General features: G+C 71.9%; 72 protein-coding genes (2 of these 72 cut by a window edge). 47 read left to right on the plus strand and 25 right to left on the minus strand.

Annotated features, from left to right (window positions below; genetic code table 11):
- On the plus strand, positions 1-301 hold the 3' end of the coding sequence (locus tag CP975_RS31630) for a GNAT family N-acetyltransferase (protein ID WP_055527625.1). 557 nt of this gene lie to the left of the window's left edge; 301 of the gene's 858 nt are visible here — the last part of the coding sequence; its start codon lies off the left edge, out of view; its stop codon occupies positions 299-301.
- Between the two features lie 110 nt (positions 302-411).
- On the opposite strand, the gene CP975_RS31635 is transcribed toward CP975_RS31630, so the two are convergent.
- Both CP975_RS31635 and bglX read right to left on the minus strand, forming a co-directional pair.
- Positions 412-603: an antitoxin gene (locus CP975_RS31635; RefSeq protein ID WP_030793225.1), complete on the minus strand. Its 192-nt coding sequence runs from the start codon at positions 601-603 to the stop codon at positions 412-414.
- Positions 604-707: 104 nt separating this feature from the next.
- Positions 708-2,849, minus strand: a complete 2,142-nt coding sequence (gene bglX / locus CP975_RS31640) for a beta-glucosidase BglX (protein ID WP_055527700.1) — start codon at positions 2,847-2,849, stop codon at positions 708-710.
- A 348-nt stretch (positions 2,850-3,197) separates the two neighbouring features.
- Between bglX and CP975_RS31645 the strand changes: the two genes are divergently transcribed.
- Positions 3,198-5,081 carry an ABC transporter ATP-binding protein gene (locus CP975_RS31645; RefSeq protein WP_150477611.1) on the plus strand — a complete coding sequence of 628 codons (1,884 nt, stop codon included), beginning with the start codon at positions 3,198-3,200 and terminating at the stop codon, positions 5,079-5,081.
- 85 nt (positions 5,082-5,166) lie between these two features.
- Positions 5,167-6,384 (plus strand): metallophosphoesterase, encoded by a 1,218-nt coding sequence (locus tag CP975_RS31650; protein ID WP_055536358.1) that lies wholly within the window; start codon positions 5,167-5,169, stop codon positions 6,382-6,384.
- Here CP975_RS31650 and CP975_RS31655 read toward each other — a convergent pair.
- The 5 genes from CP975_RS31655 to CP975_RS31675 form a co-directional block, all read right to left on the minus strand.
- Positions 6,371-7,420 carry a glucose 1-dehydrogenase gene (locus tag CP975_RS31655; protein ID WP_055536357.1) on the minus strand — a complete coding sequence of 350 codons (1,050 nt, stop codon included), beginning with the start codon at positions 7,418-7,420 and terminating at the stop codon, positions 6,371-6,373. The genes CP975_RS31650 and CP975_RS31655 overlap by 14 nt on opposite strands.
- Before the next feature lie 20 nt (positions 7,421-7,440).
- On the minus strand, positions 7,441-9,012 hold the full coding sequence (locus tag CP975_RS31660; protein ID WP_425474296.1) for an amidase family protein: 1,572 nt from the start codon (positions 9,010-9,012) through the stop codon (positions 7,441-7,443).
- A 210-nt stretch (positions 9,013-9,222) separates the two neighbouring features.
- Complete coding sequence (locus CP975_RS31665) at positions 9,223-9,549, minus strand: hypothetical protein (protein WP_055536356.1); 327 nt, start codon at positions 9,547-9,549, stop codon at positions 9,223-9,225.
- A 104-nt stretch (positions 9,550-9,653) separates the two neighbouring features.
- On the minus strand, positions 9,654-10,667 hold the full coding sequence (locus tag CP975_RS31670; RefSeq protein ID WP_055536355.1) for an SDR family NAD(P)-dependent oxidoreductase: 1,014 nt from the start codon (positions 10,665-10,667) through the stop codon (positions 9,654-9,656).
- Between the two features lie 95 nt (positions 10,668-10,762).
- A complete protein-coding gene (locus tag CP975_RS31675) occupies positions 10,763-11,947 on the minus strand; it encodes an alcohol dehydrogenase catalytic domain-containing protein (RefSeq protein ID WP_055536354.1) in 1,185 nt (394 codons plus the stop codon).
- Positions 11,948-12,237: 290 nt separating this feature from the next.
- On the opposite strand from CP975_RS31675, the gene panD reads away from it, so the two are divergent.
- The 3 genes from panD to CP975_RS31700 all read left to right on the plus strand — a co-directional run bounded on the left by panD (position 12,238) and on the right by CP975_RS31700 (position 15,504).
- The gene (gene panD / locus CP975_RS31680; protein ID WP_030793199.1) at positions 12,238-12,666 is read left to right on the plus strand and encodes an aspartate 1-decarboxylase; all 429 of its coding nucleotides are present in this window, start codon (positions 12,238-12,240) and stop codon (positions 12,664-12,666) included.
- Positions 12,667-12,670: 4 nt separating this feature from the next.
- Complete coding sequence (locus CP975_RS31685) at positions 12,671-13,414, plus strand: aspartate/glutamate racemase family protein (RefSeq protein WP_150477612.1); 744 nt, start codon at positions 12,671-12,673, stop codon at positions 13,412-13,414.
- A gap of 890 nt (positions 13,415-14,304) precedes the next feature.
- Positions 14,305-15,504 (plus strand): transglycosylase family protein, encoded by a 1,200-nt coding sequence (locus tag CP975_RS31700; RefSeq protein WP_150477614.1) that lies wholly within the window; start codon positions 14,305-14,307, stop codon positions 15,502-15,504.
- Between the two features lie 24 nt (positions 15,505-15,528).
- Here CP975_RS31700 and CP975_RS31705 read toward each other — a convergent pair whose 3' ends face one another.
- Positions 15,529-16,554 carry a DMT family transporter gene (locus CP975_RS31705; RefSeq protein ID WP_246201695.1) on the minus strand — a complete coding sequence of 342 codons (1,026 nt, stop codon included), beginning with the start codon at positions 16,552-16,554 and terminating at the stop codon, positions 15,529-15,531.
- Between the two features lie 234 nt (positions 16,555-16,788).
- Between CP975_RS31705 and CP975_RS31710 the strand changes: the two genes are divergently transcribed.
- The 6 genes from CP975_RS31710 to CP975_RS31730 all read left to right on the plus strand — a co-directional run bounded on the left by CP975_RS31710 (position 16,789) and on the right by CP975_RS31730 (position 23,505).
- On the plus strand, positions 16,789-17,526 hold the full coding sequence (locus CP975_RS31710; RefSeq protein ID WP_425474340.1) for a (2Fe-2S)-binding protein: 738 nt from the start codon (positions 16,789-16,791) through the stop codon (positions 17,524-17,526).
- Positions 17,527-17,573: 47 nt separating this feature from the next.
- The gene (gene glgA, locus CP975_RS31715; protein ID WP_055535048.1) at positions 17,574-18,752 is read left to right on the plus strand and encodes a glycogen synthase; all 1,179 of its coding nucleotides are present in this window, start codon (positions 17,574-17,576) and stop codon (positions 18,750-18,752) included.
- Between the two features lie 47 nt (positions 18,753-18,799).
- Positions 18,800-20,017 carry a glucose-1-phosphate adenylyltransferase gene (gene glgC / locus CP975_RS31720; RefSeq protein WP_055535050.1) on the plus strand — a complete coding sequence of 406 codons (1,218 nt, stop codon included), beginning with the start codon at positions 18,800-18,802 and terminating at the stop codon, positions 20,015-20,017.
- A gap of 115 nt (positions 20,018-20,132) precedes the next feature.
- On the plus strand, positions 20,133-21,611 hold the full coding sequence (locus tag CP975_RS31725; protein WP_055535053.1) for an SDR family NAD(P)-dependent oxidoreductase: 1,479 nt from the start codon (positions 20,133-20,135) through the stop codon (positions 21,609-21,611).
- A 325-nt stretch (positions 21,612-21,936) separates the two neighbouring features.
- Entirely contained in the window at positions 21,937-22,110 is a 174-nt protein-coding gene (locus CP975_RS35210) for a hypothetical protein (protein WP_167532762.1), read from the plus strand.
- Positions 22,111-22,578: 468 nt separating this feature from the next.
- Complete coding sequence (locus CP975_RS31730) at positions 22,579-23,505, plus strand: nitroreductase/quinone reductase family protein (protein ID WP_055535055.1); 927 nt, start codon at positions 22,579-22,581, stop codon at positions 23,503-23,505.
- Here CP975_RS31730 and CP975_RS31735 read toward each other — a convergent pair.
- Positions 23,418-24,611, minus strand: a complete 1,194-nt coding sequence (locus CP975_RS31735) for a carboxylate-amine ligase (RefSeq protein ID WP_070321290.1) — start codon at positions 24,609-24,611, stop codon at positions 23,418-23,420. The genes CP975_RS31730 and CP975_RS31735 overlap by 88 nt on opposite strands.
- A gap of 130 nt (positions 24,612-24,741) precedes the next feature.
- A complete protein-coding gene (locus CP975_RS31740) occupies positions 24,742-25,758 on the minus strand; it encodes a LacI family DNA-binding transcriptional regulator (RefSeq protein WP_199783176.1) in 1,017 nt (338 codons plus the stop codon).
- A 304-nt stretch (positions 25,759-26,062) separates the two neighbouring features.
- On the opposite strand from CP975_RS31740, the gene CP975_RS31745 reads away from it, so the two are divergent.
- The 5 genes from CP975_RS31745 (at position 26,063) to CP975_RS31765 (ending at position 33,697) form a co-directional block, all read left to right on the plus strand.
- Complete coding sequence (locus tag CP975_RS31745; protein ID WP_055535086.1) at positions 26,063-27,361, plus strand: extracellular solute-binding protein; 1,299 nt, start codon at positions 26,063-26,065, stop codon at positions 27,359-27,361.
- 41 nt (positions 27,362-27,402) lie between these two features.
- Entirely contained in the window at positions 27,403-28,305 is a 903-nt protein-coding gene (locus CP975_RS31750) for a carbohydrate ABC transporter permease (protein WP_030793171.1), read from the plus strand.
- Positions 28,302-29,216: a carbohydrate ABC transporter permease gene (locus CP975_RS31755; RefSeq protein ID WP_055535059.1), complete on the plus strand. Its 915-nt coding sequence runs from the start codon at positions 28,302-28,304 to the stop codon at positions 29,214-29,216. Before CP975_RS31750 ends, CP975_RS31755 begins: the two co-directional genes overlap by 4 nt.
- Positions 29,217-29,334: 118 nt before the next feature.
- Entirely contained in the window at positions 29,335-30,588 is a 1,254-nt protein-coding gene (locus tag CP975_RS31760) for a glycoside hydrolase 5 family protein (RefSeq protein WP_055535061.1), read from the plus strand.
- 85 nt (positions 30,589-30,673) lie between these two features.
- Complete coding sequence (locus CP975_RS31765) at positions 30,674-33,697, plus strand: alpha-mannosidase (protein ID WP_055535063.1); 3,024 nt, start codon at positions 30,674-30,676, stop codon at positions 33,695-33,697.
- A 90-nt stretch (positions 33,698-33,787) separates the two neighbouring features.
- Here the strand turns inward: CP975_RS31765 and CP975_RS31770 are convergent, their stop codons facing one another.
- On the minus strand, positions 33,788-35,215 hold the full coding sequence (locus tag CP975_RS31770) for a lipase maturation factor family protein (protein ID WP_055535065.1): 1,428 nt from the start codon (positions 35,213-35,215) through the stop codon (positions 33,788-33,790).
- A gap of 122 nt (positions 35,216-35,337) precedes the next feature.
- On the opposite strand from CP975_RS31770, the gene CP975_RS31775 reads away from it, so the two are divergent.
- The 8 genes from CP975_RS31775 to CP975_RS31810 all read left to right on the plus strand — a co-directional run bounded on the left by CP975_RS31775 (position 35,338) and on the right by CP975_RS31810 (position 47,588).
- The gene (locus CP975_RS31775) at positions 35,338-36,495 is read left to right on the plus strand and encodes a DUF6777 domain-containing protein (RefSeq protein WP_150477616.1); all 1,158 of its coding nucleotides are present in this window, start codon (positions 35,338-35,340) and stop codon (positions 36,493-36,495) included.
- 420 nt (positions 36,496-36,915) lie between these two features.
- Positions 36,916-39,804 carry a helix-turn-helix transcriptional regulator gene (locus CP975_RS31780; RefSeq protein WP_055535069.1) on the plus strand — a complete coding sequence of 963 codons (2,889 nt, stop codon included), beginning with the start codon at positions 36,916-36,918 and terminating at the stop codon, positions 39,802-39,804.
- Between the two features lie 181 nt (positions 39,805-39,985).
- Positions 39,986-40,639, plus strand: coding sequence for a response regulator transcription factor (locus CP975_RS31785; RefSeq protein WP_055535071.1), 654 nt, complete (start codon positions 39,986-39,988; stop codon positions 40,637-40,639).
- A gap of 7 nt (positions 40,640-40,646) precedes the next feature.
- On the plus strand, positions 40,647-41,930 hold the full coding sequence (locus CP975_RS31790; protein ID WP_070321291.1) for a sensor histidine kinase: 1,284 nt from the start codon (positions 40,647-40,649) through the stop codon (positions 41,928-41,930).
- 165 nt (positions 41,931-42,095) lie between these two features.
- On the plus strand, positions 42,096-43,139 hold the full coding sequence (gene aroF, locus CP975_RS31795; RefSeq protein WP_246201845.1) for a 3-deoxy-7-phosphoheptulonate synthase: 1,044 nt from the start codon (positions 42,096-42,098) through the stop codon (positions 43,137-43,139).
- Between the two features lie 401 nt (positions 43,140-43,540).
- Positions 43,541-44,518 carry a ParB/RepB/Spo0J family partition protein gene (locus tag CP975_RS31800; RefSeq protein WP_246201696.1) on the plus strand — a complete coding sequence of 326 codons (978 nt, stop codon included), beginning with the start codon at positions 43,541-43,543 and terminating at the stop codon, positions 44,516-44,518.
- A 74-nt stretch (positions 44,519-44,592) separates the two neighbouring features.
- Positions 44,593-46,707 (plus strand): SpoIIE family protein phosphatase, encoded by a 2,115-nt coding sequence (locus tag CP975_RS31805; protein ID WP_150477617.1) that lies wholly within the window; start codon positions 44,593-44,595, stop codon positions 46,705-46,707.
- A 20-nt stretch (positions 46,708-46,727) separates the two neighbouring features.
- Positions 46,728-47,588, plus strand: a complete 861-nt coding sequence (locus CP975_RS31810; RefSeq protein WP_055535077.1) for an Fpg/Nei family DNA glycosylase — start codon at positions 46,728-46,730, stop codon at positions 47,586-47,588.
- A gap of 72 nt (positions 47,589-47,660) precedes the next feature.
- Here CP975_RS31810 and CP975_RS31815 read toward each other — a convergent pair whose 3' ends face one another.
- A complete protein-coding gene (locus CP975_RS31815) occupies positions 47,661-48,311 on the minus strand; it encodes a hypothetical protein (RefSeq protein ID WP_055535079.1) in 651 nt (216 codons plus the stop codon).
- A gap of 73 nt (positions 48,312-48,384) precedes the next feature.
- On the minus strand, positions 48,385-48,900 hold the full coding sequence (locus CP975_RS31820) for a hypothetical protein (RefSeq protein ID WP_030793123.1): 516 nt from the start codon (positions 48,898-48,900) through the stop codon (positions 48,385-48,387).
- A 405-nt stretch (positions 48,901-49,305) separates the two neighbouring features.
- Between CP975_RS31820 and CP975_RS31825 the strand changes: the two genes are divergently transcribed.
- Positions 49,306-50,472: a CapA family protein gene (locus tag CP975_RS31825; RefSeq protein ID WP_150477618.1), complete on the plus strand. Its 1,167-nt coding sequence runs from the start codon at positions 49,306-49,308 to the stop codon at positions 50,470-50,472.
- Between the two features lie 6 nt (positions 50,473-50,478).
- Here the strand turns inward: CP975_RS31825 and CP975_RS31830 are convergent, their stop codons facing one another.
- Both CP975_RS31830 and CP975_RS31835 read right to left on the minus strand, forming a co-directional pair.
- Positions 50,479-51,903, minus strand: a complete 1,425-nt coding sequence (locus CP975_RS31830) for an amino acid permease (protein WP_150477619.1) — start codon at positions 51,901-51,903, stop codon at positions 50,479-50,481.
- A gap of 120 nt (positions 51,904-52,023) precedes the next feature.
- The gene (locus CP975_RS31835) at positions 52,024-52,485 is read right to left on the minus strand and encodes a universal stress protein (RefSeq protein ID WP_150477620.1); all 462 of its coding nucleotides are present in this window, start codon (positions 52,483-52,485) and stop codon (positions 52,024-52,026) included.
- 128 nt (positions 52,486-52,613) lie between these two features.
- Between CP975_RS31835 and lysX the strand changes: the two genes are divergently transcribed.
- Positions 52,614-55,910 (plus strand): bifunctional lysylphosphatidylglycerol synthetase/lysine--tRNA ligase LysX, encoded by a 3,297-nt coding sequence (gene lysX / locus CP975_RS31840; RefSeq protein WP_055529150.1) that lies wholly within the window; start codon positions 52,614-52,616, stop codon positions 55,908-55,910.
- Between the two features lie 87 nt (positions 55,911-55,997).
- The gene (locus CP975_RS31845; protein WP_055529148.1) at positions 55,998-56,843 is read left to right on the plus strand and encodes a polysaccharide deacetylase family protein; all 846 of its coding nucleotides are present in this window, start codon (positions 55,998-56,000) and stop codon (positions 56,841-56,843) included.
- 28 nt (positions 56,844-56,871) lie between these two features.
- On the opposite strand, the gene CP975_RS31850 is transcribed toward CP975_RS31845, so the two are convergent.
- Positions 56,872-57,465, minus strand: a complete 594-nt coding sequence (locus tag CP975_RS31850) for a class F sortase (RefSeq protein WP_425474343.1) — start codon at positions 57,463-57,465, stop codon at positions 56,872-56,874.
- Positions 57,466-57,909: 444 nt separating this feature from the next.
- On the opposite strand from CP975_RS31850, the gene CP975_RS31855 reads away from it, so the two are divergent.
- Positions 57,910-58,401 carry a hypothetical protein gene (locus CP975_RS31855; protein WP_055529144.1) on the plus strand — a complete coding sequence of 164 codons (492 nt, stop codon included), beginning with the start codon at positions 57,910-57,912 and terminating at the stop codon, positions 58,399-58,401.
- 125 nt (positions 58,402-58,526) lie between these two features.
- Here CP975_RS31855 and CP975_RS31860 read toward each other — a convergent pair whose 3' ends face one another.
- The 5 genes from CP975_RS31860 to CP975_RS36275 all read right to left on the minus strand — a co-directional run bounded on the left by CP975_RS31860 (position 58,527) and on the right by CP975_RS36275 (position 61,751).
- A complete protein-coding gene (locus CP975_RS31860; protein WP_055529142.1) occupies positions 58,527-59,075 on the minus strand; it encodes a hypothetical protein in 549 nt (182 codons plus the stop codon).
- A 223-nt stretch (positions 59,076-59,298) separates the two neighbouring features.
- Positions 59,299-59,520, minus strand: a complete 222-nt coding sequence (locus CP975_RS31865) for a hypothetical protein (protein WP_055529139.1) — start codon at positions 59,518-59,520, stop codon at positions 59,299-59,301.
- A gap of 78 nt (positions 59,521-59,598) precedes the next feature.
- The gene (locus CP975_RS31870) at positions 59,599-60,750 is read right to left on the minus strand and encodes a hypothetical protein (RefSeq protein WP_246201697.1); all 1,152 of its coding nucleotides are present in this window, start codon (positions 60,748-60,750) and stop codon (positions 59,599-59,601) included.
- Positions 60,751-60,842: 92 nt separating this feature from the next.
- A complete protein-coding gene (locus CP975_RS31875) occupies positions 60,843-61,607 on the minus strand; it encodes a bestrophin-like domain (protein WP_150477621.1) in 765 nt (254 codons plus the stop codon).
- A 15-nt stretch (positions 61,608-61,622) separates the two neighbouring features.
- Complete coding sequence (locus tag CP975_RS36275; protein WP_281292893.1) at positions 61,623-61,751, minus strand: hypothetical protein; 129 nt, start codon at positions 61,749-61,751, stop codon at positions 61,623-61,625.
- Between the two features lie 701 nt (positions 61,752-62,452).
- Between CP975_RS36275 and CP975_RS31885 the strand changes: the two genes are divergently transcribed.
- From CP975_RS31885 to CP975_RS31895, 3 genes are all read left to right on the plus strand, one after another.
- Entirely contained in the window at positions 62,453-63,460 is a 1,008-nt protein-coding gene (locus tag CP975_RS31885) for an SCO0930 family lipoprotein (RefSeq protein WP_055532584.1), read from the plus strand.
- Between the two features lie 283 nt (positions 63,461-63,743).
- The gene (locus CP975_RS31890; RefSeq protein ID WP_055532582.1) at positions 63,744-64,556 is read left to right on the plus strand and encodes an SAM-dependent methyltransferase; all 813 of its coding nucleotides are present in this window, start codon (positions 63,744-63,746) and stop codon (positions 64,554-64,556) included.
- Positions 64,553-66,697, plus strand: a complete 2,145-nt coding sequence (locus CP975_RS31895; RefSeq protein WP_055532580.1) for a putative bifunctional diguanylate cyclase/phosphodiesterase — start codon at positions 64,553-64,555, stop codon at positions 66,695-66,697. Before CP975_RS31890 ends, CP975_RS31895 begins: the two co-directional genes overlap by 4 nt.
- 178 nt (positions 66,698-66,875) lie before the next feature.
- Here the strand turns inward: CP975_RS31895 and CP975_RS31900 are convergent, their stop codons facing one another.
- Positions 66,876-67,757: a LysR family transcriptional regulator gene (locus CP975_RS31900; RefSeq protein WP_055532578.1), complete on the minus strand. Its 882-nt coding sequence runs from the start codon at positions 67,755-67,757 to the stop codon at positions 66,876-66,878.
- 96 nt (positions 67,758-67,853) lie between these two features.
- Here CP975_RS31900 and CP975_RS31905 point away from each other — a divergent pair, with 96 nt between their 5' ends.
- The 3 genes from CP975_RS31905 to CP975_RS31915 are packed head-to-tail and all read left to right on the plus strand — an operon-like array spanning position 67,854 to position 71,266.
- Positions 67,854-68,561: a succinate dehydrogenase gene (locus CP975_RS31905; protein ID WP_150477622.1), complete on the plus strand. Its 708-nt coding sequence runs from the start codon at positions 67,854-67,856 to the stop codon at positions 68,559-68,561.
- Between the two features lie 3 nt (positions 68,562-68,564).
- Complete coding sequence (locus CP975_RS31910) at positions 68,565-70,523, plus strand: fumarate reductase/succinate dehydrogenase flavoprotein subunit (protein ID WP_055532568.1); 1,959 nt, start codon at positions 68,565-68,567, stop codon at positions 70,521-70,523.
- Complete coding sequence (locus tag CP975_RS31915; RefSeq protein ID WP_055532566.1) at positions 70,520-71,266, plus strand: succinate dehydrogenase/fumarate reductase iron-sulfur subunit; 747 nt, start codon at positions 70,520-70,522, stop codon at positions 71,264-71,266. The genes CP975_RS31910 and CP975_RS31915 overlap by 4 nt, the downstream gene beginning before the upstream one ends.
- A gap of 17 nt (positions 71,267-71,283) precedes the next feature.
- Here CP975_RS31915 and CP975_RS31920 read toward each other — a convergent pair whose 3' ends face one another.
- From CP975_RS31920 to hppD, 3 genes are all read right to left on the minus strand, one after another.
- The gene (locus CP975_RS31920) at positions 71,284-73,623 is read right to left on the minus strand and encodes an ATP-binding cassette domain-containing protein (protein WP_055532564.1); all 2,340 of its coding nucleotides are present in this window, start codon (positions 73,621-73,623) and stop codon (positions 71,284-71,286) included.
- A 104-nt stretch (positions 73,624-73,727) separates the two neighbouring features.
- Positions 73,728-74,780 carry an alpha-hydroxy acid oxidase gene (locus CP975_RS31925; RefSeq protein WP_055532591.1) on the minus strand — a complete coding sequence of 351 codons (1,053 nt, stop codon included), beginning with the start codon at positions 74,778-74,780 and terminating at the stop codon, positions 73,728-73,730.
- Positions 74,781-74,835: 55 nt separating this feature from the next.
- Positions 74,836-75,948, minus strand: coding sequence for a 4-hydroxyphenylpyruvate dioxygenase (gene hppD / locus CP975_RS31930; RefSeq protein ID WP_055532556.1), 1,113 nt, complete (start codon positions 75,946-75,948; stop codon positions 74,836-74,838).
- A gap of 189 nt (positions 75,949-76,137) precedes the next feature.
- Between hppD and CP975_RS31935 the strand changes: the two genes are divergently transcribed.
- From CP975_RS31935 to CP975_RS31990, 12 genes are all read left to right on the plus strand, one after another.
- Positions 76,138-77,280 carry a prephenate dehydrogenase gene (locus CP975_RS31935; protein WP_070321246.1) on the plus strand — a complete coding sequence of 381 codons (1,143 nt, stop codon included), beginning with the start codon at positions 76,138-76,140 and terminating at the stop codon, positions 77,278-77,280.
- 120 nt (positions 77,281-77,400) lie between these two features.
- Positions 77,401-79,701, plus strand: coding sequence for an aminotransferase class I/II-fold pyridoxal phosphate-dependent enzyme (locus CP975_RS31940; RefSeq protein ID WP_150477623.1), 2,301 nt, complete (start codon positions 77,401-77,403; stop codon positions 79,699-79,701).
- A 64-nt stretch (positions 79,702-79,765) separates the two neighbouring features.
- Positions 79,766-80,899 (plus strand): 3,5-dihydroxyphenylacetyl-CoA synthase DpgA, encoded by a 1,134-nt coding sequence (gene dpgA, locus CP975_RS31945; RefSeq protein WP_055532554.1) that lies wholly within the window; start codon positions 79,766-79,768, stop codon positions 80,897-80,899.
- 47 nt (positions 80,900-80,946) lie between these two features.
- Complete coding sequence (gene dpgB, locus CP975_RS31950; protein WP_055532552.1) at positions 80,947-81,615, plus strand: enoyl-CoA-hydratase DpgB; 669 nt, start codon at positions 80,947-80,949, stop codon at positions 81,613-81,615.
- A gap of 71 nt (positions 81,616-81,686) precedes the next feature.
- Positions 81,687-82,955 carry a (3,5-dihydroxyphenyl)acetyl-CoA 1,2-dioxygenase DpgC gene (dpgC, locus tag CP975_RS31955; protein ID WP_055532588.1) on the plus strand — a complete coding sequence of 423 codons (1,269 nt, stop codon included), beginning with the start codon at positions 81,687-81,689 and terminating at the stop codon, positions 82,953-82,955.
- A 12-nt stretch (positions 82,956-82,967) separates the two neighbouring features.
- Positions 82,968-83,777 (plus strand): alpha/beta fold hydrolase, encoded by an 810-nt coding sequence (locus CP975_RS31960; RefSeq protein WP_055532550.1) that lies wholly within the window; start codon positions 82,968-82,970, stop codon positions 83,775-83,777.
- Positions 83,778-83,893: 116 nt separating this feature from the next.
- On the plus strand, positions 83,894-84,118 hold the full coding sequence (locus CP975_RS31965) for an MbtH family protein (protein WP_055532548.1): 225 nt from the start codon (positions 83,894-83,896) through the stop codon (positions 84,116-84,118).
- A gap of 47 nt (positions 84,119-84,165) precedes the next feature.
- On the plus strand, positions 84,166-86,307 hold the full coding sequence (locus tag CP975_RS31970) for an ABC transporter ATP-binding protein (protein ID WP_055532586.1): 2,142 nt from the start codon (positions 84,166-84,168) through the stop codon (positions 86,305-86,307).
- A gap of 183 nt (positions 86,308-86,490) precedes the next feature.
- A complete protein-coding gene (locus CP975_RS31975; protein WP_150477624.1) occupies positions 86,491-87,798 on the plus strand; it encodes a HAMP domain-containing sensor histidine kinase in 1,308 nt (435 codons plus the stop codon).
- A gap of 201 nt (positions 87,799-87,999) precedes the next feature.
- Positions 88,000-99,246 (plus strand): non-ribosomal peptide synthetase, encoded by an 11,247-nt coding sequence (locus tag CP975_RS31980; protein WP_167532765.1) that lies wholly within the window; start codon positions 88,000-88,002, stop codon positions 99,244-99,246.
- On the plus strand, positions 99,243-103,892 hold the full coding sequence (locus CP975_RS31985) for a non-ribosomal peptide synthetase (protein ID WP_150477626.1): 4,650 nt from the start codon (positions 99,243-99,245) through the stop codon (positions 103,890-103,892). The genes CP975_RS31980 and CP975_RS31985 overlap by 4 nt, the downstream gene beginning before the upstream one ends.
- A gap of 51 nt (positions 103,893-103,943) precedes the next feature.
- Positions 103,944-115,343: the 5' portion of a non-ribosomal peptide synthetase gene (locus tag CP975_RS31990; RefSeq protein WP_150477627.1), read on the plus strand. It continues 2,670 nt past the right edge of the window; the window shows 11,400 of its 14,070 coding nt (coding positions 1-11,400); its start codon is at positions 103,944-103,946; the stop codon falls past the right edge of the window.

Below are 115,343 nucleotides of genomic sequence, written 5' to 3' on the forward strand. Positions count from 1 at the left end.
CATCGTCGACGGCAGACTCACCGGGTACGGCGTGCTGCGGCCGGGCCGGGACGCCCTGCGCGTCGGGCCGCTGTTCGCCGACACGCGCGCCGACGCCGAGGCGCTCCTGGACGCGCTGGTCATCGAGGCGGACGGCGCGCCCGTCGCCATGGACGTGCCCGAGTCCAACGCGCAGGCGGTCGCGCTCGCCGAGGCCCGCGGTATGAAGCCCACGTTCGACACGGCCCGCATGTACACCGGGCCCACCAGGGAGTTCGCCAAGGACCGGGTGTTCGGGGTCACGTCGCTCGAACTGGGCTAGGGCCTGTCCGGACTGCGCGAAAGGCGGCGCCGCGGGTCGGGGACCTGGTCCCTGACCCGCGGCGCTCGGGAGTACGCGGGCTCAGCCGTCCGGAGCGCGGGCGGCTGCCGTCACCGCTGGGGAGGCTCCTGCCCGCGGTCACCGCCGAGCTGGTCCCTGAGCTTGTCCTGAGCGGTGTCGACCTGACCGCTGTACTTGCCCTGGGTCCTGTCGTCGACGAAGTCGCCGGCCTTGTCGATGCCCTGGCCGGCCTTGTCCTCGTGGCCCTTGAGCATCTGCTTGAGCTTGTCCATCACAGACATCCTCGGCCTCCTTGGTGTGAGCCGTCGCTACCAGCATGGGGTCACATCGGCCGCACCGCATCCGGGGCCGCCCCGGCACGCTCGGGCGCCGGGGCGGCCCTCGCTCAGGTGATCGTCAGCCGCCTCCTGGCCTCGGCATCGGAGCCGGCGCCGACATAGATGTCCACCGCGCCCTCCTCGACGCGGAACTCCCCGTCCCGGGCGTTCGTCCAGAAACCGAGATCGTCGGCGCCGATCCGGAAGCGGACCGTCCGGGACCTGCCGGGCTCCAGCGTGACCCGGCGGAACCCGCGCAGCCTGCGCACCGGCTGCGCGATGCTCGCCGCGAGGTCATGGACGTACAACTGCACGACCTCGTCGCCCGCGCGGTCCCCGGTGTTCGTGACGCTCACCGCCACCTCCAGGGTGTCGCCCTCGCGCAGGGCGTCCGCGGGGATCCGCTCGCGGCTCAGACTCGGCTCGCCGATCTCGAACGCCGTGTAGCTCAGGCCGTGCCCGAACGCGAACTGCGGGCCCGGGGGGAGATCCAGGTACTTCGACGTGTACTTGTTGTCCGGGTCGTAGGGGCGGCCCGTCGACTCGTGGTTGTAGTGGATGGGGATCTGTCCGACCGCGCGGGGGAACGACACGGGCAGCTTGCCGCCGGGGTTCACCTCGCCGAACAGGACGTCGGCGATGGCGTTCCCCGCCTCGAGGCCCGGGTGCCAGGCCTCCAGCACGGCAGGGGCGGAGCCCAGCCACTCGCCCACGGTCAGGGGGCGGCCGTTGACGAGGACGACGACGAACGGCTTTCCGGTCGCCGCGACGGCCGCGACCAGCTTCTCCTGCCCGCCGGGCAGGCCGATGTCGCTGCGCGCGGCGGCCTCGCCGCTCATCGAGGGCGGCTCGCCGACCACGACGACCGTGACATCGGCCGACCTCGCGGCGGACACGGCCTTCGGGATGCCGCCGGTGTCCTCACCCTCGGGGTCCACACCCCGGGCGTACGTCACCTTCGCGTCCGGCGCCGCACGCCTGACCGCGTCCAGGACCTTCACGGAGGGGTACTTCTTCACGGCCGCGGGGAACGACCACGTACCGAGCAGGTCGTCGGAGTCGCCGAACGGGCCGACGACCGCGATGGACCTGACCGACCGCTTCAGCGGGAGCGTCCCGCCCTCGTTCTTCAGGAGCACCATCGAGCGGGCGGCGCTGTCGCGGGCCGCCCGGTGCGCCGCCGGGGTCGGTCCTTCGACGGCGGCGCCCTCGTCCACGTACGGATCATCGAAGAGCCCGAGATCGGCCTTCAGGCGCAGGACGCGGGCGATCGCGTCGTCGAGCCGCTCCTCGCTGATCCTCCCCTCGCGGAGGAGCCTCCTGCCGTTCTTGAGCAGGTGGGTGCTGGTCATCTCCATGTCGACGCCCGCGTTCAGGGAGAGGCGGGCCGCCGCCGCGCCGTCCTCGGCGAAGCCGTGCGGGATCAGCTCCTGGACGCCGGTCCAGTCGCTGACGACCAGGCCGTCGAACCCCCACTCCTCCTTCAGGATGTCGGTCAGGGTGTGGGTGTTGCCGTGCCCGGGGATGCCGCCGATGGTGTTGAAGGAGGCCATCACCGTGGCCGCGCCCGCGTCCAACGCCGCCTTGAACGGCGGGAGGTAGAGACTGCGCAGGCGTGACTCCGAGACGTCCACGGTGTTGTAGTCGCGCCCGCCCTCCGCGCCGCCGTAGGCGACGAAGTGCTTGGCGCAGGCGGCGACGCGGTCCTTCGCGCCGTACCCCGGTGAGCCGGTCCCGCCCGGCTCACCCTGGTAGCCCCGCACCTTCGCCGCGGCGAACGCCGACGTCAGGTAGGGGTCCTCGCCGTTGCTCTCGGCGATGCGGCCCCAGCGCGGCTCGTGCGTGACGTCCATCATCGGCGAGAACGTCCAGTGCACGCCGTTCGAACGGGCCTCCTTCGCCGAGACCTCGGCGTCCGCCTTCGCCACGTCCGGGTCGAAGCTCGCGGCCTGCGCCAGCGGGATCGGGAACGTCGTCCAGAAGCCGTGGATGACGTCGAGCCCGAAGAGCAGCGGAATGCCGAGCCGGGACTCCTCGACGGCGATGCGCTGCAAGGCGTTGGTGGTCTTCGCGCCGTGGATACTCAGCACCGAACCGAGCCGCCCCGCGCGGGCCGCGTCCTCCACGTCCTTCGTGGCACCGCCGCCGGGACCGGTGTCCCAGGACCACGGGAGCTGCTGGAGCTGGCCCAGCTTCTCTTCGACTGTCATACGGTCGAGCAGTCCCTTGATCCGGTGCTCGTGGCGGGTGGCCGCGCGCCCCGTACGGCCGGGCGCGGCGTCGGCGATGCCCGCTCCCGCCGCTCCGGCGGCGACCGCCGTGCCCGCGACCGCCGTGCCACCGATCGCGGACAGCAGAGTACGCCTTCGTACATCACGCATGCGTTCGCCTTCTTACCTCGGGAGGGGGATAACTTCTGTGGTGGCCACAAGAGTTGAAGCGAAAGTACGTTTCGGATACACGCGGGTCAACAGACGCGGCAGGGGTGGGGGCGGGAGGGTGAAGCGGGTGGGTGAACCCTTGACCTCAAGTTTGGTTGAGGTCATACCGTTCGTCCCATGAGCATGGAAACCACCGCCTGGGTCCAGCTGCACAGCGTCATGAACGCCCAGCAGGACCGCCGCCCCTTCGCCCGAGCCACGCTGCGCCGCATCGGCGCCTTCGCCCGGCCCCACCGCCGACGCATCTGGCAGTTCGTGATGCTCAGCGTCGTCACCGCGCTGCTGGCCGTGGCGACCCCCGTACTGGCGGGCGGGGTCGTCGACGCGATCGTCGACGACGCCGACTCCTCGACGGTCGTGCGCTATGCCCTCCTGATCGCCGCCATCGCGCTCGCCGAGGCCGGACTCGGGCTGCTGAGCCGCTGGCTGTCGGCGAACCTCGGCGAAGGCCTCATCCTCGATCTGCGGACCGCCGTCTTCGACCACGTCCAGCGCATGCCCGTCGCGTTCTTCACCCGCACCCGCACGGGCGCGCTGGTCAGCCGCCTCAACAACGACGTGATCGGCGCGCAGCGGGCCTTCAGCAACACGCTCTCCGGAGTCGTGGGGAACCTCGTCACCCTGCTCCTCACGCTCGCCGTCATGCTCACCCTCTCGTGGCAGATCACGCTGCTGGCACTGGTACTGCTCCCGGTGTTCGTCGTCCCCGCTCGCCGCATGGGGGCGAAGATGGCCGGGCTCCAGCGGGAGGCCGCCCACCACAACGCCGCCATGGGCACCCGGATGACCGAGCGCTTCTCGGCCCCCGGCGCCACCCTGATCAAGCTCTTCGGCCGGCCCGGCGACGAGTCCGCCGAGTTCGCCGCGCGGGCCCGCCGGGTGCGCGACATCGGCGTACGCACCGCCATGGCGCAGTCCACGTTCATCACCGCGCTCACACTCGTGTCGGCGCTGGCGCTCGCCCTGGTCTACGGACTCGGCGGGTACTTCGCCCTGGCGGGGACGCTGGAGGCGGGTGCCGTCGTCTCGCTCGCGCTGCTGCTCACACGGCTGTACGCACCGCTGACGTCCCTGGCGGGGGCGCGCGTCGAGGTGATGAGCGCCCTCGTCAGCTTCGAGCGGGTCTTCGAGATCCTCGACCTGAAGCCGCTCATCGAGGAGAAGAAGGACGCGGTGCCCGTCCCCGAAGGCCCCGTGGCCATCGAGTTCGAGAACGTCCGCTTCGGCTACCCCGCCGCCGACAAGGTCTCCCTCGCCTCCCTCGAAGAGGTCGTCTCGCTCGACACCCGCGGCGGCGACGAGGTCCTGCACGGCCTGTCGTTCCGCGCCGAGCCCGGCCAGACCGTCGCGCTCGTCGGCTCCTCCGGAGCGGGCAAGTCGACCATCGCGCAACTGCTGCCACGGCTGTACGACACCGACGAGGGGACCGTGCGCATCGGTGGCGTCGACGTACGCGACCTGACCGCCGACTCCATGCGGGCCACCCTCGGCATGGTCACCCAGGACGGCCACCTCTTCCACGAGTCCGTCCGCGCCAACCTGCTCCTCGCGAGGCCCGAAGCGACCGAGGACGAACTCTGGGACGTGCTGCGGCGCTCCCGGCTCGAAGACCTCGTACGCTCCCTGCCGGACGGGCTCGACACGGTGGTCGGCGAGCGCGGCTACCGGCTCTCCGGCGGTGAGCGGCAGCGGATGACCATCGCCCGGCTGCTCCTCGCCCGCCAGCGGGTCGTCATCCTCGACGAGGCGACGGCCCACCTCGACAACACCTCGGAGGCCGCCGTCCAGGAAGCCCTCGGCGAGGCCCTCGCGGAGCGCACCGCCGTGGTGATCGCCCACCGGCTGTCCACGGTGCGCTCCGCCGACCTCATCCTCGTCGTCGAGGCGGGCCGGATCGTGGAGCGCGGCACGCACGAGGAACTGCTCGCGCTGGAGGGGCGGTACGCGGAGCTGTACCGCACACAGTTCGCCAAGGGGGCGCAGGCGGTGGGGGCGGTATGAGGTGTGGAGCGGCCGTGGCCGGACGTCCACCAGGAGTTCATCGTTTCCCCACCAGCCTCACGCCCTCCCGTGAGAGAAACCCCCCATGTGTGACGACGAGTTGATACCGCCGAGCGCGGACATGACGGAGGAACAGTGGCTGCGGGCGGACCCGGCGCTCGCCGAAGGGCCGGTGGGGGAGCGGGTCCGGGAGATGCGGGCGCCCCGGCGGCGGACCGTGCTCGGCGGGGTCATGGCGGGCGCCGCGGCGCTGGCGGCCCTGCCGGGCGGCACGCAGGCCCCGGCGGCCGCGGCCACCGCGCCCACCGGCAAGTTCCCCCTGCCGACCGGTCCCGGCCGGTCCGGGGAGTACACGGTGCTCCTCACCGGCGACGCGGGTACGGGCGAGGAGGCGCAGCACGCGGTGGCCGCGGCGGCGCGGGAGATCTGCCGCGTCCAAGGGGTCGGTCTCGCGGTCGGCCTCGGCGACAACCTCTACGAGAACGGCCCCGAGTCCGCCGACGACTCGGAGTTCCGCACCAAGTTCGAGGAGCCCAACTCCGGTGTGGACGTGCCCTGGTTGATGGTCCTCGGCAACCACGACTGCTCCGGGCTGATCCCGGGCAGCGGCGGCGACCCCTCGCGCGGTGACCGCGAGGTCTCCTACGCCAAGGGGTCACCCCGCTGGTACATGCCGAGCCGCTACTACAACGTCACTCTGCCCGCCGCCGGTCAGGGCGATCCGCTGGTGGAGTTCTTCGCCATCGACACCAACCCCGTCTCCTCGTACGTCGCCCAACTCGACCCGTACTACCGGTGGAACGGCCCCTATATGCGGGAGCAGCGCCGCTGGCTGGACAGTGCTCTCAAGGCCTCGCGGGCCCGCTGGAAGATCGTCCTCGGCCACCACCCGTACCTCAACAACGGCAAGCACGGCAGCGCCGGTTCGTACGACGGATTCGTGATCGGCCACTACACCAGCGGCATCCACCTCAAGGAGCTGTACGAGGAGGTGGTGTGCGGGCGCGCCGATCTGATCCTGTCCGGGCACGACCACACCCTCCAGATCCTGGAGCCGACCACTCGTACCGGAGGCACCCGGCAGATCGTGTGCGGGGCGGCCTCCAAGGCCGGCGACGGCAAGGCCCACTTCGGTCACCCCGCCACCTGGCAGAACTTCTCCGACCACGGCTTCATGGTGCTGAAGGTGTCCGAGCGGGCGATGACCGTGGACGCGTACACGGTCGACATCGCCACCCGCAGGGCCCGCCTCGCGCACAGCGTCCGTACGGCGGCCGGGCGCGAGGTCCTCAGTCGAGGGTGATGACGACCTTGATGTCGTCGTCCTGCTCGGTGAACGCCTCCGCGGCGCGCTCCAGGGGGACGCGCCTGGTGATCATCCGTTCCAGCCAGGCGCGGTCCGCCTTCGCCAGCGCCTCGGCGCCCTGGCGGTAGTGGCGGAGGTTCGCGTTGACCGAGCCGACGACCACGTCGTTCTCCAGGACCAGGTCGCGGTTGATCGAGCCGGCGTCCACCGACAGCCGCCGTCCCGCGGGAGAGACACCGGTCAGGCACACGACGCCGTACGTCGCGGTGCCCGCCATCGCCTCGATGACGACGGGGCCCGCGCCGGTGGCCTCGATCACCACGTCGGGGCGGAGTGCGGAGGTCACCTCGGCGATGTCCTCGCTGTGGTACGTCGCCCCGAGGCCCGCGACCAGGTCCGGCTTCGGCCCCCGGGTGACCCGGTCGAGCACGTGTACGTCCAGACCGCGCTGCACGCCGAGCAGCGCCGCGAGCAGGCCGATCGGCCCCGCCCCGGTGACCAGCACGCGCCGCGGGTCGAACCAGGCGCGGCCGCCGACCCGCTCCACCTGCTCCCACGCCTTGGCCACCACGCTGGTCGGCTCCAGGAGCACCCCGACCGTCTCCAGGCCGGGGTCGAGCCTGACCGCGTAGTCGCTCTCCACGGTCCAGGACTCGCTCGCGTAGCCGTGGCGCTCCTTGATGCCGCGCTCGGTGTAGCGGCCGTTGCGGCACATGTCGAACTCGCCGCGCGCACAGGCGCCGCACGGCCGCGGGTCGGGGCGGCGAACCACCCCGACCACCAGATCACCGGCCGCGAACCCGCTGCCCGAGGGTGCCTCACGCACCCGGCCGAGCGACTCGTGGCCGAGGACCAGCCGGTCCTCGCCGGGCGGCGCCCACCCGTACTCGCCCGCCGCGATCTCCTTGTCGGTCCCGCACACCCCGGCCGCCAGCCCGTCCACCAGCAACTCCCCGGCGCCGGGCGCCGGTTCGGGCATCTCACGCACCTCAAGGGAACGGGCGGTCGAAGGACGGACGGTAACGGCACGCATGGCGACTCCTGGTCAGATCCTCATCGTGGCCCACCGGACCCGAGCGTCGGCAGATAGCGCGGCGCCCGCCAGGCCTTGAGCCGGTGCTCGACCGCGGCCCCCAGCGACAGCAGCTCGGCATCCTGGCGGTCACCGGCCATCAGGAGCAGGCCGACCGGCAGTTCGTCCACGGACCCGGCGGGCACCGAGAGGGACGGATATCCGGCGACGGCCGCGGGGGTGGAGGACGGGATGACGTCGTTGTCCCCGCGTGCGCAGTCGGTCGTCCAGGCGGGCGGGTTGGTGGGTGCGGCGATGGCGTCCAGGCGATGGCCGGCCATGGTCTCGTCGATGGAGCGTCGGGACAGGTCCTTCAACTCGGCCCGCATCGCACGGTACTTCGGGTCGGTGGTGGGCGGCGCGGCGAGGGCCTGCTCGAACAGCTCCTGGCCGGCGAAACAGGACCGCTCCTCGGGATGGGCGCGGTTGAACTCGATCAGACCGGCGAGGTCCCGGGGCCCTTCGCGCGTACCGAGGTAGGCGTCGATGTCGCGGTGGAACTCGCTGAGCAGCGCCGGGAATTCCAGCTCGGCGAGCCGCGCCTGGTAAGGGGGTGTCACTTCGACGACCACGGCCCCCGCCTTGCGCAGCTCCTTCGCCGTACGGGTCATCACCGCGTCCACGTCCGGCCCGAGCGAGGGCAGGCGCCACAGGCCGATCCGCTTGCCGCGCAGGCCGGTGCCGAGTCCTGCCGCCGCGCCCCTGGCCGGGAGGCCCTCGCTCAGCACCGAGAACGTGAGCGCGGTGTCGGTCACGTTGCGTGCCATGGGTCCGGCCGTGTCCTGCTCGGCGGAGATCGGCGCCACGCCCGACTGGCTGACCAGGCCGAGGCTGGGCTTGTGCCCGACGACGCCGTTCATCCCGGCCGGGCACACGATGGAACCGTCCGTCTCGGTGCCGATCGCCACCTGCGACAGCGACGCGGCGAGCGCGGCCGCCGAGCCGGAGGAGGAGCCGCACGGATTCCGGTCGAGGACGTAAGGGTTGTTGGTCTGCCCGCCGACCGCCGACCACCCCGATGTCGGTTTCGCCGCACGGAAGTTGGCCCACTCGGACAGATTGGCCTTGCCGAGGATCACCGCGCCGGCCTTCCGCAGCCGGGTCACCAGCGCGGCATCGGTGCGGGGCGGGCTCCCGGCGAGCGCGAGCGACCCGGCCGTCGTCGGCATGTCGCGCGTGTTCACGTTGTCCTTGATCAGCACGGGGATGCCGTCCAGCGGCCCGAGGGTCTTGCCGCGCCGGTGCCTGGCGTCACTGGCGGCCGCCTGGCGCAGGGCCGTCGGGCTCGTACGCAGCACCGCGTGGATCTTGGGGTCGACGTTCTCGATCCGCCGCAGATAGGCCCGGGTCAGCGCCGACGAGGTCAGCGAACCGTTCGCCATGCGTGTCTGTAACTCCGGGATGGTCACGGTGTCGAGGTCGACGCCGGGCGCGTGCGGCGACCCGCTCGGTGGCGACGCGCTGTCGGCGCCGGACCCGGCGGCTCGCGCACCCGCGTCGGGTACGCCTGTCAGAAGGGACCCCGCGACAAGGGCGGCGGTCATTGCGGCCATGCTCCTCTTCTTCCCCATGCGCATCAGCGCACTACACGGACAGCGTCCGGCGCAAGGGGGGCGCGGGCCGATGTGCGGCGGGCGGGGTTGCCCGTGCGCCGGCCCGTCCGTCCCCGGCCGGGGGTCCACGGCCGGGTGTCCACGGCGGCGGGACCGCCGTGGACACCCCGCGCTACCGCAGCGCTCGCCCGGTGTTCGCTCAGCGTCCGGTCAGCGGCCGAGTGCCTTCTTCAGCTGTTGCTTGTTCATCGACGAGCGGCCGTCGATGTTCTTCTTCTTGGCCTCTTCGTACAGCTGGTCCTTCGTGGGGCCCTGGGCGCCGCTGTGCGAGCGCTCCCCGCCGCGCTGCGACGCGGACTTCGGGTCCTTCGTCGACGTCCTGCTCGCGGTCTTGGACTCGCCGGAACGGGCCCGCTCCTTGTTGACCGTCCGGGCCGCGATCTCCTTGGCCCGGCTCGTGGAGGCTCCCCGGTCCTCGGCGCTCTCCTTGATGTGTTCGTACTGACGCTCACGCTTGTTGCTGGATCCAGCCGGCATGGTGACCTCGCTTTCTCATGGCCACCGGACACGGTGCGTGCTCCGGTGGCCTCCTTTCGGGCATGTCGCCCAGTTTCGGCCCCCCTTGCGCCCGGACATCGGGCTCACCCTCTCGGGGTGTCCCGGTCCCGCTCGTTGTATGCGTCGGCGGCCCTTTCGTTCAGCGCGCTCCCGGCCCGCTGGACGGTGCCGGACACCGGTCCGCGCGGCGGGTCGATGTCCTTGCCCGCCCGCATTCCCTGGGGGTGGGCGGGCGCGCCGGGCAGGAACCGCGCCGCGACACCGCTCAGCCGCGTGGTCGTCGCCGGGGCGATCCCGTGCGCCAGCCCGGCCGCGCGCGCCCCGGGGGTCAGCACGAGCCGGGCCCGGCGCCGGACGGTGGCCCGCACGATCCGCTCGGCGGCGCGCTGCGCGTTCATCGACACCAGCGGTGCGCCCGCCAGCGTGGAGAACCAGCCGTACTCCTGGGTCCGCGCGCCGCCGAACTCGGCGTGCAGATGGGACCCGGTGCGCATCAGACCGGGATAGACAGCCGTCACGCTCACCCCGGACCCGGCCGTCTCGGCCCGCAGCCCCTCCGCGAGCGTGCCGACCGCCGCCTTGGCACACGCGTAGGGCAGCAGGTGCGGGACGCCGAGGAGACCGCCCACGGAGGAGATGAGCGCCAGCCGCCCGCCGCCCGGGCTGTCCCTGAGGTAGGGGAGGGCTTCCAGCGCCGTGTGCAGGGCGCCCTGGAAGATCGACCGCATCGCGTCGTCGAAGTCCTCGGCCCGCAGGGACTCCAGCGGAGCGACCTGGATGATGCCCGCGTTCGCGATGACGAGATCGACGCCGCCGCAGTCGCCGTCGGCGGAGGCGAACAGCTCCCGCACCTCCGCTTGCTCCCGTACGTCGCAGACCGCCGTACGCACCCTCGCCCTCGGCTGCCGGTGGAGCAGCTTGGCGCGGGCCCGGTCCAGTTCCCGGCCGTCACGCGCGGCGAGCGTGACCGCGCAGCCCCGGGACGTCAGCCGGTCCGCCATGAGCAGGCCGAGGCCGCGCGACCCGCCGGTCACGACGGCCGACCGCCCGCTGAGATCGTCGGTGGCGCGGCCGCGGGGAGCTGATGCCTGACGCACTACGGACTCCTTGGTTCGCTCGGCACGACTTCCTCGGCGCTCGGTGTGGCTTCGGTGTTCGGCGTGGCTTAGGTGTTCGGCGTGGCCTCGTTCGGTCACGGTCGGAGAAGTGTCTTGATCATGTTGTCCTCCTTCGCCTGGAACGTCTCGTACGCCTTGGGGCCCTCCTCCAGAGGGAGGTGGTGGGTGGCGAACCCGTCGACGCCGAGCGGATCCTCGTCCGTCAACAGCGGGAGGATGTCGTCGACCCAGCGCTTGACGTTGGCCTGACCCATGCGCAGCTGAAGCTGCTTGTCGAACATCGTCAGGAGCGGCAGCGGATCCGCGGCCCCGCCGTAGACACCGGAGAGCGAGATCGTGCCGCCGCGGCGGACGATGTCGATCGCCGCGTACAGGGCACCCAGACGGTCGACGCCCACCTTCTCCATCACCTTGGCACCGACGGCGTCGGGCAACATCCCCACGCCCCACTGCGCGGCCTTCACCAGCGGCGCGCCATGGGCCTCCATGCCGACGGCGTCGATGACGGCGTCCGTGCCGCGGCCCTTCGTCAGGTCGCGCACCGCCTCGCCGATGTCCTTGCCGTGACGGCGCAGGTCCAGCGCCTTGACGCCGTCGCGGGACGCCCGGCTCAGCCGCTCGGGCACCAGGTCCACGCCCACCACCAGGCTCGCCCCGCGGTGCAGCGCGATACGGGCGGCCATCGCGCCGATCGGCCCCAGACCGAGCACGGTCACGGTGCCGCCGGGCGGGATCGCGGCGTACTCCACCGCCTGCCACGCGGTGGGCAGCACGTCGGAGAGGTAGACGAACCGGTCGTCGGGCGGCCCCTCGGGGACCTTGATGGGAAGCGTGTTGCCGAAGGGCACCCGCAGCAGCTCCGCCTGCCCGCCGGGCACCTGCCCGTACAGCTTGGTGTAGCCGAAGAGTGAGGCGCCCATGCCCTGCTCGCGGTTCTGCGTCGTCTCGCACTGCGAGTGCAGCCCGGTATCGCACATGAAGCAGTCGCCGCACGAGACGTTGAACGGCACGACGACCCGGTCGCCCACCGCCAGCTCCGTCACCCCGGAGCCGATCTCCTCGACGATCCCCATCGGCTCGTGACCGAGGATGTCACCGGCGTCCAGATACGGCCCCATCACCTCGTAAAGATGCAGGTCCGAGCCGCAGATGCCCGTGGACGTCACGCGGATGACGATGTCGGTCGGTTCCTTCAGCACAGGGTCCGGCACGGTCTCGACCCGTACATCGCGCCTGCCGTGCCACGTCAGTGCCCGCATGACTCTCTCCTCGCGGCGGCTGTTGGTTCGCAAGCCGCGTGGTTCAGCGGCTTCTGGCGCGCGGGTTCCCCGGCGCCGTGGCCTCATGCGAAGGCGACCGGCCGGCCGCCCTTCGTCCCCGGCGACGTGTCCCTGGCGACGCGTATTCGCCCCCAGCAAAGCCACATCGGTGTGAGCCTGCCAACAGCAGCAGTGCGTTCGGGTGTTGCGTAGGCTTGGGGCGTTGGGTGTGAAGACCGCCCTTGACCCGCTGAACAGTGGGCAGGGAGCACGAATCCGGGAGTTCCTCGATGCTGCGCACCATGTTCAAGTCCAAGATCCACCGCGCCACGGTGACCCAGGCCGACCTGCACTACGTGGGATCCGTCACCATCGACGCGGACCTCCTCGACGCCGCCGATCTCCTGCCCGGCGAACTCGTCCACATCGTCGACGTCACCAACGGCGCCCGCCTGGAGACCTACACGATCGAGGGCGAGCGCGGCAGCGGTGTCATCGGCATCAACGGCGCGGCCGCGCACCTGGTCCACCCCGGCGACAAGGTGATCATCATCAGCTACGCCCAGGTCGAGGACGCCGAGGCACGGGCGCTGAAGCCCCGGGTCGTGCATGTCGACGAGGCCAACCGCATGGTGGCCCTCGGGGCCGATCCGGGCGAGGGCGTGCCGGGTGACCCGGAGAGCGTGAGGAGCCCCCTGAGCCTCTCCCGGCTCGGGTGACGGAGTGGTGAAGCTGGGGCTGCTGCATACGTCGTCCGTTCATGTCCCCGTCTTCGACGGGCTGCGCGACGCGCACCATCCGGGTCTTGAGCTGCGGCACCACGTGGTGGAGTCGCTGCTCGAACGGGCTCGGGCGGAGGGGCCGGACGCGGTCACCCCCCAGGTGCGGGCCGCTCTGGTGGCGGCCGGGGAAGGGGCGGCGGCCGTGTTGTGCACGTGTTCCACCATCGGGGGCGTTGCCGAGGCGCTGGGGCCTGAAGTGGGGGTTCCTGTGGTGCGGGTCGATCGGCCTATGGCGGCTGCGGCCGTCGCTGCCGGGGCGTCCGGCGGCGGGGCGCGTGTCGGCGGGCCGCGTGTCGGCGGGCCGCGTGTTGTCGTGCTGGCCACGGTCGAGTCCACCCTGGGGCCTACCGTGGCGTTGATCGAGGAGGAGGCGCGCAAGGCCGGGCGGGAGGCCGTGGTGCGGTCCGTCGTGGTGGACGGGGCGTGGGAGCGGTTCGCGGCGGGGGACTCGGAGGGGTGCCTCGCGCTTGTGGCGCGGGCGGTCTCCGATGTGCGGGACGCCGACGCCGACGCGGTCGTGCTGGCGCAGGTCTCCATGGCGGGGGCGGAGCGGCTTGTTCCGGCGGGAGCGGTGCGGGTGTTCTCCAGTCCTCGGGTGGGGCTGGAGGCGGCGGCCGCGGTTGTTGCGGCGGCGTGGGGTGGTGGGCGGGCGCCTGTCGTGGGTGGGGCGCCTGGAGTCGTGTAGGACCGGCGGTGCGTGGGGGTGCCCGTCGCGCCTTCGGTCGAGGGTGGGGCGGGGCCGCGGCGGTATGTCCGTCCTCGCCATCTTGGCGTCGGCGCCTTTTCGCTGTGCCGGAGCTGCTCCACTGTGCTCCGGGCGGACATACCGCCACGTCCACTCCGGTCTCGACGGCGGCCTCGGGCCGGTGGGGGTCCTCCTCCGCCCGGCTCGCGGGCTGGCTTCTGGCCGCGGGGCGGTGGGGGCGTTCCCTCGGTCTCGTTCGCGGCCGCGGGGCGTGGGCCGACTGACGTAGCCGGGGGCGTGCTCCGGCAAATGGTGTCAGGCTTGGGGGCGGGGGTGTCGGGTAGGCGGGGGTGGAGCCGACGAAACACTGGCTGGAGGATCGTCATGACCCATCCGTTCCCTGATCCCGTACCGCCGGGGCCCCTCCCGGAGCCGGGACCCTTCCCGGACCCGGACCCCGTGCCGCACCCCGAGCCGAGGCCCGCGCCGGAGCCGTCGCCCTCGCCGATCCCCAAGCCTCCGGGTCCCGAGCCGGTGCCGCCCGAGCCTCAGCCGGGGCCGCTGTCCTGACCGTGGTGTGCGGGGGCGGGGCCTGCGTGCCCCGCCCCCTCCCGGACGGGCGTATGGCTGAGGCATGCGGCTTGCCTTCAACGGCCTTGCGGGGAGCGGGCGTTCGATGGAGGTGTACTGCTTCCGCGATCACGAGGGCGGTGGTCCCTACCAGCGAGGAATCCAACTGCGGTGGCTCCAGGGCTTGTTTAAGGGGTTGATCGGTCAACAGAACTCTGGCGTCCGGCTCTTGTCATGGATTGGTCCGACCGGCTAGCTTGCGGGCTTGTCGTGTGTCGCTGAGCGCAATCCGTGATGACGTGTGTCCGAGGGGGCTCGCCATGGCCGTACGGGGTCGGCATCGCCGGTATCAGCCGAACCGCATCAACCGCGCCTCCCTTACCGTCACGGCGGGCGGGGCGGGCATGGCCCTGCCGCTGACCGTCACGGGCACGGCCGGCGCCGCCGACGTCGACACCTGGAACAAGGTGGCGGCCTGCGAGTCCGGCAACAACTGGAGCATCAACACCGGCAACGGCTACTACGGCGGCCTCCAGTTCAAGCAGTCCACCTGGGAGGCGTACGGGGGCACGGCCTACGCGCCGCGCGCAGACCGGGCCACCAAGGCCCAGCAGATCGCCGTGGCCGAGAAGGTCCTCGACGCGCAGGGGCCCGGCGCCTGGCCGGTCTGCTCGGCGAAGGCGGGGCTCGCCAGGGGCGGCGGCTCGCCCGACATCGCCCCGGCCCGCGCCAAGGCCAAGCCGGTCAAGCGGGACGTCAGGGACGTCAAGCCGGAAGTGACCCCCCAGTCCACCGCCGGTAGGGCCGAGATGTACACCGTGGTGCGCGGTGACACCCTCTCGGGGATCGCCGACGAGCGCCGGGTCAGGGGCGGCTGGCGGCAGCTGTACGACTCCAACCGGCGGGTCATCGGTGACGACCCCGACCTGATCACGCCGGGGCAGCGGCTCTCCGTACCCGGCCAGGGGAAGCGTGCTCCCCAGGGAGCCTCGGGAGCGAGCAGGGCCCCCGAGCGCAAGGCCCCCGAGAAGCAGGCTCCCGAGAAGAAGCGGGAGAAGCCGCGGTCCCCGCAGACACCCTCGCCGCGCCCGGAGAAGGCCAAGCCCGCCGCGTCCACCGCCGCCTACGCCCCCGTCGCCGCGTCCCCCAGTACGCCCTACCGCGCGGCGGGCAGCTCCTGGTCGAAGGGCTACCACACCGGCGTCGACTTCGCCGTGGCCACCGGGACGTCCGTGCGAGCCGTCGCCGCGGGGCACGTCGTCTCCGCGGGGTGGGGCGGCAGCTACGGCTACCAGGTGGTCATACGGCACGCCGACGGCAAGTACAGCCAGTACGGGCATCTGTCCGCGCTCTCCGTGAAAGCTGGGCAGAAGGTCGGCGCGGGCCAGCGCATAGCCCGGTCCGGGTCCACCGGAAACAGCACGGGCCCGCATCTGCACTTCGAGGTGCGGACGGGGCCCGGCTTCGGTGCCGACATCGACCCGCTCGCCTATCTGCGGGCCCGCGGCGTACGCATCTGAGGCCGTGGCGCCGCCCCGGGCGTCCTACGATCCGATGCGCTCGCGGCGCCTGGAGTGCCGGTGCGGGACCCCGCGGTGCGCCCGCGCCGCCACCGTCGGCTGGGCCGGAACGGCGGGCAGCGCCTCGGGGGTGAGGCGCGGCTCGGCCACGGTGGGCTCCGGCCGTACGGGTGGCGCTTCCCGGACCGCGGGACACGGATCGGGTGCGGTCGACGTCTCTCGCGCGATCCGCTCGGTGGTCAGCAGGATCAGGCCCCCGGCCGCGACGATGCCGCAGCCCAGCGCCAGGACGGTGCCCGTGGCGCCGTAGCGGAAGGTTTCTTCGAAGAGGGTCAGGCCGACCGCCGCCGCCACGACCGGGTTCACCACGGTCACCGTCGACAGCGGCGCCGCGAGCCCCGCGCCCCGGTAGGAGGCCTGCGAAAGCAGCACCCCGGCCGCCGCGAGCACGGCGATGACGGCCAGGCTCGGGAGCTGCCGGACGAGCGCCACATCCCGCTCCCAGTCGACGGCCACCGTCTTGGTGAAGACCGAGGCGATGCCGAAGGCCGCGCCGGCCGCGCAGGCCAGCAGCACGCTGCGCACCACGGGGTGCCGGTGCACCGCGTGCGCCGCCACCATCAGGGCGAGGACGCCGCCACCCGTGACCAGGCCCAGCATGAGGCGTTCGGCACTGTCCAGGGACTGCGGGCCGGACGCCGAGGTGAGCGAGAGGAGTCCGGCGAGCCCCACCGTCGCCATGATCGCGCCGCGCCACGCGGTGGCCCCGGCCCGGCGGCGCACGAACACGGCCGCCATCGGCAGGGCGAAGACGATGGTCAGGGCGCCCAGCGGCTGGACCAGACTGAGCGGGCCGAAGGCGAGCGCCACCACGTGCAGAAGCGCGCCGAGGCCGTTCAGCGCGATCGCGGTCCACCAGGCGCCGCGGTGCAGCGGCGCGTACCGCTGGTCCGGCGTGGTCGACGCCACCCGCTCCTGGAGGATCGCCCCGCCCGCGTACGCCACGGCGGAGACGAGGGAGAGCAGCACGGACAGCGCGAGGGCACTCATGAGGTGCTCCGCGGCGTGCGGTGCGTCCGGTGGTCCCGGCGAGGCGAACGGTCGGCTTCCATGGTTACAACGATGCCGCTTGAATCGCCTCACGTCGTCGTACCTGAGCAGGCAATCGCTCCTACTACCGATGGAGTACGGCCCCCACCGCGTCCTCCCCAGGGCGGGGTACCCCCTAGGGGCAGAGGAGGAGACCCCGGGGCACGCGGCCGCCGGGTGGCTTGCTGTACTGCTCTGGTGACTACCCGTATCAACCTGGCAGAACTGGCATCCGTCGGCGGCTTCTTCGCCCTCCGCACGGGGCCCGCGCCCGGCGCCGCCGCGCCGTTCACGCAGGTGTACGCACCCCCGGCCGAAGCCGGCCCGGACCCGCTGACCCTCCGCGTGCGGAAGGTCGCAGGGCGGCTCGGCGCCCCCGAGGACCGTATCGCCGTGTCCGTGGCCCAGCTGGGGCTCGCCGCCCGGCTCTGGTCCGTGGGGCTCGGCTCCGCTGCGCTGTACGGCGCGGTGCCCGACCTCGATCTCGCCCAACTGCGCTGGGACGCCGACGGCACCTCGCCCGACGACCTGTGGCTCGGTGACGTACGCCTGCTGCCCGCCGACGCAGGGACCGTGCGGGACGTCGTGCAGCACGGCCATCTCGCGCCGCTCGCCGACGCGTTGCGCTCCCGGTACCGGATCTCGGCCGGGCTGCTGTGGGGCAACGCGGGCTCCGCGCTCGCGGGCGCCGCGCGCGAACTGCACGGCTGGGCGGCGCGGGAGGGACGCGCGGACGTGGGGGCCAGGGCCCTGGAACTGGCCGCCGCGCTCTTCGACCACCCCGACCTGCGCGACACCGGCACCCTGCGCGGCACGGCCTTCCGGCGCCGCAGCTGCTGTCTCTACTACCGGTGCCCCGGCGGCGGCGTATGCGGCGACTGCTGCTTCGAACGACCGCCCCGGCGCTCTTCCCCCGGGGCGTCGTCTGGGTGACCATGAGGGAGCGCGGCCGACATCAGGCGGACGACGGAGGGTTCTGCGTGAAAGTGGGACTGCTCACCCGGGAGTACCCGCCCGACGTGTACGGCGGCGCGGGTGTCCATGCCGAGTTCCTCGCCCGGGAGTTACGCTCCCTCGTCGACCTCGACGTGCACTGCTGGGGCAGGGGGACGGGCGAGGGCGCGGCCGAGGGGCTGACGCGCCACCGGCCCTGGCCCGCGCTCGACGGAGCCAACGACGCGCTGCGCACCTTCTCCGTGGACCTGGCGATGGCCGCCGCGCTCGCCGGGCGCGAGCTGGTCCACTCCCATACCTGGTACGCGAGTCTCGCGGGCCACGTCGGCAAGCTCCTGCACGGCATCCCGCACGTGATGACCTCGCACTCCCTGGAGCCCCTGCGCCCGTGGAAGGCCGAGCAACTGGGCGGCGGATACGCCCTGTCGGGCTGGGCCGAGCGCACCGCCGCCGAGTCCGCCGACGCGGTGATCGCGGTCTCCGGCGCCATGCGCGAGGACATCCTCGCCTGCTACCCCGCCGTCGACCCGGCCAAGGTCCACGTGGTGCACAACGGCATCGACACCGAGCTGTACCGCCCCGACCCCGGCACGGACGTCCTGGAGCGGCTCGGCATCGACCCCGCGCGCCCCTACGTCCTGTTCGTCGGGCGCATCACCAGGCAGAAGGGCGTACCCCATCTGCTGCGCGCGGCACGCGAGTTGGACAGTAGCGCTCAGCTCGTGCTGTGTGCGGGAGCCCCCGACACCCCGGAGATCGACGCGGAGTTCCGCGTGCTCTTCGAGGAGCTGAGCCGGGGCCGCGCGGGCGTCCACTGGATACCCGAGATGCTGCCGCGCCCCGAGGTCGTCCAACTCCTCACCCACGCCACGGTGTTCGTCTGCCCGTCGGTGTACGAGCCACTGGGCATCGTCAACCTGGAGGCGATGGCGTGCGGTACGGCCGTCGTCGCCTCGCGGGTCGGCGGCATCCCCGAGGTCGTACAGGACGGCGTGAGCGGGCTGCTCGTCCCCTACGAGCACAAGGACCCGGAGGGCTTCGAACGCGACCTCGGGCGGACCCTCGACGAACTGCTCGCCGACCCGGCGCGGGCCGGGGCGATGGGCGCGGCCGGACGGCGGCGCGCCCTCGGCGAGTTCGGCTGGGACGCGGTCGCCCGGCGCACGGTCGAGGTGTACGAGGAGATCCTGCACGCCGACAGATAGCCGACAAGGCCGACATGGCCAACAAGGCCGACAGGTAGGGGGCTGGTATGCGCGGTGGACCTTCGGTGCTCGGAATCGTGCTCGCGGGCGGGGAGGGGAAGCGGCTGATGCCGCTCACCGCCGACCGGGCCAAGCCGGCGGTCACGTTCGGCGGGACGTACCGCCTCGTGGACTTCGTCCTGTCCAATCTCGTCAACGCCGACATCCTGCGCGTCTGCGTCCTCACCCAGTACAAATCGCACTCCCTGGACCGGCACGTGACGACGACCTGGCGCATGTCGAGCCTGCTCGGCAACTACGTCACGCCCGTGCCCGCCCAGCAACGGCTCGGCCCGCGCTGGTATTTGGGCAGCGCCGACGCCATCCTCCAGTCGCTCAACCTCGTCCACGACGAACAGCCCGACTACATCGCCGTGTTCGGCGCCGACCACGTCTACCGCATGGACCCGCGGCAGATGCTCCAGCAGCACATCGACAACGGCGCCGCCGTGACCGTCGCCGGGATCAGGGTGCCCCGCGCCGACGCGTCCTCCTTCGGTGTCATCACACCCGCCCGCGACGGGACGCGCGTCGAGAGCTTCCTGGAGAAGCCCACCGATCCGCCGGGCCTCGCGGACGCCCCGAACAAGGTCTTCGCCTCCATGGGCAACTACCTCTTCACCACGAAGACCCTCGTCGACACCCTCCAGCAGGACGCCGAGAACGAGGACTCGGCGCACGACATGGGCGGCTCCATCCTGCCGATGCTCACCGAGCGCGGCCTCGCCCAGGTGTACGACTTCGACGGCAACCACGTCCCCGGCGAGACCCCGCGCGACCACGGCTACTGGCGTGACGTGGGCACCCTGGACTCGTACTACGACGCCCACATGGACCTGATCTCCGACCACCCCGTCTTCAACCTGGACAACCGGCGCTGGCCGATCTACACGCATTCGAGCGGCCTTCCGCCCGCGAAGTTCTGCGCGGGCGGGATAGCGGGCGAGTCGATCGTCAGCCCCGGGTGCGTCATCCGCGGCCAGGTCACCCGCTCCGTCCTCTCGCCCGGCGTGACCATCGAGGAGGGGGCGGTCGTACAGGGCTCGGTGCTGCACGACAACGTACGCGTGGGGCGGGGCGCGGTGGTGCGCGGCGCCGTCCTGGACAAGAACGTCGACGTGCCGCCCGGGGCGACCATCGGCGTCAATCCGGAGCGTGACGAGGAGCTGTACACGGTGTCGCGGAACGGAGTGATCGCGCTGGGCAAGGGACAGCTGGTCCAGTGAGCGCGCGGGCCGCGAGTTTGGTAGTGGGCGCCGGAGCTACGTAAAGTTCCGCTTTTGGGAGCTTCCGCGGACGGCCAGGCACGCCGCGGCACGGAATGACACGAGGACAGCGGCGATGACGGTGACAGACGAAAGCCAGGAGGAGACCGTCGCGTACGGTCCCGGCATCGACCCGGACCGTCTCGCCGTCTGCCTCAGCGTGCTCGACGAGCTGGACAAACTGGACGTCGACCACCCCGACGCGATCGCGGTCCGCCGTGCCACGGCCGGGATCTACCGCACGGTGAAGCAGCGCCGCCGCCAGGAGCGCCGCGCCGCCAAGACCGCCCACGACCGGGCGGTCACCGAGGCCACGGCCACCGGTTCCGCCGACCGCATCGACGACGAGACGGCGGGCGTGCTGCCCTCCTCCTCGGCGAAGGGCGAGATCGCGGGGATACTCCAGCGCCCGCGCTCCTGCTACACCTGCAAGACGCGGTACGTCGAGGTCGACGCGTTCTACCACCAGCTCTGCCAGAACTGCGCCGCCGAGAACCGCGCCCGCCGCGACGCCCGCACCGACCTGACCGGCAAGCGCGCCCTGCTCACCGGCGGCCGCGCCAAGATCGGCATGTACATCGCGCTGCGGCTGCTGCGTGACGGCGCGCACACCACCATCACCACGCGCTTCCCGAGCGACGCGATCCGCCGCTTCAAGGCCATGCCCGACAGCGACGAGTGGATCCACCGCCTGAAGATCGTCGGCATCGACCTGCGCGACCCGGCCCAGGTCGTCGCGCTCGCCGAGTCGGTCGCCGCGGAGGGCCCCCTCGACGTACTGATCAACAACGCCGCGCAGACCGTACGCCGCTCCCCGCAGGCCTACAGCGAACTCGTCGCCGCCGAGTCCGCCCCGCTGCCCGCCGGGGAACTGCCCTCCTCCGAGGTGATCGGCACCTTCGGCTCCGGCGCCGTGGCCGCGCTGCCCGTCCCCGGCGGCGGCGCGCTGACCGCCGCCGACGTCACCGGACTCGCGCTGGTCACGGGCTCGGCGTCCCTGGAGCGCATCGCGGCTGGTACGGCCATCGACGCGGGTGGCCTGGTGCCCGACCTGCACGACACCAACAGCTGGATCCAGACGGTGGAGGAGGTCGGCCCGATCGAGCTGCTCGAAGTCCAGCTGTGCAACTCGACGGCGCCGTTCATCCTCATCAGCCACCTGCGTTCCGCCATGGCGGCCGCCGCCGCGGCGAACGAGGACGGCCGCGCGTACGTCGTGAACGTCTCCGCCATGGAGGGCGTTTTCGGCCGCGGCTACAAGGGCGCGGGCCACCCGCACACCAACATGGCCAAGGCCGCCCTGAACATGCTGACCCGCACCAGCGCGCAGGAGATGTTCGAGAAGGACCGCATCCTGATGACCGCGGTCGACACCGGCTGGATCACCGACGAGCGTCCGCACCCCGACAAGATGCGCCTGGCCGAGGAGGGCTTCCACGCCCCGCTGGACCTGATCGACGGCGCGGCACGCGTCTACGACCCGATCGTCCGCGGCCAGGCCGGCGAGGATCTGTTCGGCGTCTTCCTCAAGGACTACGCGCCCGGTAAGTGGTAGCAGGCGTGCGGGGGCGGGCCGCGTGACGGGCGGCCCGCGCACCCGAACGGCTCAACGTCCACCCCTGTCACCTGCGCCCCTGTGGCCCCAGGCACCCGGCCGGGGCTTCGGTGTCCGGAATTTACCCAGCCTTGAGCTTCCATCGAGCACGGCCGCGCTCATTTGGTTAACCTAGGTCGAACGGGTGGCCACGAGAGATCCACAAACGTCTCTCGGCCACCCCGGGGACTGGCCGGCGACCACGGCCGCGGTCCCGCCAGACACCGGCGCCACCGCGACCGAACTGCCCTTGGCCTTTCCGTTACGCGACACAAAGGAGTGCGCGGTGGCACCAGAACTGACGAAGCAGGAGAAGCGACCGGCGGAACGCGGCGGCGAGCGGGCCGGTAGACCCCCCAAGCTGCGCAACCTGGAGGCATGGGCCAAGGCGGCCCCCATCCGGCTGGCGGGCTACGAGGACGACCTCGCCGAGCCGCACATCCTCCCCGGTATCGACTGATCGGTACCTCTCCGGTCCGTCCGCTTCGCCCCGTGCCCCCTGCCTCTCGGCGGGGGGCACAGGCGTTTCGGGGAGGCCCGTTCCCGATGGCGTGGCGGGCGGGCCGGTGTTCCCCGCGGCGCGAGCGGCCGTCCCCTCCACGGCCGTCCGCCCCCGTCGCCATCTCACGCCAGTACCCAGCAGGGGCCGGGAGATTCACGCGGACGTTGACAGATGGGGAGCCGGTGACTGTAATGGGGCGCGTGCCGCGTGGCGCCGACCAAAGAGAAGTGGGCAGGTCGGCGATCGGGCGAGCACCTTCACTCAAGGACGACGCCGATGAACACGTCGTGAGTTCACACCCCAGGGCCTTCGCCTGATCCGCGCGTCTTCGCGCGCTCCTCGTCACGCCCTCTTCGCGTGGCGCTCCCTCACCTTCACCGCGCTCGACGCGGTTCCTGACACCCTGTACGGAGATCTGACACCGTCATGCCCACACCCTTCAACCAGTCCGTCATCGAGGAGTTCCGCGCCCGCGGCGGCAAGGTCGGCGGCCCCTTCGAAGGCAGCGAACTCCTCCTGCTCACCACCACAGGCGCGCAGTCCGGCAAGGAGCACACCACCCCCCTCGGCTTCGTCCGTGACGGCGGGCTGATCCTGCTCGTCGGATCGAACATGGGCGCGCCGCGCCACCCCGACTGGTACCGCAACATCCTGGCCCACCCCACGGTGACCGTGGAACTGGGCACCGCCACCTTCGAGGCGATCGCCGTCCCCGCCGAGGGCGAGCGCCGCGACCGGCTCTTCGAGCGCGTGGTGGCCGCCGAACCGGGATACGGCGACTACCAGACGCAGACCAGCCGGACCCTGCCGGTCATCGTCCTGGAGCGCCCCGCGCACGCGGCGGACATCCCCGAGGAGGCGGCGAGCCTCGCGGACAAGATGGTCCAGGTCCACCTCTGGCTGCGCGGCCAGCTCACGCACGTACGCGACGAGACCGAGGCGTACTTCGAGGCGCTCGCCGCGCACCGCGGGCCGGGGGCGCCGCCGGCGCCGGGGCTCGGCCTGCAGATCCGCCAGCACTGCCTGGCCTTCTGCGACGCCCTGGAGTTCCACCACACCAGCGAGGACGCGCACCTCTTCCCGGTGATGGCCGGTCACCACCCCGAGCTGCGTGAGACCTTCGACCGCCTCGCCGAGGAACACCGTGCGGTCGCCCGTATCCAGGGCGAACTCGCCGCGCTCCTGGCGGACGTCCACGGCACGCACCCCGAGCGGTTCCGCGCCGAACTGGCCCGAATGACGGACGAGTTGACCCGGCACCTCGACTACGAGGAGGCATCGCTCCTGCCGCTGCTCGCCGAACTGCCGTGGCCGCCCGGGCCGCCGACCGGGGAAGGAGAGCGCCGCCACTGACGCGGGCTCACGGCCGTGCGGTCGGCCAGGTCGTCGACGACGTCGCGCAGGCTGCCCGCACGGGCGTGGACGGCGCGTTGGCGCTCGGCGCCGCCGCCGTGTGCGATGAGGTGCCGCAGGACCGCCGTCACCCGGGGGAGTTCCCCGCGCTCCGCCAGGGCCGGCCGGGCGTACGCGAGAAGCTCCCGGAGCCGGTGCGAGGTCGGCACGAGGCGGTGGGTCCGCGGATCGAGGCTGTGCCCGGTCAGACCGTCGCGGGCGCACCGCCAGTACGCGGCGCGCAGCAGCGCGTCGTCCATGGCGGGTCCGGGGTCCCCGCGGCGCACCCGCTCCAGCGCCTGCACGACCAGTGCCCGTACGAGGACGGCGAAGGCCGCCGCCTCCTCGACGGACGTGGGGACGTCCATCGCCCTGATCTCCACGGTCGGCAGGTGTGCGCACGGCCGCACGTCCCAGTACAGCGAGCGTTCACCGAGGGTCGCGCCGGTCTCCCGCAGCGCGGACGCGAGCGCGTCGTAGTGGGCGGCCGAGGAGAAGTACGGCGGCGGGCCCGCCACGGGCCACCGCGTGGCCCCCAGGGTCCGCCAACTGCAGTAGCCGCTGTCTCTCTCGTCCCAGAAGGGCGAGTTCGCCGCCATCGCCACCAGGACGGGCAGCCACGGCCGCAGATGGTTGCTGACCAGGACGGCGTGGTCCCGGTCGGGGACCTGGACGTGCACGTGGAGCCCGCAGAAGGCGAACGTGTCGTACAGCGACCGGAACGTGGCGAGCTGGGCGAGGTAGTGGGCGTCGCCGTTGAGCGGGATCGGCGCCCGCATGCCCAGCAGCGGAGTGCCGGAGGCGACGGGCCGCGAACCCTCGCCCGCCGCGGCGGTGGCCACGGCGCGGCGTACCCGCCGCAGCTCCTGACGCAGCTCCCCCAGAGTCCCGCAAGGGGGTGTCCTGCCCTCCACCTGGTACCGGGACGCCTCGCCCGTGACCAGGTCCCCTAGCTCCGGCCTGGCGCGAGCCAGGACCCGCGGCGCCGCCGCGACGACCGTGCGCTGTGCGGTGTCGACGAGGAAGTACTCCTCCTCGACACCGACGGTGGGGGAGTGGTCCGCCATGTGCCGTGTCCTTCCGCCGACGCGAGCGCGCATGCCCGTCCACTTTCCTCGCCCGAGGGGCCGGCTGCGACCCCGCGCACCCGGCCGCATGACCTGTTCCCGACCCATGGGCCGCCCCGCGGGCCCGGACTCAGGCCCCGCGCACCGGCCCCGTGCTCTCCCGCTCGATGAGCCGGGGCAAGGGAACCTGCACGGTGGCCGCCGGGCCGTCGTCCAGGAGGGCGAGCAGTTCGCGGGCGGCGGTGCGGCCGAACGCCACGGTGTCCCGGGAGAGGGCCGTCAGCCACGGGTGCACCATGCGGCACAGCGCCGAGTCCTCCCAGGCCACGACCGACACGTCGTCCGGAACGACGAAACCCAGCGACGAGGCGGCGGCCACCCCGGCCACGGCCATCACGTCGTTGTCGTACACCAGGGCGGTCGGCGGCTCGGCCGCCTCCAGGACGCGCCGGGTCACGGCGGCGCCCTCCGCGTCGGAGTAGTCGGTCGGCACCGAACGCACCCCGGATAGGCCCCGGCTCGCAGCCTCGGCGCTCAGGGTGCGCATGCGGCGCTCGGTGTGCGCGAGCCCCTCCAGGCCCGCGATGTGCACGATGCGGCGGTGCCCGAGCGCGTGCAGGTGGCCCACGACCGACGCCATCGCCCCCGCGTCGTCCGCCCACACCGTGGAGAGGCCCGCGTGGCCCGCGTCCGGGTCGGGCACGCCGCCCGTCACCACGGCGGGCAGCCCCAGCTCGTCGAGGAGCGCGGGCCGGGGGTCGGCCGTACGCGGGTCCACCACCAGCACGCCGTCCACCCGGTGCTCGGCCCACCAGCGGCGGTAGACCGCGCACTCGGCCGCCACGTCCTCCACGACCTGGAAGAGCAGCCCCAAGTGCCGCTCGGCCAGGACCTCCTGGACCCCGGAGATCAGTTGCAGGAAGAACGAGTCGACGCCCAGCGTCGCGGCGGGCCGCGCCACGACCAGGCCCACCGTCGCCGAGCCCTCGCCGGACAGGGCACGCGCCGCGGTGCTGGGCCGCCAGCCCAGCTGCTCGGCGACCCTGCGCACCCGGTCGCGGGTGATGTCGGAGACGCCGGGCCGGTCGTTGAGCGCGAAGGAGACGGCGCTCTCGGAGACCCCGGCCCGGCGCGCGATGTCCTTCATGGTCGGCCGGCGTGCCGGTGACCGCTTGCCTTGCACCCGTAGCCCCTTTCGTGGCGCCCGCATACTAAAGCGCTTGAGCGACCAGACTCTAAAGCGCATTAGTCATTCACCGCAAGACTCTCAACACAGCCGTCTGACCTGGGGTGTTGGTGGGGAGATGGCGGGATCTTCGATATCGGTCTATCAAATCCATTGACTTTGTACGGCGGTTGGATGCAGGGTCTGCCTCGGCGTGGCTCGCGCGGCTCGGACGGCCGTGGCCATCGCCGTCTCGCGCTGGGCCGAGCAAAGGAGCCGTTTCACCGTGCGTATCTCCCGTATCTCCCGCAGAGCGGTCGCCACCGGCGCCGTCCTCGCTGTCCTCCTGCCGCTGAGCGCCTGCGGCGACGGAGGTGACGGCGGCGGTTCCACGGACGCGTCGGGCAAGATCGAAGGCAGGATCACCTTCCAGACCTGGAATCTGAAGGCCAACTTCAAGCCCTACTTCGAGGGTCTCGTCGCCGAGTTCGAGGACAAGTACCCCGGCACCGACGTCAAGTGGGTCGACCAGCCCGGCGAGGGCTACGCCGACAAGATCAGCGCCGACGCCGCCGCGGGCACGCTGCCCGACGTCGTGAACGTCTCGCCGGACCTGGTCGCCCCGCTCGCCAAGGCCGGCCTCGCCCTCGACCTCGACAAGGCCGCGGGCAAGTACGAGAAGGAGTACCTGCCCGGGGCCTGGAAGAGCCATCAGATACCGGGCACCGAGGGCACGTACGCCTTCCCCTGGTATCTGAACACCGGGCCGCTCTTCTACAACAAGCGCCTCTTCAAGGAGGCGGGCCTGGATGAGAACAAGCCGCCGAAGACGTACGGCCAGCTCTTCGACCAGGCGGTCCAGCTCGCGAAGAAGAGCGACGGCAAGGTGGCCACGCTCGCCAACGTCCCCACCATCGAGGACTTCGGGCGCTACGGCGTACCGCTGATGAACAAGGAAGGCACCGGCTTCACCTTCAACGACGCCAAGGGCGTCGAACTCCTCACCGAGTACAAGAAGTTGTACGACGCCAAGGCGCTGGACGGACAGGCGCTGACCGCGACACCGGAGTCGACCGGCAAGAAGTTCCTCACCGAGGCCGTCGCCATGAACCCCGGCAGCGCGCTCGACCTGGAGAAGTTCAAGAAGGAGGCGCCGAAGCTCTACAAGAACATCGGCATCACTCCGCAGATCAGCAGCACCGGCAAGGACAACATGTACGTGATGGGCGTGATGGTGAACGCCCGCACCAAGCAGACGCCCGCCGCCGTCGCCTTCGCGCACTTCGTCACCGACGCCAAGCACCAGATGGAGTTCGCCAAGAAGGTCGCGATCTTCCCCAGTACGCAGGGCTCCCTCGACGACCCCTACTTCACCAAGCAGGACGGCAAGGAGGAGACGCGGGTCCGCATCGCCGCCGCCAAGTCCATCAGGACGGCGGTGAACTACACGCCCGTGCTCTTCAGCGAGCAGATGAAGGTCGAGCTGCGCAATGCGGTCGCCAGGGCGCTCCAGGGCAAGGAGAGTCCCGAGGAAGCGCTTGACAACGCTGTCAAGCAGTGTGACCGGCTGCTGAAGCAGAGCTGAGCGCCGGCCCCGTGCCGAGCCATGACCAGGGAACGACAGCCATGAAGAGCAGCACCCGCACCAGTACCGTCCGGATCAGACGCCAACTGCCCACCAGTCCCTGGCTGTTCGCCGCCCCCGGGCTCGCGGTCGTCGCCGTCTTCATCCTCTATCCGTTCGTCAGCACGCTGAACAACTCCTTCACCGACAAGAGGACGTTGATCCCCGGCGAGTACGTGGGCCTCGCCAACTTCCGGGAGCTGCTGCACGACGACATGTTCTGGATCGGCCTGCGCAACAGCACGCTGTACGTCCTCGTGGTCGTGCCCGCGCTCGTCCTGCTGCCCCTGCTGCTGGCGATGCTCGTCCAGAAGCACATCCCCGGAATCACCTTCTTCCGGTCCGCCTTCTACACCCCGGTGGTCGCGTCCATCGTCGTGGTCGGCCTGATCTGGGTGTGGATGCTGGACGAACGCGGCTTGGTCAACGCCGTCCTGGAGGCGGTGGGCGTCGGCAAGGTCGGCTTCCTCAGCGACCAGTGGCTGCTGCTGTTCAGCGCCATGGCCGTCACGGTCTGGAAGGGCCTCGGCTACTACATGATCATTTACCTCGCGGCGCTCGCCAACGTGCCGCGCGAACTGCACGAGGCCGCCGCGGTCGACGGCGCGGGTGCGGTGCGCCGCTTCTTCAGCGTCACCGTGCCCGCCGTCCGCTCCACCATGGTGCTCGTCGGCGCGCTCTCCTCGGTCGCCGCCTTCAAGGTCTTCTCCGAGGTCTATCTGATGGCGGGGCCCGCCGGAGGGCCCGCGGGCGAGGACACCACGCTGGTGATGCTGGTGCAGCGCACGGGCACCGGTCTGACGGGCCGGGTCGGCTACGCGTCGGCCATCTCCGTCGTCGTCTTCGTCGTCACCGTCGCGCTCATGCTGCTCGTGCTGCGCGCGGACCGCAAGGAGGACGCGTGAGCACCACCGAGAAGGTTCCGGCGCCGGTCACCGGGGCGGCTCCGCGCCCCAAGCCGCGCCGCCGGATCACCGACGAGAACGGCCGCCGGATGCCCCTGTGGGAGATCATCCTGCGCTACGGGCTGCTGCTCGCCGTACTGGCGCTGATGATCGGCCCGTTCCTGTGGCAGCTGTCCACGTCCCTGAAGGGGCCGCACGAGGACATCTTCAGCTCCCCGCCGAAGTTCCTGCCCTCCGACCCGACCCTCCACAACTACGGGCGGGTCGCCGACACCATCCCCGTCTGGGACTACGCCCTCAACTCCCTGAAGGTGGCCGCCGCCAACGTCGTCACCAACTGCGTGGGCGCCGCCCTCGCCGGGTACGCCCTGGCGCGCCTGCGCTACCGCGGTCGCAGGGCGGCCACCCTCGTCTTCATCCTGGCGATGCTGGTGCCCGTGGAGGGCATCATCATCGCCCAGTTCACGACGATGCGTGAGCTGGGTCTGAACAACACCCTCATCGGGGTGCTGCTGCCCGGCTGCGTCTCCGCGCTCAACGTCCTGCTGATGCGCAACGCGTTCCTCAACGTGCCCTACGAGATCGAGGAAGCCGCTTTCGTGGACGGTGCGAACGTCTGGCAGCGGTTCGTACGGATCGCGCTGCCCGCCGTCAAGGGCACCCTCGCGGTCGTCGCGATCTTCGCCTTCATGGGCGCCTGGGACGACTTCCTGTGGCCGCTCATCGTGCTCAGCGACCCGGAGCGGTTCACCCTCACCATCGGCCTGAACTATCTGCACGGCACCTTCGCCAACGACGAACGCCTCGTCGCCGCGGGCACGGTCATCGCCGTGCTCCCGCTGATCGTCCTCTTCGCCTGCCTCCAGCGGTACTTCTTCCGCGGCGTCGGCGAAGGAGCGGTCAAGGGCTGAACCCGCGCTGCCTCCCCCCCCCGGACTTCCCCGGGCTTCTCCGAACTTCTCCGAACTTCTCCGAACTTCTCCGAACTTCCCCGGACCGTCCCGGATTTCTCCAGAACCAGGATCCGCATTGCTTTCTCCAGCGCCTTCGGGCACGCCGCGCTTCGGCGCCAACTACACGCCCAGCCAGGGGTGGTTCCACCACTGGCTCGACTTCGACCTCGACGCCGTGCGCACCGACCTCGACGCGCTCGCCGCCCTCGGCCTCGACCACGTGCGGGTCTTCCCGATCTGGCCCTACTTCCAGCCCAACCGCGCGCTGATCCGCCCGCGCGCCGTCGATCAGCTCGTCCAGCTCGCCGACGCCGCCGCCGAGCGGGGCCTCGACGTCAACGTCGACGGCCTCCAGGGGCATCTGTCGAGCTTCGACTTCCTGCCCGCCTGGACCCAGACCTGGCACCGGCGGAACATCTTCACCGACCCGGACGTCGTGGCCGGGCAGGCCGACTACCTGCGTACGCTCGCCGCCGCGCTCGCCGACCGGCCCAACTTCATCGGCATGACCATCGGCAACGAGATCAACCAGTTCTCCGCGGGGCCGCACCCCGACCCCGACCGCATCACCGCCGAGCAGGCCGACGCCTGGCTCACCACCGTCCTGGCCGCCTGCGAGGAAGGCGCTCCCGGCAGGCTCCACCTGCACGCCGAGTACGACGCCGCCTGGTACCAGGACGACCAGCCCTTCACCCCGGCGCAGGCCGCCCGGCTCGGCGGTGCCACCGCCGTGCACTCCTGGGTCTTCAACGGCACGGCCCAGCGCCACGGGCGCACCGGCACGGCGACCCGTACCCACGCCGCGTACATGATCGAGCTGGCCAAGGCCTGGGCCCTCGACCCGCGCCGCCCCGTCTGGCTCCAGGAGGTCGGCGCGCCCGCGCCGCTGATCCCCGCCGAGCACGCGGCCGCCTTCACCGAGGAGACCATCGAGGCCGCGCTCGACTGCCAGGACGTGTGGGGCGTGACGTGGTGGTGCTCCCACGACGTCTCACGCGACCTCGCGGACTTTCCTGAACTGGAGTACAGCCTCGGCCTGTTGACCAACGACGGACGGGTCAAGCCCGCGGGGGAGGCCGTCGCCCGCATCGCCGAGGAGCGGCGCGGGCGTACGTACGCGCCGGCACCCCGGGCCACCGCGCTCGTCGTGGACGAGGCCCTGTCGCGGCGCTCGGCGTGTGCGCCGGGGGGAGCGGTGTTCGAGGCGTACGTCCGCCTCGTGGCGCAGGGGGTGCGGCCCGCGGTCGTCCTCGCCGGACGGGTGGCGGACGCGGAGCATCTCGCCGCGCGCGGCATCTCGGAAGTGGTCTCACCCGAGGAGGTCGGCTAGGCCGGTACGACCTCGGCAGATCGCGCTTCGCGCTCGTCCTCGAACGCCGGACGGGCTGTAACCCCTCACCCTCGGGAGAACCCCCATGCATGACGACCGCACCCTTGTCGAAGCCCGGCTCAAGCGCGTTCTGGACGAGCGCGTCAGGCCCGCCGTGTATCCCGCCTCCGTGCCGCTCGACGTCGCGGTGTGGAACGCGCCGGGCGAGCCGGTACCCGTCGCCGAAGGGCTGGCCGCCGAGCCCGTGCCGACCGCTGTCGGGGAGCGGTGGGGCGCGCCCTGGGGGACCAGCTGGTTCCGGGTCAGCGGGACGGTGCCGAAGGAGTGGGCGGGCCGGACCGTCGAGGCGGTCCTCGACCTCGGCTTCGACGAGAACATGCCGGGCTTCCAGTGCGAGGGCCTCGTCTACCGCCCCGACGGCACCCCGGTGAAGGGCCTCAACCCGCGCAACCAGTGGGTGCGCATCGCCGCCCCCGCCGAGGGCGGGGAGGAGGTGCGGCTGCACATCGAGGCCGCCTCCAACCCCGTCATCCTCGACTACCACCCCTTCCTGCCCACCCGGTTGGGCGACAAGGAGACCGCAGGCAGCGAGCCGCAGTACAAGCTCGCGCGCATGGACCTCGCCGTCTTCGACGAGACGGTGTGGCAGCTCGTCATCGACCTGGAGGTACTGGGTGAGCTGATGAGGGAGCTGCCCGAGGACTCGGGGCGCCGCTACGACATCGTGCGCGCGGTCGGCCGCGCGCTGGACGCCGTCGACCTCCAGGACGTGAACGGCTCGGCCGCCGCGGCCCGCGCCCTGCTCGAAGGCGTGCTCAGCACCCCCGCCGAGCCGTCCGCGCACCGCATCAGCGCCGTCGGCCACGCCCACATCGACTCCGCCTGGCTGTGGCCGCTGCGCGAGACGGTGCGCAAGGTGGCGCGTACGACGTCGAACATGACCGCGCTCATCGAGGACGAGCCCGACTTCGTCTTCGCCATGTCCCAGGCGCAGCAGTGGGCGTGGATCAAGGAGCACCGGCCCGAGGTGTGGGCGAAGGTCAAGAAGGCGGTCGCCGACGGGCGGTTCGTGCCCGCGGGCGGCATGTGGGTCGAGTCGGACACGAACATGCCGGGCTCCGAGGCGATGGCCCGTCAGTTCGTGCACGGCAAGCGGTTCTTCCTCGACGAGTTCGGCGTGGAGAACGACGAGGCGTGGCTGCCGGACACCTTCGGCTTCGCCGCGGGACTGCCGCAGATCATCAAGGCGGCGGGCTCCAAGTGGCTGCTGACGCAGAAGATCTCCTGGTCGCAGACCAACCGCTTCCCGCACCACACCTTCAACTGGGAGGGCATCGACGGGACGCGGATCTTCACGCACTTCCCGCCCGTCGACACCTACAACTGCTCCATGAAGGGCAGCGAGATCGCCCATGCGGCGAAGAACTTCAAGGACAAGGGTGTCGCCCGGCACTCGCTCGCACCCACCGGCTGGGGCGACGGAGGCGGCGGCACCACCCGCGAGATGATCGCGAAGGCGGCGCGAATGCGGGATCTGGAGGGCTCCGCGACCGTTCGGTGGGAGACGCCGGAGCAGTTCTTCCAGAAGGCCGAGGCCGAGTACCCGAACGCTCCCGTGTGGGTCGGCGAGCTGTATCTGGAACTGCACCGGGCGACCCTCACCAGCCAGGCCGGCACCAAGCAGGGCAATCGCCGCAGCGAGCACCTGCTCCGGGAGGCGGAGCTGTGGGCGGCGACGGCCGCCGTACGGTGTGCCGAATTCACGTACCCCTACGAGCAGTTGGACCGTATCTGGAAGACGGTGCTGCTCCACCAGTTCCACGACATCCTGCCCGGCTCGTCCATCGCCTGGGTGCACCGCGAGGCCCGCGCGACCTACGCGGCGCTCGCGCGGGAGCTGAACGGCATCATCGAGGCGGCTCAGCGTGCCCTCGCCGGTGAGGGCACCGACGAGCTGGTCTTCAACTCCACCCCGCACGCCCGCGATGGCGTGCCCGCGGGCGGCGCCAGGACCGCGGCGGTCGGCGGACGGTCGGCGATCGAGGCGCGCGCCGAGGGGGGCTTCGTCCTCGACAACGAATTGCTGCGGGTCGAGATCGACGCGCGGGGACTGGTCGTGTCCGCGTACGACCTCGTCGCCGACCGCGAGACCGTAGCACCCGGAGCGGCGGCGAACCTGCCGCAACTGCACGCCGATTTCCCGAACATGTGGGACGCGTGGGACGTGGACGAGTTCTACCGCAACACCGTCACCGACCTCACGGAGGCGGACGAGGTCACCGCGGGTGAGGGCGCGTCGGTCCGGGTCGTGCGCGCCTTCGGTGATTCGCGGCTCACGCAGGTCCTGTCGTTGGCGTCGGGCGCGCAGCGGCTCGACATCGACACCGAGGTCGACTGGCACGAGACCGAGAAGTTCCTGAAGCTCGCCTTCCCACTGGACATCCACGCGGAGCGGTACGCCTCGGAGACCCAGTTCGGGCACTTCTACCGGCCCACGCACACCAACACGAGCTGGGAGGCAGCCAAGTTCGAGGCGTGCAACCACCGCTTCGTGCACCTGGAGGAGCCGGGCTGGGGGGTCGCGCTGGTCAACGACTCGACGTACGGCCATGACGTGACCCGGGCCGTCCGCGGCGACGACGAGGGTACGACGACGACCGTCCGCGTCTCGCTGCTGCGCGCCCCGCGCTTCCCCGACCCCGAGACCGACCAGGGTGTGCACCGCTTCCGGCACGCGCTGGTGCCGGGCGCGGCGATCGGCGACGCGGTGCGCGAGGGGTACCGCATCAACCTGCCCGAGCGGCGGGTGAGCGGCGGCTGCGAGGTGACGCCACTGGTCACGGTCGACAACGACGCCGTGGTGGTCACGGCGGTGAAGCTCGCCGACGACGGCAGCGGTGACGTCGTCGTCCGCTTCCACGAGTCACGCGGCGGCCGCGCGAAGGCGACGCTGACGGCGGGCTTCCCGGCGGCGGACGTCACGGTGACCGACCTCCTGGAGCGCCCGCTGGACGAGGTGGCGGCGCCGGAACTGACGGGGGACGCGGTGTCGGTGAAGCTGCGGCCGTTCGAGCTGGTGACCCTGCGGTTCGGACGGCGGGTCGGCTAGGCCGGTGCCCGGCGCGCTCCCGTGTGACGGCAGGGCCTCCGGCGTCAAAATCCGCCCGGTCGCCCTCGTGATCGCGCCGTCACGCCGTGTCTACGGCTTCCGAGCCGGGGCGGCGAGCCTCGTCGGCGGCAGGAACTCGCGGACGTATCCGCGCTTCCAGCACGCTCCCGTGTCACGCAGCTCGCGCCAGGTCGTGTACTGGTAGCGGTACAGCCGGGCGCGGATGTACACCGGCGGGGACTCGGGAGGGAACGGCGAGCGGCGCAGCAGTCGCAGCGTGTCGCGGTCGCCGTCCAGGAGGCGCTCGACCATCGGGCCGAACCACGAGCGGGCGTAGGCGGGGGAGAGCCCGGCGAACCACATCATCCAGTCCAGCCGCAGATGGTACGGGGCGAACTGGCGCGGCCAGTGCCGCAGGTCGCCGGGCTTCCCCTTGAACTCGTAGGGGAGCCATTCGGAGTCCTCGCGGGGGTGGGGGTCCGCCGTGCCCTCCACGACGACCTCCTGGCGGACACGGCTGACGCTGCCGAACGCGCCGTACGCGTTGACGAGGTGCAGCGGGTCGAACGAGCGGTTCATGACCTGGCGCCGGGACAGCAGATTGCGCACCGGGCGGTAACTGAGCGCGAGGAGCAGCACGGTGACGGCGATGACCAGCACCTCGTACCAGAGCGGGGCGGGCGCGAACCGCGACGGAGTGCGCCAGGCGGAGAAGTCCACGGCGGTCACCGCCACCACGACGGTGATCCAGTTCAGCCAGGCGAAGTTGCCGGACAGGACCAGCCACAGCTGGGTCACGATCATCAGGAGGGCCGCGACCGTCGCCACCGGCTGCGGGGTGAACAGCAGGAAAGGCACCGCTAGTTGGGTGACGTGGTTGGCCGCGGCCTCCATCCGGTGCACGGGCCTCGGGAGGTGGTGGAAGAACCAGCTCAGCGGCCCCGGCATCGGCTGCGTCTCGTGGTGGAAGTACAGGCAGGTGAGTTCGCGCCAGCACGCGTCGCCGCGCATCTTGATCAGCCCCGCGCCGAACTCCACGCGGAAGAGCACCCACCGCAGCAGGAAGAGGATCAGAACGGGCGGCGAGACCTCGTCGTTGCCGAGGAAGACGGCGAGGAAGCCCACCTCCAGGAGCAGCGACTCCCAGCCGAAGCCGTACCACGTCTGCCCCACGTTCACGATGGAGAGACAGAGCGCCCACGGGATCAGCCACAGCAGCATCGCGCCCCACAGCGGAAGCAGACCGTCGGCGCCCGCGAGCAGCGCCACCGCCACCGCGCACCCCGCCCACGCGCAGAACGCGAAGAACCGGTCCGAATAGTGGAGCTGGAACAGGCTCGGAGCCCGCCCGAACGGGACGCGCTCCACATACCGCGGCACCGGCAGCATCCCGCGTTCCCCGATCAGCGCCCGGAACTGGAGGGCGGCCCCCAGGAATGCCACCAGATAGAGCGCGGCCAGGGCCCGCTGGAAGATCAGCCGACTCAATCCGTACGCGTCCGCCGTGAACCACTCCACGCCACCATTGTGACGCCGGGCGAGCCGCTTCGGCTTGCGAGGCGCCCCGGGCCCCCGCAGACAATGACGGAACCCCCTGCGGACAGAGCGGGGCACATGACCCGGCTACAGCGGGAGAACCCGTGCGCGCACCCACCAGGACCTACGCGATGACCTTCGCGATATCCGTGGCCCTCGCGGTCGCGGGCTGCTCGGGGGACGGCGGCGAGAACACCGCCGGAAGCGGCCGCGAACTGTTCATGCAGCCCGTCGCCGCGCAGGGCCCCGACCCGTTCACCGACTCCACCGCGAAGACCGCCGCGAGCCCGCCGCCCGTCACCCGTTCGCCGCAACCCTCGCCCACCGGGTCGGCCACCCCGCAGGGCACCCGCTCCCTGTCGGGCGGTACACCGGGCCTGTACGGCGGCACGCGCTCCGCCGGCAGCTGTGACGTCGACAGGCAGGTGCGTTTCCTCACCGCCGACCAGGCCAAGGCCCGGGCCTTCGCGCAGGTGTCCGGCATCGACCAGGCGGCGATACCCGGCTATCTGCGCGGCCTCACGCCCGTCGTGCTGCGGGCCGACACCCGCGTGACCAACCACGGCTTCCGCGGCGGTTCCGCGACCGGCTTCCAGTCCGTCCTTCAGGCGGGTACGGCCGTCCTGGTCGACGACCGGGGGCTGCCGAGGGTGCGCTGCGCCTGCGGGAACCCCCTGAAGCCGCCGGTCGCCTTCAAAAGCACGCCCCGCCACAACGGCCGTCCCTGGAGCGGCTATCAGCCGGCGCGCGTGGTCGTGGTGACCCCGGCGCCGCAGCCGATCGTCACCATCGTCATCGTGAACATCGTCGACAACACCTGGATCGAGCGGAAGGTCGGCGACGAGCACGGCCACAAGGACCGCGTGACCAAGCCGCCGGTGCCGCCGACCCCGCCCCCCACCGACCCGGACGACTCCCTCGACCCGGACGAGTCCCTCGACCCGGACGAGTCCGTGGACCCGGACGAGTCCGTGGACCCCGACAAATCCAAGGACGAGGAGGACACCCCTGGCCCCACGGAATCCGACCGTGACTCCGACCGGAGCCAGGACCCCGGCCACGACCAGCCGGACGAGGACGTCACCCCCGAAGATCCCGGCACCACGCCGTCCGACTGTCCGAGCCTGTCCCCGGGCACCGGCACTCCCGAGGAGCAGTCCTCGCCGCTGCCGCCCGGCTGCGAACCGCAGGTGGAGCCCGACGACCCCTATCTGTCCGAGAACCCCCTCTCCGACAGCGATCCGGGCACCTTCGACAGCTGACCGGGCCCCGGCCGCGCGCCCGATCGGGCAGGGGGCCGGGCCCGCGAATCAGTCAAGTGGCCGCCGGCGGGGCCACGCCGATCGGGCCAATCGTTCCCCGGCCCCCGTGTCGCTGTCGCCCCAACCGTCACCACCGTCTATCGGGCCGACTCGCAACCGCGTTCTGAAAAGCCGTTGAATTCACTCATCAGGCATATGTGCGCGAGTTCTCGCCGCATATGGAGTGGGGACGTCCGATTGTTTCGGGCGTGGCGCATTCGCGACGGTAATAAGATGGCATCGCGTCAAATAGCGCTGGTGATTGATTTTCAGATATGGCAGAGTCGACGCACGGGTGGCAGGTCAAGTCAGGGGAATTGATCCAGCTGGCCGTCCGGCCGGTCAACGATCAGCCGTCAGGCACGGGGGAGAAGTCGGCTCATGGACTTGGTGGAACGTGGTGACGAATTCTCGATCATGGAAAGCATGCTCGACTCGTGCGCGGCCGGGCATGGCGGAGTCCTGCTGGTAAGCGGCCCGGTGGCCAGCGGCAAGACCGCGCTCCTGCGCGCCTTCGGCGGCCGTGCGACCGCCGCCGGAGCCCTGTACTTGCAGGCCACGGCGTCCGAGGCGGAGAGCGACCTGCCCCTTGGGGTCATGGGGCAACTGCTGCTGGGCGCCGGACTCCTCGGCGCGGACTCCCGGCGCGCGGCCCGCCTCCTCGGCCTCGTCGCGGACGCCGCGCAGTCACGAGGGCAGGACGCACTGCCCGCTGTCGCGATGAACGAGATTCCCGAGCTCTGCGGGATTGTCCTCGAAAAGGCCAGGGAAAGTACCGTGGTGCTCGGCATCGACGATGTGCACCACGCCGACAGGCAGTCCTTGGAATGCCTCCTCTACCTGGCCCGCCGACTCACCGTCAGTCGCGTTCTGGTCGTGCTGGGGGAGAACAGCGGCTTTCTGACCGCTAATACGCGACTGCGCGTCGATTTGCTGCGCCTTCCCGGATGCCGCAATATCAGGCTCGGGCCTCTCCAGCGGCAAGGAGTGGCCGAAATGATCTCGGGATTCGGTGAGCCCGGGCGGCGGACGCGCAAGCTCGTCACACAGCTCCACCAGCTGGGCGGCGGCAGCCCGCTGCTGACCCGGGCGCTGATCGAGGACCACCGCACCGCGGGTGCCGCAGGCGAACCCGGTGCCGACCTGGTGCCGGGCGAGGCGTTCGTACAGGCCGTCGCGACCGCCCTGTACCGCAGCGACCTCGCCACACGGCGCACCGCCTGGGCGCTGGCCGTGGCAGGCCCCGACGTGCCGCTCGCCGAGCTGGTGGAAGTCCTCGGCGGCACCCGGGAGTCCCTCCACCGCAGCCTGCGCGCGCTGAACGACGCGGGCCTTCTCGACGCCGGGTGGTTCCGCCACGACGCAGGCCGCACCGCGGTCCTCAGAAGCATGGACCCCGCCGACCGCAGCCGCCTGGAGACCCGCTGCGCCCAGGTCCTGCACGAGCACGGCGCGACCGCGACCGTCGTCGTCCAGCACCTGATGGCGGCCGGGACCGTGGACGCCCCCTGGGCGCTGCGCACCCTCATCGAGGCCGCGGACCGGGCCCTCGCCGACGACGAGGTCGACCTGGCCCTCGCCTGTCTGCGGGTCGCCCGCGACTCCCGCACCGACTCCCGCCAGGCCCTGGAGATCCGGGCCGCGCTCACCCGCGCGGGCTGGCGGGTCAACCCCTCCAGCGTCGCCCAACACCTGCCCGAACTGTTCGCGGCCGCGCTGGACGGCCGCCTCGGCACCCGCGACGCCGACGAACTCGTCGGTCACCTCCTCTGGTTCGGCCACGTTGAACGGGCCCTCGACGTGCTGCGCGCCGCCGAACAGCACGGCACGTCCGGGCGACCCGGGTCCGGCACACCCCACTGGCACGACTGCCCGCGCCGCTGGATCACGTACGCCTATCCGGGACTCCCCGCCGCCACCCGTGCCTGCCTCGGCGACGACCCCGAACACCGGACGCCGGAGCACGCCGCCCCCGAGCACGCCCCGTGCCGGGACCGCAGCCCCCACCAGCGGGCGGCGAGCCTGATGAAGGCCGTATTCCACGGGCCGCACGGCGCCGCGGGCGCGGACGGCGAGGTGGTCGTCAGGGCCGAGCAGATCCTCCAGAGCACCCGCCTCGACGACAGCACCCTGACGGCGCTCCTCGTCGCGCTGAACTCCCTGGTCCTCGCCGACCGGCTGGAGGCCGCCGCCTTCTGGTGCGAGACCCTCCTGCGGGAGGCCGCCGGGCGGCGCGCCCCCATGTGGCAGGCGCTGCTCGCCTCGGCCAAGGCCCGCGTCGAACTGCGTACGGGCGCGCTCGCCGCCGCCGAGGAGTCGGCGCGCGCGGCGCTCACCCTGGTCCCCGCCGACGGCTGGGGCGTCGCCGCGGCCTCGCCCCTCGCCACGTCCGTGTACACCCTGACCGCCATGGGCCGGTTCGACGAGGCGGCCGGCCGGCTGACCGTCCCCGTCCCCGACGCGGCGTTCCGGACACCCGACGGGCTGCTCTACCTCCGCGCCCGCGGCCACTACTACCTCGCGGCCGGGCGCCCCTACGCCGCACTCGACGACTTCCTCACCTGCGGGGATCTCATGACGCGCTGGGGGCTCGACCTGCCCGCGCTCGTGCCCTGGCGCACGGACGCCGCCGAGGCCCATCTGTCGCTCGGCGACACCGACCACGCCCGGGGCCTGGCCGAGGAACAACTGGCCCTGGTGGGGCGGAGCAACGGCTGGGCGCGCGCCGCCTCCCTGCGGGCGCTCGCGAGCACCCTGAACGCCGGGCACCGGCCGCCGCTGCTCGGCGAGGCCATAGAGATCCTGCGGGACCGCGGCCACCGGCTCGAACTGTCCAGAGCCACCGACGAGTTGGCACGGGCCCAGCGCGAACTCGGCAAGAGCGGCCAGGCGCGCGCCCTCGCCCGCAAGGCCCAGCAACTGGCCGCGGAGTGCGGCCTGCCCGTGCCCCCGGCGCGCGCCGCCGACGCCCGCGGGCCACATCCCGCCGAGCAGCCGTGGTCGTCCGGGAACCGCCGACATCCCGACGAACTCAGCAACGCCGAACTGAGAGTGGCCACGCTCGCCGTCCGCGGCCACACCAACCGCCAGATAGCCGACAAGCTCTGCATCACGATCAGCACCGTCGAGCAGCACCTGACCCGCGCCTACCGCAAGCTCGACGTCCAGCGGCGAGCCGACCTCGCGGCGAAGCTCAGCCCCCTCGCGGGAGCGGGTGAGCGCGCGGCACCCGCGACGCACGACGCGTGGGACCGGCTGCACGTGGGCTAGCCGGCGGGACCGACGGAGGAGGACCACGGTTGTCGTTTCTACGCGGCGGACGGTCACACCGCGGTCCGAAGAGCTGTGACCGCCGTGGCCCGGGCCCCGGCAGTACGCTTCCGGCAGTCCGGGCGGCCGAACACCGAAGCCCGCCACGGACGCCCGTGGCGGGCTCGGCGAGGGGTGGACGATGAGGGTCTTGGTGGTCGAGGACCACGCCGAGCTGGCGCAGTCGGTGGCGCGGGTGCTGCGCAGGGAAGGGATGGCGGTGGACGTCGTCCACGACGGACTCGACGCCCTGGAGCGCACCTCCGTGGTCGACTACGACGTGGTCGTGCTCGACCGTGACCTGCCCGGCGTGCACGGGGACGAGGTGTGCAGAAAACTGGCCGAACAGCCGTTGCAGGCCCGGGTGCTGATGCTGACCGCGTCCGGCACGATCGCCCACCGCGTGGAGGGCTTCAGCCTCGGCGCGGACGACTACCTCCCCAAGCCGTTCGCGTACGCCGAGCTGGTGGCCCGCATCCGGGCGCTCGCACGGCGCTCGCAGCCCGCGCTGCCGCCGGTCCTGGTCCGGGGCGACCTGAGACTCGACCCGGCGCAGCGCGTCGCCTCGCGTGCCGGGGAGCGACTGCCGCTCACCCCCAAGGAGTTCGCGGTCCTGGAGTACCTGCTCGCCGCCCAGGGCCGGGTCGTGTCGGCCGAGGAACTCCTGGAGCGCGTGTGGGACGAGGCGACGGATCCGTTCACCACCACCGTCAAGGCGACGATCAACCGCCTGCGGCCCAAGCTCGGCAACCCGCCCGTCATCGAGACCATTCCTCGGGGCGGCTACCGGATTTGAGGGACCCATGCGCCTGCCCTCGCTCGCCGCCCTGGCACCCGCGACCCGGCGCCGCCCGACGCCCCGGCGGGTGGGCGTACGTCTGACGCTGCTGTACGGCGGGCTGTTCCTGGCCTCCGGGGCGATCCTGCTCGCGATCACCTATCTGCTCGTCGCGAGGTCATCGGGCGGCGACGTCCTCGTCGGGGGCGCGGACGGCGAACTCCTCACCGGGCCGGGCGACGGCGTCCCCGTCGACGAGGGCGTCCCCGGCGCCCGGGGCCCCGTACCGCCCGGCGACCTGGCGGGGCAACTGCGCGAGCAGGCGTCCCGCCAGCGCCGGGCCAACCTGCGGCAGCTGCTGGTCCAGTCGGGGATCGCGCTGGCCCTCATGGTGGTCGTCTCGGCCGCGCTCGGCTGGCTGATCGCCGGGCGGGCCCTGCGCCCGCTGCGCACGATGACCGGCGCCATCCAGCGCATCTCCGCCCACAACATCCACGAACGGCTGGCCGTGCGGGGCCCCGCCGACGAGCTGAAAGTCCTCGCCGACACCGTCGACGGGCTCCTCGGCCGGCTCGACGCGGCACTGGACTCCCACCGGCGCTTCGTCGCCAACGCCGCCCACGAGCTGCGCACCCCGCTCACCCTGGAACACGCGCTGCTCGAAGAGTCGCTGATCGACCGCGAGGCCACCGCGGAGTCGTTCCGGGCGAACTTCGAGCGGCTCCTCGCGATCAGTGAACAGCAGGCACGCCTCCTGGAGTCGCTGCTCACCCTGTCCAGCAGCCAGCGCGGCCTGGACCACAGGGAACCGCTGGACGTCTCCCTCATCGCCGAGTGGGTCCTGCACGCCGCGCGCCCGGAGATCGAGCGCCGGGGCCTGCGCGCCGAGCCGGTGATCGGCCCCGCGCCCGCCGTCGGCGACCCCGTGCTCGTCCAGAACCTGATGGCCCACCTCGTGGACAACGCCGTACGCCACAACACCCCCGGCGGACACCTGGAGATCGCCACGCGCACCCGGGGCGGGCGCGCCGTCGTCACGGTGGCCAACTCGGGGCCGCCGGTGCCGCCCGAGCAGGTGGAGCGGCTCTTCGAACCCTTCCAGCGGCTCGGCCGCACCGCGGGCGAGGGCCATGGACTCGGTCTGGCGATCGTCCACGCCGTCGCCGTCGCCCACGGGGCCGACATCAGCGCGCGGACCCGCACGGGAGGCGGACTCGCGGTGGAAATCGCCTTCCCTCCGCCGCCGGACCACCTCGGCGGACAGGGAATGGATATTGCGCAGTTGGACGACGGCACGGGACTTCGTTGAGGAAAATCCGGGGCACTTCTACGGTGGTACGGCGAGTACGGCGAGTACGGCGATGAATCCCCCCGAACATCACCGAACGAATTCCGTTCAGCTCGTTCACATCATTGTGCTCCAGCCACTTATCCATGCACACGGGAAATCCCCGAGGAGGACCCCTTGGTCGTCGTGATGGCCCCGGAGGCCACACAGAAGGACGTGGACGCGGTCGTCGAACTGGTGCGTACGGCGGGCGGGGACGCATTCGTCAGCCGCGGCGTGACCCGCACCATCGTCGGTCTCGTGGGGGACGTGGACGCCTTCGCCGCCCTGAACCTCTCGCATCTGCGCGGGGTCCTCGACGTCGTGCGGATCTCGGTGCCCTACAAACTGGTCAGCCGCGAGCACCACGTCGACAGGACCGCGGTCACCGTCGCGGGCGTGCCCATCGGTCCCGACACCCTGACCGTCATCGCGGGCCCCTGCGCCGTGGAGACCCCCTCGCAGACCCTCGCGGCCGCCCTGATGGCCAAGGCCGCGGGCGCCTCGCTGCTGCGCGGCGGCGCCTTCAAACCCCGCACGTCCCCTTACGCCTACCAGGGCCTCGGCGAGAGCGGGCTGCGCATCCTCGCCGACGTCAAGGCCGAGACGGGACTGCCGCTGGTCACCGAGGTCATCGACCCGGCCGGCGTCGAACTGGTCGCTCCCTACGCCGACATGCTCCAGATCGGCACCCGCAACATGCACAACTTCGCCCTGCTCCAGGAGGTGGGCGCGGCCGGCATGCCGGTGCTCCTCAAGCGCGGCTTCGGCGCCACGATCGAGGAGTGGCTGATGGCCGCCGAGTACATCGCGCAGCGCGGCAACCTCGACATCGTGCTGTGCGAGCGCGGCATCCGCACCTTCGAGACCGCGACCCGCAACACCCTGGACATCAGCGCGGTGCCGGTCGTCCAGCGCCTGTCCCACCTGCCGGTGATCGTGGACCCCTCGCACTCCGGAGGCCGCAGGGACCTCGTCCTTCCGCTCACCCGCGCCGCCCTCGCCGCGGGTGCGGACGGCGTCATGATCGACGTACACCCGGACCCCGGAACGGCGCTGTGCGACGGCGACCAGGCCCTGACCCGGCCGGAGATCGCCGAGGTGGCCGACGCCGTCGCCCGGCTGTCGCCGCTGATGGGCCGCCTCCCCGCACGGCCGGTGGCCGAAGTGCGGGCCGGTAGGGGTGAATAGGGGTGGCGGAACCTGTGAGTGAGCTATTAGTGAGGGGTACCAGCGCCGAAAGGGCGTTGTTAGGGTAAGTGTGTCCGGTCGGCGGGGAATTTCCCCCACGATCGCACATTCGACGGAATGTTCGGCCCGGTTCGTCAGGTGAGGTCGGCCTCATCGGATGAGGGAATTCGGCGGGGGCGCACGACTGCGCGCCGCACCCCTTTGCCGCACCATCCGGGAGAACACGTCGTGCAATCCGGGAGAACGACGTCTGCGGTGCGCGCAGCGCATTCATTTCAGGGGCCCTCGACGAAGGGCGGATGCGTACGGGACGCAGCCCACGCGGCGATGTGGTGAGAGCCGTCCAGTGTGCCGGGGGACGCGCATCCACGGGGGACATCAGAGCTTGAGGGGGAGTTGAGTTGGCAACACCTGGGCACGAACAGTTCGACCAACTAATGGTCGTCGAAGTCGAGATCGGCTCGCTGTCGACGGCGGACTCACCGCGTACGTCCGGAGTGGACCCGGACCACGTGGAGGCGCTGGCGGTCGTCCAGACCCCGCTGCCGCCCATCACCGTGCACCGTCCCACGATGCGGGTCATCGACGGCCTGCACCGGCTGCGCGCCGCGGAGCTACGCGGTCAGCGCAAGATCGCGGTGAAGTACTTCGACGGAGCCGAGGACGACGCCTTCGTCCTCGCCGTCGAATCGAACGTCACGCACGGCCTGCCGCTGACGACCGCGGACCGCAAGCGCGCGGCCGCACGCATCATCGCCACCCACCCGCAGTGGTCGGACCGGATGATCGCCTCGGTCAGCGGAATCGCCCCCGGCACCGTCGCGGACATCCGTCGGCGGGAGCCGGGCAGCGGAACGGGGGACGGCAGCCGGATCGGCCACGACGGCCGCGTCCGGCCCATCAACGGAGCCGAGGGGCGCAGGCTCGCCAGCGAGCTGATCGCCCAGAACCCCGGCCTGTCGCTGCGCCAGGTCGCCCGCGTCGCGTCCATCTCGCCGGAGACGGTACGGGACGTGCGCAACCGCATGATGCGGGGCGAGGACCCCGTGGTGCGGCGCGGCAGGCAGCCGGGCGGCGAGCACCGCGTCGTCGCCCCCCGCGTGCGCCCCTCGGCCGTCCCCGACAGGGACGCGGCCCAGGACCGTGCCGCCGCCGTCAAGCGCCTCAAGGCGGACCCGGCGCTGCGCTTCAGCGAGGTCGGCCGCACCCTGCTGCGGCTGCTCAACATCCACACGATCAGCATGGAGGAGTGGGACCAGATCATCGACAAGGTGCCCCCGCACTGCCGGGGCGTCGTGGCGTACCTCGCCGGTGAGAGCGCCGAGATGTGGGCGGAGGTGGCGACGCGGATGCAGGGCAAGGTCGCCGAGACGGCGTAGAGCCCGGCGCCCGGCGCCCCGCGCCGCCGCTTCCCCCACATGCGCGCGCCGGGGGCTCCGCCTAGCGTGGCCCCATGGACGCGGGTACCTGTGGGCACGACCCGACGGGGCACTGCCGCTGTGGACAGCCGGCCGGGGAGCCGGCCGGCTGCTTCATGGAGCTGTACGGGGCCGCGCTGCGCATGGGCTGCTTCGACTGGGACCTCGACACGGGCCTGATGCGCATGGACGCCACCGCCCACGAGGTCTTCGACGTACGCCCCGACGAATACGACGGCCGGCCCGACAGCCTCGCCGCGCGCGTCCCGACCGCCGAGGCGCACCGCCTGGATGAGATCGTCTCGCACGCCCTGAAGGACGGCAGCCAGACCTACGGCGCCTACTTCCGGGTGCGCTGCCGGGGCGGCGGACTGCGCTGGACGCACACGAACGGCTGCATCCGGCGCGACGCCACGGGCCGGCCCCGCCGCATCGTGGGCATCGTCAGGGACGCCACCCGCGAGCTGGGCGACAGCCCGCCCGTCGTACGCGAACGGGTCGACGAGGAGGCCGAGCGGCGCCGCACGACCAGCATCGTCCAGGGCACCACGGCGGCCCTGGCGCACGCCCGCACCGTGCAGGACGTCATCGACGTACTCAAGGACACCCACGGCCTCGCACACCTCGGGGCGTCGAACCTGGTCATGGGCCTGGTCGAGGCGGGGCGGATCCGTCTCGTCGCCGAGGGCCCCGTGGGCAGCTTCGTGCCGGGCACCCGGGTGACCCGCATCGACGAGGAGTACCCGATGAGCGAGGTCGTGCGCACGCTCGCGCCGCGCTACATCGAGAGCGCCCGCGACTTCGCGGACTCCTATCCGCTGCTGTGGCCGCACATCGCCGAGCTGGGCATCACCTCGGCCGCGTATCTGCCGCTGATCGCGCAGGCCCGGCCGATCGGCGCGCTCGGCCTGCTCTACCAGGACAAGACCGGCTTCACCGTGGAGGAGCGCAACGTCCTGGTCGCCCTCGGCAGCAGCATCGCGCAGAGCCTCCAGCGCGCCATGTTCTACGAGCAGGAGAAGGACCTCGCCCAAGGCCTCCAGCAGGCCATGCTGCCGCGCACCATCCCCGGGGTGCCGGGCGCGGAGATCGCCGTCCGCTACCGTTCGGCGGCCCTCGGCCGGGACATCGGCGGCGACTGGTACGACGTGATCCCGCTGCCCGGCGGCCGGGTCGGCGCCGTCATCGGCGACGTCCAGGGCCACGACACCCACGCCGCCGCGGTCATGGGTCAGCTCCGCATCGTGCTGCGCGCCTACGCCACCGAGGGGCACACGCCCGCCACCGTCATGGCCCGCGCCTCCGGCTTCCTGCACGAGCTGGACACCGAGCGCTTCGCGACCTGCCTGTACGCGGAGGCCGACCTGTCGACCGGCGTGGTGCAGTTCGTGCGAGCGGGCCACATCGATCCGCTCCTCCAGCTCGCTGACGGCTCCTGCCGCAGGGTGCCCGTCGACGGCGGCCTGCCCCTCGGCCTCTCCGCCGAGTTCGGCAGGCTCGACTACCCCGTCACCACCCTCGAACTCGACCCGGGCCAGACCCTGTTGCTCTGCACCGACGGTCTCGTCGAAGTGCCGGGCGCCGACCTCGACGACGGCATGCAGGCCCTCTCCGAGCTGGCCGCCACCGGGCCCCGCGACCTGTCGAAGCTCGCCGACCGGCTCTGCGGCATCATCGACGGCCGGGGCGGCGACGACGACGCCGCGCTGCTCCTGCTGCGCCGCCGCATGATCGACGCGCCCCGCTCGGGAGGCCGCCTCCAGCAGCACGTGGCGCCGAGCGACCCGGAGGCGCTGGCCGAGGCCCGCCACATGATCAGGGCCGCCGTGCGCGCCTGGGGAGCGGGGGAGCGCGCCGACGAGATCGAGCTGGTCGCCGACGAGATGATCACCAACGCGCTGATGCACACCGACGGCTCCGCGATCGTGACCCTGCGCGTCCTGACCGGCACCGACCGGAGGCTGCGCGTCGACGTCGAGGACTCCTCCAGCGCACTGCCGCGCCGCCGCGAGGCGGGCGAGGAGGGCGTGTCGGGCCGCGGTCTGCTGCTGGTGGACCGGCTCACGGACGTATGGGGTGTGGACGCGCGAGGCGGCGGCAAGTGTGTGTGGTGCGAGTTCATCGTGCCCGCCAGGAACGAACGGGCCTGACGCGGGCCCGAGGGAGAACCATGCCGGAACTGCCCGAAGTCGAGGCGCTGCGAGGCTTTCTGACGGAACATCTGGTCGGCCGCGCGATCGTCCGTGTGCTGCCCGTCGCGATCAGCGTCCTCAAGACGTACGACCCTCCGCTCACCGCCCTGGAGGGCCGCACCGTCACGGCCGTGACCCGGCACGGCAAGTTCCTGGACGTCGACGCGGACGGGCTGCACCTCGTCACCCACCTCGCCCGCGCCGGCTGGCTCCAGTGGAAGGACCGGCTCCCCGACGGCACCCCGCGCCCCGGCAAGGGCCCGCTCGCGCTGCGCGTCGCCCTGGAGACGGGGGAGGGCTTCGACCTCACGGAGGCGGGCACCCAAAAGCGCCTCGCGGTGTACGTCACCGAGGCGCCGTCGAAGATCCCGGGCATCGCGCGGCTGGGGCCCGATCCGCTCGCCCCGGACTTCGACGAGGAGCGGTTCGCCCGCCTCCTCGCGGGTGAACGGCGGCAGATCAAGGGCGCGTTGCGCGACCAGGGCCTGATCGCCGGGATCGGCAACGCGTACAGCGACGAGATCCTGCACGCGGCCCGCATGTCCCCGTTCAAACGGACGTCGAGCCTCACCGAGGAGGAGATCCACGGGCTGCACCGGGCTCTCCGGGACACGCTGACGGAGGCGGTGGAGCGTTCGCGCGGAGTGGCGGCGGGCCGTCTCAAGGCGGAGAAGAAGAGCGGGCTGCGCGTGCACGGCCGCACCGGCGAGCCGTGTCCCGTGTGCGGCGACACGATCCGGGAGGTGTCCTTCGCCGACTCCTCCTTGCAGTACTGCCCGACGTGCCAGACGGGCGGAAAGCCGCTGGCCGACCGGAGGCTGTCGCGGTTGCTGAAGTGAGGGGCGGCCGTAGGGGGCTCCTGGCCGGGGCGCGGCTCTCACGGACGAAGCGGCTCACGGCCGTAGCGGCTCTCACAGACGTAACGTCACCAGCCGCTCCCCGTCCGTCGTCCGCACCTCGTAGCGGTCGGTCTGTCCCGGACGGAGGGCCGCCGCGGCCGGGATCTCCGCGGTCCTTCCGGGGGCCTTCCAGGTCGTGACGGTCCGCTCCGAGCCGTCCTTGCCGACGGCGACCAGCTCGCAGACCCGCGCCCGCGGCGCCGGGTCCCGCACGGTGAGCGCGAGATCCGTCCCCCAGGCGCGGTCGCGGGCCGTCAGCGTGGCGAGGACCCCGCTACGGGCGTCACGCGCGCTGACCCGCTCGGGCCCGGCCCCGGAGGCCGCCACAAGGGTCACGGCGGGCCCGCCGAAGGCCAGGGCGACGGCGAGGACGACGGCGCACAGCCGCCCTCCGCGCCGCACGGTGTGCAGTCGGCCGATGTCGCGCAGGGTCCGGTCCAGGAGCGCCGGGCCGGGCGCCGCGGGAGGCTCGGCGGTGCGGCCGTAGCCCTCCAAAGTGCGGCCGTAGCACTCCAACAGGCGTGCGGTTTCCTGGAGTTCGGCGAGCGTCAGGAGGCACGCGCCGCACTCCGGGAGGTGATCCTCGAACCGGAACGCGTCCGCCTCGTCCAGGACGCCGAGCGCGTAGGCGCCGGCGTCACGATGCCGCTCCAGGGACCTCATGGCGTTCCTTACGGTGAGAGGTGTTGCCTGCCCTCCGGTACGCAGGGGACCGCCGAATCATTCAAGGCCCGCGTCAGAACAGATGGATCGCCAGGTGTCCGAGGGGCAGCCCGAGCCGCCACGCGGGCGTCCACACCTTGGGCCCGTCCTCCTCCCCCGGCAGGGCGCCCCCGCCCGGCACCGCGTCCAGGTCGGGCGCGAGCAGCTCGGTCTCCTCCAGCCACCGCCAGGCCAGCTCGGCGAGGTCCAGATCGGAGTTCGGGGTGCCCGACACGGCGGCGTCCTCCAGGAGCAGGTCCATCCGCTCGCGCACCCACTCCTGCCAGATCTGGTCGTACTCCGTCAGGGAGAGCCAGGTCTCCAGCTGGGTGATCACCCGGATGCCGGACAGCTCGCCCCTGCTGTCCGACAGGAAGATCGTCAGGGCGAGCGCGTCGCGTCCGGCGCGGTACTCGAAGGACGTGGGCGGCATCAGATCGCCGGTGCGCAGCAACTCGTCGGCGATGTACTCGGCGTACAACCACGCCATGGGCACGGCCAGTTCGCCGCCCTGGGGGTCTTCCGTGTTGCCTCTGCTCTCGTACTGCATCCCGCTTCCGCCTTCCTCCGTTCCGTGCGCGTCACCGGCCTCTGGCCCGCCCCAATCCGGAACACGGATGAGGACAGCCGATTACTCCGAGGGGGTGCTGAGCAAGGCGCTTTACGGAGGCTTGACCCGGCCCCCGGTTTCCCCGCAGGTGAGCGGGTCCGTGTTGTTCGCGTCACAGGGCCTAATGATTTGACTCCCTTTCGGGGACTGGGTCGGCATTGGTCCTTGATTCATCGTTAACTCCGCTCATTCATTCATATGACCTGATTTCCCCCCTTTCACGGAGCCTGATCGATGACGCAGCGCGCACCGCATGCACGGCACACAGGGACCCCACCCGCCCCACGTACCCCCTCGCCGGCCAGGAGGCGGCGACCGGCGGCCGCCGCCGCGACGGCCCTCCTGATGACCGGCACCGCCGCCTGCGCCGCGGAGCCGGACAGCGGCACCGACAAGTGGTACTCGGCGCGGAAGGCGTCACGAAGCGCCTCCTCCGGCCCGGGGCCGGCCCACTCCCCGGCGAGCGGCGGCGCGGCCGAGCGGCGCGGCTTCACCCTCGTCGCCTCCGGAGACGTCCTTCCGCACTCCTCGATCATCCGCCAGGCCAGGGCCGACGCGGACGGCGACGGCTACGACTTCGGGCCGATGCTCGCCGGTGCCAAGCCCGTTGTCTCCAAGGCCGACCTGGCGATCTGCCACATGGAGACGGTGTACGGGGCCAAGGGCGACTACAGCGGCTACCCGGACTTCAAGTCCCCGCCCCAGGTGGCCCGCGCCCTCAGGGCCACCGGCTACGACTCGTGCTCCACCGCCTCCAACCACACCCTGGACGACGGTGCTGCGGGCGTGCGCCGCACCCTGGACGCGCTGGACAAGGCGGGCGTCAAGCACGCGGGCTCGGCCCGCTCCGCTGCCGAGGACAGGAGACCGGCGTGGCTGCGGGCGGGCGGCGCCAAGGTCGCACAGCTCGCGTACACCTACGGCACGAACGGCTACCCGATGCCGAAGGGCAAGCCCTGGACGGTCGACCTGATCGACCGCGAGAAGATCGTCGCGGACGCCCGGGCGGCGCGGAAGGCGGGCGCCGACGTGGTCGTCGTCAGCCTGCACTGGGGCACGGAGTGGCAGACCGCCCCCGACCGCCGCCAGCTGCGCCTCGGCAAGCAGCTCACCGGTTCACGCAAGAAGGGCCGCCCCGACATCGACCTGATCATCGGCACGCACGCGCACGTTCCCCAGGCGTACGAGAAGGTCAACGGCACCTGGATCATCTACGGCATGGGCGACCAGATCGCCGGAAGCATGATCAACCACGACGGCGACCACGACCCGCGCGGCAACCAGAACTCCATCGGCCGCTTCACCTTCGCGCCACCGGCCACGCCGGGCGGGCGGTGGAAGGTGAGGAAGGCCGAGTTCGTCCCCATGTGGTTCGACACGGGCGAGGGCCGCGTCGTGAACCTCAACGCGGCGCTGCGGCGCGGGGCGGACGTACGCGAGGTGCGCGACCGGATCCGCCGGGTCGTCCTCAGCCGGGGCGCGGCCGAGGACGGCCTGGTGATGGGCAGGTAGCGCGCGCTACTCGACGGGGTTCCGCTCCGCCTTCGCCAGCTCCGACTTCCGGTAGGAGTACCCGAAGTACACCAGCAGGCCGACCGCGAACCACACGGCGAACCGCACCCAGGTCTGCCACTGGAGGAACGTGATCAGCCAGATGGAGAAGACGACCCCGACCGCGGGCACCACCGGCATCCCCGGGCAGCGGAAGGTGCGCGGCAGTTCGGGCCGCTTGTACCGGAGCACGATCACCGCGACGCACACCACGACGAACGCCAGCAGGATGCCGATGTTGGTCAGTTCGGCCGCCTCGCCGATCGGCAGGAACCCGGCGATGGCGGCCGAGGCGAACCCGACGATCCACGTCACGCGCGTCGGCACGTGCCGGGTCTCGTGCGTCTTCGCGAACCACTTGGGCAGCAGGCCGTCACGGCTCATGGAGAACCACACGCGCGTGACGCCCAGCATGAACGTGAACATCACGGTGAGGATGCCGATGATCGCGCCCACCGCGATGACATCGGCGAGCCCGCCGAGCCCGACCGCCTTGAACGCGCTGGAGAACCCGCTCTCCGGGTCGATGTCCTTGTACCCCTGCATACCGGTGAGGACCAGGCACGCGAGGACGTACAGCACCATCGAGACGGCGAGGGAGTAGAGGATCGCCTTCGGCATGTGGCGCTGGGCGTCCTTGGACTCCTCGGCGGCCGTGGACATGGCGTCGTAACCGAAGACCGCGAAGAACACGGTCGCCGCACCCGTGAACGCGCCGCTCACCCCGAAGGGGAAGAACGGCTGGTAGTTGCCGGTGTTGACGTGGAAGAACCCCACGCCGATCACCAGCAGCACGACGAGGACCTTGAGGACCACGACGACCATCTCGAAGCGCGCCGCGTTCTTGATGCCGAGGGTGAGCAGATACGCGATGAGCAGGCACAGCAGCGCCGCGAAGAGGTCGACCCTGTGCCCGTCGCCGGTGCCCGGCGCGCCCAGCATCCACGCGGGCAGCTCGGCGCCCATGTCGTTGATCAGGAAGTTGAAGTAGCCGGAGATGCCGATCGCGACCACCGCCACGATCGCCGTGTACTCCAGGAGCAGGTCCCAGCCGATGAACCACCCGGCCAGCTCACCGAGGACCACATAGCCGTACGTGTACGCGGATCCGGCCTTCGGGATGAGACCCGCGAACTCGGCGTACGAGAACGCCGCCGCGGCGCTCGCGACACCGGCGATCAGGAACGAGACCAGGACCGCGGGCCCGGCCTTCTCGTTGGCGACGGTGCCCGCCAGCGTGAAGATGCCGGCGCCGATGATGCCGCCGACACCGATCGCCGTGAGCTGCCAGAGCCCCAGCGAGCGGGCGAGCCCGCCGCCCGCCTCCGTCTCCTCGATGTGTTCGATGGGCTTGCGGCGCAGGATGCCCTGCCCCATCCGGAGTCCCGCCATGAGCTCCACCTCTTCGCGGACGGCAGTCGGCTGATGGCGGATCATGATGGCCCAGGCCGCGCCCCGACGGAAGACGCCACACCCCTTGCGCGTGAGGGTTCATTCGCCGGTGGCCGGCGGTTACGGCACCACCGTGACGGGCCAGCGGCCCGCCTTCACCAGGCGGACGGCGACAGATCCGACGATGCGGTGGCCGGCCTGCTCGGAGGCGCCGACGACCACGGCGTCGGCCTTCAGCTCGTCGGCCGCGGAGACGAGACCGCTGTAGGGATCGCCACGGAAGGTGTGGAACTCCCATCGGACGTCGAATATGTCCTTCACCCGCTCGGCCGCCTCCCTGATCTCCGCGATGAGCCCTTCGGCGATCTCGTCCGTGGTCTCGGCGACCGGGGCGCCGAGCGCGGCGCCCGCCGCGAGCACCGGCTGGACATAGACCACGGCGAGGAGGGCGTGCTGGCGCCGGGCAAGGCCACCGGCATATGCCGCGGCCCGCAGCGATGAATCGGAGCCATCGACTCCGACGACGATCACCTTGGGCCCGTCGGTACCGCGTTCGAACTGGTGGGACTGGTCTTCGCTCACGCCCGTGAGGTTAACGGAGGCGGGCCGCGCCACTGCGGGCAGGCAGGCGGCCGACCCCCTGGCCCTCCCGCTCCCGGCCCCGGTTCCTCGGCGCGCGCCGAGGCGGGGGGCTTCTTAGAGTCGTGCCCATGAGTGTCGCCGAGGAGAACGCCGAGGCCGCAGGGCCGACCGGGCCGGCGCGGCCCCGCGGTCGGTTCCTCGCCCGCGTCCCGGAGGGCTTCGCCGCCTTCTTCGGCGCCCTCGGCGTCTTCTGCGCTGTCGTCGCGCTCATCCCCGCGTTGCGCCGCCTCCTCATGCCCGTCATGCGCTTCCTGGAACTCGTCACGGTCCCGGTCAGCGCGAACCTCGCGTACGCCGTCTTCCTCTTCCTGCTCGCCGCCGCGACCGCCGCCCGCAAGAAGGTCACCTGGTGGCTCGTCGTCATCTACCTGGCGCTGCTGCTCGCCTTCGACGTGCTCGGCGCGGCACTCGGCTACTGGGCCGAGTCGCTGCCCTCCTTCGTCGTCTGCGGCATCGCCTTCGTGCTGCTGATCCTGGCCCGCAAGGAGTTCTCCGCGGACTCGCGGCGCGGCGCGCTCTGGCGGGCCGTCGCGGTGCTGGCCGGGGGCCTCGGCGTCGCCGTCCTGGTGGGCTGGGGGCTCGTACAGCTGTTCCCCGGCAGCCTGCCCCGCCACGAGCGCCTGCTGTGGGCGGCCAACCGCGTCTGCGGCGGACTGATCCACGGCCACGAGTACTTCCACGGCGCCCCGCCGCGCCCCCTGTTCTTCTGGCTCGGCCTGTTCGGCGCGCTCGCCCTCCTGAACGCCGCCGCCACGCTCTTCCGCTCCCAGCGCATGGAAGCCGCCCTGCACGGCGACGAGGAGCCCCGCATCCGCGCGCTCCTCGGGGCGTACGGGGAGCAGGACTCGCTCGGCTACTTCGCCACCCGGCGCGACAAGGCCGTCGTCTTCTCACCCAGCGGCAAGGCCGCCGTCACCTACCGCGTCGAGGCCGGGGTCTGCCTGGCCAGCGGCGACCCCGTGGGCGACCGCGAGGCCTGGCCGCACGCGATCGGCGCCTGGCTGGACGTGGCCCGGCGGTACGCCTGGGCCCCCGCCGTGATGGGCGCCTCCGAGGACGGCGCCACCGCGTACGCCCGCTGCGGGCTCGGCGCGCTGCAACTGGGCGACGAGGCGATCCTGCACGTGGCGGGCTTCGACCTGGACGGCCGGGACATGCGCGTGACCCGGCAGGCCGTTAACCGTGTACGCCGCACCGGCGCCACCACCCGCGTCCGCCGTCACTCCACCCTCACCGACGAGGAGATGGAGGAGATCATCGACAAGGCCGACGCCTGGCGGGACACCGAGACCGAGCGCGGCTTCTCCATGGCCCTGGACCGCCTGGGCGACCCCGAGGACGGCGACTGCCTCCTCGTCGAGGCCCTCGACGCCGACGGCAGGCTCCTCGCCCTGCTCTCCCTCGTCCCCTGGGGCAAGGACGGCGTCTCCCTCGACGTGATGCGCCGCGACCGCACCGCCCCGAACGGCGTCATGGAGTTCATGGTCGCCGAACTGTGCGCCGCGGCACCGAAGTTCGGCGTGCGCCGCATCTCCCTCAACTTCGCTGTGTTCCGCTCGGTCTTCGAGGAGGGCGGCCGGATCGGCGCGGGACCGGTCCTGCGCCTGTGGCGCAAGCTGCTGCTGTTCTTCTCCAAGTGGTGGCAGCTCGAAGCGCTCTACCGCTCCAACGCCAAGTACCACCCCGAGTGGTATCCGCGCTTCATCTGCTACGGCGACAGCGGCGCCCTCGCCCGCATCAGCCTGGCGTCCGGCATCGCCGAGGGCTTCGTCTCCGTACCGTCCCTGCGCAAGCTCTGGGGCAAGGGCCACCACAGGCCCCGCGGCGTGGCCCGGCCCGCCACCACCGAGGGCCTCCCCTCGATCGCCGCGCTCGGCCTCGCGGGGCAGGGCGGCACGGCCGACGCCGACCCCGCCTCGAAGCTTGCGGACCAGATCCGCGTACGCCACCACAAACTCGACCGGCTGCGCGCCGAGGACACGGACCCCTACCCCGTGGGCCTGCCGCCGCCCACCCATCAACTGGCCTCCCTGAACCGAGACATGACGGGCGCACAGGTCATGGTGGCGGGGCGCGTCATGCTCGTACGCGACTTCGGGGGTGTCGTCTTCGTCGTGCTGCGCGACTGGTCGGGGGACCGCCAGCTCGCCCTCACCCGTGCGACGACGGGCACCGGCCTGCTCGACCGCTTCACCGCCGGCATCGACATCGGTGACCACATCACGGCCACCGGCACGGTCGGTACGAGCGACAAGGGTGAGCTGACCGTCTTCGTCACCGACTGGCGCCTCTCCGGCAAGTGTCTGCGCCCGCTGCCCGACAAGCGGCGCGGCCTGACCGACCCCGAGGCGAAGGTGCGCCGCCGCTATCTCGACCTGGTGGCGAGCCCCGGCGCCCGCGAGGTGGTCCGGGCCCGGTCCGTCGCCGTGCAGGCCCTGCGCCAGGGCCTGTTGGACCGCGGCTACCTGGAGGTCGAGACGCCGATGCTCCAGCAGATCCACGGCGGTGCCAACGCCCGTCCCTTCACCACGCACATCAACGCCTACGACCTCGATCTCTACCTGCGCATCGCACCGGAGCTGTATCTGAAGCGGCTCTGCGTCGGCGGCATGGAGAAGGTCTTCGAGATGGGCCGCACCTTCCGCAACGAGGGCGTGAGCTACAAGCACAACCCCGAGTTCACGATGCTGGAGGCCTACCAGGCCTTCGCCGACTACGACGTGATGCTCGACCTCACCCGCGAACTCATCCAGGGCGCGGCGACCGCCGCCTTCGGCGGACCGGTGGCGTACAAGGACGGCGTCGAGCACGACATCTCCGGGCCCTGGCCGGTGAAGACCGTCTACGGCGCGATCTCCGAGGCGCTCGGCGAGGAGATCGACGCGGACACACCCCTGGCGGCCCTGCACCGGCACTGCGAACGGGCCGGCGTCCCCCACACGGCGGAAGACGGCCGCGGGGACATCGTCCTCGAAATGTACGAACGCCTCGTCGAGGAGCGGACGAAGCTGCCCACCTTCTACAAGGACTTCCCGACCGACGTCTCCCCGCTCACCCGCCAGCACCGGGCCGAACCGCGCCTCGCCGAACGCTGGGACCTCGTCGCCTTCGGCACCGAACTGGGCACTGCCTACTCGGAGTTGACCGACCCCGTCGAGCAGCGCCGCCGCCTCACCGCGCAGTCGCTCCTGGCCGCCGGGGGAGACCCGGAGGCCATGGAACTGGACGAGGACTTCCTCGACGCCCTGGAGTACGCGATGCCGCCCACCGGAGGCCTCGGCATCGGCGTCGACCGGCTCGTCATGTTCCTCACCGGCCTGACCATCCGCGAGACCCTGCCCTTCCCCCTGGTCCGCCGCGTCTGACGGTCCGCCGCGTCTGATCGGGTGCTTTCGGGGGCCGCCCCGGTGTTGGTGATCCGCGCCGGCCCGCGGCCGTGCGACGGATTAGTCATGAAAGACGATCAGCTGACGCCAGGGCGCCGGATCGTGCTCCGCGCCGCGGCGGCACTCGGCATCGCCGCGACCGCCGGATGCGGGGCCACGGACCGCCCGGCCGCCCCCGGACCCACCGTGCCCAGCGGCGCGCCCGCCGGGGGCCCGCCGGCCGTCCGCGCCCGCAAGCCCTCCACGTACCGCCTCCAGCCCATGGCGGGATACGGCCCTCCACGCTCCGCACGCGCCCTGCCCCGGGTCCGCAAGGCGCCGATCCTGCGCCTCGACGGACACGACCACTCGATGGTGCTGACCTTCGACGACGGGCCCGACCCCCGCTACACCCCGCCCATCCTGCGGACGCTGCGCAGGTACGGCGTCCGCGCGATGTTCTTCGTGTGCGGGGAGATGGCCGCCGAGAACCCGGACCTGCTGCGCGAGATGGCCGACGACGGGCACCTGATCGGCAACCACACCTGGAGCCACCCGCTGCTGCCCAAGCTGAAGCGTTCCACGATGCGCGAGCAGATCGAGCGCACCTGCGACGTCATCGAGGACGTGACCGGCGAGCCTCCCGAGTGGTTCCGGGCCCCCTACGGCGCGTGGAACCGCAACGCCTTCCAACTGGGCGCCGAGCTCGGCATGGAGCCGCTCGCCTGGACCGTCGACACCCTCGACTGGACCGAACCGGGCGCGAGGAGCATCGTGCGGCGCGTTCGCGCGGGCGCGGGCCCCGGGGTCGTGGTGCTCTCGCACGACGCCGGCGGCGACCGCTCGGGCACCGTCGACGCCCTGCGCACCTACCTCCCGGACCTGCTCGAATCCGGCTACGGCATCACGGTGCCGAGCCGCTACACGGTGTGAGGCGCCCTTCGCCCGCCGGGCCCGTGCGTCAGCGCACGGCGGTCAGACGGGCGAAGACGACGACGTTCCCGTCATAACCGGACTGCTTGGAGAAACCGCCGCCGCAGGTGATGACACGCAATTCCGGAGTCCCGCCGTTTCCGTAGACCCGCTTTCCGGGGAAGTTGTTCTTGTCGAACACCTCAATGCCGTAGATCTTGAAAATCGCGGTTTTCTTGTCCCTGCGCCGCACCTCGACCTGATGTCCCTTCTTCAGGGAACCGAGGCCGTAGAAGACGGCGGGGCCCTGCTGGTTGTCCACATGGCCGACGACCACGGCCGTGCCCTGCTCGCCCGGCGAGACGGCGCCCGTGAACCAGCCGGCGAGGTTGGGGTCGTCGGGCGGCGGCGCGTCCACCCACCCCTCCGAGTCCAGGCCCACCGCCATGACCGGCGCGTCCACCTGGATGCCCTTGATGCGGACGCGCTCGGCGGGCGAGAACGTCAGCGGCGCGGGCGCGTCGCGCGCCGCGTCGTGCTCCAGGTCCGCGGCCGCGGCGGACGCGGGCTGCGGCGGCCCCACGTCGAATTCTCCCGATCCGTTGCGGATCAGCGCGAGGCCGGTCAGCAGGACGAGAGCCATCACGCCCCACGGGGCGCGCTTCTTCTGCTTTTCGTCCTCCTGGAAACCCTGGGAATCCTGAAATTCGAACTCGTCGGCCGGATGGGACGAAGGCATTCTCTATCCCCTCTCAACGCGGCGGGCGCGCCGCGTCCGTTGCGCGTACGAGAACGCTAAGCGCGGGGCGCGCGGCGTGCGAAAGGGCGGGAGCGAACGGGTGGCGCCCCGGCCCGGTGCGCCATCCGAGTCGCCCGCGGACAGGAAATTTCTGACGGTCCGTGACCTGCGGTGATGTCCGCTCGCGCGGACGCGTCTCGGCGTGTCGTCTCACCAGGACGGCCGATCCCCGAAATGCGGCCCCGCGCCCGGCATCTGAGGGTCTGACTGGGAGGCGCTCTCGCCGATCGACCGGGGACGGTACCCCCGGGGCGCCTTCCGCGGAGGATTGCCATGCGTACTTCTCGTATGCGTACCACTCGTGCCCTCGCGGTGGCCGCCGCGGCAGGCGCGGTCGTGGGGCTCGCCGCCCCGACCGCGTCCGCGTGGGCCGACCCGACCAACCTCGTGGCGATGCCCAGCGTGATCCCGCGGGGCGGGCACCTGACGGTCACCGTCGACGGCTCGTCCTGCCAGAGCGGCGGCAAGATCACCTCGCATGCCTTCCCCGACACGAACCTGCACCCCATCCCCGGCGGCAGCACGTCGAGCGCCACCGCGGTCGTGCACAAGCACGCGACGCCGGGCGCGTACGACATCACGGCCCACTGCGGCGGCAAGACCCTCACGCGCCCGGCCGCTTTCACCGTCATCCACGGCGGTGTGCGCGGTGGCTTCGGAGGCAGCGCGCACTCGGGGGCGACCGGCACGGACATCGCGATCGGCGGCGCTCTGGTGACCGCCGCGGTGGTCGGCGGCGGCGTGTTCTGGATGCGCCGCCGGTCCGAGAACCGCGCCTGACCCGCCGGGCGGCCCCGGCGCGCCCCCTTCCGCACCCCGGCCGCCCGCTTCGCGCACCGCACGTGACACCGCCTCGCCCCCGGGACCTGGAGACGTCCCGGGGGCGAGGCGGTGGCGGTGGCGGGTCAGGAATGGTTTTCGCCGGTGCGGCGCCGGGTCTTGTAGTAGGCGGTGGCGAGGGTGCCCAGGATCAGCGCGCCGCCGAGGGCGATCTCGTGCAGGTCGAGCCCGCCGAGGCTGCCGCCGATGCCGGCCTTGACGCCCTTGTTCACCGGGTTCTGATGCTGGTTCTGGTGGTTGTTGTTGCCGTCGGGGCGGCCGGTGGCGATGGTGAGGTCCGTCTTGCCGGTCTCGCCCTTGCAGTCGAACGTCACCTCGTACATCGCGCCGGGCTTGGCGTCCCAGAACACCTGGGCCGTGGTGGACGACTGCCCCTTGGGGATGTGCGCGTCGTCGAAGATGCCGGAGGTGACCTTGGTGTCGCCCTCGCAGCCGTCGACGCTGAGGGTGACCTGTCCGCCCGCGGCGATCGTGGAAGGGGTCACGCGGAAGCCGAACGAGGTGATGTTGTTGTTCGTCTCGTCGCCCCGGACGGTCGCCGACGCGGGCGGGACCGTGAGCGTCAGGGCGGTGGCGGTGAGCAGAGCGGCCGAAGCGACGCGTATCGCGCGCATGGTGGATCCTCCGGGTCCCCGAGGAGCAGTCGCGGACCTTCTTCCGCTGACGCCTGAAATGCACCTCGATGCCGGAAACGCTAGGTATGCACCCTCGGGCCCGCGATCGGTGTCGTGCGAACGGGGCAATCCTGTCCGCCGGTCAGGGGAACGGGACGGCGCGGCGAACCGGCAGGCGTGCGTCCGTATGGCAGCGAGGCCCGGTGCCGGGTGGCCGCGGCTCTCAGCGCCGCGGCGGCTCGGGCCACACGTGAGGTCCGCCGCGCCACTCGACGAGGTGCGGGTCGTCGAGCGCGATGTCGGCCTCGTCGAGCCCCGCGCGCCGCAGGAACTCCACCAGGTCGCGGTCGCCGTGCGCGACGCCGGCGTCCTGTCCGCGCACGGTGACCCGTCGGCCGCCGTCGGCGGCGGGCGGGTGGATGACGATCGGTGTCTGCCAGGCCATGGCACCAGGATGCGCCGGACCGGGGCGCGGCGCAGCACCGTTCACGGCCATCGGCCGCGGCCCGCCGCGCACGGGACGTCAGGCGTCGAGACGTTCCGTGTACGCCTCGGTCGGCGGGTAGGGGGCGGGGCTCGTCATGCCGGCCGACCAGAACCCCGCGGTGCCGGGGACGGCTGTCACGTCATTGAGGTAGGGGGCCGTCGCCCCGCCCTCCGGGCCTCGGACGACGGTCCAGCCGGCGCCGTCCCTGCGCAAGTACGTACTGCGGCTCTGGTCCTGGTGATTCCAGCCCGATATCCAGGCGGCGCGGCCCTGCGCGTCGCCCGCGATACCGGTCAACGAACCGAGGGTGAAGCCTGGTTGCACCCGGGTCCACGCCGTACCGTCCCAGTGCGCCAGGGCGGGATTGCCGGGGCGCCCCGGCGGCCCGCCGACGCCGGCCTCGGTGCCCACGGCCCATACGTCGTCCACGGCGGCCGCGTGCAGGTCGCCGATGCCGAGACGGGCGCCCGCGATCGGCGGCAGGACCGTCCAGGACCCGTTCCAACGGGCCACGAGCCCCCTCCAGCCACCACCCCAGGCCTCGTCGCCGCTCACCCAGACCTCGTCCGGTGTGCGCAGGACGATCCGGTACAGATTGGCACTCGCGACCGGCAGCGGGTCGAGCCAGCGCCATCGGCGGCCGTCTCCCAGCAGCAGCCGGGCCGCGCCGCCCCGGGTGCCGCAGATCCACACCCGCCGGTCGGGGCCGACCGCCACCGACTCCAGCCGGACGCCCGGCTCGCCCCTGCCCGGGAACGAGGCCTCGCGCCAGGTGGTTCCGTCCCAGCGCAGCAGCGGGCTCGCGGTCCCGGAGGGGAGGCCCACGCTCCACGCGGCGGTGGAGCAGACTCCCGCGACATCGCTGAGGTGACCGGTGTAGTCCATGGAGGACAGGTCGCTCTTCGACCAGGTGCTGCCGTTCCAGACCATGGCCAGCGCCCGCGCCGGTGACGACACGGTCTGGTTCTCCTCGCCGACGGCCCAGGCCAGCCCAGGTCCGGCGGCGGCGATACGGCGCAGCTGCGCTGCCGGGGTGCTGCCGGGCGCCGGGACCGCCCGCCACTCCTGCGTGCCCCGCCGGCCCTCTGACCGGCGAGGCACCGGCGCGTCGGCCTGAACCGGGCCCGAACCGAGAGCGACCCCCGAGAGCGCGCCGACCGCCCCCGCCACAAATCCTCTTCGTCTCACCGCTGGCCCCTTCCACGCGCGTTCCACTCGGGCAGGAGGAACCACCGTGAACCAGCGGCGTACGGACGACTAGCCACCCATGTGACAAACCCTCAGTCGCCGACCCCCGGGAACAGCGCCTTGAACGGTTCAGCCGTCGCCGCGATGCCTCGGCTGTACGGGGCGTCGAAGTCCCAGATGAGGAAGAGCAGGAAGGCGAAAAGCGCGGAGAAGAGGCCGGCGAGGAGCAGTTCGCGCGGTGTGCGGCGGATCTGGAGCGCGAAGATCATGCCGATCGTGACCAGGCCGCCGATGATCAGGCCGAACCAGACCACGCCCGGCATGGTCGCCCCGACGCTGTCCGCGCGGGCGCTGCGCGCGTCGTCCGCGGCCGCCACCTCGTCGATCAGCGGTTGGTACGCCTGGGCCTCGAAGTCCGACTTCGGTTCGTAGTCGGTGACGTCGTGGCGGATCCGGGTGAGCAGATCGGAGCCGCGGTCGGTGAGTTCACCCCGGTCGGCCATGGCGTCCCACTCGGTGGTGACGACATGGCCGACGTACGTGCGGACGTCGGCGCGAATACGGTCCCGGACGTCCTCCGGGTAGACCCGCGCCCGCTCCGAGATCTCGTGCAGCGCCTGGGCCTCCACCCGCACGTGCTCCTGGGCGGCGCCGCGCGCCTCCCAGACGCCCGCGATGGCGAGGCCCAGCACGATGGCGTAGACGACACCGATCATCATCGTCATGTACTCGATGACGTCCGGTGTCTCCGACGCGTCGTAGTCCGCGCCGGTTCTGCGGTGCCGCAGCAGCGTCACGACGAGCACGACACCGCAAGCGGCCGCCATCGCGAGGGTGAGAACAAGCCATTCCGACATGGAGACCTCCGGCGGTCAGCGCGGGCGGAGCGCGGCGACGGCGAGAACCGCGGGCGCTGTGATGAGCAGGGTGAGCGAGACGAGGGACGGGCCGTCGCGCGGCGGCCGCTTGCGGGTCGGCGCGTTGTACGACGGATATGTCACGGATGGCGATGGCTTGGTTGTTCTGGTCGGGGTGGGGGGTTTGGGCTTGGGTTCGGGCTTGGGTTCGGGCGCCGACTTCGGAGCGAGTGCGGGCGGCGGGGGCGAGGCGGGCTCGACTGTCGGCCGCGGTTTCGGCGCGGGCGCTGGTGGCGGGTCCGGGGCCGGGGCCTCCGGAGGTGGCGGAGGGGGCGGCGGAGGCGGTGGGGGAGCGGGCGGCGGGGGCGGCGGGGGAGGCTTCGGCCGGTGCGTGGGCCCGGCCCAGCAGTTGGCGCCGTCACCCGCCACGGCCGTATGGCCGCCGCCCGAAGAACCGCCGCCCGGGCCGATCGACGCGTACGCGCAGCTGTCGGCCACGGCCCTTCCGGCGCCGGTGAGGGCGCCCAGGAGCAGCGCCATCGCCAGAAATGCCAACACGCGTGTGGCGAGGGGCGACAGGGCCCGCGAAGTTCCATGCACGACGGAGATCATGGGCGCAGGGCGCCCCGCGCACGCGGGAAGCGCGCCCGAATGCCCCGAAGGGATGAGGTGGTTATGGCGCGGGTTTGACGGCACGCGCCGCGGCCCCGGGCCCTCCCCACCGCGGACGCCGCGGAAAGAAATTCTTGGCCCCGTTGAACGCGATGGTCGTCCCCGCCCGTACCTAGGGCCATGTGTGACGCAAAACGGCGCCACAACATCCAAGCGGACAGCGGGAGTTACAGATGCGGCATCCAAGTGGGCGAGCCCCTCGGGCCGGGCGGAGCGCCTCGCTCGTAGCGACGGCTGCGGCTCTGCTGGCGTTGACGACGGCGTGCGGCCAGGAGAAGGGCGACCAGTCGCCGAATGGCCAGAACGTGGGCAACGAGGCGCCCGCGAAGGCCGACGGATACGGCGCGGGCGACGGTTACGGGGCGGACGACGGTGCCGTGGAGGGCGGGGCTGCCAAGGCGAAGGCGGCCGGACAGCTCGCCGTATGGGACAGCAAGAAGCTCGGGAAGGTCGTCACCGACAGCGAGGGCTTCACGCTCTACCGCTTCGACAAGGACACCGCCCAGCCGCCCAAGTCCAACTGCGACGCCGCCTGCCTGAAGGCCTGGCCGGCCGTGGCCGCCGACGGGGCCAAGGCGGCGCCGGGCGTCGACGCTTCCCTGCTCGGCGAGGTGACCACCACGGACGGCACCAAGCAGCTCACCATCGACGGCTGGCCGATGTACCGGTTCGCGAAGGACGCCAAGCCCGGCGACGCCAAGGGGCAGGGTGTGGGCGGAACTTGGTACGCGGCCGCCCCCGACGGCAAGAAGGCCTCGGCCGCGCCGGCCGAGAAGGCCCCGGAGGAGGCGGCCCCAGAGGAGACCGCTCCCGCCGACCCCGCGGGCCTGTCCACCCGCAAGGACCCGAAGCTCGGCGAGATCGTCGTCGACAAGAACGGCATGACCGTCTACCGCTTCACCAAGGACTCCGCCTGGCCGATCAAGTCCAACTGCGTGGGCGCCTGCGCCGAGAAGTGGCCCGCTGTCGCCCCCGTCGACAAGTCCGACGCCGTGGGCATCAAGAAGAAGGGCTACATGACCTACGACCGCCCGGACGGCGGCAAGCAGCAGACGATCGACTGCTGGCCGCTGTACACCTTCGCGGGCGACAAGAAGGCGGGCGACACCAACGGCCAGGGCGTGGGAGGCACTTGGTACGCCGTGAGCCCGGACGGCAAGGCGATCGGCGCACCGAAGTAGCCTCCCGCGAAGCGCCGAGGCCCCCCAACCTCCCCCGAGGTTCTCCAAGGATCTCCAAGGACCCGCAAGCCCCCCCCACGGAGCACGGCCGACCGGCCCGTTTCCCCCCTTATCACAAGGAGGGAGCGGGCCGGTCCGCTGTGTGGGGAACGGCACTTGCCAAAGGCAGTGACCGAGAACGGACGGCCAATTTCCGGTTTGACTCGCTCCCTTGGCGGACGATCAGTAGCCTCACCCTCGAACATCGGATCGCCTGCGTCGCCCCCTATGCCTTGGAGTCTTGATGGAGCGTCCCGCCTGGGCCCCGCTCGGCATCGACCTCACGATGCCCAGCGTGTCCCGCATCTACGACTACTACCTGGGCGGCTCGCACAATTTCGAAGTGGACAGGGAGGCCGGCCGCAAGGCGATGGAGTTCATGCCGGGCCTGCCCAAGATCATGCAGGCGAACCGCGCCTTCATGCGGCGGGCGGTGCGATACGCCGTCGGGCAGGGCGTCACCCAGTTCCTCGACATCGGTTCCGGTATCCCCACCTTCGGCAACGTCCACGAGGTGGCGCAGCGGGCCAGCGAAGAGGCGCGGGTCGTCTACGTCGACCACGACCCGGTGGCCGTGGCGCACAGCGAGGCCGTCCTGGAGGGCGACGAACGGACCGCGGTCCTCGCCGCGGATCTGCGCAAGCCCCGGGACATTCTCGGCAGTTCGCAGGTGGGCTCGCTCCTCGACCTGGACCGCCCGGTGGCGCTGCTGCTCGTCGCCGTCCTGCACTTCGTCGAGGACGCGTACGATCCTTGCGCGGCCGTCGCCGAGTTGAGGGACGCTCTCGCGCCCGGCAGCCTGATCGTCCTCACGCATGCCTCGTACGAAGGGATTCCGGTTCCCCCCGAGCAGGCCGGCGGGACGGTCGGTGTATACAAAGACATCCGCAATCCACTGATCATGCGCTCGCGCGACGAGATCGCGCGGTTCTTCGAGGGGTACGACATGGTGGAACCCGGCCTGGTGCCGATGCCGCACTGGCGGCCCGACACAGCGCCCGAGGAGGAGGACCCCTACTCCTTCTCGGGGTTCGCGGGCGTGGGACGGAAGCGTTGAGCGCCGAGCCGGACGGACCGGAGGGGAGACTCCGCAGGTTCGCCACCATCTGGAGCCGTGCCATCTTCCCCGTGACGGCCACCTCACTGACCCGCCCCGAGTTCGAGCAGCAACTGGTACCGCTCGCCCGGAGGTTGCGCGACGCGCTCCGGGAGCGGGTCTTCGACGCGAAACAGGGCCAGGCCGTCGGTGCCGCCCTCATCGACACGCACTGCACCGATCCCGAGGCGCTCAGCCGCACCCTCGACTGCGTCGACGCCTACCTGGTCCTGTACTGCGGCGGCGACGGCCCCCAGGAGGAGCTGCGGGCCCGCAGCTCCCGCATCCAGCACGCGGTCGCGGCCGGGTTCGCCCAGGCGCTGCGCGAGCGCACCCTCGTCGAGCAGGAGGCCATCTCCCGGGCCGCCCTGAGCGCGCGCAGCGCGGTCGCCGAGGCCCTGCACGCGAGCGAGGCGCGCTTCCGTGCCGTCTTCCACGGCGCGGCGATCGGCATCGGCATCGCCGACCTCGACGGCACGATCCTTGAGGTCAACGACGCGCTGATCCGTATGTTCGGCGGCCTGGAGAACCACCTGCGCGGGCGCAACGCGGCGGAGTGGACGCACCCCGACGACTCTCCCCACGTATGGAAGCTGTACGAGGAGCTGGTGCGCGGCGAGCGTGAGCACTATCGGGTGGAGAAGGCCTTCTACCGCCCCGACGGCACGGTCCTGTGGACCAACCTCACCGTCTCGCTGCTGCGCGACGCGGACGGCCTTCCGCAGTACCAGCTGGCGCTGATGGAGGACACCACCGAGCGCCGGCTGCTCAACCTGCGCCTTCGCTACGAGGCCACGCACGACGCGCTCACCGGGCTGCCCAACCGCACGCTGTTCTTCGAGCGCCTGGAGAAGGCCCTCTCCGCGGGCGAGAACGCGCGGTTCGGGCTCTGCTACCTCGACCTCGACGGATTCAAGACCGTCAACGACAGCCTGGGACACGCGGCGGGCGACCGGCTGCTCGTCGAGGTCGCCGACCGGCTCCAGTCGTGTGCGACCGCGCCCGGCGAGATGGTGGCCCGGCTCGGCGGCGACGAATTCGTGGCGCTCACCACGGGCACCGACACCCAGACCGAGGTGGACGAACTGGCGGGGCGCATCATGAACGCCCTCGCCGCCCCGATCCGCGTCGACGGCCGCGAGCTGACCGTGCGCGGCAGCATCGGCATCGTGGAGGGCCCGGCCGGTGAGCGCGGCGCGGCGGACGTGCTGCGCAGCGCCGACATCACGATGTACCGCGCCAAGTCGGCGGGCGGCAACCGCTACGAACTGGCCGATCCCGAGGCCGACGCCCGCGCCATCACCCGGCACGGCCTGACCACCGCGCTGCCCGCGGCCCTGGAGCGCGGCGAGTTCTTCATCGAGTACCAGCCGCTGGTGCATCTCGGCGACGGCAGTGTGCGCGGCGCCGAGGCGCTCGTGCGGTGGCTGCACCCCCAGCACGGCATCATCGGCCCCGACCGGTTCATCCCGCTCGCCGAGCACACCGGCCTGATCGTGCCGCTCGGCCGCTGGGTCCTCGAGGAGTCCGTGCGCCAGGCCCGCCTCTGGGAGGCGCGCCCTCTGGACGGGGCCGTCGGCGGGCCGCTCCGGGTCAACGTCAACCTCTCGCCCATGCAGCTCACTCATCCGGGTCTGGTCTCCGACACGGTCGACATCCTGGAGCGCGAGGGACTGGAGCCGGGTGCGCTCTGCCTGGAGGTCACCGAGTCCGCGCTGATAGGAGCGGACGACGATCTGCTGAAGCCGTTGCGCAGGCTCGCCGAGATGGGCGTGGACATCGCGCTCGACGACTTCGGCACGGGCTACTCCAACCTCGCCAATCTGCGTCGGCTGCCGGTGAGCGTCCTCAAGCTCGACCGGTCCTTCACCCAGGGCATGCAGCACTTCCCTGCCGACCCCGTCGACCTGAAGATCGTCGAAGGGATCGTCTCGCTCGCGCACAGCCTGGACCTCGCGGTCACCGTCGAGGGCGTCGAGACGGGCGCGCAGGCGGACCAGCTGCGGGAGCTCGGCTGTGATACGGCTCAAGGCTGGTACTACGCGCGGCCGGGGCCGCCGGATCGCCTTCACGAACTGGCGCTGGCCGACGCGGTCGGCTGACCGCCGGGGTGGGAGCAGATCAACTCGGGGGGTGCGTGTGGTTCGCCTGGCGCGGGTGCGTCGTGGTCGCTCGCGCAGTTCCCCGCGCCCCTGAGGGGGCACGGATGCGCCCCGTCAGGGGCGCGGGGAACTGCGCGACCAGCCCACGACGCACCCGCACCTGAAATCCGAGGCACCCTCACCCGCCCTGGGCCAAAAGCATCCGCTGGAGTTCCCGCGCCGCCCGCGGCGGAGCCACATCGCTGCGGTGCGCGAGGGCGATCGTGCGGGACAGGCCCGGCCTGGTCAGCGGGGTCGTCCGCAGGTCGGAGCCCGGACGCTCGGCCACCATGCGCGGCACGACCGCAACGCCCAGCCCCGCCCGTACGAAGCCGAGCACCGCGTCCATCTCGCCGCCCTCCACCGCGAACTCCGGCTCGAACCCCTCGGCCCGGCAGGCCGCGACGGTCAGTTCCCGCAGGTCGTAGCCGTGCCGGAACATCACAAGGCGCTCGCCCTGGAGATCGGCGATGCGCACGCTCCGCCCCAGCCGCCGCGCCCGCGGGGACGACACCACGACCAGGTCCTCCCGCAGCAGCTCCACCGTGGTCAGCGCGGGCGAGGGACTCGGCAGCGGCAGCACCACCAGGGCGAGGTCCAGCGCCCCGCGCGCCAGTTCGCGTACGAGATCGTGGGAACCGCCCTCCTCGATGAGCAGCTGGATCCCCGGATGCCGGTCATGGAAAGCGCGCAGCACGTCGGGGAGCAGCCCCGTGCACACGCTCGGCGTCGCCCCGAGGCGGATGCGGCCGCGGCGCAGCTGCGCCAGCTCCTGCACCTCGATCCGGGCGGTGTCCGCGTCCGCGAGGATCCGCCGGGCCAGCGGCAGCAGCGCCTCGCCCGCGTCGGTCAGCGCGATGTTGCCGCGGGCCCGGCTGAACAGCTCCGCGCCCAGCTCCTTCTCCAGGGCCCTGATCTGCTGCGAGAGCGAGGGCTGGGAGACGTGGACCCGCTCGGCGGCCCGCGTGAAGTGCCATGTCTCGGCGACCGCGACGAAGTAGTGCAGCTGCTGGAATTGCATACGCCGCACGATACGTCGGTCGATAGGCCCAGGCTATTGAGATGAGCCAGACCATCTCTTGGACCGATTGGGACCTTCGGCCGTAGCGTCACTGACATGGCTCTGGCAACGCGGACGGACAAACGGCCGTCCATGACCCGCACGCTCTGGGACTCCACCATCGGCAAGAAGACCGTGATGGCGGTGAGCGGCCTGATCATGCTGCTCTACCTGGTCGCGCACATGGTCGGAAACCTGAAGATCTTCTTCGGTCCCGAGGAGATCAACCACTACGCCCACTGGCTGCGCACGGTCGGCGAGCCCTTCATGCACGACGAGTGGACGCTCTGGCTGGTCCGCGTGGTCCTCGTCGCCGCCGTCGTCGCGCACGCCACCTCCGCCTACCAGCTGAGCCGCCGCGACATCAGGGCGCGCCCCGCCAAGTACGTCCACAAAAGGGCGCAGGCGACCTTCGCGACCCGCACCATGCGCTGGGGCGGCATCATCCTCGCGCTCTTCATCGTCTGGCACATCCTCGACCTGACGACCGGCACCGTGCACCCCGGCGGCTACCAGCACCTGCACCCGTACCAGAACATCATCGACACCTTCTCCACCTGGTACGGCAACGTCATCTACATCGTCGCCGTCGTCGCCCTCGGCTTCCACGTCCGGCACGGACTGTGGAGCGCCGCGCAGACCCTGGGCGTCGGCACCGCCACCCGCGACCGTGTCCTGAGGCCCCTGGCCAACGGACTCGCGCTGGTGCTGACCGCCGGCTTCGTCTCCGTACCCGTGGCCGTCATGACCGGACTGGTGAGCTGAACCATGAACAACTCCCGTGAGTACGCCGCCTACACGACCGGAGAACCGCTCGTAGACGCCAAGGCCCCGAGCGGTCCGATCGCCGACCGCTGGGACACCCGCCGCTTCCAGGCGAAGCTGGTCAACCCCGCCAACCGCCGCAAGCACACCGTGATCGTCGTCGGCACCGGTCTTGCGGGCGGCTCCGCCGGGGCCACCCTCGCCGAACAGGGCTACCACGTCGTCCAGTTCTGCTACCAGGACTCGCCGCGCCGCGCCCACTCGATCGCCGCCCAGGGCGGCATCAACGCCGCGAAGAACTACCGCAACGACGGCGACTCCGTCCACCGCCTCTTCTACGACACCGTCAAGGGCGGCGACTTCCGCGCCCGCGAGTCCAACGTGCACCGCCTCGCGCAGATCTCCGTCGAGATCATCGACCAGTGCATCGCGCAGGGCGTGCCGTTCGCCCGTGAGTACGGAGGGCTCCTCGACACCCGCTCCTTCGGCGGCGTCCAGGTGTCCAGGACGTTCTACGCGCGCGGCCAGACCGGTCAGCAACTGCTGCTCGGCGCCTATCAGGCGCTGAGCCGGCAGATCGCCGCCGGGAACGTGGAGATGCACCCGCGCACCGAGATGCTGGATGTCATCGTCGTCGACGGGCGGGCGCGCGGCATCGTCGCCCGCGATCTGATCACCGGCAAGATCGACACGTACTTCGCGGACGCCGTCGTCCTCGCCACCGGCGGCTACGGCAACGTCTTCTACCTGTCGACCAACGCCATGAACTCCAACGCCACCGCCGTCTGGCGGGCCCACCGGCGCGGCGCCTACTTCGCCAACCCCTGCTTCACCCAGATCCACCCCACCTGCATCCCGCGCACCGGCGACCACCAGTCCAAGCTCACCCTGATGAGCGAGTCGCTGCGCAACGACGGCCGCATCTGGGTGCCGAAAGCGCGCGGCGACCAGCGGCCGCCGAACGAGATCCCCGAGGACGAGCGCGACTACTACCTGGAGCGGATCTACCCGTCCTTCGGCAACCTCGTGCCCCGCGACATCGCCTCCCGCGCCGCCAAGAACGTATGCGACGAGGGGCGGGGCGTCGGTCCTGGCGGGCAGGGCGTCTACCTCGACTTCGCCGACGCGATCCGGCGCATGGGCAAGAAGACGGTCGAGGAGAAGTACGGCAACCTCTTCGACATGTACGAGCGGATCACCGCGGAGAACCCCTACGAGGTGCCGATGCGGATCTACCCCGCCGTCCACTACACGATGGGCGGGCTCTGGGTCGACTACGACCTCCAGACCACGATTCCCGGACTCTTCGCGGTCGGCGAGGCCAACTTCTCCGACCACGGCGCGAACCGGCTCGGCGCAAGCGCCCTCATGCAGGGCCTCGCCGACGGCTACTTCGTCCTGCCGTCCACCATCAACGACTACCTCGCGCGCAACCCGCACACGGACGAGGTCGACGCCGAACACCCCGTCGTGCAGGAGGTGGTGGCCGAGACCGAGGACCGGCTGAATCTCCTCCTCGCCGTCGACGGCGACCGCACCCCCGACTCCTTCCACCGTGAACTCGGCGAAGTGATGTGGGAGTTCTGCGGCATGGCCCGCACGGAGACGGGGCTGCGCAAGGCTCTGGAGCGCATCCCGCAGATCCGCGAGGAGTTCTGGCGCCGCATCAAGGTCCCCGGTACCGGCGAGGAGTTCAACCAGTCCCTGGAGAAGGCCAACCGCGTCGTCGACTACCTCGAACTCGCCGAGCTGATGTGCCTCGACGCCCTGCACCGCGCCGAGTCCTGCGGCGGCCACTTCCGCGAGGAGTCCCAGACCCCGGACGGCGAGGCCGCGCGCGTGGACGAGGAGTTCTCGTACGCGGCCGCCTGGGAGTTCACCGCCACCGGCGACGCCCCCGTCCTGCACAAGGAAGACCTCGTCTTCGAGTACGTCCACCCCACTCAGCGGAGCTACGCATGAAGCTCACCCTGCGCGTCTGGCGCCAGAAGAACGCCGACGCCGACGGCGCGATGTCCACGTACGAAGTGGACGGCATCTCCTCCGACATGTCCTTCCTGGAGATGCTCGACACCCTCAACGAAGAACTCATCGTCAAGGGCGACGACCCCGTGGCCTTCGACCACGACTGCCGCGAGGGCATCTGCGGCGCCTGTTCGCTCGTCATCAACGGCGACGCGCACGGGCCCGAGCGCACCACCACCTGCCAGCTCCACATGCGGTCCTTCGAGGACGGCGACACCATCGACATCGAACCGTGGCGTGCCGCGGCCTTCCCGGTGGTCAAGGACCTGGTCGTGGACCGCTCGGCGTTCGACCGGATCATCCAGTCCGGCGGCTACATCAGCGCCCCGACGGGCTCCGCGCCCGACGCGCACGCCACGCCCGTGCCCAAGCCGGACGCCGACTCCGCCTTCGAGCACGCCGAGTGCATCGGCTGCGGGGCGTGCGTGGCCGCCTGCCCCAACGGCTCCGCCATGCTCTTCACCTCGGCCAAGGTCAACCACCTCAATGTGCTGCCGCAGGGTGCTCCCGAGCGCGAGACGCGTGTGCTGGACATGGTGGCGCAGATGGACGAGGAGGGGTTCGGGGGCTGCACGCTCACCGGCGCCTGCGCCTCTGCCTGTCCCAAGGGGATTCCGTTGCCTTCCATCTCCGCGATGAACAAGGAGTGGCTGCGGGCCACCCGGAAGGTGAGCCGGTAGCTCCGCGGGAGGGGCGCCTAGTCGAGCGCGCGGGCCAAGTACGGGGCCGTGCGGCTGCCCTCGGCCCGTGCCACCTCCCTCGGCGGGCCCGCCGCCACGATCCGGCCGCCGCCCTCGCCCCCGTCCGGGCCGAGGTCGATGACCCAGTCCGCGCCCGCCACCACCGCCATGTCGTGTTCGACGACGACCACCGAGTTCCCCGCGTCGACCAGCTCGTGCAGGCGGTGGGTGAGGACGTCGACGTCCGCGGGGTGCAGGCCGGTCGTCGGTTCGTCGAGGAGGTAGAGCGTGTGGCCGCGCCGGGCCCGCTGCAACTCGCTCGCCAGCTTGATCCGTTGGGCCTCGCCGCCCGACAGCTCCGTGGCCGGCTGACCGAGCCGCAGATAGCCGAGCCCGACATCGAGGAGCGTCCGCAGACTGCGTACGACGGACGGGGTGTCCGCGAAGAACCCCGCGGCCGCCTCCACCGTGAGGTCGAGCACCTGGGCGATGTTCCTCCCGTGGTACGTCACGTCGAGGGTCTCGGGGTTGTAGCGGGCCCCCGCGCAGGCCGGGCAGGGCGCGTAGGTGCTCGGCAGGAAGAGCAGCTCGACGCTGACGAAGCCCTCCCCCTGACAGGTCTCGCACCGCCCGCCCGCTACGTTGAAGGAGAACCGGCCGACGCCGTAACCCCGTGCCTTCGCCGCGTCCGTACCCGCGAAGACCTTGCGCACCACGTCGAAGAGACCGGTGTACGTGGCGAGGTTGGAGCGCGGCGTGCGCCCGATCGGCTTCTGGTCGACGCGGACCAGGCGGCCGACCCCCGCCAGCTCCTCGGTGATCTCGCCGACGAGCGTGGACTTGCCCGAGCCCGAGACGCCCGTGACCGCCGTGAAGGCGCCGAGGGGCAGCTCCGCGCTCACGCCACGCAGGTTGTGCCGGGTGACCGGGCCGATTTTCAACCAGCCTCGCGCGGCGCGCACGTCGCGCACCGGTGCCGGTGACCGGTCGAAGAGGAAGCGAGCCGTCGCGGACTCCCGCACCCCTTCGAGTCCGGCCACCGGGCCGCTGTGCAGCACCCGCCCGCCGTGCTCGCCCGCCTGCGGGCCGACGTCGACGAGCCAGTCCGCGTGGCGCATGACGTCCAGGTGGTGCTCCACCACGAAGACGGAGTTGCCCGCGGCCTTGAGGCGGTCCAGGACCGTCAACAGGGCTTCCGTGTCCGCCGGGTGGAGGGCCGCCGACGGCTCGTCCAGCACGTAGACCACACCGAAGAGGCCCGAGCGCAGCTGCGTGGCGAGCCGCAGCCGCTGTAGTTCGCCCGCCGACAAGGTCGGTGTGGCGCGGTCGGGGCTGAGATAGCCGAGCCCGAGTTCGGTGACCGTCGCGATACGGGCCAGCAGGTCGTCGGTCAGGACACGCGCCGACTCCGACGAACGCTCCGCGCCCTCAAGGGCCTTGGCCAGCTCGGACAGGGGGAGCGCGGCGAGTTCGGCGATCGTGCGGCCCGCGAACGTGACCGCGAGGGCCTCGGGCCGCAGCCTGCTGCCGCCGCACGCCGGGCAGGGCGCGCTCGCCAGGAACCGTTCGGCCTTGGCGCGCAGCGTCTGGCTCTTGGAGTCCGAGAAGGTTTTCATGACATAGCGCCGGGCGCTCATGTACGTACCCTGGTAAGGGCGTTGGATCCGGCCCGCCTCGCGCACCGGATGCACGGTCACCACCGGCTGCTCGTCCGTGAAGAGGATCCACTCGCGGTCCGCCGCGTCCAGCTCGCGCCACGGGCGGTCCACGTCATAGCCGAGGGTGTCCAGGACGTCCCGCAGGTTCTTGCCCTGCCAGGCGCCGGGCCACGCGGCGATGGCGCCCTCGCGGATGGACAGCGAGGGGTCGGGGACCAGCAGCTCCTCGGTGGTGCGGTGGACCCGGCCGAGGCCGTGGCACTCGGCGCACGCGCCGGCCGCGGTGTTCGGCGAGAAGGCGTCCGAGTCGAGCCGCTGGGCGCCCTCGGGGTAGGTGCCCGCGCGCGAGAAGAGCATCCGCAGCGAGTTGGACAGGGTGGTGACCGTGCCGACGGAGGAGCGCGAGGTCGGCGCCGAGCGGCGCTGCTGGAGCGAGACCGCGGGCGGCAGTCCCGTGATCTCCCCGACCTTCGGCGCGCCCACCTGGTGGATGAGGCGCCGGGCGTACGGCGCCACGGACTCGAAGTAGCGCCGCTGGGCCTCGGCGTAGATCGTCCCGAAGGCGAGCGAGGACTTCCCGGAACCGGAGACGCCGGTGAAGACCGCGAGGACATCGCGCGGGATGTCCACGTCGACGCCCTGGAGATTGTGTTCCCGGGCGCCCCGGACACGTACGAACGGATCGTGGGGGCTGTGCATGGGCGGGCTCCGTACGCGGCTCGGGGACAAACCCCACGATTCTAGGCCGCGGGTCCCGGCGCGAGTCGGGCGGGCGCACTGGCGCACCTGATGCCGGACCCCGGTCACCGCCGCAGCGTGCGCAGTTCCCCGGCGGCGGACACGTCCGCGCAGCCCGCGAGCCCCAGCGCGTCGCGGAACTCGTCACCGAGGAGTTCCAGGACGCGCCGCGCCCCCGCCTCCCCGCCCATGGCGAGCCCCCAGACCGGCGGGCGGCCGACCAGAACGCCGCGGGCGCCCAGGGCCAGCGCCCTCAGGACGTCCGTCCCGCTGCGGACCCCGCTGTCCAGCAGGACCTCGCAGCGCCCGCCCAGGGCCGCTACGATCCCCGGCAGCGCGTCCACGCTCGGGACCGCGCCGTCCAGCTGGCGGCCCCCGTGGTTGGAGACCACCACGGCGTCCACCCCGCACTCGACGGCACGCACCGCGTCCTCGGGCGCCAGCACGCCCTTGAGGACCAGCGGCAGCCGGGTCCGCTCCCGCAGCGCCGCCACCGATGCCCACGTGAGGGACGCGGAGAAGGCGGCGTCGGTGTGGGCCGCCAGCGCGGAGGAGGGCCCGGCAGGGGCCCGGTGCGCCGCGGTGGTGCCCGCGGCCAGATGGGCGGCCCGCACATGGTCCGGCAGCGCGAACCGATTGCGCATGTCCCGCAGCCGTCGGCCCATCCACGGCACGTCGACGGTGAGCACGATGGCCTCCACGCCGGCGTCCTCGGCCCTGGTGACCAGGTCGAAGGCGTGGCCGCTCGCGCGCGGCCAGTAGAGCTGGAACCATACGGCCGCGCCGGTCGCGGTGAGCCGCTCGACCGGGACGCTGCTGAGGGAGCCGGCGGTGAACGGCACGCCCGCCGCGTGCGCCGCGCGGGCTGCGGCCAGTTCGCCCTCGGGGTGCACGAGCCGCTGATAGGCGACGGGCGCGACCGCCACCGGCATCCGGGCCGGGCGCCCGAGGAGGGTGGTCCCCGTCGTGCACCGCGACACGTCCCGCAGGACGCGCGGGACGAGGAAGACACGGTCCATCGCGGCGCGGTTGGCGTCGAGCGTGGTCTCGGCGCCGCTGCCCCCGAAGAGGAAATCCCGTACGTCGGCGGGGAGGACGGCGGCCGCGGCGCGTTCCATGTCGGCGAGACACAGGGCGTCGGCCGGTGCCGAGACCGGGCCGCGCGGCGCCGCGTCAGCGCTGATGGAATCCACGCTGCTTCGTCCGCTCCAGCTCCACGGCTTCGTAGAGCGCCTTGATGTTCGCGCTGCCGAAGGTCTCGGCTCCCCGCCGCTCGATGATCTCGAAGAACAGCGTGCCGCGCGGATGGTCAGAGGCGGTGAAGATCTGGAAGAGCTGCCCGTCGTGGTCCTCCGCGGCCAGTACGTGCGTCGCCCGCAGGTCCTCGAGCCGCTCCGCGCTCAGCGAGACGCGCCGGCCGAGCAGGTCGTAGTACGACGACGGCGTACGCAGGAAGCCGACGCCCCGCTCGGACAGGCCCCGCACCGACCGCACCGCGTCGCCCGCGGAGAACGCCAGGTGCTGGACGCCCGCGCCCTGATGGCTCTTGAGGAACTCGTCGATCTGGCCGCTCGCCGCCGACGTGTCCGGCTCGATGAGGGTCAGTGTCACCGTGCCCGACCGGCTCTGCACCGCCGTCGACTCCATCGCCTGGGCGCCGACGGTGATGTGCTCCTGGAAGATGTCCCGGAAACCGAGCGCGTCGCAGTAGTAGTCGACCATCGGCCCGAGGTCGCCCGCGTGCAGGCACACCGCGATGTGGTCCAGCTCCAACAGGCCCGCGTCCGCGGCCGGTTCACGGCTCGCGTCCGGCACGGGAACATAGCCGGCCGGAAGGCCGGGCCCCGCCCCGGGAGCGCGCCGCACGAGGGTGTGGACGACGTCCCCGAAGCCGCGCACCGCAGCGGTGACCGCGGGGCCGCCGCCGGGGTGCCGCTCCGGGGACCGGTGCGCCAGGGCGCCGCGCGCGACGGCCGCGTGGAAGGCCGCCTCCGGGTCGGCGGTGCGCAGGGCGATGTCGGCGACACCGTCGCCGTGCCCCGCCACGTACGCCGAGCCGGGGTGCTCGTCCGACGTCGCCTGCGTGAGGACGAGAGTGATCTGCCCCTGGCGGAGCGCGACCCCGCGGTGGTCCGCGGACGTGCTCGTACCGACCACGGTGAAGGCGTACCGGTCGACCCACGAGGACGTCGCCCTCGCCAGGTCCTCGACGTACATCTCGACGTAGTCGATCGACAGGTCCGACAGCGGATTCTCGGTGCTCTCGGGGTTTGCCAATTCGCTCATGAATGGCTCCAGATCCGGAGAGAAATGAGTTTTCCGGGGACCCTACGAGCCCGGCAACGCGTCTGGCTACGAAGGAAATGGACGGCCGCCTTCGGAGGCGACAGCCTTTGCCGCTATTAACCGTCCAGAATAAAGTGAGCGGCCTTTCGGTTTATGGTCGTTGGCCTTTCGAACGGGTGATGTTCAGTGATGCGCACCATGACCGTCATCGGCACGGGTCTGATCGGCACGTCCGTCGCGCTCGCCGTGAGCAGGCGGGGCGTGCGGGTGTTCTTGGCCGACCGGGACCCCGCCGCCGCGAGAACGGCCGCCGCGCTCGGCGCCGGCCTCGCGCGAGCCCCCGGGGAGACCGTCGACCTGGCTGTGATCGCCGTCCCGCCCAGCCAGGTCGGTGCCGTCCTCGCCGAGGCGCAGGAACGCGGTCTCGCCCGCTCGTACACCGACGTGGCGAGTGTGAAGGCGGGGCCCGAACAGGCGGTGCTGCGCGGTGCCCCCGAACCCGCCCGCTACATCGGCGGCCACCCTCTGGCGGGCCGGGAGCGTTCGGGCCCGCTGGCCGCCCGTGCCGAGCTGTTCCGTGACCGCAACTGGGTGCTCACGCCGTCCCGGCTCGCCTCGGACGACGCCTTCGAACGGGCCTTGGAACTGGTCGCCCTGTGCGACGCCGTCCCGATCGTGATGCGCAGTCGGGACCACGACGCCGCCGTGGCCGTGACCTCCCACGTACCGCATCTGATGGCCAGCCTCGTCGCGGCCCGGCTGCGGGAGGGTCCCGCCGGTCTCTCCCGCGTCGCGGGGCAGGGGCTGCGCGACGCCACCCGGATCGCAGGCGGCGACTCCCGGCTGTGGGGCGACATCCTTGAGGCCAACGCCCCGGCCGTCGCGGGCGTTCTCAAGGACCTGCACACCGATCTGTCCCGCCTCGTCCCCGCGCTGGACGCGCTCGCCCGGCCCGGCGGCGCGGACCGCGACCTCGGCATGCGGGCGCTGGTGGACCTGCTCGACCGGGGCATCTCGGGCCTCGCGGAGATTCCCGGGCCCCCGGACTGCGAGAGCTACGGGATGCGAGTGGCCGTCGCTGAGCGCCCCGGAGAGCTGGCGCGGCTCCTCGCCGCCGTCGCGGACCTCGGCGTCACAGCGGAGGACGCCGCCGTCGAGACGGCCGTCGCGGGCGCCGGATTCACCGTGCGGTTCGCGGTTCCCGCCCGAGCGGCCGACAAGCTGGCGGACGCGCTCGGCGCCGGGGGCTGGGACGTCGAATGGGATCCGGCTCGTCCAAGTGCGCGAAACGGGCGGTTGGACGATGTTGTCGGTCCGTCGGGATCCATGTGACTCTGAGCGCCGGATGCCGAATTCTCGCTGACTGCTGACTGCTGACTGCTGACTGCTGACTGCTGACTGCTGACTGCTGACTGCTGAACTGCCGGACTCGCGGACGCCTGGGGGAAATCCATGGCGGAACAGATCGCCGACGATTATGCGCCGGGAAATTCCCTGGCTGCCGAAGACCGCGCGTCCGCCGCCAACCGCGACGCCTTCGACCGGATCGGCCTGCGACAGGCCGGGCTGTCCGGGTGGCCCGGTAAGTCCGGACAGGCCGGTGCCGCGGCGCCCGAGACCACCGTGAAGGTCCTCGACCGGAGCTGGTCGGCGCCGCTGGTCGTCGGCCCGCTCGATGCCCCGGCACGGCCCGGCGGCGAACTCGCCGTCGTCAGGGCAGCGGCGGCGGCCGGGCTCCCGGCCGTGGTGAGCGCCTTCGCCGAGCGGACCTTCGCCGAACTCGCCTCGGCCGCCGACGTCCCCCTCTGGCTGCGGACCTACGCGTTCCAGGACCGGGAGACGGCACGCCGCCTCGCCGGGCGGGCACGGGACGCCGGGTTCGGGGCGCTGCTCCTCGCGCTCGGCGACCGCGACGACGTCCGTGCCAGGCGCGTCGCCGCCCCCGCCGAACTGGGCGCGCCGGGCCCCTTCGACGACGTACGCACCCTGCTCCGGTCCCGCGCCGACTGGCCCGACGTGGCGTGGCTGCGCTCGGCCACCGGGCTGCCGCTGCTGGTCGCGGGCATCGCAAGCGCCACCGGGGCGCGGCGTGCCCTCGACGCGGGCGCCGACGGAATCGTGGTCACCGCCTTCGACGCCCTCCCGGAGATCGCCGAGGCCGTGGCGGGCCGCTGCCCCGTCCTGCTGAGCGGCGGTCTCCGCCGCGGCGCGGACATCCTGGCGTCACTCGCCTCGGGCGCGGACGCCGTCGTCGTGGGCCGCCCGGTCCTCGACGGGCTGCGGGCGGGAGGACGCGCGGGCGTGACGGAAGCGCTGGGCGGCCTCGTCCGGGAGCTGACTGACGCGATGGCATTCACGGGCGCCGCCACGCTCACGGACATCGGCCCCGACGCGATCCGCACCGGCCCCCGCCCCGCCGAAGCGGCGCCGGTACGCGCCGCACGGCCGCTGCGGAAGGCCGAGCTGCACGCCAGCGTGTCCGACCCGGTCCTGGACACCATGACCTTCCTCAACGAGATCACCTCCCGCTACCCGGAGGCGATCTCCTTCGCGCCGGGCCGCCCCTACGACGGCTTCTTCGACAGCGAGCAGATCTTCACGCACCTGCGCCGGTATCTGAACCACCTTGAGGAGCAGGGCAGTTCACCGCGGCAGGTGCGCACCGCCATGTACCAGTACGGGCCCACCGCAGGCCAGATCCGGGAGATCATCGCCGACTCGCTGCGCGCCGACGAGAACATCGACGTACCGGCCGAGTCCATCGTGGTGACCGTCGGCGCGCAGGAGGCGATGCTCCTCGTACTGCGGGCCCTCATCAGGGGACCCGACGACGTCCTCCTCGTCTCCAGCCCCTGTTACGTGGGGATCACCGGCGCGGCCCGGCTCCTGGACGTCGCCGTCACCGCTGTGGAGGAAGGTGAGGACGGGTTCTCCTGCGCCGATCTGGAAGCGGCGATCAGGAACGAGCGGGAGCGCGGGCGCCGCCCCCGGGCCTTCTACGTCGTTCCCGACCACTCCAACCCGTCCGGCACCACGATGGGCCCGCGGGTCCGCGCCGAACTCCTCGCCCTCGCCGCCCGCCACGGCATCCTCGTACTGGAGGACAGCCCCTACCGCCTGGTGAGCCCCGGCCGGCCGCTGCCGACCCTGAAGTCCCTGGACCGCGCGCACACCGTGGTGCACCTGGGCTCGTTCTCCAAGACGGTGTTCCCCGGCGCCCGGGTGGGCTTCGTCATCGCCGACCAGCCCGTCCTCGACGACGCGGGCCGCACCGGACTGCTCGCGGACGAGCTGGCGAAGATCAAGAGCATGGTGACGGTCAACACCTCCTCGCTCAGCCAGGCCGCCGTGGCGGGCGCCCTCCTCGCGGCGGACGGGATGGTCTCGGAGCTGAACACCGCGGCCGCCGCCTACTACGGCGACGCCATGCGGGCCACGCTCAGGGAGCTGGACCGCTATCTCCCGCCGGACCGGCGCGAGGCCCTCGGCGTGCGCTGGAACGAACCCACGGGCGGCTTCTTCCTCACCGTGCGCGTGCCGTTCCGCGCCGACAACGCCGCGCTGATCCACTCCGCTCAGGACTTCGGCGTCATCTGGACGCCCATGTCGTACTTCCATCCCGAGGGCGGCGGACAGCACGGCATCCGCCTCTCCACCAGTTACCTGACGCCCGCTCAGATCGAGGAGGGCGCCGCGAGGCTCGCGCGCTTCATCGAGGCGCGGAGCGCGACACCGGAAGGGGCAGCACCGTGACCGGCACCAACGCCCTGCGAGAACCGCGCCGAAGCAAGCCACGCATGTGGGGGTGGACCTTCCGATGACCACTGACATAGCACCGCCCGGGGTGCTGGACGGCGTCCGGGCCCCGGCGACGCGGCGGAGCCAACTGCCGACGGCCCCCCGGATCGTCGGGGTGGGCACGGCCGTGAGCGCCACCTCCTACTCCCAGCGGGAAGTACTCGACGCCTTCGGCATCACCGACCCCAAGGTGCGGTCGGTCTTCCTCAACAGCGCCATCGAGCGCCGCAACCTCACCCTGCCCGCCGAGGACGCCCACGGCGTGCGCGCCCCCGAGTCCCAGGGCGACCTGCTCGACAAGCACAAGGCACTGGCACTGGAGATGGGCGCCGAAGCGCTGCGCGTCTGCCTGAAGAGCGCCGGAGCCGAACTCGCCGACCTGCGCCACCTGTGCTGCGTCACCTCCACCGGATTCCTCACGCCGGGTCTCAGCGCCCTGCTGATACGGGAGTTGGGCATCGACCGGCACTGCGGCAGGGCCGATATCGTCGGCATGGGCTGCAACGCGGGCCTCAACGCCCTGAGCGTGGAGGCCGGCTGGGCGGCGTCCCACCCCGGTGAACTCGCCGTCGTCCTCTGCGTGGAGGCGTGCTCGGCCGCGTACGCCATGGACTCGACGATGCGTACGGCCGTCGTGAACAGCCTCTTCGGTGACGGCGCGGCGGCCGTCGCCCTCCTCGCGGGGGAGGGGCGCGAGCCGACGGCACAACCGGAACCGGCGGTACTGAAGTTCGCCAGCTGCATCATCCCGGACGCCGTGGACGCGATGCGCTACGACTGGGACCGCGCACAGGGCAGGTTCAGCTTCTTCCTCGACCCCCAGATCCCCTACGTCGTGGGCGCGCACGCCGAGATCGTCGTCGACCGCCTGCTGGACGGCACCGGGCTGCGCAGGAGCGACATACGGCACTGGCTCGTGCACTCCGGGGGCAAGAAGGTCATCGACGCCGTCGTGGTCAACCTCGGGCTGACCCGCCATGACGTACGGCACACCGTCGGCGTGCTGCGCGACCACGGGAACGTGTCCAGCGGCTCGTTCCTCTTCTCCTACGAACGCCTCCTCGAAGAGGGGGTCACCCGGCCCGGCGAGTACGGAGTGCTCATGACCATGGGTCCGGGCTCCACCATCGAGACCGCGCTGATCCGATGGTGAGGGCGAGCCGTGGTGGGAACGGGCCGACGACGAGGACGGACGGGACCATGAAGCCCCTGCGCACACTGGAGTTGGACGGCTCCGAGCCCCTTTCGGCCACGGCCGTCAAGGCCGTCACGGACCTCTGCGACCGCGCGGAGGACCCGCACGGCCACGGCGTCACGTCCGTCCATGTCACCGGCGCGCCGCACGGCGACTGGACCGGCGGCCTCGACGTCACGCTCGTCACCAAGTGGGAGCGCGCCCTGCGCCGCCTGGAACGGCTGCCGGCCGCCACGCTCGCGGTGGCTCGCGGCGACTGCGGCGGGACCGCGCTCGACGCGTTCCTCGCCGCCGACCTCCGCGTGGCCGCCCCGGACACCCGGCTCCTCGTCCCGCGCGACGCCACGGCCACCTGGCCCGGCATGGCCGGCTACCGCCTGGTCCAGCTCGCCGGGGCCGCTCGGGTCCGGGGAGCCGTCCTGTTCGGCCGCCCGATCGAGGCCGCCGAGGCGCTGGCGCTGGGCGTCGTCGACGAACTCGCCGACGACCCGGCTGCGGCCGCCACGGCCGCAGCCGACCTCGCGGACGGCCTGTCCGGCAAAGAGATCGCGATCCGGCGGCAGTTGCTGTTCGACGCCGCGACGACCAGCTTCGAGGACGCCCTGGGCGCCCACCTCGCGGCCTGCGACCGCACCCTGCGGCAGGGAACCGAAGAGGAGGTGGCGGCCTCGTGACGACGGTCCGCCACGGCCCCGGCGCCACGCCCGCCCCGCCCGCGACATCCGGACACGAGGACGTCAGGGACATCTGGTCGGCCCTGGCCGCCTCGTCCGGAGCCGTCGCCCGCGTCGACGAACTCGCGAAGGCCCAGCCGGAACCGCCCGCCCGCACACCCGGCGAGCAGGCCGCAATCGCCGCCGCCAAGGACGCGGCCCGCGCCCTGCGGGCAGCGTTCCTCGACACGTACGCCGATGCCGTGTACGACCGACTGACCGGTGGACGCACCGTCGCACTCCGCATCGGCGAACTCCTCGAGGCCGCCGCCACCGAGCTGCCCGGCCTGGTGCCCGACGAGGCCCGGCTCGCGGCCGAGCGGAGCAGGCCCCAGGCCGCCAAGGAGGGGCACGAGATCGACCAGGGCATCTTCCTGCGCGCGGTACTGCGCTCACCGGCCGCGGGCCCGCACCTCCTCGACGCCATGCTCCGGCCGACTCCCCGCGCCCTCGGACTGCTCGACGAGTTCACGCGCACCGGAGAGGTACGGATGGAGTCCGTGCACGTCGAACGGGGCGACGACGGCGTGGCCCGGCTGACCATGTGCCGGGACGACCGTCTGAACGCCGAGGACACCTGCCAGGTCGACGACATGGAGACCGCCGTCGACCTCGCCCTGCTCGACCCGGCCGTACGCGTGGGGCTGCTGCGCGGGGGAGAGATGAGCCACCCGCGCTACCGCGGCCGGCGCGTGTTCAGCGCGGGCATCAACCTCAAGAGCCTCAGCTCCGGTGACATCCCGCTCGTCGGGTTCCTGCTGCGCCGCGAACTCGGCTACCTCCACAAGCTCGTACGCGGCGTCCTCACCGACCACCCCGGCCAGTGGCACTCGCCGTGCGTGGAGAAGCCGTGGGTCGCCGCGGTGGACGGCTTCGCCATCGGCGGCGGCGCCCAGCTCCTGCTGGTCTGCGACCACGTGCTGGCCGCCTCCGACGCCTACCTCAGCCTGCCCGCGGCGAAGGAGGGCATCATCCCCGGCGTCGCCAACTTCCGGTTCACCCGGTACGCGGGCCCCCGGCTCGCCCGGCAGGTCATCCTCGGCGGCCGCAGGATCAGGGCCGCGGAACCGGCGGCCGGGCTGCTGGTCGACGAGGTCGTGGAACCGCAGGACATGGACGCAGCTGTCGAGCGCTGTGTGGCCCGGCTCGACGGGGCCGCGGTGCTCGCCAACCGCCGCATGCTCAACCTCGCCGAGGAACCGCCGGACGCCTTCCGCGCGTACATGGCGGAGTTCGCGCTCCAGCAGGCGCTGCGGATCTACGGCCAGGACGTCATCGACAAGGTCGGCCGGTTCGGATGAGAGGACACCGCGATGCCGATCGCCCTCGTCAACGGAGTCAGACTCGGCTACGACGAGTACGGCACCGGCAAGCCGGTCGTCATGGTCACCGGCACCGGAGCGCCCGGCCGGATATGGCGCACGCACCAGGTACCCGCCCTGACCCGGGCGGGCTACCGGGTGATCACCCTCGACAACCGGGGGATCCCGCCGAGCGACCCCTGCCCCGAGGAGTTCACCCTCCACGACATGGCGGCGGACATCGCGGGCCTCATCGAGCACCTCGGCGAGGACGCGTGCCCGATCGTCGGCTACTCACTGGGCGCGATCGCCGTTCAGGAACTCCTCCTGGCCCGCCCCGAACTCGTCACGCGGGCCGTCCTGATGGCGACCAGCGGACGAACGGACGCGCTGACCGCCGCCATGACGGCCGCCGACCTCGAACTCGGCGACGGCGACGGCAAGTTGCCGCCCCGGTTCGCCGCCTATGTGCAGGCCCTGCAGAATCTCTCGCCGCGCACGCTGAACGACGACGAGGGGCTGCGGGACTGGCTCGCCGTCTTCGAGATGTCCGCCGTCGACCGGTCGGCGCCACGCGGCCAGCTCGGGATCCAGCTGATCCCCGACCGCCTGCGGGCGTACCGGCGCATCAGCACACCCTGTCTGGTCATCGGGTTCCAGGACGACCTGGTCATCCGCCCGCACCTGTCCCACGAGGTCGCGAAGAGCATTCCCGGAAGTACCTATGCCGAGATCCCCGGTTGCGGCCACTACGGATATCTGGAGAGGCCCGCCGCAGTGAATGCGGCGATCACCGGATTCCTCTCCGGCCGAACGCCATGAATTCCGTCCCGCGTCCGGCACTCACTGGACGCCCTTGTCGGCCCCCGAGTACCCGGCTAGCGTAAAACACGTCCTGCCGACAGAAATTGAAACGCCAGAAACTGATCGGAGTGGTCATGCCCAACCCGTTCGACGACGAAAACGGCACCTTCCTCGTTCTGGTCAACGACGAGAACCAGCATTCGCTCTGGCCCTCCTTCGCCGAAGTGCCGGCCGGTTGGAAGACCGTCTTCGGCGAAGACTCGCGGAAGGCCTGCCTCGATTACATAGAGGAGAACTGGACGGACATCCGTCCCAAGAGCCTCATCGAGGAGATGGAGAAGTACGAAGCCGCCGGCTAGGCGCACCCGGACCGCAACGACAACGGAAACGGGAGGTTTTCGTGGCCATGATCGGTGGCCCGGGGCCGGTGATAATGAGCGGCGGTATGGGGCCGGACGAGTCGGTGACCAAACAGCGAATCAAGCCCGGCACGGCGAAACGCGTCATCCCCTATACGAAACCGTACCGGCTCAACATCGTCCTTCTCCTGGCCATCACCGCGCTGAACGCGGCGAACGTGGTGGCCACGCCCGTCCTGTTCATGTACCTCATCGACAACGGAATCGTGGAGGGCAACACCTCGGTGGTCGTGTGGATCTCCGTGGCGGTGGCCGGCATCGCGCTGCTGAGCACCGCGCTCGGGTTCGCGGAGGCCTGGTACTCGGGCCGGATCAGCGAGGGGCTCATCTACGACCTCCGCACCAAGATCTTCGACCATGTGCAGCGCCAGCCGCTGGCGTTCTTCACCCGCGCGCAGACGGGGTCGCTCGTCAGCAGGCTCAACACCGATGTCGTCGGCGCCCAACAGGCGGTCACGACACTGCTGTCCACGGTGGCGTCCGCCGGCCTGACGCTGATCCTCGTACTGATCACGATGTTCTATCTGTCCTGGGTGGTCACCCTGATCTCCCTGGTGATCATTCCGCTGTTCATCCTGCCCGGGAAGCTCGTCGGCGGGCGGCTCCAGCGGATCATGCGGGAGCACATGCAGGTCAACGCCGAGGTCGGCTCGTTCATGAGCGAGCGGTTCAACGTGACCGGCGCCCTGCTGGCCAAGCTGTACGGCCGTCCCGCCGGTGAGACGGGCATGTTCTCCGGGCTCGCGGCCAAGGGCCGGGACCTCGGCATCCTGACCGCCGTCTACGGCAAGATGCTCTTCCTGACGATGATGCTGGTCGGTTCGCTCGCCACCGCGCTCGTCTACGGCCTCGGCGGCAGCCTCGTCATCGAAGGCACCTTCCAGATCGGCACCCTGGTGGCGCTCGCCACCCTGATCACCCGGCTGATGGGGCCCATCAACCAGCTCGCCGGCGCGCAGACGAGCGTGCTGACCGCGCTCGTCAGCTTCGACCGGCTCTTCGAGATCCTCGACCTCAAGCCGCTGATCTCCGAGAAGCCGGACGCCGTGCCCCTGCCCGCCACCAATGACGCCGGCGGTACCGCGCCCGACATCGTGTTCGACGGGGTGTTCTTCCGCTACCCGAGGGCAGCCGACGTCTCGCTCGCCTCGCTGGAGTCCATCGCCCTGCCCATGCAGGAACGCGTGCAGAACACCTGGACCCTGAGCGATCTGACCTTCACCGCGCCCGCGGGCAAGCTGACCGCGCTGGTCGGCCCGTCCGGCGCGGGCAAGACGACGATCACCCACCTGGTGCCGCGGCTGTACGACCCGGTCGAGGGCGTCATCAGGATCGGCGGCCACGACATCCGCGACGTGACGCTGCGGTCGCTGAACGAGACCGTCGGCATGGTCACGCAGGACGCGCACCTCTTTCACGCGACCATCCGCGACAACCTGACGTACGCGCGTCCCGACGCCACCGAGCAGGACCTGATCGAGGCGTGCAAGGCGGCGCAGATCTGGGACCTGATCGAGGTGCTGCCCGACGGTTTCGACACCGTCGTCGGCGACCGCGGGTACCGCTTCTCCGGAGGCGAGAAGCAGCGCGTGGCCATGGCCAGGCTGCTGCTCAAGGCCCCGCCCATCGTCGTCCTCGACGAGGCGACCGCGCACCTGGACTCGGAGTCCGAGGCGGCGCTGCAACGGGCTCTGAAGACCGCGCTGAAGGGGCGCACCTCCCTGGTGATCGCCCACCGCCTCTCCACCATCCGCGATGCCGACCAGATCCTCGTCATCGACCAGGGCAGGGTCCAGGAGCGCGGCACCCACGAGGAGCTGATGGAACTGGACGGTCTCTACGCGGAGTTGTACCGCACGCAGTTCTCCCGTCAGCCGTCCGCGAGCGGTGACGCGTCGGCGCTGGAATCCGGGAACGGCGCGGTGCCGGTGCCCGAGCCGGTGGGCGGCCCGCCCGGTGGCCCGCCCGGCACCATGTTCACCGGTGGCCCCGGAGGTCCGGGCGGTCCGGGAGGTCCAGGGGGGCCGGGAGTCTTCTTCGCCCCCGGCGGTCCCGGCGGCCCTGGGCCGGGTCCTGGCCCGCATGGCCCCGGACCAGGACCGGGGGGTGTACCGCCCGGCCACGGGTGAGCCCGCCCCCATACCCATACCGGAAAAGGACGGTCGGCATCCGCGACGTGCGCATCGGCGTCGCGGATGCCGCGTTCTCCCGCCGGGTCCCGGATTTCGCCGGGGCGACTCGGGGGTGGCGCCGCGGGGGGTAGCCTGGCAAACGTCTGTGTGCCCGGGTACGGGATGTGAGGTGCGATGCCGATGCGTCTGCCCAACTCGGCCCACGCGGCCCGGTTCCGTGCCTGGGCGGCCGCCCGACTCCTGCCCAAACGGGTGCGCATGCGGCTCACCCTGCTGTACGGATCACTGTTCGTCGTATCCGGCGCCGTCCTGCTGACGATCACCTACCTGCTGGTCAGCCGCTTCAACGGGGTGTTCTTCTTCAGCCGCGAACAGTCCGGCCCGCCCACGGACGACGGCGCCCACATGTATACGGACGGGGGCGCTTCGGCCGCCCTGAAGGGCATCGCGGAGGCTCGGCGCCAGCAGGCGATGCGCCAGCACGAGATGGAGATGAACCGTCTGCTGATCGAGTCCGGCGTCGCGCTGGCCATCATGTCGGTGATCGCGATCGGCCTCGGCTGGTTCGTCGCGGGGCGGGTGCTGCGGCCCCTGCGCACGATGACCTCCACCATCCAGCGCATCTCCGCGCACAACGTGCACGAACGCCTCGCCGCCGAGGGACCCGCCGATGAACTCAAGGACCTCGCGGACACGGTCGACGGGCTGCTCGGTCGGCTGGAGGGCGCCCTTGACTCCCACAAACGGTTCGTCGCCAACGCCGCACACGAACTGCGTACGCCACTGACCGTCGAACACGCGCTCCTTGAGGAGTCGTTGATCGACCGCGATGCCACTGTGGAGTCCTTCCGGTCGAACTTCGAACGGTTGTTGGTGCTCAGCGAACAGCAGGCCCGGCTTCTGGAGTCGCTGCTGACCTTGTCGAGCAGTGAACGCGGCCTTGACCGCCGGGAGCCGTTGGAGCTGGCGGAGCTGGCGGGGAAGGCGGTGCTCGGCTGCCGCGAGCGGGCGGAGCGGCGGGGGCTGCGGGTGGACTCGGCGACCGGTGCCGCGGGTACCTGGGGCGACAGCGCGCTGGTCGAGCGCCTGATGGCCAACCTCCTGGACAACGCCATCGGCTACAACGTGCCCGATGGGTGGGTGAAGCTGGTGACCCGCGTCGAGGGCGAGCGCGCCGTCGTGCGGGTGGCCAATTCCGGCCACCGGGTTCCGCCGGACCGGGTGGGGCGGTTGTTCGAACCGTTCCAGCGGCTCGACCGCACCGCGGGCGACGGCCACCACGGCCTCGGCCTGTCGATCGTGCGCTCCATCGCCACGGCCCACGGCGCCACTCTGAACGCGCACGCGAGGCCGCGGGGCGGTCTGGTGGTCGAGGTCGCCTTCCCGCTCCGGACGGCGCGGTGCCCGCAGGACCGGCAGCAGAACGGCGGCCAACACCGGGCCCAGGCCGCCTCCGTGACGATCGCGGGCGATTCCGCCTCCGGGTGATTCCGTCCCCGGTGGACCACTGTGGACGGTCGCATCAATTCCCCTCTCGGCCATAGCATCGAATTCACCGCGCTTGTTCAGGCGCCTGCCCTGTGTCCAAGTGCGCATCGTGCGCGGTTGGACGGCTCGGGAGTGAAATAGCCGACGCGGTTCGCGCGGCGAGGGGGAATGATGAACGGCACAGCTGGTCGCACTCTGCCCTTGTTCGATTCCCAGGAAGGAATCTGGCTGGCGCAGCGCGTGGAAGGCTCACGTCGCATGTACGGCGTCGGCCAGTACGTGCGGATAGCGGGGCCGGTCGACGCGCAGGTGTTTGACCGGGCCTTGCGGCACGTCGTCGGTGAAACCGAAATCCTCCAGGTGCGATTCGTGGAGGACGGCGACAAGGTGTCGCAGGTTCTCGCCCCCGAGCATCTCCGCTTTCCCCTTCTCGAATCCGTCGATCTCAGCGCGGAGGACGATCCTGAAACCGCCGCCGATGAATGGATGCGAGCGGAACTGAACCAGGAGACGGACCCCGACTACGCTCGCCCCTTCTCCTACGCCCTCTTCCGCCTGGCCCCCGACCGGTACATCTGGTTCCAGCGCTACGACCACCTGCTGATGGACGTCTTCGGGTGTTCCCTGGTGGCGCGCCGCCTCGCTGACGTCTATACGGCGATGCTGAGCGGACGGTCTCCGCGACCGGCCGGACATGCCTCGCTCGGCGATCTGCTGGAACAGGAGGCCGCGTACCGCGCGTCGGAGCGGTACGCGGAGGACCGGCAGTACTGGCTCGACCGTTTCGCCGACCGGCCGGACCTCGTCAACGTTCCCGGACACGGCTCGGCCGCACGGTCCGAGGGCGAGCGCGAGGCCCTGCGGGAGACAGGGCACCTGGCGCCCTCCGCCGTGGCGGCTCTGTGCGCGGCGGCCGACCGCGCCGAGGTGAGCTGGCCCAGGCTCGTCGTCGCGGCGTTCGCCGCCTTCACGGGCCGTATGACGGGGTCGGACGAAGCCGTCCTGAGCCTTCCGGTGTCCGGCCGCGGCCTCCCGGCCCCCGACCGTGCGAGCGACGACGCGCGACGAACCCCGTGCACGATGGCGAACCTGCTCCCCCTCCGGCTGCCCGTGGCCCCGGGCGCGACCCTCCTGGACCTGGCGCGAGACGCGGGGCGCGAGATCGGCGGCCTCCTCACCCACCAGGGTTTCCGAGGAGAACGGCTGCGCCGCGAACTCAACTGGCCGGCGGGGGACCGGTGGCACTTCGGGCCCTCCGTCAACGTCATGCCGACGGCCGGCGAGAGCCTGTGGTTCGGCGCGCACCAGGGCGTCGTCCGCGATCTGTCGAACAGGCGCGTCGAGGACTTCGGCGTGCTGGTGAGCGGCTGGTCCGAGGGCGAGGGCATGCGGGTCACCTTCGAGGCCAACCCCGCCCTGTACGACCGCGACTGGCTCCGGGCGGCACACCGGTCGTTCCTGACGTTCCTGGAGAGCGCGGTCGGGGATCCGTCGCTGCCGGTAGGCCGCGTCGAGGCGATGGACGGTGCCGGGCGTGACGCGGTGGTGCGGGCGTGGAACGCGACCGGGCGTCCGGTCGCCGCGGACTCGGTGCCCGCTCTGCTGGCCCGTCAGCTCGGCTGGTCGATGGACGCGGTGGCGATCGTCGACGGCGATCACACGTTGACCCACGGCGAGTTGGATGCCGCCGCGGGCCGACTCGCCTCGTATCTGGCGGGTGTCGGGGTGCGGCGCGGGGACCGGGTCGCGGTGGTGATGGAGCGATCCGCGGAGCTGATCGTCGCGCTGCTCGCGGTGTGGCGGGCGGGCGCGGCGTTCGTGCCGGTGGACGTGGAGTATCCGGCGGAGCGGGTGGCGTTCCTGCTGGCCGACTCGGAACCGGCGGCGGTGGTGTGCACGGAGGCGTTCCGGGGGGCGATACCCGTGGGCGCCGGGGTGGAGCCGGTGGTCCTCGACGAGCCCCGGGTGCGGGCTGCCGTCGCCGCGTGCCGGATCGACGGCCCCGCCGTCCCGGTGGGTGGACAGGACCTGGCGTACGTGATGTACACCTCGGGATCGACGGGGGTGCCGAAAGGCGTGGCGGTGCCGCACGCGGGTGTGGCGGCGCTGGTGGCCCCCGACGCGGGCTGGCCGGTGGGCGCGGACGACGCGGTGCTGATGCACGCGCCCCACGCCTTCGACGTGTCGCTCTTCGAGGTGTGGGTGCCGCTGGTCGCGGGCGGCCGGGTCGTGATCGCCGGGCCGGGTGTGGTGGACGCGGGGCGGATCCGGGCGGCGGTCGCGGAGGGTGTGTCGGCGCTGCACGTCACGGCGGGGATGTTCCGGGTGCTCGCCGAGGAGTCACCGGAGTGTTTCGCGGGCCTCGACGAGGTGCTGACGGGTGGCGACGTGGTGCCGGCCGGGGCGGTGGCGCGGGTGCGGGAGGCGTGCCCGGAGGTGGTGGTACGGCACCTGTACGGCCCGACCGAGATCACGTTGTGCGCGACGTGGCACGAGCTGCCCGCTGGCGCGGCGGGCGGTCAGGTGCTGCCGATCGGCCGCCCGCTCGGCAACCGTCAGGTGTATGTCCTCGACGCGGCGCTCCGGCCCGTCCCCGCCGGTGTGGTGGGCGAGCTGTATGTGGCGGGGGAGGGCCTGGCGCGGGGGTATCAGCGGCGCCCGGGGCTGACGGCGGAGCGGTTCGTGGCGTGCCCCTTCGGCGACGGCGGGCGGATGTACCGCACCGGCGACCTGGTGCGGTGGACGCCCGAGGGCGAGTTGACGTTCACGGGGCGCGCGGACGAGCAGGTGAAGGTCCGGGGTTTCCGTGTGGAGCCCGGCGAGGTCGAGCTGGTCCTCGCCGGGCACGCGTCGGTGGCCCAGGCGGTCGTGGTGGCCCGGCAGGACAGCGGCCCCGGCGGCGACAAGCGGCTGATCGGCTACGTCGTACCCGACGGCGGACATGACGCGGACCCCCGGCTGCTGCGGGAGCACGTGGCCAGGGCGCTCCCCGAGTACATGGTCCCGGCCGCCGTGCTGCTCCTCGACGAGCTGCCCCTCACCGTGAACGGCAAGCTCGACCGGGCCGCCCTGCCGTCTCCCGGCTTCCTGGGCGCGGGCGGCGGCCGTGGCCCCGCGACCCCCGTGGAGGACGTGCTGTGCGGGCTGTTCGGCGAGGTCCTCGGCCTGGGGCGGGTCGACGCCGACGTGTCGTTCTTCGAGCTGGGCGGGGACTCGCTGCTGGGAATGCGGCTGGTGGCACGGCTGCGTGCGGTCCTCGACGTGGAGCTGGGCATCGGCGCACTGTTCGGCGCGCCGAGCGTGGCAGAGCTTGCCCGGCTGGTGGATGAGGAAGGGAATGGGCTCGCGGGGGAGGGGCGGGTCGCGTTGTGTCGGCGGTCGCGGCCGGATGTGGTGCCGTTGTCGTTCGCGCAGCAGCGGATGTGGTTCCTGAACCGTATGGCGGACTCGGTGCCGGGCGCGTCCGCCGCCTACAACTTGCCGCTGACCCTGCGCATTTCAGGCGCACTGGATGTGGCTGCCCTGGAAGCGGCACTCGGTGACGTGGCGGACCGGCACGAGAGCCTGCGCACCGTCTACCCCGACACCGCCGCCATCCCCTACCAGCGGGTGCTCACGAGCGCGCGCCCCTCCTTGACCATCACGCCGATCGGTGAGGAGCGGCTGACGGAGGTGCTCGCCCAGCAGCTGAGTGAGGGCTTCGATCTGCGGGTGGATGTGCCGTGGCGGGTGTGGTTGTTGGTGGTGGGTCCGGGTGAGTTCGTGTTGTCGGTGGTGGCACATCACGTGGCTGTCGATGGCTGGTCGATGGGGGTGTTGGCGCGGGATTTGGAGGTGGCGTATGCGGCTCGGTGTGAGGGGGGTGTGCCTGGGTGGGGGCCGTTGCCGGTGCAGTACGTGGATTACGCGTTGTGGCAGCGGGAGGTTCTGGGTGGGCTGGATGATCCGGCGAGTGTGATCAGTGGTCAGTTGGCTTTTTGGCGGGATGTGTTGGAGGGCGTGCCGCAGGAGTTGGTGTTGCCGGTGGATCGTGTGCGGCCTGTGGTGCCGTCGTTTGAGGGGCGTTTGGTGCCGGTGGCGGCGGGTGCAAGGACGCATGCGCGGTTGGTGGAGGTGGCGGGGCGGGGCCGGGCGACGATGTTCATGGTGGTGCATGCGGCGGTGGGTGTGCTGCTGGCGCGGTTGGGGGCGGGGGAGGACGTTCCGTTGGGGACGCCGGTGGCGGGGCGTGGTGATGCGGCGTTGGAGGAGCTGGCGGGGTTCTTCGTGAACACGCTGGTGCTGCGTACGGATCTGAGCGGTGATCCGACCTTCGCCGAGCTGGTGGAGCGGGTGCGGGCCACCGACCTGGCGGCCTATGCCCACCAGGACGTCCCCTTCGAACGCCTCGTGGAAGAACTGAACCCCTCTCGTTCCGTCTCCCGCAATCCACTGTTCCAGGTGATGCTGGCCCTGCCGAACCTCCCAGACCCCGAGTGGAAGCTGCGGGGCACCCGGGTGTGTCCGCTGCCGATGGTCGCGCCGGCCGCGCGGTTCGACCTCGCGGTGACGCTCGCCGAGCGGCGCGACGAGCGGGGCGCACCGGCCGGCCTGGACGGTGACGTACTGCTGGCCGCTGACCTGTTCGACGAGGACACGGCCTGGAAGCTGGCCGACCGCCTGGTGCGCGTCCTGGAGCAGGTGGCCGCCGACCCGGACATCCGGCTCAGTGAGGTGGACGTCCTCACGGCGGACGAGCGAGCACAGGTGGTGGAGCGCTGGAACGATACGGCGGTCGCGGCCCCGGACGCACTGGTGCCGGAACGGTTCCAGCTGCGGGCGGGCCTCTCGCCGGACGTGATGGCGGTGCGGTGTGGCCAGGACGTGGTGTCGTACCGGGAGTTGGAGGCGCGGGCGAACCAACTGGCCCGCTACTTGACGGGGCGAGGCGTGGGCCGTGAGGCCAGGGTGGGTCTGTGTCTGCCGCGCGGTGTCGACATGGTCGTCGCCGAGCTGGCGGTGTGGAAGGCGGGCGGCGCGTTCGTGCCGCTGGACCCGGAGTATCCGGCGGACCGGCTCGCGTTCATGGTGGCCGACAGCGGTGCACGGGTGGTCCTGGGCACGGCCGCCACCCTGGCCGACGTACCGGTGGCGGCGAAGGTCGTACTCCTCGACGAGGCGCGGACCGTGGCGGAGCTGGCGGCGGAACCCGCCGCCCCCCTGGCCACGACCGTCCTGCCCGGCCAACTCGCCTACGTCATCTACACATCAGGCTCGACGGGCCGCCCCAAGGGAGTGGCCGTGGCGCACGACGGAGTGGCGAACCTCGCGGCGGCCATGCGGCCGGTGCTCGGCGTGTCCGAGGGCGTGGCCGTGCTCCAGTTCGCGTCGTTCAGCTTCGACGCGGCGGTGCTGGACGTGGCGGTGACGCTGGCCGCGGGCGGCACGCTCGCCATCGCGTCGAGCCGGGAACGTGCCGAGCCCGCGGCCCTGGCCCGGATGATCGACGCCGCCGGGGTGAGTACGGCAAGTGTGGTGCCGTCCCTGTTGAGCGTGCTGGATCCGGCGGACGTGCCCGGCGTACGGAACTGGGTTCTCGGCGCGGAGCTGCTGACCGCGGGCCTGGCGAGCCGGTGGACACCACAGGCGCGGGTCTGGAACACGTACGGACCCACCGAGGCGACCGTGATGGCCACGGTCGGGCCGGTGGACGCCGGAATCGGGGCGGGCGACGAGCCGCCGCCGATCGGACGACCGCTGGCCAACATGCGGACGTACGTACTCGACGCCTCCCTGCACCCCGTGCCGCCGGGCGTGGTGGGTGAGGTGTACATCGCGGGGCCCGGCGTGGCGCGCGGCTATGTGGGGCGGCCCGGGCTGACGGCGGAGCGGTTCGTGGCCTGCCCCTTCGCCGCGGCGGACGGGATCGGCGCGGACGGGCCCGGTGCGGGTGGGCGCATGTACCGGACCGGGGACCTGGCCCGCTGGACGGCCGACGGGCAGCTGCTGTTCGCCGGACGCGCGGACGACCAGGTGAAGGTCCGTGGTTTCCGGGTGGAGCTGGGCGAGGTCGAGGCGGCGCTGGCCGCGCAGCCCGGGGTCCGGCAGGCCGTGGCCGTGGTGCGCGAGGACCGGCCGGGCGATCGCCGCCTGGTCGCCTATCTCGTACCGGAGGAGCGGCACGACATCGACCCCCGCCAGATCCGGGACCAAGTGGCCTCGCGACTGCCGGAGTTCATGGTCCCGGCTGCCCTGCTCGTCGTCGACGTGCTGCCGCTCACGGTGAACGGAAAGCTGGACCGGGCCGCGTTGCCGGCACCGGACTTCACTCCCCGGGCCTCGGGCCGGGAACCGCGTACGCAGACCGAGGAGATCCTGTGCGGCCTGTTCGGAGAGGTGCTCGGCCTCGAATGGGTCGGGGCGGAGGACGGGTTCTTCGAGCTGGGCGGGGATTCGCTGCTGGCGATGCGGCTGATCTCCCGGGTGCGGGCGGTGCTGGAGATCGAGGTGGGGATCGGCGAACTGTTCGGGGCGCCGACCGTGGCGGGTCTGGCCCGCCTCGTGGACGCGGGCGGGAGTGCGCCCGCGGGGGAGGGGCGGGTCGCGTTGTGTCGGCGGTCGCGGCCGGATGTGGTGCCGTTGTCGTTCGCGCAGCAGCGGATGTGGTTCCTGAACCGCATGGAGGAGTCCGTCCCGGGCGCGTCCGCCGCGTACAACTTGCCGCTGACCCTGCGCATTTCAGGCGCACTGGATGTGGCTGCCCTGGAGGCGGCGCTCGGTGACGTGGCGGACCGGCACGAGAGCCTGCGCACCGTCTTCCCCGACCTCGACGGTGTCCCGCACCAGCGGATTCTGCGGGGGAGGGAGGGGCATCCGCCTTTCACCATCGTGCAGTCCGACGAGCATCTGGTGGCCGAGGCCCTCGCGGAGGAGTTGGGCGGCGGCTTCGATCTGCGGGTGGATGTGCCGTGGCGGGTGTGGTTGTTGGTGGTGGGTCCGGGTGAGTTCGTGTTGTCGGTGGTGGCACATCATGTGGCCGTTGACGGCTGGTCGATGGGGGTGTTGGCGCGGGATTTGGAGGTGGCGTATGCGGCTCGGTGTGAGGGGGGTGTGCCTGGGTGGGGGCCGTTGCCGGTGCAGTACGTGGATTACGCGTTGTGGCAGCGGGAGGTTCTGGGTGGGCTGGATGATCCGGCGAGTGTGATCAGTGGTCAGTTGGCTTTTTGGCGGGATGTGTTGGAGGGCGTGCCGCAGGAGTTGGTGTTGCCGGTGGATCGTGTGCGGCCTGTGGTGCCGTCGTTTGAGGGGCGTTTGGTGCCGGTGGCGGCGGGTGCAAGGACGCATGCGCGGTTGGTGGAGGTGGCGGGGCGGGGCCGGGCGACGATGTTCATGGTGGTGCATGCGGCGGTGGGTGTGCTGCTGGCGCGGTTGGGGGCGGGGGAGGACGTTCCGTTGGGGACGCCGGTGGCGGGGCGTGGTGATGCGGCGTTGGAGGAGCTGGCGGGGTTCTTCGTGAACACGCTGGTGCTGCGTACGGATCTGAGCGGTGATCCGACCTTCGCCGAGCTGCTGGAGCGGGTGCGGGCCACCGACCTGGCGGCCTATGCCCACCAGGACGTCCCCTTCGAACGCCTCGTCGAGGAACTCAACCCGTCCAGGTCCCTCTCCCGCACCCCCCTGTTCCAAGTGATGCTGGCGCTCCAGAACGTGCCCGAGGCCACCTGGGACCTGCCCGGCGCGCGAGTGAGCCCGGCACCGCCGCCGCCCCGCCTCGCGGCCCGGTTCGACCTGGCGGTGTCCATGGTCGAACGGCGCGACACGTCCGGCGCCCCGGCCGGCCTCGACGGCGAAATCCTCTACGCCACCGACTTGTTCGACGAGGACACGGCCCGGAAGCTGGCCGACCGCCTGGTGCGCGTCCTGGAGCAGGTGGCCGCTGATCCGGATATCCGGCTCAGTGAGGTGGACGTCCTCACGGCGGACGAGCGAGCACAGGTGGTGGAGCGCTGGAACGACACGGCCGTCCCGGTGCCCCCCGCGACGGTCGTCGACCTCTTCGAGGAACGGGCGGCACGGTCCCCGCACGCGGTGGCGGTCGAATCCGGCGAGCACGGAGAGAACGCCCTGACCTACCGGGAGTTGGCGGCCGAAGCGGCGCGGCTCGCGCGGTACCTGACCGGCGCGGGCGTCGGGCCGGAGTGCCGGGTGGCGGTCGTGGCCGAGCGGTCGGTGGAGCTGGTGGTGGCGCTCGTCGCGGTCGCGATGGCCGGCGGGGTGTTCGTACCCGTGGACCCGGAGTACCCGGCGGACCGGGTAACGCACCTGCTGGAGGACTCCGATCCGGCGGTGGTGCTGTGCACGAAGGCGACACGGGGTGCGATCCCGGCGGAAGCTGCAATCCCCGCGGAATCCGCGGTCCCGACGGAAACTGCGGTCCCGGCGGAGACCGCGCGCCACTCGAACACGGCGGAGCGCACAGGCTCCGCGCCCCGGATCGTGGTCCTGGACGACCCGACGGTCGTCCAGGATGTGGCGTCGTACCCGGCCACCCCGTTGCGGCCCACCGAGCGCCAGGCGTCCCTGGCCGGGGACAATGCCGCGTACGTGATCTACACCTCGGGCTCGACGGGCACGCCGAAGGGTGTCGCCGTCTCCCACCACGGCCTGCGTAACGTCGTCGAGGACAACCTTCGGCGGTACGCGCTCGACGAGGACAGCCGCGTCCTGCAACTCGTCTCACCCAGCTTCGACGTCTCCATGGCCGACATCTGGCCGACGCTGTGCGCCGGCGCGCGGCTCGTCCTCGCGCCCTCGAAGCTGGACGCGTCCGGCGACGAACTGACCCGCCTGATGCGGGCGCGGCGCGTCACCCACCTGGCGACGACCCCCACGTACCTGCTGCACATGGAGGCGGAGGACGTACCGGAGCTGCGGCTGCTGATCATCGGCGGTGAGCCGATGCCGCCCGAGGCACGCCGCCGCTGGCAGCGGGGCCGCGCCATGTACAACCAGTACGGCGTCACCGAGGCGACGATCATCTCCACGGTGAGCGCGGTCCAGCGCGAGCGCGACGGCACGGCGCCGATCGGCGGCCCCATCGCCAACACCCGGGTGTACGCGCTGGACACGTCCCTGCGGCCGGTGCCCGTGGGCGTGCCGGGCGAGCTGTACGTCGCCGGCGCCGGCCTCGCACGCGGCTACCTGGGCCGGTCCGGCCTCTCGGCGGAACGGTTCGTCGCTAGCCCGTTCGGGGCGGGGGAGCGGATGTACCGCACCGGCGACGTGGTGCGGTGGACCAGCGAGGGCGAACTGGTCTTCGCGGGGCGTGCCGACGACCAGATGAAGGTCCGCGGCCACCGGATCGAGCCCGGCGAGATCGAGTCCGCCCTGTCCGGCTGCCCGGGGGTTCGCGAGGCCGTGGTGACGATCCGCGAGGACCGCCCGGGCGAGCGCCGACTGATCGGTTATGTGGCCGCTGACCCGCGGGCGGTGGACGGGCGGACCGTACGCGCGCACGCCGCGAACCTGCTGCCGGACCACATGGTGCCGACGGCGGTCCTGGTCCTGGACACCCTGCCGCTGACCGCCAACGGCAAACTGGACCGGGCCGCGCTCCCCGCGCCCGACTTCGCCGAGCGCGTCCTCGGCCGGGAGCCGCGCACGGAGACCGAGCGTGTCCTGTGCGATCTGTTCGCCGAGATGCTGGGGCTCGAACGGGTCGGCGCCGACGACGGCTTCTTCGAGCTGGGCGGCGACTCGATCAGCTCCCTGCAACTGGTGTCCCGGGCGCGCCGGGCGGGACTCGTCATGACGCCCCGGCACGTGTTCGAGGAGAAGACGCCCGAGCGCCTCGCCGCCGTCGTCGAGGCGGTGGGCGCGGCGGAACGCGCCGTCACCGACATCGGCGTCGGAGAGGTCCCCTGGACACCGGTGATGCGGGCGTTCGGCGGGCGCGCGGCCGGCGCCCGCTTCGCCCAGTGGATGACCGTCGGCGCACCCGCCGGGCTCGGCCTCGACGTGCTGGCGGCCGGTCTCGGAGCCGTGCTGGACGCGCACGACATGCTGCGGGCGCGGACCGTTCCCGGTGAGCCGAAGCTGATCGTCGGCGAGCGGGGATCGGTGGACGCCGGAAGCCTCGTCGCGCGTGTGGACGCGATGGGCGTGGGAGAACCCGTACCCGAGGCGGACACACCGCAGGCGGGCGTACCCGAGGCGGACGCACCCGTGGGCGCCGACATGCTGATGGAGGACCCCGGCACGCTGGACGAGGTGGCGGGACGGGCGGCCCACGAGGCGGCACGCCGCCTCGACCCGGCGCACGGTGTCATGGCGCAGGCCGTGTGGGTGGACGCCGGGCCCGGACGAACGGGCCGCCTCGTGCTGGTCGTCCACCACTTGGTGGTGGACGGAGTGTCCTGGCGGGTGCTGCTCCCGGACCTCAGGGCGGCGTGCGAGGCGGCGGCCGCCGGGCGCGAACCGGCGCTCGACCCGGTCGGTACGTCGTTCCGGCGCTGGGCGCACCTGCTGACCGCGCAGGCCCGCGACGACCGGCGGATCGCCGAGCTGGCCGACTGGACCGCGTTGCTCGGAGACCCTCAACCGCCGCTGGGCAAACGTGCGTTGGATCCGGGGCAGGACACCGCGATGACCCTGCGCCGACGCTCGTGGACCCTGCCTTCGGAGCAGGCGGCCACCCTGGTGGGCCGCACTCCGGGAGCCTTCCACTGCGGCGTGCGCGAGGTGCTCCTCGCGACCTTGGCTGGAGCGGTCGCGCACTGGCGGCCCGGGACCGCCGACGGGCTCCTGGTGGACGTCGAGGGTCACGGCCGCGAGCCGCTGGAGGGCGCGGACCTGTCCCGTACCGTCGGCTGGTTCACCAGCGTGCACCCGGTCCGCCTGGCGGTGACCGGCGCCGACCTGGACGACGCTATGGCCGGCGGGCCCTCGGCGGGTACGTTGGTGAAGGCCGTGAAGGAGCAGGTCCGGGCGGTGCCCGGCGACGGCCTCGGCTACGAACTGCTCCGCAGGCTCAACCCCGACACGGGCCCGGTCCTCGCGGCCGCGCCGACCGCGCAGATCGGCTTCAACTACCTCGGCCGGTTCGCCGCCGGGGCGGCGGGCACCGTCGACGACTGGCAGCAGGCCGGGGCCGCGGCGATCGGCGGCTCCACCGAACCGGACCTGCCGGCGATGCACGTGGCCGAGGGCCTCGCGGTAGTCACGGACACCCCGGAAGGGCCCGAACTGACCGTGACGCTCAGCTGGCCGCGACGGCTCCTGGACGAGACCGACGTGGAGCGCCTCGGCCGGGCCTGGGTAGCGATGCTCGACGGTCTCGCCGCGCACACCGACGAGCCGACGGCGGGCGGTCACACCCCTTCCGACTTCCACCTCCTCGACCTCGAACAGGACGAGGTCGACCAGTTCGAAGCGATAGCAGCCGACCTTGAGGAGGGCCTGTCCCGGTGAAGTCATCAGCCGCCGCGCAGCGTTCGGCGAGTTCGTCCCACGGCTCCGCCCTGGCGGGAGTGTGGCCGCTGTCCCCGCTCCAGGAGGGCCTGCTGTTCCACGCCGACTTCGACGACCGGGGCCCCGACGTCTACGCCGTGCAGTTCACCCTGGACATCGAAGGCCCCCTGGACGCCCGCAGGTTTCGGACCTCATGGGAAGCGCTCCTCGACCGGCACGCGGCGCTCCGCGCGAGCTTCCACCGCAGGAAGTCGGGCGAGGCGGTCCAACTCATCACCCGGCATGTGTCGTTGCCCTGGCGCGAGGCCGACCTGTCCACGCGCCCCGCGGCCGACCCCCCGGCCCGGGCCGAGGCGCTGGCCGCACGGGAACGGGCGGAACGACTGGACCTGGCGGTCCCGCCACTGCTCCGGCTGCTGCTGATCCGGCTCGGCGAGAACCGGCACAGGCTCATCGTGACCTCGCACCACCTCCTGATGGACGGCTGGTCGATGCCCGTCCTGCTGGGTGAGCTGTCCCAGGTCTACGCGGCGGGCGGAGACGCGTCCGCGCTCAAGAGGGCGTCCTCGTACGGGGATTACCTGGTCTGGCTCGGCCAACAGGACAAGGAGTCGGCACGGTCGGCGTGGCGAGCGGAGCTGGCCGGGTCCGACGAGCCGACCCTCGTCGCCCCGGCCGACGCGGGCGGCGCGCCGGTACTGCCCGACGAGCACCTGGTGCGCCTCCCGGAGGCCACCACCCGGGCCCTGGCGGAGACGGCCCGCGCCCAGGGCCTGACCGTGAACACGATCGTGCAGGGCGCGTGGGCCCTGGTCCTGGCGCGACTCACCGGGCGTACGGACGTGGTGTTCGGCGCGACCGTGGCGGGCCGCCCCGCGGAACTGCCGGGCGTCGAGTCGATGGTGGGCCTGCTCATCAACACCTTGCCGGTACGCGTGCCGCTCGACGGCGGTCAGCCGGTCGCCGAGATGCTGGCGTGGCTCCAGGAACGCCAGGCGGCGCTCATGGCGCATCAGCACCTCGGCCTCTCCGAGATCCAGAAGCTGGCCGGCCCCGGCGCGGTCTTCGACACGCTCGTGGTCTATGAGAACTACCCCACCCCACCCGCCGAGCCGACCGCCCCCGACACCCCGGCCTTCACCGTCTCGCCGGGCGAACAGGCGACCAACTACCCACTGACCCTCGGCGTCCTGATGGCCGACCGCCTCCACGTCCGCTTCACCTACCGCCCCGACCTGTTCGACCAGCGAGCCGTCCGCGAACTGGGCGAGCGCCTGGTGCGGGTGCTTGAACAGCTGGTGGCGGATCCGGCGGTGTTGGTGGGGCGGGTGGATGTCGCGGGTGTGGTGGAGCGCGGTTTGGTGGTGGAGGCCTGGAATGCGACGCGGGCGCGGGTGCCGGGTGTGTCGGTGCCGGAACTGTTTGCCCGTCAGGTGGAGCGCGCTCCGGGTGCGCTAGCGGTGGTCGATGGCGGATGCGCTCTGTCGTATGAGGAGTTGAGCAACGCGGCGGGTCGCCTGGCCGGGTATTTGGTTGGTCTGGGGGTGGGTCGGGGTGATCGGGTCGCGGTGGTGATGGAGCGGTCGGTCGATCTCCTGGTGGCGCTGCTGGGGGTGTGGCAGGCGGGAGCCGCCTACGTTCCGGTCGACCCGGAGTACCCGCCCGAGCGGGTGGCGCTGCTGCTCGCGGATTCGGATCCGGCGGCGGTGGTGTGCACCGGAGCGACGCGCGAAGTCCTGCCGGAGGGCATGGCGGCCCGGCCGGTGGTCCTGGATGACGCCGAGGTGGCGGCGGCGGTCGCCCGCTGCCGACCCATGGCGACAGGGAGTCGCGTGGGTGCGGAGGACTTGGCGTATGTGATGTATACGTCCGGGTCGACGGGGGTGCCGAAGGGTGTGGCGGTGCCGCACGGAAGCGTGGCGGGGCTGGTCGGCGACCGGGGCTGGTCGGTCGACGCGGGTGACGCGGTGTTGATGCACGCGCCGCATGCTTTCGACATCTCGTTGTTCGAGGTGTGGGTGCCGTTGGTGGCGGGTGGCCGGGTGGTGGTGGCCGGGCGGGGTGCGGTGGATGCGGGGCGGGTGCGGGAGGCGGTGGCCGGGGGCGTGACGCGGTTGCATGTGACGGCTGGTTTGTTCCGTGTGCTCGCGGAGGAGTCTGCGGAGTGTTTCGCGGGGTTGCGTGAGGTGCTGACCGGTGGGGATGTGGTGCCTGCGGGGTCGGTGGCGCGGGTGCGTGAGGTGTGTCCCGGGGTCCAGGTTAGGCACTTGTACGGCCCGACCGAGGTCACGTTGTGTGCGACGTGGCATGTGCTGCCGGTGGGTGTGAGGGGTGGCTCGGTGCTGCCGATCGGCCGGCCGCTGGCGAACCGGCAGGTGTACGTCCTTGACGCGTTCTTGCAGCCGGTCCCGCCAGGAGTGGTGGGCGAGGTGTACGTGGCGGGCACTGGCCTCGCGCAGGGGTACCTCCACCGGCGGGAGTTGACGGCGGAACGCTTCGTGGCGTGTCCGTTCGGTGAGGGTGGGCGGCGGATGTACCGGACGGGGGATCTGGTCCGGTGGTCGTCCGGGGGTGAGTTGTTGTTCGTGGGGCGTGCGGACGAGCAGGTGAAGGTCCGTGGGTTCCGGGTGGAGCTGGGTGAGGTCGAGGCGGTTCTGGCCGGCCACGAGGCGGTGGCGCAGGCCGTGGTGGTGGCCTGTCAGGACGGGCCTGGTGACAAGCGGTTGACCGGATACGTGACTGCGGACGGGCCGGGTATCGACGCGCGGGTTCTGCGTACGTACGTGTCTGATCGGCTGCCCGCGTATATGGTTCCTGCGGCGATTGTGGTCCTGGATGCTCTGCCGCTGACGGTCAACGGCAAGGTGGACCGGGCCGCCCTGCCCGCACCGGACTTCGCAGCCCGGGTGACCGGGCGTGGGCCGCGCACCGAGACCGAGCGCACACTGAGCCGACTGTTCGCCGAGGTTCTGGGGCTCGACCGCGTAGGTGTCGAGGACGGCTTCTTCGAACTGGGCGGCGACTCCATCAGCTCCATGCAGCTGGTGTCACGTGCTCGCCGCTCCGGACTTGTGGTGACATCCCGGCAGGTGTTCGAGGAGAAGACACCGGAGCGGCTCGCGCAGGTCGTGTCCGTGGCCGGACAGACGGCCGAGACGGCCGACAGCGGTATGGGGGAGGTGCCCTGGACGCCGGTCATGCGGGCGCTGGGCGAGCGGGCGGCGCAGCCCGACTTCGCGCAGTGGGTGATCCTCGGTGCCCCGGCCGGACTGGGCCTCGACGTACTGGCGGCCGGTCTCGGAGCCGTGCTGGACGCGCACGACATGTTGCGGGCCCGCACGGTCCCCGGCGAACCGAAGCTGATCGTCGGCGAGCGGGGATCGGTCGATGCCGGGAGCCTGGTCGCACGGGTCGCTGCGGCAGACCTCGGTGCGGGCGGCGTGGAGGCCGTCGCGCACGAGGCCGTGGAGCGCCTCGATCCCGCTTCCGGGGTGATGACCCAGGCTGTATGGGTGGACAGCGGCCCCGGCCGGACCGGGCAACTAGTGCTAGCAGCCCATCACTTGGTGGTTGACGGGGTGTCCTGGCGGATCCTGGTGCCGGACCTGCGAGCCGCGTGCGAGGCGGCGGTTGCCGGGCGGGTGCCACACCTGGATCCGGTGGGGACCTCGTTCCGCCGCTGGGCGGAGCAGTTGACGGCGGAGGCGACCGGCGAGCGGCGGGCCGCCGAGCTGGACGGCTGGCTGGCCCTGCTGGGCGAGCACCAACTACCCCTGACAGGTGGAGAGTTAGATGCCGCGCTGGATACCGTACGGACCCTGCGTCGCCGATCGTGGGCCGTACCCGCGTCCCAAGCGGAGACCCTACTGGCGCACACACCGACCGCGTTCCACTGTGGGGTGGAAGAGGTGCTGCTGGCCGCGCTGACAGCAGCGGTCGCGTACTGGCGAGGCGACGGCGACACCGATGTACTGATCGACATCGAGGGGCATGGTCGCAAGTCGCTGGACGATGGCGTGGACCTGTCGCGTACGGTCGGCTGGTTCACCAGCGCGCACCCGGTGCGGCTGGGCACCGCAGGAGTGGACCTGGCCCAGGTCAGGGTAGGCGGTCCCGCCGCCGGTGCACTTCTGAAGGCGGTCAAGGAGCAGGCGCGCGCGGTGCCCGGCGACGGCCTCGGCCACGCCCTCCTGCGTCATCTCAACCCCGAGACCGCCCCCGTCCTGGCAGCCGCCCCGACCCCGCAGATCAACTTCACCTACATGGGACGGTTCGCCGCCGACACGGCGGAAGGCCGGGGCGGCGGCGCCTGGCAGATGGCCGCGGGGAACGCGATCGGAGGCTCGGTCGACCCGGAGACCCCGCTGCGGCACCTGCTGGACGTCGGCGCGATGGTCCGGGACGCCCCGGGCGGCCCCGAGCTGACCCTCACCGTCAACTGGCCGGCCCGACTGGTCGAGGACGTGGACGCCGAACGGCTCGGGCGGGCCTGGGCGGACATGCTCGGCGGCCTCGCGGCCCACACCGTGGCCCCGGCATCGGGGGGACACACCCCCTCCGACTTCCCTCTCCTCGACCTCGCCCAGGACGAGGTCGACGAATTCGAGGGATTCGAGGGATTGGACGAATCCGACCGCCTCGGCTGACCCGACTTCCGTGACCGACCCGGCATCCCGCCGCTGTGAGGAGACAGAACGATGACCCGATCCCTTGTCGAGGACGTCTGGCCGCTGTCTCCGTTGCAGGCGGGGCTGCTCTTCCACGCCGCCTTCGACGGCGAGGGTCCGGACGTCTACCAGGGGCAGCGGACGCTGGAGCTGTCCGGACCGCTGGACGTCAACCGATTGCACAGGTCGTGGCAGGCGCTCCTGGACCGGCACGGCGCGCTGAGGGCGAGCTTCCGAGGCCGTAAGTCCGGAGAGGCGGTGCAGGTCATCGCCCGCGAGGCGGTACTGCCATGGCGTACGGAGGACGTCTCGGAACTCGCAGAGGCCGATGCCGCCTCCGAGGCCGACCGGCTGGCCGCGCGCGAGCGCGCGCGGCGCTTCGACCCGGCGGTCGCACCACTGCTGCGGCTCCTGCTGATCCGGCTCGGCGACGAGAGGCACCGGCTGGTCCTCACCAGCCACCATGTCGTCATGGACGGCTGGTCCATGGCGGTCCTGTTCAACGAGTTGCCGGCCGTGTACGCGGCGGGCGGCGAGACGCACGGCCTCCCCAGGACGACGTCGTACCGCGAATACCTCGCATGGCTGGCCCGCCAGGACAAGGAGTCGGCGCGGAACGCCTGGCGGGCGGAGCTGGCGGGCTCCGACGAGCCGACCCTCGTCGGCCCGGCCGACCCCGCCCGGACACCCGTCGCACCCGCAAGCCTCGTCACCCGACTGTCCCCAGAACTCACGCACGGCATCGTGCAGTTGGCGCGAGCCCACGATCTCACGGTGAACACCGTGATCCAGGGCGCGTGGGCGCTGCTCCTGGCACGCCTCGCCGGACGTACGGACGTGGTGTTCGGCGCGACCGTGGCGGGCCGCCCCGCGGAACTGCCGGGCGTCGAGTCCATGGTGGGCCTCTTCATCAACACCCTGCCCGTACGGGTACGCCTCGACGGCGGTCAGCCGGTGGCCGAGATGCTGGCGCGGCTCCAGGAACGCCAGGCGGCGCTTATGGCGCATCAGCACCTCGGTCTCTCCGAGATCCAGAAGCTGGCCGGCCCCGGCGCGGTCTTCGACACGATCGTCGTGTTCGAGAACTACCCCCGCCCTCCCCAAGAAGAGCCCGCCCCCGACGCCTTCACCATGCGTCCGCTCGGCGAGCGGGAGGCAGCCCACTACCCGCTCACGCTGGTCGTGGCTCCCGAGAGCGACCGGATGGCCGTCAAACTCGACCACCGCCCGGATCTGTTCGACCACACCGCGGCGCAATCGGTCATCGGGCGCCTGGTGCGGGTGCTCGAACAACTGGTGGCGGATCCGGCGATGTTGGTGGGGCGGGTGGATGTCGCGGGTGTGGTGGAGCGCGCGTTGGTGGTGGAGGCCTGGAATGCGACGCGGGCGCGGGTGCCGGGTGTGTCGGTGCCGGAACTGTTTGCCCGTCAGGTGGAACGGTCTCCAGGCGCGGAGGCGGTGATCGATGGCGAACATGCTCTCTCGTACGAGGAGTTGAGCGAGGCAGCTGGGTGCCTGGCCGGGTATTTGGTTGGTCTGGGGGTGGGTCGGGGTGATCGGGTCGCGGTGGTGATGGAGCGGTCGGTCGATCTCCTGGTGGCGCTGTTGGGGGTGTGGCAGGCGGGAGCCGCCTACGTTCCGGTCGACCCGGAGTACCCGGCGGAACGCATCACGTACGTGCTGACCGATTCCGCCCCGGCGGCGGTGGTGTGCACCCGGGAGACGCAGGGGCTGCTGCCCGAGGACGTAGACGTCCCGCCGGTGGTTTTCGATGACGCCGAGGTGGCGGCGGCGGTCGCCCGCTGCCGGCCCATGGCGACAGGAAGTCGCGTGGGTGCGGAGGACTTGGCGTATGTGATGTATACGTCCGGGTCGACGGGGGTGCCGAAGGGTGTGGCGGTGCCGCACGGGAGTGTGGCCGCGCTGGCGGGGGACAGTGGGTGGTCGATTGGTGCCGACGATGCGGTGTTGATGCATGCGCCGCATGCCTTTGACATCTCGTTGTTCGAGGTGTGGGTGCCGTTGGTGGCGGGTGGCCGGGTGGTGGTGGCCGGGCCGGGTGCGGTGGATGCGGGGCGGGTGCGGGAGGCGGTGGCGGAGGGTGTCACAGCGCTGCATGTGACGGCTGGTTTGTTCCGTGTGCTCGCGGAGGAGTCTGCGGAGTGTTTCGCGGGGTTGCGTGAGGTGCTGACCGGTGGGGATGTGGTGCCTGCGGGGTCGGTGGCGCGGGTGCGTGAGGTGTGTCCCGGGGTCCAGGTTAGGCACTTGTACGGCCCGACCGAGGTCACGTTGTGTGCGACGTGGCATGTGCTGCCGGTGGGTGTGAGGGGTGGCTCGGTGCTGCCGATCGGCCGGCCGCTGGCGAACCGGCAGGTGTACGTCCTTGACGCGTTCTTGCAGCCGGTCCCACCGGGCGTGGCGGGGGAGTTGTACGTCGCCGCTGCCGGGCTCGCACGTGGCTACTGCGGGCGCTCGGGCCTGACGGCGGAACGCTTCGTGGCGTGTCCGTTCGGTGAGGGTGGGCGGCGGATGTACCGGACGGGGGATCTGGTCCGGTGGTCGTCCGGGGGTGAGTTGTTGTTCGTGGGGCGTGCGGACGAGCAGGTGAAGGTCCGTGGGTTCCGGGTGGAGCTGGGTGAGGTCGAGGCGGTTCTGGCCGGCCACGAGGCGTTGGGGCAGGCCGTGGTGGTGGCCTGTCAGGACGGGCCTGGTGACAAGCGGTTGACCGGATACGTGACTGCGGACGGGCCGGGTATCGACGCGCGGGTTCTGCGTACGTACGTGTCTGATCGGCTGCCCGCGTATATGGTTCCTGCGGCGATTGTGGTCCTGGATGCTCTGCCGCTGACGGTCAACGGCAAGGTGGACCGGGCCGCCCTGCCCGCACCGGACTTCGCAGCCCGGGTGACCGGGCGTGGGCCGCGCACCGAGACCGAGCGCACACTGAGCCGACTGTTCGCCGAGGTTCTGGGGCTCGACCGCGTAGGTGTCGAGGACGGCTTCTTCGAACTGGGCGGCGACTCCATCAGCTCCATGCAACTCGCCTCCCGGGCACGCCGTTCCGGGCTTGTCGTGACGCCTCGGCAGGTGTTCGAGGAGAAGACACCCGAGCGGCTCGCCACGGTGGCGGAGACACTGGAGGAAGCCGCTGGGAAGGCGGCCGCCACGCACGACGTGGGCGTCGGCGAGGCGCCCTGGACGCCGGTCATGCGGGCGCTGGGCGAGCGGGCGGCGCAGCCCGACTTCGCGCAGTGGGTGATCCTCGGTGCCCCGGCCGGGCTGGGCCTCGACGCACTGACCACCGGCCTCGGCGCCCTGCTGGACGCGCATGACATGTTGCGGGCCCGCACGGTCCCCGGCGAACCGAAGCTGATCGTCGGCGAGCGGGGATCGGTCGATGCAGGGAACCTGGTCGCGTACGTGGACGCCGTGCACGCTGCGGACGACGCCCTGGACAGGATCGCGGAACAGGCAGCACGGAAGGCCGTGCAGCGCCTCGATCCGGCCGCCGGGGTGATGACCCAGGCGGTGTGGGTGGACGCCGGACCGGGACGAGTCGGCCGACTGGTGTTCGTGGCCCATCACTTGGTGGTCGACGGGGTGGCCTGGCGGATCCTTGTGCCGGACCTGCGCGCCGCCTGCGAGGCGGCCATCGACGGGCGTGTGCCGCACCTGGACCCGGTGGGGACCTCGTTCCGCCGCTGGGCGGAGCGGCTGGCGGCGGAGGCGACCGGCGAGCGGCGGGTGGCCGAGCTGGATGACTGGCTGACGCTTCTCGGCGACAGCCAAACCCCGTTGGGCAGCCGGGCGTTGGACCGCGACATCGACACCGCGCACACCCTGCGACAGCGGACGTGGGTCGTCCCCCCGGAACAGGCGGCTACGCTCGTGGGCCGCACGCCGAACGCCTATCACTGCGGCATCGATGATGTCCTGCTCGCGGCTCTGGCCGGTGCGGTCGCGTACTGGCGTGGCGACGGCGACACCGATGTACTGGTCGATGTCGAGGGGCATGGTCGCGAGTCGCTGGATGATGGCGTGGACCTGTCGCGTACGGTCGGCTGGTTCACCAGCGCGCACCCCGTGCGATTGGGCACCGCAGGAGTGGATCTCGCCCAGGTCAGGGCAGGCGGTCCCGCCGCCGGTGCACTTCTGAAGGCGGTCAAGGAGCAGGCGCGCGCGGTGCCCGGCGACGGCCTCGGCCACGCCCTCCTGCGTCACCTCAACCCCGAGACAGCCCCCGCCCTCGCAGCCGCCCCGGCCCCGGAGATCGGCTTCAACTACCTCGGCCGCTTCACCACCGACACCACCACCGGCGCGCCCACCCCTTGGCAACAGGCCGGCACCACCCCCATCGGTGGCTCCGTCGACCTCGACATGCCCCTCCCGCACACTCTGGAAGCCAACGTCTCCGTCCAAGACACCATCGACGGAACCGCGTTGGAGATCAGGCTGAGCTGGCCCGGCGAGCTGATGGACAAAGCCGACGCCGAGCGCCTCGGCCTGACCTGGGTCGCGATGCTCGGCGGCCTCGCCGCGCACACCGAGGAACACGGCGCCGGCGGACACACGCCCTGCGACTTCCCCCTCCTGGACACCCTGACCCAGGCCGGCGTCGAGCGGCTGGAGTCGGCGGTACCGGAACTGGCCGACGTATGGCCGTTGTCCCCCCTCCAGGAAGGGATGCTCTTCCACGCCACCTTCGACGGCGAGGGCCCCGACGCGTACCAGAGTCAGCGTGTACTCGCCGTGGACGGACCGCTGGACACGGAGAGGCTGCGCGCGTCGTGGCAGGACCTGGTAGCGCGGCACGACGCACTGCGGGCGAGCTTCCACCGGCTGCCCACCGGCGAGGCCGTGCAGGTCGTGGCGCGGGACGTCGAACCGCCCTGGCGCGAGGCCGACGTCTCTGACCGCCCGGCGGACGAGGCTCTCGCCGAGGCGCGACGGCTCGCCGCGCGCGACGCGGCCGAGCGTCTCGACCTGGCGGTGCCGCCGCTCCTGCGGCTGCTCCTCATCCGTCTCGGCGAGGACCGGCACCACCTGGTCGTCACCAGCCACCACATCGTGGCCGACGGCTGGTCGACACCGCTCCTGCTGAACGAGGTCTCCAAGACCTACGCGGCGGGCTCCCAGGCCTATACGGCGGAATCCGAGGCCAGCGCGGCCGACGAGGCCGCCCCCGCGCGGACCGCTTCGTACGGGGACTACCTCGCATGGCTGCACCGGCAGGACAAGGAAACCGCGCGGCGGGCCTGGCAGGCCGAGCTGGCCGGAGCCGACGAGCCGACCCTCTTGGCCCCCACGGATCTGGGCGGGGTGCCCGTCCTGCCCGAGGAACGCTCCCTGCGCCTCTCCCGGAGCACGACGCGCGCCCTCACCGAACTGGCCCGCGCCCAGGGCCTGACCGTGAACACCGTCGTGCAGGGCGCGTGGGCGATGGTCCTCGCCCGCCTCGCCCGGCGTACGGACGTGGTGTTCGGCACCACCGTGGCCGGACGGCCCCCGGAGATCCCCGGCGCCGAGACGATGGTCGGCCTGTTCATCAACACGCTGCCGGTGCGCGTACCGCTCGACGCCCGGCAGCCGGTGCTCGCCATGCTCGCCCAACTCCAGGAGCAGCAAACGGCATTGATGGCGCATCAGCACATCGGTCTGACGGAGATCCAGGCGGCCTGCGGAGCGGGCGCGACCTTCGACACCATGCTCATGTTCGAGAACTACCCCCGGAACACACCCCTGCTTCCCGCCCCGGGCCCCGACCGGGACGACGGACGCGTCGCGCTCACCCAGGTCGACAGCCGCCTGGGAACCCACTATCCGCTGGCCGTCGGCGTCGTCCCGGACGACCGCCTGGGAGTCCGCCTCACCTACCGGCCGGACGTCCTCGACGGGCGGCGGGCCCTGCACGTGGGCAGGCAGCTGGCGCGCGTCCTCGACCGGATCGCGGCCGATCCGGCGCTCCGGGTCGGAGACGTCGACGTCCTGGAGTCGACCGAGCGCACCATGGTCCTCGAACGGTGGAACGCCACCGACCGGCCCGTTCCCACCGGGACCCTGGGGGAAATGTTCGAGGCGCAGGCGCGCCGCTCCCCCGACGCGCCGGCCGTCATCGCGGCGGACCGGCGGTGGACCTACGCGCAGCTCGCACGGGCCGCCGACCACGTCTCGCACGAGGTGCGGGCGCGCGGAGTGCGCCGCGGTGACCTGGTCGGCGTCGTGATGGAACGCTCGGCCGACGTGGTCGCGGTCCTGTTGGGCGTGGCCCGAGCCGGCGCGGCATTCGTGCCGGTCGACCCGGCGTACCCCGAGGAGCGCATCGCGCGCGTGCTGGCCGACGCCGACCCGGCCCTCGTGGTGTGCACGGCCACGACCGAGGCGGTGCTTCCGGCGGGCGTGCCGAGGTGGGTCCACGACACGTCCGACAGGCCCGACACGCCCGGGGCGCTCGGGACACCCGCGCCGACCGGCCCGACACACCGTGCCGAGGACGGCACGAGCCGCGCGACGGATCCCGCGTACGTGATCTACACCTCCGGATCGACCGGGACACCGAAGGGTGTCGTTGTCACCCACGGCGGCCTCGGCAACCTGGCCGCAGGTCAGATCGAGCGGTTCGCCGTACGCCCGGACTCACGCGTCCTGCAACTGGCCTCGTGGAGCTTCGACGCCGCCGTCTCCGAGCTGTGCATGGCGCTCCTGTCGGGGGCGGCGCTCGTCGTGGCCGACGCGGACCGGCTACCGCCGCACGGCGTACTCGCGGACGTCGCCGCCGAGTTCGGGGTGACGCACATGACGGTCCCGCCGTCGGTCCTCGCGACGGTGGACGCGCTGCCGGACACCGTGGAGACCCTGATCGTCGCGGGCGAGGAGTGTCCGCCATGGCTGGCCGAGCGCTGGTCGGAGCGGCGCCTCGTCAACGCGTACGGCCCCACGGAGGTGACCGTCTGCGCCGCGATGAGCGAGCCGCTGCACACGACGGGGGAGGGCCCGGTGCCGGTCGGCCGCCCGCTCGTCAACACCCGGACCTACGTCCTCGACGACTTCCTGAAACCCGTCGCGCCGGGAACCGTCGGTGAACTGTACGTCGTGGGACCGGGCTTGGCGTGCGGCTACCTCCACCGGCCGGGCCCGACCGCCCAGCGGTTCGTCGCCAACCCCTTCCGGGGGCCGGGTGACGCGGACCGGATGTACCGGACGGGCGACCTGGCCCAATGGACGGCTGAGGGCGAGTTGCTGTTCGTGGGGCGTGCTGACGACCAGGTGAAGGTCCGTGGGTTCCGGGTGGAGCTGGGTGAGATCGAGACGGTCCTCGCCGGGCACGAGGCGGTCGGCCGAGCGGTCGTGGTGGCCCGTCAGGACGGGCCGGGGGAGCGGCGGCTCGTCGCGTACGTGGTCGCCGAGGCGGCGGGCGTGGTCGCGGAGACGGCGGGGGTGGGTACGAAGGTGCCGGGCCTGGATGCGGAGGTGCCGGGTGTGGCCGCGAAGGTGCCGGGCCTGGACGCGCGGGAACTGCGTGCCTACGTGGCCGACCGGCTGCCCGAGTACATGGTCCCTGCGGCGATCGTCGTCCTGGACGCCCTGCCCCTGACCGTCAACGGCAAGCTCGACCGCGCGGCCCTGCCCGCACCGGCCTTCGCCGCCAAGGTGGCCGGACGCGAGCCGCGCACCGCTACCGAACGCACCCTGTGCCGACTGTTCGCCGAGGTGCTGGGCCTGGAACGGGTCGGGGCCGAGGACGGCTTCTTCGAGCTGGGCGGCGACTCGATCAGCTCCATGCAGCTCGCCTCCCGGGCGCGGGAGGCGGGCCTGGTCGTGACGCCCCGGCAGGTCTTCGAGGAGAAGACCCCGGAACGGCTGGCCATGGTCGTGGCGGTGGCGGGGCAGGAGGCCGCGACCGTCGACGTGGGGGTGGGCGAGGTGCCCTGGACGCCGGTGATGCGGGCGTTCGGCGACCGAGCCGCCGACGCAGGCTTCGCGCAGTGGGTGATCCTCGGTGCCCCGGCCGGACTGGGCCTCGACGTACTGACCACCGGCCTCGGCGCCCTGCTGGACGCGCACGACATGCTGCGGGCGCGCACGGTCCCCGGCGAGCCGAAGCTGATCGTCGGTGAGCCGGGCACGGTCGACGCGTCGGCACTGGTGTCCCGTGTCCCGGCCGCCGCCGCAGAGATCGGCGAGGTCGCGGAGCGGACGGCAGGGGAGGCCGTCGGGCATCTCGACCCGGCGTCGGGCGTGATGGTGCGGGCGGTATGGATGGATGCCGGGCCGGACCATGACGGTCGACTCGTCGTGGTGGCGCACCACTTGGTGGCGGATGTGGTGTCCTGGCGGGTCCTCGTGCCGGATCTGCGGGCCGCGTGCGAGGCGGCGGCGGCAGGAAACGAGCCTCGGCCCGCCCCGGTGGGCACGTCGTTCCGGCGCTGGGCGGAACTGCTGGCGGCAGAGGCCGTCGACGAGCGGCGGGTCGCCGAGCTGAATGACTGGCTGGCCCTTCTGGGCGAGCAGCAACCTCCCTTGGGTAGTCGGGAGCTGGACCCCGGACGGGACACCGCGCGGACCTTGCGCCGCACGTCCTGGGTGGTGCCGCCGGAGCAGGCCGCCACGCTGCTGGGCCGTACCACGGCCGCCTTCCACTGCGGAGTCGACGAGGTACTCCTCGCGACCCTGGCAGGCGCGCTCGCGCAGTGGCGGCCGGACACCGCAGCGGGCGTCCTGGTGGACATCGAAGGGCATGGTCGCGAGTCGCTGGACGATGGCGTGGACCTGTCGCGTACGGTCGGCTGGTTCACCAGCGCGCACCCGGTGCGGCTGGGCACCGCAGGCCTGGACCCGGTCCAGGCCCAGGCGGGCGGAACCGCCGCAGGTGCACTCCTGAAGGCGGTCAAGGAGCAGGCGCGCGCGGTGCCCGGCGACGGCCTCGGCCACGCACTCCTGCGTCACCTCAACCCCGAGACCGCCCCCGCCCTGGCAGCCGCCCCGACCCCGCAGATCGGCTTCAACTACCTCGGCCGCTTCACCACCGCCACCACCGATCCCGCCACCACCGCCACCACCGACCCCGCCACCCCCGGCGCGCCGGCCCCCTGGCAGCCCGCCGGAGAGACCGCGATCGGAGGCTCCGTCGACCCCGACATGCCGGCCACCCACGTCCTGGAGGCGGGGGCAGCCGTGCGGGACACCCCTGAGGGGCCCGAGCTGACACTCACCCTGACCCGGCCAGGCCTGCTGGTGACGGAGGCCGAGGCCGAGCGGCTCGGCAGGGCCTGGGTGGCGATGCTCGGCGGTCTCGCCGCGCACACCGAGCAGAGCGGCGCGGGTGGGCACACGCCCAGCGACTTCCCCCTCCTGGACACCCTGACGCGGAACGCCCTGACGCGGAACGCCCTGACGCAGGGCGGCGTCGAAGCACTGGAGTCGGCAGTCCCCGGGCTGGATGACGTATGGCCGTTGTCGCCTCTCCAGGAGGGCATGCTCTTCCACGCCACCTTCGACGAGGAGGCGCCGGACGTCTACGAAGGCCAGCGGGCCCTGGCCCTTCACGGACCGCTGGACGCGAGCCGGCTGCGCGCCGCGTGGGAGACCGTGCTGCGCAGGCACCCGATCCTGCGCGCGAGCTTCCATCGCCTCGCGTCGGGAGAGGCCGTTCAGGTCGTCGCCCGGGACGTCGAACTGCCGTGGCGCGAAGTCGACTTGTCCGGTCTGGCCCAGGCCGATGCGGACACCGAGGCGGAGCGCCTGGCCACGAGCGAGCGGGCGCGGCGGATCGACGTGACACGGGCCCCGCTGCTGCGGCTCCTCCTGATCCGCCTCGCCGAAGACCGGCACCGCCTGGTCCTCACCAGCCACCACATCACGATGGACGGCTGGTCCCTGCCGGTCCTGATCAACGACCTCCACGCGGCGTACGAGGCGCACGCCGCCGGTGGCGACGGACGGGGCCTGCCGCCCGTGACGTCCTACCGGGACTACCTCGCGTGGCTGGACCGGCAGGACAAGGAGGCGGCACGGGACGCCTGGCGGGCGGAGCTGGCGGGCCTCGGCGAGCCGACGCTGGTCGCGCCCGTCGAAGCCGTACGGGTGCCGATGGTGCCGGACCGGATCCGTTTCGCGTTTCCCGACGAGGTGTCGCGGGGTGTCGCGGAGCTGGCCCTGAGGCAAGGCCTCACCGTGAACACAGTGGTGCAGGGCGCCTGGGCACTGCTCCTCGCGCGGCTTACGGGCCGCACGGACGTGGTGTTCGGCGCGACCGTGGCGGGCCGGCCCGCGGACCTGCCCGGCGCGGAGTCGGCGATCGGCCTGTTCATCAACACCGTGCCCGTGCGCGTACCGCTGGTGGCCGGGCAGCCGGTCCGCGAGATGCTCGCCGAACTCCAGGACCGGCAGGTCGCCCTGATGGCCCATCAGCACATGGGCCTCGCCGAGATCAGTCAACTGGCGGGCCCGGCCGCGACCTTCGACACGCTCGTCGTCTACGAGAGCTACCCCCATCCGCCCGGCGCCACGGACGCCCCCGCCTCCTTGCGCATCCGCCCCGACGGGGACCCGCAGGACATGGGCCACTACCCGCTGACGTTCGTCGTCTCGCCCGGGCAGCGCATGCACGGCGACTTCGTCTTCCGGCCGGACGTGTGCGACCGGGCCCGCGCCGAGGACATGGTCGCCTCGCTGGTGCGGATCCTGGAGCAGCTGGTCGCGGACCCGGCGGCGCCCGTGGGACGGGTGGACGTCGTGGCCGCCACCGCACGCGACCTCGTCGTACGGCAGTGGAACCGGACGCGGGATCCGGCGGCCGGTGCGGCGCCGCTGCCCGAGCTGACCGCCCGACAGGCGGAGCGCACGCCCGACGCGGTGGCACTGATCGAGGGCGAACAGTCGGTGTCGTACCGCGAGTTGGTGGAGGAGGCCGGACGGCTCGCCCGGTATCTGGCGCGGGCCGGGGTCGGTCCGGAGCGCCGGGTGGCCGTCGTCGGGGAGCGGTCGGCGACCACGGTGCGCTCGCTCCTCGCCGTGTCGATGGCCGGAGGTGTCTTCCTTCCGGTGGACGCGGACTATCCGGCGGAGCGCATCGCGTACGTACTGACCGACGCCGCGCCCGCTGTGGTGGTGTGCACCGAGCGTTCGCGGGGCGCGGTGCCCGCCGGATTCACCGGCCGCGTCGTGGTGACCGACGACCCGCGCGTTGCGGGCGAGGTGCGGCGCTGCGCGGGCGGCCCGCTGCGGGACGAGGAGCGAACGGCGCCCCTGCGGCCCTCCCACGCCGCCTACGTCATCTACACATCCGGGTCGACGGGGACACCCAAGGGCGTCGTCGTCACCCACGCGGGCCTCGGCAACCTCGCGCGGGCGCAGATCGACCGCTTCGGGGTCCGGGCGGACTCACGCGTGCTCCAGTTCGCGTCACTGAGCTTCGACGCGGCGGTCTCCGAA

This window comes from Streptomyces alboniger (genome assembly GCF_008704395.1).
GTDB lineage: Bacteria > Actinomycetota > Actinomycetes > Streptomycetales > Streptomycetaceae > Streptomyces > Streptomyces alboniger.

What these genes read in the sequence shown, in the direction of transcription:
- CP975_RS31635 (WP_030793225.1), bottom strand. Translation starts at nt 603, where the DNA reads ATGTCTGTGATGGACAAGCTCAAGCAGATGCTCAAGGGCCACGAGGAC.
- bglX (WP_055527700.1), bottom strand. Translation starts at nt 2,849, where the DNA reads ATGACAGTCGAAGAGAAGCTGGGCCAGCTCCAGCAGCTCCCGTGGTCC.
- CP975_RS31645 (WP_150477611.1), top strand. Translation starts at nt 3,198, where the DNA reads ATGAGCATGGAAACCACCGCCTGGGTCCAGCTGCACAGCGTCATGAAC.
- CP975_RS31650 (WP_055536358.1), top strand. Translation starts at nt 5,167, where the DNA reads ATGTGTGACGACGAGTTGATACCGCCGAGCGCGGACATGACGGAGGAA.
- CP975_RS31655 (WP_055536357.1), bottom strand. Translation starts at nt 7,420, where the DNA reads ATGCGTGCCGTTACCGTCCGTCCTTCGACCGCCCGTTCCCTTGAGGTG.
- CP975_RS31660 (WP_425474296.1), bottom strand. Translation starts at nt 9,012, where the DNA reads ATGGCCGCAATGACCGCCGCCCTTGTCGCGGGGTCCCTTCTGACAGGC.
- CP975_RS31665 (WP_055536356.1), bottom strand. Translation starts at nt 9,549, where the DNA reads ATGCCGGCTGGATCCAGCAACAAGCGTGAGCGTCAGTACGAACACATC.
- CP975_RS31675 (WP_055536354.1), bottom strand. Translation starts at nt 11,947, where the DNA reads ATGCGGGCACTGACGTGGCACGGCAGGCGCGATGTACGGGTCGAGACC.
- panD (WP_030793199.1), top strand. Translation starts at nt 12,238, where the DNA reads ATGCTGCGCACCATGTTCAAGTCCAAGATCCACCGCGCCACGGTGACC.
- CP975_RS31700 (WP_150477614.1), top strand. Translation starts at nt 14,305, where the DNA reads ATGGCCGTACGGGGTCGGCATCGCCGGTATCAGCCGAACCGCATCAAC.
- CP975_RS31705 (WP_246201695.1), bottom strand. Translation starts at nt 16,554, where the DNA reads ATGAGTGCCCTCGCGCTGTCCGTGCTGCTCTCCCTCGTCTCCGCCGTG.
- glgC (WP_055535050.1), top strand. Translation starts at nt 18,800, where the DNA reads ATGCGCGGTGGACCTTCGGTGCTCGGAATCGTGCTCGCGGGCGGGGAG.
- CP975_RS31725 (WP_055535053.1), top strand. Translation starts at nt 20,133, where the DNA reads ATGACGGTGACAGACGAAAGCCAGGAGGAGACCGTCGCGTACGGTCCC.
- CP975_RS31730 (WP_055535055.1), top strand. Translation starts at nt 22,579, where the DNA reads ATGCCCACACCCTTCAACCAGTCCGTCATCGAGGAGTTCCGCGCCCGC.
- CP975_RS31735 (WP_070321290.1), bottom strand. Translation starts at nt 24,611, where the DNA reads ATGGCGGACCACTCCCCCACCGTCGGTGTCGAGGAGGAGTACTTCCTC.
- CP975_RS31740 (WP_199783176.1), bottom strand. Translation starts at nt 25,758, where the DNA reads ATGAAGGACATCGCGCGCCGGGCCGGGGTCTCCGAGAGCGCCGTCTCC.
- CP975_RS31750 (WP_030793171.1), top strand. Translation starts at nt 27,403, where the DNA reads ATGAAGAGCAGCACCCGCACCAGTACCGTCCGGATCAGACGCCAACTG.
- CP975_RS31765 (WP_055535063.1), top strand. Translation starts at nt 30,674, where the DNA reads ATGCATGACGACCGCACCCTTGTCGAAGCCCGGCTCAAGCGCGTTCTG.
- CP975_RS31780 (WP_055535069.1), top strand. Translation starts at nt 36,916, where the DNA reads ATGGACTTGGTGGAACGTGGTGACGAATTCTCGATCATGGAAAGCATG.
- CP975_RS31785 (WP_055535071.1), top strand. Translation starts at nt 39,986, where the DNA reads ATGAGGGTCTTGGTGGTCGAGGACCACGCCGAGCTGGCGCAGTCGGTG.
- CP975_RS31790 (WP_070321291.1), top strand. Translation starts at nt 40,647, where the DNA reads ATGCGCCTGCCCTCGCTCGCCGCCCTGGCACCCGCGACCCGGCGCCGC.
- CP975_RS31805 (WP_150477617.1), top strand. Translation starts at nt 44,593, where the DNA reads ATGGACGCGGGTACCTGTGGGCACGACCCGACGGGGCACTGCCGCTGT.
- CP975_RS31810 (WP_055535077.1), top strand. Translation starts at nt 46,728, where the DNA reads ATGCCGGAACTGCCCGAAGTCGAGGCGCTGCGAGGCTTTCTGACGGAA.
- CP975_RS31815 (WP_055535079.1), bottom strand. Translation starts at nt 48,311, where the DNA reads ATGAGGTCCCTGGAGCGGCATCGTGACGCCGGCGCCTACGCGCTCGGC.
- CP975_RS31820 (WP_030793123.1), bottom strand. Translation starts at nt 48,900, where the DNA reads ATGCAGTACGAGAGCAGAGGCAACACGGAAGACCCCCAGGGCGGCGAA.
- CP975_RS31825 (WP_150477618.1), top strand. Translation starts at nt 49,306, where the DNA reads ATGACCGGCACCGCCGCCTGCGCCGCGGAGCCGGACAGCGGCACCGAC.
- CP975_RS31830 (WP_150477619.1), bottom strand. Translation starts at nt 51,903, where the DNA reads ATGGCGGGACTCCGGATGGGGCAGGGCATCCTGCGCCGCAAGCCCATC.
- lysX (WP_055529150.1), top strand. Translation starts at nt 52,614, where the DNA reads ATGAGTGTCGCCGAGGAGAACGCCGAGGCCGCAGGGCCGACCGGGCCG.
- CP975_RS31845 (WP_055529148.1), top strand. Translation starts at nt 55,998, where the DNA reads ATGAAAGACGATCAGCTGACGCCAGGGCGCCGGATCGTGCTCCGCGCC.
- CP975_RS31850 (WP_425474343.1), bottom strand. Translation starts at nt 57,465, where the DNA reads ATGGCTCTCGTCCTGCTGACCGGCCTCGCGCTGATCCGCAACGGATCG.
- CP975_RS31855 (WP_055529144.1), top strand. Translation starts at nt 57,910, where the DNA reads ATGCGTACCACTCGTGCCCTCGCGGTGGCCGCCGCGGCAGGCGCGGTC.
- CP975_RS31860 (WP_055529142.1), bottom strand. Translation starts at nt 59,075, where the DNA reads ATGCGCGCGATACGCGTCGCTTCGGCCGCTCTGCTCACCGCCACCGCC.
- CP975_RS31865 (WP_055529139.1), bottom strand. Translation starts at nt 59,520, where the DNA reads ATGGCCTGGCAGACACCGATCGTCATCCACCCGCCCGCCGCCGACGGC.
- CP975_RS31875 (WP_150477621.1), bottom strand. Translation starts at nt 61,607, where the DNA reads ATGTCGGAATGGCTTGTTCTCACCCTCGCGATGGCGGCCGCTTGCGGT.
- CP975_RS31885 (WP_055532584.1), top strand. Translation starts at nt 62,453, where the DNA reads ATGCGGCATCCAAGTGGGCGAGCCCCTCGGGCCGGGCGGAGCGCCTCG.
- CP975_RS31890 (WP_055532582.1), top strand. Translation starts at nt 63,744, where the DNA reads ATGGAGCGTCCCGCCTGGGCCCCGCTCGGCATCGACCTCACGATGCCC.
- CP975_RS31900 (WP_055532578.1), bottom strand. Translation starts at nt 67,757, where the DNA reads ATGCAATTCCAGCAGCTGCACTACTTCGTCGCGGTCGCCGAGACATGG.
- CP975_RS31905 (WP_150477622.1), top strand. Translation starts at nt 67,854, where the DNA reads ATGGCTCTGGCAACGCGGACGGACAAACGGCCGTCCATGACCCGCACG.
- CP975_RS31910 (WP_055532568.1), top strand. Translation starts at nt 68,565, where the DNA reads ATGAACAACTCCCGTGAGTACGCCGCCTACACGACCGGAGAACCGCTC.
- CP975_RS31915 (WP_055532566.1), top strand. Translation starts at nt 70,520, where the DNA reads ATGAAGCTCACCCTGCGCGTCTGGCGCCAGAAGAACGCCGACGCCGAC.
- CP975_RS31920 (WP_055532564.1), bottom strand. Translation starts at nt 73,623, where the DNA reads ATGCACAGCCCCCACGATCCGTTCGTACGTGTCCGGGGCGCCCGGGAA.
- CP975_RS31925 (WP_055532591.1), bottom strand. Translation starts at nt 74,780, where the DNA reads ATGGAACGCGCCGCGGCCGCCGTCCTCCCCGCCGACGTACGGGATTTC.
- hppD (WP_055532556.1), bottom strand. Translation starts at nt 75,948, where the DNA reads ATGAGCGAATTGGCAAACCCCGAGAGCACCGAGAATCCGCTGTCGGAC.
- CP975_RS31935 (WP_070321246.1), top strand. Translation starts at nt 76,138, where the DNA reads ATGCGCACCATGACCGTCATCGGCACGGGTCTGATCGGCACGTCCGTC.
- CP975_RS31940 (WP_150477623.1), top strand. Translation starts at nt 77,401, where the DNA reads ATGGCGGAACAGATCGCCGACGATTATGCGCCGGGAAATTCCCTGGCT.
- dpgA (WP_055532554.1), top strand. Translation starts at nt 79,766, where the DNA reads ATGACCACTGACATAGCACCGCCCGGGGTGCTGGACGGCGTCCGGGCC.
- dpgB (WP_055532552.1), top strand. Translation starts at nt 80,947, where the DNA reads ATGAAGCCCCTGCGCACACTGGAGTTGGACGGCTCCGAGCCCCTTTCG.
- CP975_RS31960 (WP_055532550.1), top strand. Translation starts at nt 82,968, where the DNA reads ATGCCGATCGCCCTCGTCAACGGAGTCAGACTCGGCTACGACGAGTAC.
- CP975_RS31965 (WP_055532548.1), top strand. Translation starts at nt 83,894, where the DNA reads ATGCCCAACCCGTTCGACGACGAAAACGGCACCTTCCTCGTTCTGGTC.
- CP975_RS31970 (WP_055532586.1), top strand. Translation starts at nt 84,166, where the DNA reads ATGATCGGTGGCCCGGGGCCGGTGATAATGAGCGGCGGTATGGGGCCG.
- CP975_RS31975 (WP_150477624.1), top strand. Translation starts at nt 86,491, where the DNA reads ATGCGTCTGCCCAACTCGGCCCACGCGGCCCGGTTCCGTGCCTGGGCG.